Below are 115,343 nucleotides of genomic sequence, written 5' to 3' on the forward strand. Positions count from 1 at the left end.
TTTCTGCGCTCTCTGTCTGCGCCACGGTGTCGGCTGCGTCCTGTTTCTGTCCTCCGCACGCTCCGAGAAGAGCGGCAGCAAGCAGAAGCGCCGCTAAATTTAATTTCTTTTTCATATACATTATTCCGAAATAGACTCAATGGCTGTCCGTGTATGAGCAACATAGAATGATTCTACCGCTTTAATTCTGCCCAGACCGGAAATCTGAGTATCTACCTTGTCAAACGCACCTGATGCCTCAAACTGGCTCTTCCAGGAATCATCATCATCACCTGCCATATCGTTGTTTGCGTGATCACCTGCAACTACCATCAGCGGACGAAGAATGACGTTCTTATAACCAGCTGCCTTCACTGCCTCGATAACAGACTCACAGGAAGTCTCTTCCGGCTCGCCCTCTACGGTACCGATAAATACGTTGCTATATCCAAGATTCTGCATCTGGGTCTGCATCTGGCTGTAGGTTACCTTTGCAACGTGTGCGGTACCATGACCCATCAGAACGAATGCGGTTCCCTGATCGGCTGCGTCAGCTGCATCTTTAAAACCAGCTTCCGAAGCTTCTTCTGCTACAACTGCTTTTGCAACTGCCTCTTTATCTGCATTGATAACGGCTGCATCGTCGCCAACCTCACCTAACAGCGGCTCTGCGACAGCTACCTGCTCGAATTTATCCTGATACTTCTCGATCGCCTCAACCATCTCGTCGTACTCAGCACCGTGCATGAGGTGGGTCGGCTGGACAACCAGCTCTTTAACTCCGTTCTCCACGGCTCGCTCCAGTGCCTGATCCATATTGTCGATGCACTCGCCGTCACGAGCCTCAACGTGGTTGATAATGATCTGTGCGGTAAATGCACGGCGGACTGCCCAATCCGGGAATGCATCCTGGATGGAATCCTCGATACTCTTGATATCTTTCACACGGCTGTCGTTGAAGGATGTACCAAAGCTGACTACCAGGATCTCCTTGTCGCCAATCTCATCCTGATTGCGCGGATCGTCCAGGCTCGCATCGCCGGTATCACGACCAAAATAATCTGGATCTGCGTTCTCGCCTTCTACCAGCTCCTTCTGCTCGTCAGTCAGGGCATCCCATGCCTCTTTGGCTGCCTTGCACTGCTCATCCGTGTCATCGGTGCGCTCCTGTACATAGATGTCATCGATCAGCTTTGCCACCTTATCTGCTGCTTCCTGATCGGAATCGGCGCCCTCAGCTGCCTCGGTCTCTGCCTCAGAAGCCGCCTCCGTCGAGGTTGCCTGGCTGGATGTACTGCCGCCGCAGGCTCCAAGCAATACGGACATCGTAACTGCCGCTGCACTTACAACTACTTTTTTGTTTTTTCTCATGTTTTCCTCCTTGTGTGACTCGCACAAAAATAGTTTTAACCGATATGTTCACGACAGCCGGCAGGTTTCCTGGCTTTCGGGTCATCATGCACGCCGCGCCTTCTCACTTTCGCAATGGCATCTGCGGCGCCACTCTCCGGTTCACAGTGACGAGATCGCACAGGTTTTGCACCTGTTTCCCTTTTACCCCCTGTCCACGCCTGCCAATCCGAGCAATCTGACTGATCTGGCACAAACAGCGGCACCCACTGCCCATATCAGCTTGTTTCATTATAGATGGGGTATGTTTAAAAGTCAATTTATCCCGGAAATTATATTGAAAAAGAATGTGCCTTGGCACATTCTCGCGCCGAGCGCGGTCGCTTGCGACATGTTTCTGCTTCGCGCGAGTGCGCATCATTGGCACGTTAGTGCCTTTTTGTGTAACAGGGAGTTCCAAGGAATTTCCTGTTACACAAAAAAGCACCTCTCATCCGGATAAAAGGTGCTCTCCTCCTCTTAATGATTTTATATTTTTTATGGCATAAATTTCCGGTAAATCGAAATAATTTTCTCCTCCTTCACCGTCACAGCCGTGTTGTATGGCTTAAACTCCCCGATCAGCCGATCACGGATCGCGAATAATTCTTCCGCGGTATACACCTGCGGCGGTGTATCCGGGTCAGAATCATCTGTCAGGACAAAGTTCTCATCCATCTGCAGCGTAACCTCTCCCAGCTTATGGTAACTTCTCCCGACTGCCATCGCCGAGCCATAAAAGGAATCCTCCTCTACCATTCTCAGCTCTTCTCCCCCCTGTGCCGGACCGCCATTGATCTCGATCTGCCCAGACTCCTGTCGGTCAATCGAAGTAATGAGACATTCTTTCCCATCGATGCGCAGCGTATCTCCCGCCTGCAGTTCATCGATATCTGCCTTATGAAAATGCTCATAGTCATAGACCGTCAATGTGATGATAACATTGCTTTCATCCTGATGGATCTGCTGCGGTTTGAACCCAGCTGCAAAGGTACAGTTGTCAAAATGCGTCATATTGAGGGTTTCCCGGACTGGTTCAACTGTGAGCGGTTCCGTCCGCTCAGTTTCCTGCGTTTTATCCCGTTTGGGCTGCTCCTGCGCCTGATCATTTTCAGCCACAGCCTCACGGATCGCCCCCTGGCTCTCCTCATCGACAGCCCCTTCCTGTGTGGCTGTCTCCGATGCCGCGCCCGCACAGGCGGTCATCCATACACTCATCCCAAGTGCTGCGGCGATCCATGTTTGTTTCAATCGTCTCATGTTTGCTGCCGCCCCTTTTCGGCTTCTCCTTTTTCCTGGCATTTTCGTAACTGTTCAGTACCTTCACAGTCACGCGCAAAAATCCATCAAAAATTGCCTACGGCAATGGGATTTTTCTGCTTTTTCTTTGCCGCCTCAACCAGCTTCTCCATCTCCCGCATTACCTCTTCAAAATTCAACGCAGAAGTATCCAGTAAAATGGCGTCCTCCGCCTGCTTGAGAGGCGACAATTCCCGGTGCATATCGCGGTAATCGCGCTCGATGATATCCTGCTCGATCGCCTCCAGGGAACAGCTTTCCCCGCGTTCGGTCAGCTCTTTATAACGGCGTCCAGCTCTCACACGGCTGCTCGCGGTCAGATATACTTTCAGGGTCGCATCCGGCAGAACCGCCGTTCCGATATCCCGGCCATCCATCACGACATCCCGGCGTCCGGCTAATTCACGCTGCAGCTCCACCAGTTTTTTGCGAACCGGCGCATAGACAGAGGTATTCGAAGCCATATTTCCAACCGCCTCCGTCCGAAGCTCGCTGCTGACATTCTCCCCATTTAAATAAACCTGCTGGATCCCATTTTCATATTCCAGTGAAATGGAAACCGTCTCACAGGCGCGTCCGATCGCCGCCTCATCATGGCTGTCGATGCCCTGGCGCAGAAAATACAATGCCATCGCCCGGTACATCGCCCCCGTATCTACATAAATATATCCATAATCTTCCGCCAGCTTCTTTGCCACTGTGCTCTTCCCAGCCCCGGCTGGTCCATCAATCGCTATATTAATCGGCATTTCGTTTCCCCTTTTTCATATCGTTATAATTCATGATTTTCCGCTGCGCTCCGTCCTGCCAGCACACCGGTCGACCACGCAATTTGTAAGTTGTAGCCGCCCGTGACTGCATCGAGATCCAGCACTTCCCCGGCAAAATAAAGCCCTGGAAGCTTCTTCGACTCCATCGTGGATGGATTAACTTCTTTTACCGTCACACCGCCCTGGGTAATGATCGCCTCATTGAAGCCTCGCAGCCCGGTCAGCGTCAGTGTAAAATGCTTTGTCACCTCCGCCAGCCGTCTCCGCTCTTCCTTCGTCACGGCGTTGACCTGCTTGTCCGGCTCAATGCCGCTGCGGCGAATTATGACCGGTATCAGTTTTGATGGGTACAGATGGTTCAGCGCATTTTTAAACTGTTTATTCTTCTCCGCCTCAAAATCGCGCAGAATCCGCGCATCGAGCTGTTCCATGGAAAGCGCCGGTTTCAGATCGATCATCAGAGTCAACGGACCCTTTTTCAGTTTTTTCGCCGCATAACTGCTGGCACTCAAGAGTACCGGACCCGAAACGCCGTAATGGGTAAACAGCATCTCACCAAATTCACGGTAAACCTCTTTCTTTCCATTTAAAACAGCAGCTTCCACGTTCCGCAGGGAGAGTCCCTGCAGCTCCTTCACATCTTCCTTCGTCTCAAACGGAACAAGCGCCGGCGAAAGTTCCGTCACCTTGTGCCCTGCTGCCTCCGCAAACCGGTAACCATCGCCGGTTGAGCCGGTCGTCGGGTAGGACAAACCGCCCGTCGCCACGATCACTGCATCCGCAGCTATGTAGGAGTCTTTTTTCCCACGCTCATTACCGCCCTGCGCCAGAATCACACCTTTTAATACACCATTCTCCAGCCACAGTTCCCGAACTCCCTGATTCAATTCTACTTTCACGCGCAGTTCCCGCAGCCGTCTTGCAAACGCCGATGTCACATCCGATGCCCGATCAGACACCGGAAAGACACGGTTGCCGCGCTCCACCTTAACATGACAGCCGTTCGCCTCCAGAAAATCCTTCATATCCTGGTTACTAAAACCGTAAAATGCACTGTATAAAAAGCGGCTGTTTGTCACAACACTGTCAAACAGACCTTCCATATCACAGTCATTCGTCACATTGCAGCGCCCTTTTCCTGTAATATAGATCTTTTTTCCCAGTTTCTCATTCTTTTCATAGATCGTTGCCGCGCAGCCATTTTCCGCCGCCGCAATCGCAGCCGCCATGCCGGCTGCCCCGCCGCCGATCACGATTATTTTTTTCATATTGCTATCCTTTTCGTTTTTATATCGCCTGGTGCTATCAATCCTGTACCAGGTGGATCGCAAATCCGCCGACTTCCTCTTTAAAATAGGCGAAAATACAGCGACCCTGCTCATCAAAGCGCTTCGTCTCTTCCCGAAGCGTCATACCGCGGTTCACAAAGTATCGGATCGCCGCCTCGCAATCATTTACGCCAAAGCCAATATGGCCGTAGGTTCCGTGGCTCTCCACCTTCATATTTTCCGTCAGGTCACCGCTGAACACCGCTTTCTCCGTCTCGCGCGGCATCAGCCCCATCAGGCGCGCCAGTGTCTCAGCAACCTCCCAGGCCTCGTCTTCCGATTTTGTATTGATTCCCACGTGTTTTACGTGCATATGAAATAATTCCATCGGGGTTGGATCCCCCGCATGCTCTGCCATAAATGCTAGTGTGCGCTCTTTTGCTGTCTGCTCCATTTTGTCCGCTTCCTTTCTATCGCTACATTTAACGCAAAGTTTACACAAATGTTTGTGTTTTTCAAAATTGCCGTCTTTTTCTTTAAATATTGATTTTACTGTATCTTACGAAGAATTGCAACCGCGCTTCTTCATATTTCCACACATGATTACCAAATCGGCCGTCCGCTTCTTTCTATCACTTACGCAGCTTTTTTACCTCACGGATCTTCTCCTCCATCGCCTCCACAACCGTTTCCAGCACCTTGACGCGCGCGAAATATTTGGAATTTCCTTCTATGATCGTCCACGGGGCATAGGTAGTAGAGGTCCGCACCAGCATCTCATTGACTGCCTGCTCGTATGCGTCCCATTTTTCACGGTTGCGCCAGTCTTCGTCCGTGATTTTCCACTGTTTTGCCGGAGCCTCCATGCGCTCCTTAAAGCGGCGTTCCTGCTCATCTTTATCAATATGAATCCAGAATTTCACGATCACCGCGCCAAAATTCGCCATGTGCTCTTCCATCTCGTTGATTTCCTGATATGCCCGTTTCCAGTCCGCCTCACTGCAGAAGCCCTCGATCCGCTCCACCATCACGCGTCCGTACCAGGTGCGGTCGAAGATCGCAATATGCCCCGCTTTCGGCATCTCCCGCCAGAAACGCCACAGATAATGGTGTACCTTCTCCACATCATTCGGTGCCGCCGTCGGATTGACCTTGTAGCCGCGTGGATCCAGGTGGCTTGTCAGGCGCCGGATCGCACCGCCTTTTCCCGCCGCATCCCAGCCTTCAAAGCCGATCACCACCGGAATCCGCAGCCGGTACAGCTCGCCGTGCAGCACCTCCAGCTTTTTCTGCAGCTTATCCAGACGTTCCTTATATTCCTCGCGTGTCAGCGTTTTCGTCAGATCCACGCCGGAAAGCACGCCATTTTTAAACCGCTCATCTGGAAGTTTGACCGGCGGATGCACCGCCCCTTCCTCGCGTTCCATTCGGCGGCGGTTCAGCTCATACTCCAGCCGGTCTGTGACGGTGGATAAAATCTTGACTGCCGCATAATTTTTATCAGTCGCTTCCACGATCGTCCACGGCGCGTACCCGGTATCCGTCCGCTGCAGCATTTCCTCATTCATCTCCAGAAATGTATCGTAATCCTTGTTGCGCTTCCAGTCCGCCTCCGTCACACGCCACGCAGTCTCTTTGCTTTCTTCCAGCCGTTTAAAGCGCTTTTTCTGCTCGTCCCTGGAAATATACAGAAACAATTTGATCAGAATCATGCCGGAATCTGCCAGCTGCTTTTCAAATGAAAGGATATCCCTAAACGCCCCGTTTAACTCCTGCCGCTTTGTCTCTTTGTCAAACCGGTCAACGGTAACCTTATCGTACCAACTCTTGTCAAAAATCATCATTCGCCCGTCTTCCGGTGTCTTCGTCCAATACCGCCATAAAAATGGACGCATCCGTTCCTCTTCCCCCGTCTCCCGGCTCGCATAAACATCAAAGCCGCGCGGATCCAGCGGCTGGATCAGGCGGTTGATCTGCGTTCCCTTACCGCCTGCCCCGAAGCCGTCAAATACGATGACAACCGGGATCTTTTCCGCCTTACAGGCGCGCTGCAATTCTCCCAGCTTCACATCCATCTCTTCCCGAAGCTTCTTGTAATTTTCCTTATCCACTGATTTATTCAAATCCACTTTTTCCAGCATCTTTCCACCTCCACATCAAGCAGTAAAATGACCTTTCACCAATCCCATGGCATCACAATGATTCGTCTTTACCTTTCCACGTCATCATCTTATGCTCTTTTTTGATCTCTTCATATAATTGTACCGAATCCCACTTCATATTATACGGTGTCAGGACTGCTTTATAATCGATCCGTCCGACTCCCTTTTTTCGAAGTGCATAGATAAATGCATCGATCTGGGTGGAAGAAAAGCCTGCCATGATCGCCATCTCATCCGAGAAATCCATTTTCCTGGAAGAATCATTCTCCGGCACTTCTCGCTGCAGCCTCCCGTCCGCCTGTTTATGAGCGGTCCCTTCTTTTTGCGTTTCCTCCCCGGTCTCTATTGCCTGTCTGGCTTCCTTGAGGACATCCTCATCCAGTCCTTTCACGCCAGCCAGCACGCCCACCGGCAGCCCGTACTCCTCCTTTTTCACTGCCCTTAAACGGAATCCCAGTGGCATAAGCGCCTGCTGCACCTTCATTTTTCTTTTGGAATCAGTAAAATTATACAATAATACAGTTGGTTTCATCGTAATTTATCGATTCTCCTCTCTGTTTCTTATTCCCGCCTCATCAATTCTCCGGCTTCTCAATATGATTCTCTATTATATCCTTTTTCTCCCCTTCTGTGCAAGAAAAACAAAAAAACAGCGGCATCAGCCACTTGCTTTCGCTCGTCCGCTGTCTGCCGCTGTCTGATTTTTGTTTCATTTATGTATGTTTCCGCATTTCAGATCCTCTTCCGGTCTGCTGCCAGATAGCTCCTTAGTGGAGAACACCATTTGCATCCGCTACCATACCGTTCGGAGTTACCATGTTCGTCCAGAGTGCTCCGCTATTCAGGTCAAACAGATACCATGCGCCATCGATGAACTGATAGCCTGTCTTTCTTGCACCGCGAGTGCCGTCGGATACCGGATTCAGATAATACTTGTACGGTCCAATCTGCTGCCAGCCGGTCAGCATCTTGCCTCTCGTACCATCGGATACCGGGTTTAAATAGAACCAGTTATTATCAGTATAGATCCAGTCTGTATCCATGAATCCGTTTGCATTCAGATGATACCACTCATTATCAACATATACCCAGTTGTTCTTAACCGGTACACCATTGATGTAGTAAGACCAGCCGTAAATGCTGTTTACCCACTGACCATTCGCATTTGCCGGAGTGGAACCACCAGAAGAATTATCGGTCGGAGGTGTACCTGTATACACATCTGAAGAATTCATATAATATTCATCGGACTCGTCACTCCACTCACCCTTATCGCTTCCGTCAACCGCGCGCACCTTAAAGGTATAATCGCCGGATTTCGTCATGTATGGGTAGAAATTGTAGCTTGTGCCTGTAGTTGTAACAGTCGTTACGGTAGAGCTGTTGCGGTACAGCTTAACTTCATACTTGCCTGCATCCGATACACTGTCCCAGGTTGCGGTACGATTGCTCCAGCTAAGATCCTCGACCGTATCCAAATCGCCGTCAACAGCTGACATCGTAATCTTAACTTTCCACTCGCTCTTATCGCCAGATCGCTTCGTAACTTTGTAAGCCGACTTGGTTGCAGAAAGCTTTGTGCCGGATAACTGATAACCGTCCTTTGCCTCGATCGTCAGGTAGATGACCGGCTTATCACCTCTCTCCCACTCGCTGTCGTCATTGTCAAACTCCTGCTCGGTAATCTCAACATTACCCTTCGTAACTTGTACATCCGGATCCCCGATGCTGTCGCCCGCTTCCGGTTTCGCATTGACACGGAACTTAACTTCCGAGATCTTTTTGTCAGCCGCGTATGCCGGAATACTCATAGCCAGTGCCGCCATGATAGCAAGAGCGGAAACCGCCGCTGCCTTCAGATTATGTCTCATATCCCATCCTCCTTTTTTAATGTACTCTCGCGTACAAAATCTTGTTTTCATTATAACAAACATATCTGCCTGCGTCAAAATAAACTGTCGGTATTTTCAAAATTTTCCCCTTGTTTTTTTGAAGTAGATGTCTGCTTTCTGTTATTGACAGGATAGCACACTTTTATTACCTGAGAATAACTTTTTGTTTAAGGTTTTCTGACATTTTCGTCAATGGTAGAATTTATATCATAATTGATATTTCCTGTGACATAAAAAAGAATGTACCTTTTTGTGTGATGGGGAATTCCAAGGAATTTTCTATCACACAAAAAATAGACCGGGGCAGATTTCTGCGGTCCGGTCTATTTCTACCTTACTTAAAAGCAGGTGTTCATTTTATTTGAAATACTCCACACCTGAAGCAAACAGCTGCATATCCTGATTTCCATAGATATTCATGCCTGTATCGCTCCAGCAGCGCTCGTTGTGACCCATCTTACCAAGAATACGTCCATCCGGGCTTGTGATACCCTCGATGCACTGGTAGGAACCGTTCGGGTTCCACTCCTCGCTGACGGATAAGTTTCCGTTCGGATCGCTGTACTGGATCGCGATCTGACCATTTGCGCGAAGTTTTGCAAGCCACTCCTCGTTGGCTACGAAACGTCCTTCACCATGGGACATCGGGTTGCAGTATACGCCTCCCAGCTCTGCTTTTCTGAGCCACGGGGACAGGTTAGATACAACCTTTAAGTATGCCATGCGGGAAATGTGGCGTCCAATGTTGTTGGTTGTCAGAGTCGGGGAATCTGCTTTCTGAGGCTCAATCTTGCCTCCGGTTAAAAGTCCCAGTTTGATTAATGTCTGGAAGCCATTGCAGATACCCAGTACCAGGCCATCCCGGTCATGAAGCAGTTTGTCGATCTCCTCCATCATCGCCTCGTTGCGGAATACCGTAGCGAAGAATTTAGCCGAACCATCCGGCTCATCACCTGCGGAGAATCCACCCGGGAACATGATGATCTGGGATTTCTTGATATCCTCTTTGTACTGCTCGATGGAAGAACGGATATCGGATGCATTCTGGTTGCGGAATACACGCACAATCGTCTCCGCTCCGGCTGCCTCAAAGGCTTTCGCACTGTCTAACTCGCAGTTGGTACCCGGCATTGCCGGAATAAATACGGTTGGCTTTGCCACCTTATGTTTGCATACATATACCTTATCGGTATTGTAAAGTGTTTCTTCTGCTGCCTTCATCGGCGCGCCGGAAGCAGTCGGGAATACCTTCTCCAGGGTTCTGGTCCATGCTTTCAGAGCCTCTTCCATGGAGATCACGGTACTGCCATACTCGAAGGTTCCCTTGTCGGTTACCTCACCGATCACGGTGTACGGAATGGACAGCTCGCCTACCTTGCCGTCCGGAACCTCGCAGACAATATTGCCCCAGCCAGCGGCGAAGAAGTCTCTCGGATCTACATTGTGCTCAATCTTTACGCCCAGGCGGTTACCAAATGCCATCTTGCTGACAGCCTCTGCTACACCAGCACCCTCAACCGCATATGCGGAAATAATCTTTCCAGACTCCATATCGCGGTAGATTTTCTCGTAACCATCCATGATCTGGCTGTAAACCGGCAGGTCATGTGCATCTTTCTCGATGGTAAAGAGAACAATCTTGCTGCCCGCTTTCTTAAATTCCGGAGATACCACGTGTTTGGTATCGGAAATATCAACTGCAAAGGAAACCAGTGTCGGCGGTACGTCGATTTCGCCGTGCTCTTCATCATAGAAGCTGCCGGACATACTGTCCTTGCCGCCGATGGACGGAAGTCCAAATCCGAGCTGCGCACTGTAAGCACCGAGCAGAGCGGAGAACGGTGTGCCCCATCTCTTCGGATCTTCCGTCATACGTTTGAAGTACTCCTGGAAGGTAAAGCGGATCTTGTGGAAATCACCGCCGTTTGCCACGATCTTAGCAACAGAATCCAGCACTGCGTAAGTAGCGCCGTGGTACGGGCTCCAGCTGGACAGGTACGGATCATAGCCGTAGCTCATCATGGTAACGGTATCGCATTTGCCCTTGCTCATCGGCAGTTTTGCCACCATCGCCTGTGTCTCGGTCATCTGGTGGACACCGCCGTATGGCAGGAATACACTGCTTGCGCCCACGGTGCTGTCGAACATCTCAACCAGACCCTTCTGGGAGCATACATTTAAGGAAGAAAGCATGGACAGCCATTTTTCTTTGACATCCTTTACTTCCTGTTTATCAAATACATTGCCTTCCCTGGTCGGAACCTCAACGGTAACGGTTGTCTCCTGATGAGCACCGTTGGTATCCAGGAATGCACGGCTTAAATCTACGATCGTCTTGCCTCTCCAGTTCAGAACCAGGCGCGGGGACTCAGTAACAACGGCAACCGGAACTGCCTCCAGGTTCTCTTCTGCTGCATAAGCAAGCATCTTATCAACATCTTTCGGGTCTACCACCAGAGCCATACGCTCCTGTGACTCGGAAATCGCAATCTCCGTTCCGTCCAGACCTGCATATTTCTTCGGAACCTTGTCAAGGTCAATCTGAAGTCCGTCAGCTAACTCACCGATCGCTACCGACACGCCGCCGGCGCCAAAGTCGTTACACTTCTTGATCAGACGGCTGACCTCTGGGCGGCGGAACAGTCTCTGTAATTTACGTTCTGTTGGTGCATTTCCCTTCTGAACCTCTGCGCCGCAGACCTCGATGGACTCCTCGGTATGTACCTTGGAAGAACCGGTTGCGCCGCCGATACCGTCACGGCCGGTACGTCCACCCATCAGGATGATTACATCGCCCGGATCGGAAGTCTCACGGATGACATTTTTGCGCGGAGCTGCTGCCATAACAGCACCGATCTCCATACGTTTTGCTACATAATTCGGATGATAAATCTCTTTTACATAGCCAGTAGCAAGACCGATCTGGTTGCCATAGGAGCTGTAGCCATGTGCTGCATCCTTTACGATGCGCTTCTGCGGAAGTTTACCGTGCAGTGTCTCAGACATCGGACGGGTCGGATCAGCCGCACCGGTCACACGCATAGCCTGGTATACATAGGTACGTCCGGAAAGCGGGTCGCGGATAGCACCGCCCAAGCAGGTGGCAGCGCCGCCAAAAGGCTCAATCTCGGTCGGATGGTTGTGGGTTTCATTTTTAAAGTTAACCAGCCACTCTTCTTCCTTGCCGTCGATGGTAACCGGAACTACGATACTGCAGGCATTGATCTCCTCAGACTCCTCCAGATCCTCCAGCTTACCTTCACGGCGAAGCTTCTTCATAGCGAGAACAGCCAGATCCATCAGGCAGACAAACTTGTCGTCACGGTCTTTGTAAATAACCTCACGGTCTGCCAGGTACTGTTTGTAGGAAGCTTCCATCGGCTCATTGTAATCGCCCTTTGTAAAGGTAACGTCCTTTAACTCAGTCTGGAAGGTCGTATGACGGCAGTGATCGGACCAATATGTATCCAGCACGCGGATCTCGGTCACAGACGGATCTCTCTTCTCTTCGTTCTTAAAGTAGTTGTGGATATGCTCGAAATCCTTGAACGTCATCGCAAGGTTCAGGGAATCGTAGAGTTCTTTTAACTCTGCCTCGCCATAACCGCAGAAGCCATCGAAAATCTTGACATCCTCCGGCTGCTCAAATACCGTTACCAGCGTTTCCGGCTTTGCGTTGTTATTCTCACGGGAATCCACCGGGTTAATGCACAGGGACTTGATGCCCTCGATCTGCTCCGCGGTCAGTGTTCCGGAAATAACATAAGTTGTCGCGGAACGGATCACCGGATTTTCCTCTTCATTCAGAAGTTTCACACACTGTTCTGCGGAATCGGCTCTCTGATCGAACTGTCCCGGCAGGAACTCAACGGAAAAGATCGTATCGCCTTCCTTGGACGGGAATGCCTCCTCATAGACAAAATCAACCGGCGGCTCAGAGAAGATCGTAATCAGCGCTTTCTGATATGCATCCTCCGATACATCCTCAATATCATAGCGGATCAGTACGCGGACATCGGTGATCGTGTCGATCCCCAGATAGCTTGCGATCTCCTCTTTCAGATCGTGAGCCAATACGGCAAATTCCGGTTTTTTCTCAACGAAAATACGTCTTACGCTCATGTTTTCCTCCTGTTTTTTCGTATTTTAATGTTTCATGTTCTGTAAAATACATTCATTTTTTAGCATAAAAGGCAAATGCCTTCTTCCAGCATCTGCCTTTATCATACACAATTTTTATAGATTAGTAAAATTAATATATTTAATATTTTTTATTAACATATCTTATTGGTTACTGTTCACGCATACGTGCCCAGTAACGGAATTTGCCGTGGCTTCGCATTTAAATACGGCAAATTCCTGCTACCACCACGTTTTCTTACGGCACTTTCGGTTCCAAAAGTGCCTACCCGTGAACAGTAACTCTTATTGTATCTCTTGCCTTATTTCATTCCTGCTTTTTCATTTTGAAATCATTCTTTAAAACAATTTTTTCTGTTCCAACGTCCCTGTCTCATTCAGTGCAAGCAGCTTTCCCATCCCCGTCGAACGGTCATACGAAACAACCGACAGACTGGCATTCGCCACAATGATCTCCTGCGGCTCCCGATGGAAACGGAGCAGATAATTCATCAAAAAGACGAGGATCCCACCGTGCGCCACGATCACCGCATCCCCGGCTGTCTCCTCCAAAATCTGTCGGATCGCCCGTTCACTCCGCGCCTCGCAGGATTTTCTTGATTCTCCGCCGGACGGGATACCGACCATCGGCTGTTCCCTCCACAGATGAAATTCGTCCGGGTACTCTGCTTCCACCTGCTGCCAGCTTTTGCCTTCCCAGCATCCAAAATCGCGCTCCCGCAGCCCCGTCAGGCGGCGGAGCGGTAATTTTCCTTCCTTTGCCAGGATCTCCGCCGTCTGGAATGCCCGCGCAAGCGGGCTGGTATAAACCGCATCGATCCGCGTTCCCGCCGGATAGCCACTCCTCTCTTTTAGAACAGCGGCTAGCTGCTCCGCCTGCTGCCGTCCTGTCTCATTCAGCGGAATATCCGTCGTTCCCTGTATCTTTCCCGCCCGGTTCCAGTCAGTCTGACCGTGGCGCACCAAATAAAACAGCATTTTCTATTACTCCTGTTCATCTATCTCTTTCTGAGCCATCTCTGCCGCCTGACCGCTGACCTTCATCGCATCCATCGTCAGCTTCATGATGTCACGGATCTCATCCTCGCTCATCTTCATGCGCTCTGCCAATTCCGCAAGGGTCGCCTCGCGTCCCAGCTCCCGCGCCATGCTCGCAGAAATATCCTTGAGGACATTAACGCGCGCCGCCATCTCCTCCTCAATCTTCGTCTCGCGGTTCTGAATCTGCAGCGCATCCTCGATCGCCGCGCGCACCTTTTTCTCCATCTGCGCGTCGAAATCACCGTTTTCGTACTCGCTTGCGAACAGAAACAGCGCCATATTTGCCTCCTGCACCAGATCGCCCGCCGGAAGTCCCCGATCGTGGTACTCCTCCGCGATCTGAACCGCCTTCGTCAGTTTTAACTCCGTCAGACGGGAAACCGCTGTCTTGTCCCCCTCCGTCAGTTTTTTCAGAAGCGCCGTTTCCTCCTCCGGCGTGCCCTGCGGGAGATTTTTCAGTTCCTCTAAGTAAATATCATAAAATGTATTAGATTCCATGTGGTATTCCCTCCTAAAAAATACATACTTCTAAGATGATTCCGTCATTTTATCACAAACAAGACACAGATACAATCATTATTGACTCCGCCCTCCAATCATGTTACACTGAATACAGTTCTATAAGGAGGACTAATAAATGGATATCAACTATGAATTATATAAAGTATTTTACCACGTAGCCTCGACGTTAAGTTTCTCCGAGGCATCTAAGCAGCTTTTCATCTCCCAGTCGGCGGTCAGCCAGTCGATCAAGGTACTGGAGAAGAAACTGAACCAGACTCTTTTCATCCGCAGCACAAAAAAAGTACAGCTTACCCCGGAAGGAGAGATCCTACTCAAGCACGTGGAACCGGCGATGAACCTGATCCGTCAGGGCGAAAACCAGCTGCTCGACTCTAACAGCTTAAACGGCGGTCAGCTCCGCATTGGCGCAAGCGATACGATCTGCCGCTATTATCTGGTGCCATTTTTAAGCGAATTTCACAAGCGCTACCCGAATATCCACATCAAGGTTACCAACCGTACCTCCATCGAATGTGCGCGGCTTCTGGACAACGGTCAGGTCGATTTTATTCTGACGAACTATCCAAACTCCGGGCTCGGTGGAACGCAGAATATCCATGTGCTGCGCGAATTCAACGATATATTCGTCGCCAATGAGACCTATTTTCCGATGAAAGACCGCCCGGTTACACTGCGCGAGCTGCAGGCACTCCCAATCCTCATGCTGGATCGCAAGAGTACCACCAGCGAATTTCTGCACAACATGTTCCAGAAGCACCAGCTCGACCTCGTACCGGAGATTGAATTAAGCAGCAACGATCTGCTCATCGATCTGGCGCGCATCGGTCTCGGCATCGCATTTGTCCCGGATTTCTGTCTCCCGGCTGGCGAAAAAGAACTTTATGCCCTGACCCTGACTGAAGCCCTGCCGCCGCGCCAGCTCGTCGTCGTCCACAATGAGACAATGCCGATCTCACAGGCATCGCGTGAATTTATTGAACTTCTGGAAAACGGCTCCAAAATGCCTGAAGCTCCTGCTCCAGAGACGAAAGACTGACCCGTTTGACATCGCTCCATTCCCTTGGAAATAATTCCCGGTACTCCCGACGCCAGAACCGGTCATCCAGTAAAAGGATGACGCCCTGATCGGACGCGGTCCGGATGACCCGCCCTGCCGCCTGGAGTACCTTATTCATGCCCGGATACTGGTAGGCATATGCAAATCCATCTTTTCCCTCTTCTTCAAAATATCCCTGCAAAATTTTCTGCTCCGTGCATACCATCGGGAGCCCGGTTCCGACCACGATCACGCCGATCAGCCGATCGCCTGTCAAATCGATTCCCTCCGAAAACAGACCGCCCATCACGCAGAACGCCACCAGGGAGGTATCACGTTCAGCTGTTCGTTCGGGAGAAAATTTCTGTAAAAATGCTTCCCGTTCCTCCTCGGTCATGTGAGAATCCTGGACCAGGATTTCCATACTTTTTCCATTTTCCCCGGAATGATTTTTCATTTTTTCATTATCATCCAATTCAACCTTCTGATACGCATATTCTTCTTCACACACCTCACGCACCCGGTTCATATACTGATACGACGGAAAAAACACAATATAATTGCCCTTTTTCACACTTGCCATCGTCTGGATGTACCGCAGCACCCGCCGGTATTCCGTCTCATTGCGCCGCGTATACCGGCTCGTCACATCCGTCGCCGCCAGCAGAAGACGCCGCTCCTGCGGAAACGGGGACGGCACATAGACCGTATAGTCCTCCTCCTGATCCGACAGAAGCATCCGGTAATACCGGAGCGGCAGAAGCGTTGCCGAGAAAAAGACCGCCGCTTTCCCCTGCGACAGGCACTGCGCCAGATTTTCAATCGGATTGACACAATAAAGCCGGATGACAAATTCGCCGGACGGCAGAAGTTCCGTATAAATCCTGTAATGCTCATCGACCCGCTCATACATATTTAAAAAATGTCGCACCGAAAAATAAAAATCCAGAATCGTGTCCCGCCCATCTTCCCCGCCCGGCTTTTCCAGATACTTTTCCATTTCTCCAAAAACACCGTTTAACACTGAAACCAGATGTCCGGCATCCTTGAGCACCTGGTAGCCGCTGCACTCCCGCTTCATCTCCAGAAGCGCCTTATTTAACCTTGTAAGCTGCCGCCCCAGCGCCGGCGCACGATGTCCCAGTACCTTTTTTGTCAAAAGCACTTCTTCCTTTATAATAGAAGCACTATACATTTCCCGCGCGCGCGATACCAGATTGTGAGCTTCATCCATCAGGAAGAAATAGTCTCCCTCCGCCCCATCCGCAAAATAACGTTTCAAGCGCACGTCCGGGTCAAAGACATAATTATAATCGCAGATGATCCCATCCACAAACGAAGAAATATCGAGGCAGAACTCAAACGGGCAGACCTGAAATTTTTCCGCATACTCTAAAATTACCGAACGCGTGATTCCAAATTCCTGATGCAAAATTTCATACACCGCATCGTTGACACGGTCAAAATGCCCTTTCGCACGCGGGCACATTTCCGGATTACACACCGGTTTTTCCAAAATACACAACTTTTCCTTTGCCGTGATCGTGACCGAACGAAAATACAGCCCGCGTTCCCGCAAAATCGCCAGCGCCTCTTCCGCCACCGTCCGCGTGATCGTCTTCGCCGTCAGGTAAAAGAGTTTCTGCCCATGCCCTTCCCCGATCGCTTTAAGTGCCGGAAATACCGTCGAAAGAGTCTTTCCAATCCCGGTCGGGGCCTGGACAAACAGCCTGCGCCCGCGCTCCAGCGTCCGGTAAACCGCCACCGCCAGCTCCCGCTGTCCCGCCCGGTACGGATAGGGAAATTCGAGCGCTTTGATTGATTCATCACGTCGCAGCCCGTTGTGATAGAGGTAACGCGCCCATTTGACATATTCATGGATCAGACCAGCAAACCATTCGGAAAGTTCGTCCATCGTCTGGATCTCCTGAAAGCGGCGGATCTCCTCCGTCTCCAGATTACAGTAGGTGAGCTGCAGTGTCACTTCGTCCAGCGCTTCCTGTAATCCATAGATATAGCCATAACAGCGCGCCTGCGCCATATGCACGCCAACCGCTTCTTCCAGACAATTTACATCCTGGTAAACACACTTGATCTCATCGATCGTGACATCTTTTCCATCCCGGATGATTCCATCCGCACGCCCCTCGACCACAATTTGGAATCCGTCCTCCTCCACCGAATGGCGCAGCGACACCTCCGCCTGATACCCTGATCCCATCCGCCGCTGTATCTTCCGGTGCATCCGTCCCCCAGCTAACATCGCCTCTTTCTGTGCACCCGCCGTGCGACGGTTATCAATATCCCCCGAACGCAGAACGAACTCAACCAGATTGCGGACGGAGATTCGTATCTGCCTGCCGGTCAGCTCCATGTGTGGTTCCTCCCTTCCCCATACATGTACTCTCGGAATCTTTCTGTGCTTGATTTTGTGAAATGATTTTTTGTCAGTTGTGCCCAAATTTCTGAGGCGTACGCGGTGCGTACGTTGATGAAATTCGGGTGCAGCTGGCGGAAAATCAGCCACAAAAGCACGTGCAGAAAGACTCCGAGAGTACATATATATGTCTATCAAAAAGACTGCAGACACCATCTTCTCTCCGGCACCCGCAGTCTTTCTTTATTTTCGTACTATCAACTTTTCTTTCATCATACCGATTCGGGTCATACATATCCTTCCAAAATATCTATGATATCTATGTTCCGCTTGAACCAGCCTTCCAGCCCTTTTATGCCGCTGTCACATTGTTCGCTTCCATCGTGTCAAGAAACGCCTCATACTCTGCATCCTCGCCCATGTACTCAACGGTCAGAATCTGTGTCAGATCCAGGCTCATAACTCCCAGAATCGACTTGGCGTCAATGACAACACGGTTATAAAAAACATCAATATCAAAATCGCATTTCATAGAAGCATTGACAAATTTCTTTGCATCTTCTATCGTTTTCAGCATAATTTTTCTCTGTTTCATAATAAACAACTCCTTTTTCCTGAATGTACCAACAGAATTTTTTCCTCCGTTTTTTAGGCACATTTAAAACCATAAAGATTTATTCAGTGTTTATAGCATGATTTTTGTCGAATGTCAATTTGATTTCTTTTATACCGCATATTTTTAATACATGATTTTTACCAAAAAAGCAGAGTATTTCTTAGTAAAATATTCCGACGTCTAGAACTATCATCGTATTCATTTCATGATATATTGTCATTATTTATATACATCAAATGGTTTGACGGATTGGTTTTGGGCAGTTGAACTAAATATTCATTGTGATTTTCCACCCAGCATGAGCACACAAATTCTCTTTTACCAAATTATCCTGATCTCTAGTTTCCATATAAAATGATGAATGATACTTAATAAATGGAAAAAAATATATTAAATCAAAAAAAATGAAAAATTATAAAAAAATTGTTGACTTTTCGTTATGGCTATGATATCATAACTGAGTCAGCAGCGAAGGGGAATAGTTCAATGGCAGAGCAACGGTCTCCAAAACCGTTAATGGGGGTTCGAATCCCTCTTCCCCTGCTTCTAAAGGCGTCAGTGATTCAGAGATGAGTCATTGGCGTTTTTTGTTTTTTTAAACATTCAAGTCGAACGTCCGTGAGACTTGACGCGTGATTCTGGTCAGAGAAGCTGACATATTCCTATCAGAATCACTGCGCATCCTCGCGGAGCGTTTATCTCAGTCGGAGACCTAACTCCCACTGAGACAAATTTGCTGTTACTCACATTACGCTAATATTATTTTTCTTAAATTTTCCCAAAATCCAAGCAACCTACAGCAGCCCAATCGCCTCCCGCACATTTGCCACCCCTTCCAGCCGGATATCCGACCTTGGTTTCAATTTACTGACATTGACCATCGGAAGAATGCATCTTGTAAATCCCATCTTGACTGCCTCATGGACTCTCTGCTCTGCCATCGAGACGGCGCGCACCTCTCCGGAGAGTCCGACCTCGCCAAATACGATCGTTTTCTCATCCAGCGGACGGTCTTTATAGCTGGAAATCAGCGCCATCACGATCGCAAGATCAAGCGCCGGCTCGTTCATCTTCATGCCGCCTGCAATGTTGACATACGCATCGTACCCGGACAGGGCATAACGGCATCGTTTTTCCAACACTGCCATGAGCAGGTTCACACGGTTGTAATCGACGCCCGCTGCCGTCCGCCGCGGCAGTCCGAAATTCGTCTTTGACACCAGCGCCTGCACTTCCAGAAGAATCGGGCGGGTTCCCTCCATCGAGCAGGCAGTCACCGCACCGGATGCCTCCGCCGGGCGCCCTTCCAGCATAAATTCGGATGGATTCGGCACCTCCGCCAGTCCTTCCTCCCGCATCTCAAACACGCCGATCTCATTGGTCGAACCGAAACGGTTCTTCACTCCCCGCAGAATCCGGTAGGACGCATGGCGATCGCCCTCAAAATATAGCACTGTATCGACCATATGTTCCAGCATACGCGGTCCCGCCACAACGCCCTCTTTCGTCACATGACCGACGATAAAGACTGTCACACCCAGTCCTTTTGCGAGCTGCATCAGGACGCCGGTGCACTCTCTTACCTGGCTGACACTGCCCGGTGCAGAACCTGCCGCCTCGATAAACATGGTCTGGATCGAGTCGATCACGACCACATCCGGGCGTACTTCCCGGATCACCTCCGCGATCGTATCCAGGTTCGTCTCACTCAAGAACGAAAGTGGTCCGCGCACCGTCCCGATCCGGCTTGCCCGCAGTTTGATCTGTTTTAATGACTCCTCGCCGGAGACGTATAAAACCTTTTGTTCCTGTCCTGCCAGGTTCCGGCAGACCTGCAGAAGCAGGGTTGATTTTCCGATTCCCGGATCTCCGCCGACCAACACCAGGGAGCCACGCACCACGCCGCTTCCAAGCACCCGGTCAAGTTCTGCAAATCCAGTTCTCGTCCGATCCGTATCGGAAAGCTCAATTTCATCTAAGCTGACCGGCTTTGCCTGCGCGCCAGCCCGTTTCCCCGGTGCCGCCGTCAGCGAAGCCGCTGCCGCATACCGCCCTGCTGCCGTACCGGATGATGCCGGTGCGGACGGCGCTTCCACCATCGTATTCCACGCCTTACACGCCGGGCACTGCCCCATCCATTTGGAAGATTCATAACCGCATTCCCTGCAGAAAAATCCCGTTGATTTTGCCTTTGCCATGCTGATTCCTTTCCAAACACTTCTTCTCATATTTCTTATTACACAAAAAGCTGCTGCATGGCGGAAACCGGCTTCCGGCGCACACGCCCGCCATTCCTGCCATGCAGCAGCTTTCATCTCATGCATTGTAACTTGTACGTAACGTTTTGTTTTTCTTTTCCTTATCTGGCTTCAATCCGGATTGCGGTTGCCTTGCCCGGGTTCAGCTCCACGCTCAGTACCAGTTTGCCACTGACGTTGGTCTTCATGCCGCCGACCGATACGCCGTCTACATATACCTCATACTCACGCTCATCCTCTAACTGAATGGTAATCTGAGCATCCTTCTCGCCCTCAACCGAAAACTGTACGGAAGTATCTCCCGCCTGGAAATGATTGACTGCCGTGCCCGGTACCGACTCATATACGAACATTCCGTTGCGCTCCAGCTTGGTAATCTCGCCGAATGTTTTTACCTTATAAAGATCGCCCTGAAATTCAAAATCCTGCAGCTTGGACTTTGCTGCTAACATATAATTGCCAAAACTGATGGTTCCGTCATCCTCGATGCGGATTAACTCGCTAACTACTGGCATAATGCTTTATCCTCCTAGTATCCTTTTAATCAATATCGCAACTGCTCCGCACTTACACAGTTACTCAGTAGTATCATTTTAACACACTTCGACCGGGTTTACCAGTCTTTTCGCTTCCAGCCCTTTAGACCGTCTCAAATTTCAGCTGATCGCCATCTTTTTCAATCCGAACCTCTGTTTTTTTCCGGATCGTGCCTTCCAGGATCTTCTCAGAAAGCTGATCCTCGATCTGCGTCTGGATCGTCCGGCGCAACGGTCTTGCACCATATTTGGAATCATATCCCTTGTCTGCCAGGAAATCGATCGCATCATCTGTGATCGTGAGCGTCATTCCAAGCTGATCCTCCGTCCTTTTCTTGATGCCGCGCAGCAGAATGCCCGCGATCGTCTTGATATTCTCCTTCGTCAGAGGATGGAATACTAAAATCTCATCGATTCGGTTTAAAAACTCCGGTTTAAACATCCGGCGCACTTCCTCCATCACGCGCTCTTTCATAAACGCATAATCCGCTTTCTCACCGCTCTCCGACGAGAATCCAAGCCGCTTCGGGGAAATAATATTTTCAGCGCCCGCATTGGAGGTCATAATCAGAATCGTGTTCTTGAAATCCACCTTCCGTCCCTGTGCGTCCGTAATGTGTCCGTCATCGAGGATCTGCAGCAGAATGTTAAATACATCCGGATGCGCTTTTTCAATCTCATCAAAGAGAATAACCGAATATGGATTGCGACGCACCTTCTCGCTGAGCTGTCCGCCCTCCTCGTAGCCAACATATCCTGGCGGCGAACCGATCATCTTGGAAACGCTGTGTTTCTCCATGTACTCCGACATATCAACGCGGATCATCGCATTTTCCGTGCCAAACATCGCCTCCGAGAGTGCCTTGGAAAGCTCTGTTTTTCCGACACCCGTCGGCCCCAGGAACAGAAACGAACCGATCGGCCGCTTCGGATCCTTGAGTCCCACACGACCACGGCGGATCGCACGCGCCACGGCGGATACAGCTTCCTCCTGTCCGACCACGCGCTCATGCAGAATGGACTCCAGTTTCAACAGCCGCTCTGACTCTTCTTCTGCCAGCTTGCGAACCGGGATCTTCGTCCAGTCAGAAACAATGTCCGCAATCTCATTTTCACCGACCACTAACTTGCGTGAATTTTTCTCTTTTTCCCATTTTTCACGAATCTTTTCAATCTTTTCCTGCTTTTTCTGCTGCTTCTTCTTGATCTCACCGGCTTTCTCATAGGCTTCAGCCTTGATCGCCTCTTCCTTCTGACCTTCGAGTTTTTTGATCTCCGCTTCGAGCTTTTTGATCTCCTCCGGCTCCGTATATACAGTCAGACGCAGCTTCGAGGATGCTTCATCGATCAGATCGATCGCCTTGTCCGGCAGGAAACGGTCATTGATATAGCGGGCAGACAGGCGCACCGCTGCCACCAGTGCCTCATCCTGGATCGTCACCTTGTGATGTTCCTCATAGCGGCTGCGAAGCCCCTTCAAAATCTCAATGGATTCCGCCTCCGTCGGCTCATCCACCATAACCGGCTGAAACCGGCGTTCCAAGGCCGCATCTTTTTCGATGTATTTGCGGTATTCTTCCAGCGTCGTCGCACCAATGAGCTGAATCTCGCCCCTCGCCAGCGACGGTTTCAGGATATTAGAGGCATCGATCGCGCCCTCCGCGCCGCCTGCGCCGATGATCGTGTGAATCTCGTCAATAAACAAGAGCACATTTCCACTCTCCCGCACCTCGGCAAGTACCTTCTTAATCCGCTCTTCGAACTCACCGCGGTACTTGGATCCTGCGACCATGCCGGACAAATCGAGACTGACAACCCGCTTTTTCGCGATCGTCTCCGGTACATTGCCGGAAACAATGAACTGTGCCAGACCTTCCACAACCGCCGTCTTTCCGACGCCTGGTTCCCCGATCAGGCACGGATTATTCTTCGTCCGGCGGCTTAAAATCTGAATAACACGTTTCATTTCCCGTTCCCTGCCGATGACTGGATCGAGCTTTCCGTCCCGCGCCATCTGGGTCAGATCCCGGCTGAAATTGTCCAGATTCGGTGTATTGCCTTTCTCCGGGCGCACCCGTCCTGCTGCCGCATCTTCCGCTGCCTCGGACGGCGCGTCATCGCCCATAGCCCCCATCAGATCCACATATAATTTCTGAATATTAACATTCATTGTATTGAGTAAACGGCACGCAGTTGATTTTCCATCCTTGATGATAGCAATCAGGATGTGCTCCGTTCCAATCAGAGGCGCTTTGAAAAAAACCGCCTCATCATAACTCGCCTGCAGCACGGCGCGCGCCCCCGGCGTATACTCAATCTGTCCCTCTACCTGAGTCGCCACTGCCGGGCTTATCAGACGCTCCATCAGTTCCATGACACGCTCTTCTGTCACATCATGTTCTGCCAGAACCGCTGCCGCCACGCCAGTTTCCTCTTTTATCAGTCCTAAAAGCAGATGCTCCGTCCCCACATAGCCGTGTTCCAGCTCCTGCGCTGTCTCGACTGCCAGACGGATCGCTTCTCTGGCTTTCTGAGTAAAACGATCGATCATTTTACTGTTCCTCCTGTTTCTTTTTACTTTACACCAGCTTCGGCAGTTCCTCCCGCAGATACCGCGCCCGCTCTGCCTCCAATTCCTCACGTCCCAGCGGCTTGCTCGAACGTTTCTGTAAGTTTGCCGGCTGGATGCCGATCATCAGGCGGTAAATGCTCACAAATTCTGCCGGTTTTAACAGCCCGTCCGCGATGCCCGCCCAGACATGAGATAGAAATGTCATCGCTTCCTTGAGCGTCATCCGGCGCGCATATTTCAGAACGCCGTAGGACTTGTACGCCTCATCCTCCCGCTCCAGGCGGTGCCTCGACAGAGAAACCTCGCGGAACTGATTTTCCTGCGCCGAAAGCTGCCCCGCCACGTTGGCTACCAGCTCCAGAATCTCCTGCTCGGTGATGCCGAGTGTCTTCTGATTGACTACCTCGTACAGATCGCCATAGTTTTCATTGCCTCTGCCATAAACGCCGCGCACGGTCGTGCCGAAACGTCCCATATCGCCCAGAAGTTCCTGAAATTTCTTATTCATCGTCAGAGACGGCAGATGCACGACCACAGACGCCTTCATTGCTGTTCCGACATTCGTCGGATAGGACGTCAGATATCCATATTTCTCATTGAATGCATACGGAATCTTCTCGTTGATATAATCATCCAGCGCATCCGCTTTTGCATAACATTCTTGCAGATCGAGTCCCGATGCCAGCACCTGTAAACGGATATGATCGTCCGCATTTAATACCATGCTGACCCGCTCATCCTCCGAACAGAGGATCCCGCCCGGCGTCGTCTTCTCCGCCAGCGTGCGGTTTAAAAGCCGCCGTTCCCGCAATGCGGTGCGGTCAAGCTTCTCCATCAATTCTAGATCTTCATATTCATAAAACTGACCGTCCCGGTCACCCAGATCGCGGAAATTCTGTTTTAAACGGGCGATCATCGTCCGCGCCTCATCCGGCTCCAGACGGCTCGGAAATTTATATTCTTCCCAGTTCCGAGACAGACGCACCCGGCTGGAAACGATATTGGACGCATCATTCGCCACTTCCTCAAACCATTTCGTCATGTCTCATCTCTCCTTCCAGACTGTGTATCTTATCTCGGCAGGCAGCAGCCGTCTCATAGTCTTCTTCCTGCAACGCCGCTTCCAGCCTGCGTTTCAGCTGCTTAATCTGCTCTTCCGGGCTGAATTCCAGTTCTCCTTTCTTCGTCACCTCTGCAGCCGCCTGACTGCGCGGCTGGATCTTCGGATGTTTGCCGGTATGGCTCGAATTTTCCTGCAATTTCTTAATTTTCTCTCCAAGCAACGGATCAAACACATGATAACAGTCCGCGCATCCGAAACGGCTGTTCTTGATAAATTCTTCATACGTTGTGCCGCAGGTCGGGCATACCACATCCTCTTTCGGTGCCTGGCTGGCAGACGCATCCGTCAGTCCCAAAAGGCTCGAAAGCAGTTTTCCAAGCGGAAATTCTCCCTCAATCAGTGCCGAGTACGGTCCCAGATCCATCTCTTTCGCGCACTGGGCGCAGAGATTATGCTCTGTCTTGACGCCGTTAAACACTTCTGTATATTTAATATTCGCTTCGCGAATCCCACATTTCTCACACAGCATAATTTATCCTCCCAACATACACATCCCGCAACGGTTCCAATACACAAAAATCATCGCCCGCAGCCGGAACCTGCTATTCCGCTGTAAATGCGTCATAAATGGAATCCACCAGATTGTGAACCTCCTCGCGGCTCACATTTTTACAGACACCTCTTGCCAGAATTACACTGAGATCCCGGCGCATCTCCGAGATCGTCCGCATCTTATCCGTATCAAGTGCAATCACTGCCCCGCGGCGGCGGTCCACACGCAGAAAACCTTCCTGTTTCAGTACAGAATATGCCTTGTTGACCGTGTGCATGTTAATTCCGATGTTATCCGCTAACTGGCGCACGGATGGCAGCGTATCGCCCTCCCGGATCTGGTCGGTTGCAATCCCGATGATGATCTGGTTTATGAGCTGAATATAAAGCGCTTCCTCACTGTTAAAATCAATCTCTACAATCATACTCCACCATCTTTCATTCTGACGGCAGACCCCGTTTCTAAATACAGTCAGCCGCCTGTTTTATCATTTGTTATATAGATTGTATAACAAACAGATGTTTTCGTCAACTGTAAAACTGTGTTAATTGTGTGAACTTGTTACTGATCACGGATAGGCACTTTTGGAACTGAAAGTGCCGTAAGAAAACGTGGTCGCAGCAGGAATTTGCCGTATTTAAATGCGAAGCCACGGCAAATTCCGTTACTGGGCACGTATGCGTGAACAGTAACGTGAACTTGTTACAAAAAAATCGATATAAAAGAAAAGACAGATACCCGCCAGAAATCTCCTGGACAGATATCCATCTTTTCCTCTTTTATTTACTGCGGATCGTCGATATACTCAAATCCATCCTCATCACGCCGATCCCGCTCTAACCGGGCTTTTGCCTCGCGGGCGCGTCTGGATCGCTCTGATTCCGACTCATATCTCGTTGGGCGATCACCGTATTCCTCCCGTTCCAGCGTGTAGTAAAGCTCCGAGCGGGATGCCGGGCGCACATAAATCGCCGGGCGCGCATTCCGGCGTTCTCCCGATGCTGCAGACTCTTTCGCCGCACGATGCGCCGATGCAGGCGTGTAATCGCGCTGCAGGCGGCTTTCTTTTGCTGAAACGGCACGTTCCCGTTCTGTGCGTCGGCTTTCTGCCACTGCCTGGCGTTCCCGCTCTGCACGGCTTCCGTCTGCCGAAGTTCTGCGAGGACGCTCAGTACGGCTTTCCTCTGCCGCATCTCTGCGGGTGCGCTGCAGACGTTCTTCTTCTGATGCCTCTCTGCGGACACAAGCCGGACTGCTTTCTTCTGGCATTTCTCTACGGACGCGTTCGGAACGATTTTCGCTTCCTGCTTCCCGGCGGCGTCTTTCCTCCGGCATCCGTTTTGCGCGGTCTGCCGATGCTGCTGCCTCCATACTCCGCTCCCGGCGAACCGGCTGGGACGCGTGCCCCTCATCCCTTGTCCGGCGGACCGGCGGCGTCTCGCGCTCCTCTTCCCGCTCCCGGCGGACCGGTCTTGTCTCCAGCGTCTCTTGGGTTCGGCGCGCACTCCGCCGCCCTTCCTCCATCCGCTCTGCGGACGGGCGGCGTCTGTCATCCGCTGCCATGCGCTCCTTCTCACTCCGCGCTGCCGGTCTTGCCGGCATCATTTCCCCATCTTCTCTCTTGTCGCGCCCAGTGCCTCGTTTCACCCGTGCGTCTGCCGCCGGTCGTGCATTCGGCGATGACGGACGACGCTTGGACCTCTGTCTGCCTCCGGCTGCCTGCGCTTCCTCTCTCCACTCTTTCCGCTTGAGCAGAAGATTGATCACGATAAAGAACAAGATTACACACGCTACGCCCAGAACCGCAAGCATGACAAAGCGAATATTATAATCCCTGCAAAGTGCGTTGTACTTATCTACAATCTCTTCCACTTGTGCATCATCGTATTTAGTTGCCAGAGACGGGTCTTCAAAATATCGTTGGAAGGTCTTTTCTGCAATATCATACCGATACAGCGACTTCTCGCCGCTCTCATTCATACCATATACGACACAATACTTCTGCTGTTCATCGCTCTTCCACACCCAACCCTGCACTTTATACGTGCCGTTTAACTGAATGGTCGTCTCCATAAATCCATCCGGAATCTGAACCGACTCATCCGGTGGAAGCACCAGAATCGACTTTGCTGTCACATCGATCGTCACATACGGCGATAACACACCGGATTCCGGTATATAAATATAAAATGCACCATTTCCATCGGCACCCTGCAAATACAAAAGCGTCAGGTCATTGCCATTTCCACACTGGACCTCTGAACCGCCATAAGTACAGGTAGACTGCGTATATCCTTCCGGAAGCAGGGAGGCATCAAATTCCGTCGCCACCGTATAGGAAACGCCGTCTATTTCCACATCCAGCCCGTTTTTCACAACCGGCGTTGTCCCAACTGCCTCTGTTTCAGCCCCTGTCTCCGCCTCTGACGGCACATCGACCGTATCGAGCTTATTGACTGTGATCGTGTAGCTCTTAGTTGTCTGTCCATCCTCCGCCGTCACCTTGCAGACAACGGTATTAGCACCTACCTTTAAGCCGGAATCACCGCTGACAAGGACTTTCGCCTTGCTGTCCTTCGCACTCGCGCTGACCGCCAGCTTATCGACGCTGGCTCCTACCTGCGCCGTATAGGAAGTCACATTTGGCGAAAATGCAGGGGAAAGTGTTCCTGGAGAAATCTTCAAGGACGAAAGCGCCGCTTCCGCCGAGGAGGTTGCCGGTGCTTTTACTTTGACGCTCGCCGTTCCCGTTTTAGAAACTGTGACTGCCTGTGCATCTGAGTCATAGACTTCATAACTTCCCACAGAGATCGACGTATTTCCCGCCTGCACTGCCTTGAATTTCAGCGTATAGGAAAATGCCTTCGTCGAATTGGAATCCATCGTTCCAACCAGGCGGACGGAACCTGCACCGCCGCTTGCGTTATTTCCGCTCACAAACTCAATGACCGACGGATCATAGGAAAGTACCACGTCGGATGCCCCTAGATTTCCATCCTGAGAGGAGATCTTCACATTGACGCTGAACTCCTGCCCCACCGTCGCACTCGGATCGGAAAATGAAATTTTTGCGCTGGATGCATAGGCGCTGATCCCACCAACCGGCGCCGCCACCGTCAGCATACCTGCCACAAGTATACCTAATATGATATTTTTAAACCTTTTCATTCAACTGCCCTGTCCTATATTCTTTATTGGTAACGGTCCCATATCTGCACCGTTCCCTTTCTTTACAAATTTTCACGTACCCGCTGCCATCTCTCAAGACCAGCCGCAGGTACGTGAAATATCCCTACAGTCCCAGAATCTTCTTCTGCATCAGAAGAACATCCAAAATATCTACTTTTCCATTTCCATTGAGGTCGGCGCGCGCGATTTCTTCCGCTCTTAACTTTCCAAGTCCCAGTATCGACCGCTGTGCCAGCAGGATATCCATGATGTTCAGCTTACCGTCGCCGTTGACATCCCCGCGCACCAACGATGCCGCATGCGTTCCCGATGTGGACTGGGATGGTACCGCCGCGCTGGTCGGCGACTGGCTCCCCTGCGGACTGCCGGCGCTCCCGACAGACTCCCCATTTGGTGCAATCAGGGTTCCGGAACTGCCGCTCCCAAATCCATTCACATTCGATCCCGGTGCAGACTGCCCGGAAGGAGAGCTTCCTGAACTGCTTCCCGAAGAGGTCGGACCGACAATCTGCACATCCGAACCGCCGGAGGAAGAATTTCCTGAACTGCTTCCTGAAGACATGCCCGGTCCCGTCGCTGGACCGCTAGAGCTGCTTCCAGAGGAAACGCCGCTTCCAATCGAGCTTGAGTAGGTCGGACCGCCTGACTGGCGCACTACGTGAAGGACGTAATTTCGCAGATTTCCATTTGCCGCTTTGACCGTCACGGTGATCTCATTGACACCGCTCTGCAGATCGACCGTTCCCGTTCCGGCAATCGTTGCCTTGGAATCAATCGCGCTCGCTGCTACCGTCACGCTTGCCACCGACGGATCCACGATCAGATCGTAGGACTCTGTATCTCGGTTAAAGGTCGGTGTCAGTGCAAATCCATCGACACCCAGCGCCGACAGCTTGTTGTTCGGGCTGCCGTCCAGCGTCGGTTTGACGCAGGCGCCCGCCGGCATATTTTTATACACCGGAATCGAGAACTCAAGTGTTGTATTTGCCAATGCCGTGATCTTCGAAAGCGTCAGTCCTTCGGCAGCTGCCGCCTGCACGTTCGTCATGTACTGGTGTTTATAAAGGTTGCTGCCCTGCACATTAAATTTCTTTAAGTACAGCGTATCCTGCCCTTTTTTCACATAATTCTCGCCATAATAAACCGAACCGCCGCGGATCGATTTCTCGATGCTGTTCCACGGGCGCAGATAGCTTCCCGACTGGGATGCCCACCAGAGTCCGCGTTCTACCGCACTCATCGAGCCGGACTGATATGCCTCTATATTAAAGAAGTTATAATATCCCTGATAGCCGGACACCGTTCCGGAAATACTGCGTCCGGTTCCCTGGCTGCCCTGTTCCTGCAGAATCATCGACGCCAGAATATATGGATTGACTCCCGATTCGGATGCCGCATTCATGATGATATCTACATAGGAAGTACCGATTGCAGACTGCTGCGCCACTCCCGTGGAAGTTCCCGAACTGCTGGAAGTGCCACTTCCCGGTGCACTTGTTCTTCCGCTGCTGGTTGAACCAGAAGTTGTTCCAGTTGTGCTGCTTCCTGGTGCGCTTGTACTGCCACTGGTGGTTCCAGCCGTGCTGCTGGTTGTCCCCGATGACTTATTCGATGTGCCGCTGCTGACCGGCGCCGTCTCCCCGTCTGCATTGTTGGAAGAAAATCCATCTCCCGCCATGCCCGGTCCATTGGTCGCTGCCACCCGCTCCGTCTTATGATCGCTGATCGAAGCAATCGGAGACGACAGACCGGCGCTGCTTCCGCTCGAACCTGACGAACTTCCCGGTCCCGTCGCTGAACCGGAAGAAGAGCTTCCTGAACCGCTTCCCGTACCGGCCGATACCGACGATCCGCCCGACACCGTGCCGGAAAGGAATGTTCCGCTCACCATGTTCTGCAGCCCCGTCTTCGTGTGAAGCGAACTGTCAAACGACTGTTTCATGAACTGGTAAATATATTTATCATTTAAGAAATTCCGCGGATCCATATAATAGGCGATAATATCCGAAGACGCCTGTACCCAGGAGCTTCCGTCAAAGCCCGGCCAGGTTCCGGTTCCCCAGTCATACGCACCTGTCTCGGTCGATTTCCAGGACGAAATGCTGCTGCTCGCAACCAGGTTCCGCCCGATCACGCTTTCATTTTTCAACGCTGTGTTCCAATCCAGATTTGTCTGGAACGCCGTGAACGTCCAATTCGGATATTGTGCATGCAATTCCCGGAGCCCCTGTTTATAGCTCTCCGGAAATCCCTGCTTTGTCAGATAGCTTTCAAAATCCGAATCCGATTTGATCGCAGTCGGAAACTTTATGTATTTGCTCGAAACATACCCCGTCTGCTCACCGCCGCTTCCGCTATATCGTATCTGATACCATACGACGCCATCCGTTCCCGTCTGCTCACCAAGTACTGTAACTGGTGCGCCCTTGGACAGCTTCGCTAGTGCCTGATACGAAGTGCCCGGACCACTCCGGACATTCAGGTTTGTCGCATTGACCGACGCGGTTCTCTCTTCCGCATAGCTGACGATCCCCAGCAAAGACTCTGCTGCAGTACCTGCCAGCCCTGGGTTGACCGCCATCACAGCGCCCAGCAGAAACGCCGCCGCCCGTTTCCCCAATAACTTCCATTTTTTCATCCGTCTATCTCCTCATTCTGCTGCGTTTTCTGCAATTCATCCCCCGCAACGGAATTCTTATTCTGTCTGCCGCCGCATTTCCAGACAGCCGCTCGACTGTTTTCCATCTTTTTCACGTTTTTACAATCGTATCTATTATAATGAAAAAAGACCATATGTGTCAACCTTACCGAAAAAACTTCGCAAAATTTGGGGCCTTTGCGCGAAATTGTAAGATTTCCTTAATTTTTAGAAGCAGTATAGGTTGGCTTTGAAATGTTTTCCGGATATATGATTTTTGAATGCATAGTAGCATAAAAAGGAGTGCCAACCCGGTACACTCTACCGATTCTGGCACTCCTTTTGGCTCAAAATCCTTAAATTCTTTTTAGCTTAGATCTGGTAAGACTCGCTTTTTCTTCCAGCCCAGGTATTGATTCCGTTTCCATCCATCTCCTCAGTGGACACCGGTGCTTTCTTTACTTCCGGTGCAGCCGCTTTCAGGATTTCGCGTTTCTCAACCGGCGGTTTCTTTGCCGGACGGGACTCGAAGAACTCTTTTGCTACCTGTGGGAACAGTGCATAAGTCAGGACATCCTCATCCTGCTGCTTCCACTGCTTCATCTCCGCCTCAATCTTCTCAAGCTGCGGCTCGATCAGATCTGCCGGACGACAGGTGATCGGTTTTGCATCGCCGATTGCTTTCTTCTGAACTTCTTTGTCGAACGGCTTTACAGTCTGTCCGAACTCGCCCATCAGAAGTTTCTTGGATTCCTTTGTGAACATCTTGTAGCGCTCGCCCATCAGGACATTTAATACAGCCTGCGTACCAACGATCTGGGAAGACGGAGTAACTAACGGCGGCTCACCGAAGTCTTTGCGGACTCTCGGGATCTCTTTCAGAACATCGTAGTATTTATCCTCTGCGCGCGCTTCTTTCAGCTGGGAAACCAGATTGGAAAGCATACCGCCCGGAACCTGATAACGCAGGGTATTGATGTCAACGCCCAGAACCTTGGTATTCATCAGACCACTCTTTAACGCTTCCTCACGCATCGGGCGGAAGTAATCTGCGATCTCCGCCAGTTTTTCCTGATCCAGTCCGGTATCATACGGAGTACCTTTGAAGGTCTCAACCATAACCTCGGTCGCCGGCTGGCTCGTTCCCATCGAGAATGGGGACATCGCGGTATCGATCATGTCAGCGCCCGCTTCCACTGCCTTTAAGTAAGTCATGGCTGCAACGCCGGAGGTGTAATGCGTATGGATATCAATCGGAAGATCAACTGCCTCTTTCAGTGCTTTTACAAGGATCTCTGCATTATACGGAGTCAGAAGACCTGCCATATCCTTGATACACAGGGAATCAGCGCCCATATCCTCGATTCTCTTTGCAATGTCTTTCCAATAATCCAGTGTATATGCATCACCCAGTGTATAGCTCAGCGCTATCTGTGCGTGTGCTTTTTCTTTGTTGGCTGCCTTTACCGCTGTCTCCAGGTTGCGGATATCATTTAAACAATCAAAAATACGGATAATATCAATACCATTGGCAACTGATTTCTGTACGAAATATTCTACCACATCATCTGCATAGTGGTTATAACCCAGAATATTCTGTCCACGGAACAGCATCTGAAGTTTTGTCTTCTTAAAACCATCTCTCAGCTTTCTAAGGCGCTCCCACGGATCCTCCTTCAGGAAACGAAGGCTGGCATCGAATGTCGCTCCGCCCCAGCATTCTACTGCATGGTATCCAACCTCATCCATCTTTCCGATGATCGGAAGCATCTGCTCCGTTGTCATTCTGGTTGCAATCAGAGACTGGTGCGCGTCACGAAGGACAGTTTCCACGATCTTAACCGGCTTTTTCTTTTCATTTGCCATTCTAAAGATACCTCCCAATACACTTTTATTATGAGTCAACTATCTGCGACCTGGCTGATTAAATAATTCACAGCCATATTTTTATCTATTATACCACAAGTTTCCCGATTTCTGGATAGTTTTTTTAATATAATTTCATAAGTAAATTCTATATTGTGGGAAAGTGGGTTGTGATTTTTGCTGATGTCAGGGAGCTTTCCTCTGCGCCGCGTGGGGGCGGCTGGAGAAAAAAATTTCTTGGTCACGTCTTTCTAGTCCGCAGTGCAGCAGCTCGAAAAAACTTCGTTTTTCCTCGCTGTCGGGCATTCGCCCTATGAAAAAAAGAAGCCACACACAGCTGCTTTTGTGTAAACACAACGCTTCTGTGTGTGGCCTCTTTTTTTCGCACTGCTCTTTGCTTACGCAAGTTTGGACTTAGCCAGCTCTGCCAGTTTTGCGAAACCTTCTGCATCGTTGATAGCCATGTCAGAAAGGATCTTGCGGTTCATCTCAACACCAGCCTGCTTTAAGCCATACATGAACTTGCTGTAGGACAGACCATTGATACGTGCTGCTGCGTTGATACGAGCGATCCACAGCTGTCTGAACTGTCTCTTTCTCTCTTTACGACCAGCGTAGGAGCTTGTAAGAGCTCTCATTACGGACTGCTTAGCTACACGGTACTGTTTGGAACGTGCGCCTCTGTAACCCTTTGCCAGCTTTAATACTCTATTGTGTTTCTTTTTAGCGTTTAATCCGCCTTTTACTCTTGCCATCGGTTATTTCCTCCTTCTTAATCCTCGAATCTTATAAGTACGGTAAAATCTTCTTCATTACCTTGCTGTTTGTAGCATCAGTAACGATGTCTTTTCTAAGATTTCTTTTTCTCTTTGTAGATTTCTTAGTTAAGATGTGGGATTTGTAAGCTTTATTTCTTACTAACTTTCCGGTTCCGGTTGTTTTAAAACGTTTAGCAGCTGCTCTGCTTGTTTTCATTTTAGGCATGGTGTAGTCCTCCTTAATAATAGTTATGTCCTTATATCTAGCGTTTCGCAGAAAGGAACAGTACAATACTTCTTCCTTCTACTTTTGCCGGTTTATCAACGGCTGCGATATCGGCAAGCTTCTCTGCAAAATCGTCAAGGATATACTTTGTCTTTGACATATGTGCCATCTCACGACCTCTGAAACGAAGTGTAACCTTTACTTTATTGCCTTTTTCCAGGAATTTTCTCGCATTGTTCATCTTGGTATTCAGGTCATTTTCATCGATATTCGGGGAAAGACGAACTTCCTTGATCTCGATTACCTTCTGTTTCTTCTTAGCTTCTTTTTCTTTTCTTGCAAGCTCGTATCTGTATTTACCGTAATCGATAATCTTGCAGACCGGCGGCTTCGCAGTCGGAGCAATCTTTACTAAATCCAGTTCCGCTTCTTTCGCTAACTTGTAAGCATCCTTTGCGGACATGATTCCAAGCTGCTCTCCATTTTCGCCAATCAAACGAACCTCTCTGTCTCTAATCTGTTCGTTAATCATTAACTCGCTAATAGTCGTGCACCCCCATGATATGTGATGATTTTGGTTGATTCAGTGTCAAAAAAAATAAGTGAACAGTACAGACCATCCACTTACTCATAATAGGAAATCCAATATAGGAAATTTCTCAAATTTATGAACCCACAGTCACTTGCTCGTGCTGAGGTGAGGTAGATAACCTGCTTTCCTGTCTTCGTGAAGTTGTTTCCTCACAACTTTTGTTAGTATACTATGGTTTCTTTGGAATGTCAACCGGTTTTTTCGAGATTTTTGAGAAGATTTTCGAGAAGATTTACAAATGATTTTTAAATATGGTTCACGTGTTGCGCGAATGACGCCAACGTACGCAAATACATTTACGGACATACTAAAAACTACCGCCGGATATCATTACCTCTGCCCGATTTTGCTTCCTTCCTGACAGAATTTTCCATATCCGGCGGCATTTTTTATTTCGAATGCTTATGCAGGCTTTCTTCTATTTAAAAAGAAAACCGCATCCGAGTCACCGTTTCTGGAAACTCGAACATTCCGTCTGCATAGAAACCGTCGCATTGCCTCCGGTGATTCCGATGTGTTCCGCGCTGCACCGGCGGTCTGTATTATAAACACAGTTCGTTGCCTCGCACTCTACTTCGAGACGGCTCTCCGGTGTTTTAAAAAGGTTGCGGAATGTGCCGCCTTTCTTCTCGTCGAAGCTGCCGCAGCAGGTATCGCATTTATCCTGCGCTGTCTTTCCTTCTACCAGAATGGTATTTTTACAGCAGCAGTTTTCTGCATTGTGCATACATCCGGTTACACTACAATCCAGTTTTGTCATGATTTTTCCTCCTGTTTTCTGACATGCATCACCGAAAGTCTCCTCCGGCATCCAGCCGTCAAACTTTTCAGCGATACACTTTTCAATGTGTCATGGTTTTCGTTGCTGTTCACACATGTATGACCAGTAACGGGATTTTGCCGATACTTCGCATTTCAAATCGACAAAATCCGCAACCAGAACTGTATCGTACGGAATTTTCAGTTCAGAAAATTCCTGCCTGTGAACAGTTACTGGTTTTTAGATTCAGGAGTAGTATCTGCTTCTTTTTTGGATTTATTCGTGCAAACTAAAACAAACGCATCCATGATTTTATCTCACAGATGCGTCTGCCTGATTTTTTAATTTTTCAAAATCATTTAGCTTCGTCTGCTTTCACAGTCTCACGCAGGTTTTTCTCTTCGATCTCCTTCTGGATAGACTCGATGAAGCTCTCTACACTGCTTGCGCCCTCGTCACCCGCAAAACGGCTGCGGACGGAAACGGTCTTCTCTTCTTCCTCTTTCTGTCCAACAACCAGCATGTACGGGATCTTCTGGGTCTGTGCCTCGCGGATCTTGTAGCCGATCTTCTCGGAACGTGTATCCATCTCTGCACGGATGCCAGCCTCGGTCAGCTTGTCCAGAACTTCCTTGCTGTAATCTGCGTATTTGTCAGAGATCGGAAGAATCTTTACCTGTACCGGTGCCAGCCAGGTTGGGAATGCACCCGCGAAGTGCTCGATCAAGATACCGATGAAACGCTCGATGGAACCAAATACAACACGGTGAATCATGATCGGACGATGTTTCTCGCCGTCTGCTCCGGTGTACTCTAATTCAAATCGCTGTGGAAGCTGGAAGTCAAGCTGGATGGTACCACACTGCCAGGTTCTTCCGATAGAATCTTCCAGATGGAAGTCGATCTTCGGTCCATAGAATGCGCCATCGCCCTCGTTTACCACATACGGCAGTCCCAGCTCTTCCAGAGCGGAACGCAAGCCTTCGGTTGCCATCTCCCAATCTTCATCACTTCCCATGCTGTCTTCCGGTCGGGTGGACAGCTCTACGTGATATTTGAACCCAAACAGGGAATATACCTGGTTGATCAGGTGTACAACGCCCTTGATCTCGTCCTTGATCTGCTCCGGTGTCATGAAGATATGTGCATCATCCTGTGTGAAACAGCGTACACGCATCAGACCATGAAGCTGACCAGATTTCTCATGACGATGAACGATACCAAGCTCACCCATACGCAGCGGCAGATCACGGTAGGAACGTGGCTCAGAAGCGTATACCAAAACGCCGCCCGGACAGTTCATTGGTTTAATTGCGTAATCCTCTTCATCGATCACAGTTGTATACATGTTGTTTTTGTAATGATCCCAGTGTCCGGAAGTCTCCCAGAGCTTGCGATTCAGGATGATCGGAGTGGAAATCTCTACATAACCAGCTTTTTTATGGATTTCTCTCCAGTAATCAAGCAGGGTATTTTTCAGTACCATGCCCTTCGGCAGGAAGAACGGGAAGCCCGGACCTGCATCGTGCATCATGAACAGGCCAAGTTCTTTGCCCAGTTTACGATGGTCACGTTTCTTTGCCTCTTCCATCATTGTGATGTATGCTTCCATATCCTCTTTGGTTGCAAATGCGGTCGCATAGATACGGGTCAGCATTTTGTTCTTCTCGCTGCCTCTCCAGTATGCGCCTGCCAGATTCATCAGCTTAAATGCCTTACCAACACCCTTGGTGTTCATCATGTGAGGTCCTGCACATAAGTCAGTAAAATCACCCTGACGGTAGAAGCTAATCTCTGCATCCTCCGGCAGATCCTCGATTAATTCTACCTTGTACGGCTCCTCTTTCTCCTTCATGAACTCGATCGCTTCATTTCTCGGCAGAGTAAAGCGCTCCAGTGGAAGTGCTTCTTTGATGATTTTCTTCATCTCTGCCTCGATCTTCGGCAAATCCTCTGCTGTCAAAGGGGTAGCCGGATCGACATCATAGTAGAAACCGTCTGCAATGGACGGTCCAATCGCAAGTTTTGTCTCCGGGTAAAGGCGTTTTACAGCCTGTGCCATTACATGGCTGGCGGTATGGCGCAGAGCTGCCAGACCTTTCTCATCCTTTGCAGTCAGGATATTTAACTGACAGTCATGGTCGATCACGGTACGGAGATCTTCTTCCTTACCGTCAACCTCACCCAGACATGCCACTCTCGCCAGGCCTTCGCTGATGTCTTTTGCAATGTCGATGATGGACATCGGGCTCGCATATTCTTTGACAGAGCCATCTTTTAATGTGATCTTCATCTTTTTTCTCCTTTTCGTTCTGAAATAATAAAAGCTTCCTGACCAGAAGAACCACGAAAGAATGTGTCTTGGCACATTCTCGCGCCGAGCACGATCGCCTGCGACATGTTGCTTCTTCGCGCGAGTGCGCATCCCGCGGAGCGTTTTTTGTTTCATAGGACGCAATTTCCTATGAAACAAAAAGTCCCTTAGCCAGATGTTTCTGACTAAGGGACGATTAATCGCGGTTCCACCCTTATTGAATCGATCTTTCGGATCGATTCCACTTCATTCTGATGATAACGGAATCACCGTTCCCGATTAAGGGACATTCAAAGCTGGTATTCAGATTTGCTTTCCTGTCCGACGCTTCCACCCACAGCCACCTGCCTCTGTTATTTCAGGCTTTTCCTGCGACGCCGTTCTCTGTCCAGTTCCACAATCCTACTGGTCTTCTCAACACTTTCTTTCTATATAGATAAACCCGTTTCTGGTTCATCATTACAGTCTCGATTATATCAGCTGTTTCTATTTTGTCAAGATATTTTTCTCTTGAGTTTTCACTGCATTGACAGACCGCCTCTTTCATGGTATGATAATAAGGCTATAAATATAAGGGCCAGTACCGGTTTCGACAGGGATCATGAAGCTGGTGAAGCTATCCGCATGCGATGCGTTAAATGGCAAACTTAAAATTAAACGCTAACAACAAATTAGCATACGCTGCCTAATTTGGCAGTTGTCAGCCTTAGAGCACTCACACTTTAAGAATCTGGCATCGAATATGTGAGAAACGATGACAGGCGGGTTCCGGACTGTCAGGCGTATCAGGAACTACTGAAGTTCTGAGGATGTTCGTTTCCGCAGGATAGAGGGAATGTCAAAGAACGGACTATGATAGTAGAAGAACAGGGAATTGGTTTTTGGACACGGGTTCAACTCCCGTCTGGTCCACTAAAAAGAACCGCCGCCCAGCAAATCATTTGCTGATGCGGCAGTTCTTTTTCTTATCTATTTTTATTCTGCATCTTTTACCGATTCTGGAATATCTCAATAATCGCCTTCACGATCGCCACCAGCACATTCCACATCCGTTTTAACGGACCTTCTTCACTGCTGCCGTCTGCCTCCTGATCGGAGATATCGGTTGATTCATCATCATCGCTGATCTCATCGGTCCGCAGGACGATCTGCACGCTGTTCGGGGACGGATTTTTCGAGGAGGTAAAGGAAATCTTCTCCGCCTCCGGATCTATGTTCAGGAAGTTGTTCTCATCCTCAAACTTATCGATCTGCTCATCGAGCGTACTCTTCATGTCTTCCCCCGCTTCCCGAACCGCCGCAAGCTGATCGATCAGGGTCAGGTTCTTATCAAGAATCTTCTCCATGCCCTGCAGCGTTGCCTTGGTTCCGGCATCCAGCGAATCACCTGCCGAAATCAGCGTGTCATTCAAAAGACTGAGCATATCATGTGTGGTATAAAGTGCCCTGGTCAGCCGGTTCATCAGTTCTTCAGAATCAGACAGGGAATCCAGCATCGTCGGCACATATTTATCCGTTGTGTCAATCAGGACCCGCATATCATCCAGCAAATTAATCAGTTCATCGGTCGAACTTCTGAGCGCCGATAAAGTCGAACCCGTCTTGCCAGTAATATCTCCCGCCGTCTTGAACGCACCATTCACTTTATTCACAATCGTTTTCGCAGTTTTCTGCGCCTGCTCCACTTTCTGGAAAATGCCCTTCGTCTCTTCCACCAGACTTGCAGCATCCGCAGAATAAGTAGTCGCTGACAGAGACTCCAGCGCCTCCTCTACATCATCTTCTGCATTGCCAATCTCATCTTCCCAGCTCGCATCATTGACACCGCCGCTTCCCGGCTCGCCGGACGGTCCGGCTGTCAGGGCTCCCGCAGAAACCTCGGTTCCAAATGCATTCACCTCTGCATCCTGACCCGAGGAGTTGTCTTCCGAAGCGGAACCCGAATTCTTAGCAGAATCCGTCTCTGCCTTGTCTGCCGTCGAAGCAGGATTCTTCTCTTCCGTCTTTGTCGCTGATTCAGCCGCTTTTTCCGCCTGGTTACCAGCTGCACCAGACGCTATGCCTGCGCCCGCTGCTTCCTGTTCAGCCGAATCTTTACTTTCTGTTCCTGCTGAGCCAGAGGCCGAAGTGCCTGCTGCCATTTCCGCGTCATCCGTGGTATTTGCAGAACCCGTAGTTTTTGCATGATCGGCGGCACCTGCAGAATCCGTGATATCTGCGCTGCCTGCCGCCCCCGCTGTCTGACCATTTCCGTTTCCAGATGCCGCCTCCGACGATACAGATGTCTCTTCCTTCTCCGCACTCTTCATCTTGCGGATCCGTTTCAGCTTCATGCCGTCTAACGTGGCTAAACTCTGATTCAGGCTTCCAATCCCCTGTTCTGTCACCGCCAGGGAGGTATTTCCCTGTCCCAGAAGTTTATCGAGTTCTTCCAAAATTTTCTGGACTTCCGCCGTCCGCTGGACAATATCTTTCTCGATCGCATCCTGCGTCTGCTGGCTGACAAGACCCTTATTTAATTCATCCGAAGCCGACCGGAGCGATTTGCTCAGACTTCCCAGACGGTCATACAGGCGATCTAGTTCATCCTGCATATCTTCCATCGTATTGGAAAGCGCCTGTGTGTTGCTGTTAATATCCGTCACCGCATCGCGCGCCGTCTGTAAATACGGAATCATGACCGTCGTCTGATCCGTGACCGCCTGCAGATCGGCAAGCGCCTGTGTCGAGAGCGCCTCGATCTGTTTCCGGTTAGCACTGACGGTTCCACGCGCCTGATCGAGATTTGCCAGACCGCCCTTCACGCCGGAAACATCCGACTTCATGGATTCCATCGTCTTTAACAGCGCATTCATGCTGTCATACATCTTGTTTCCATCCTCGCGCCAGGTATCTTTCGCCTCTTTCAGATCCTTGATGCGGTTCAGCTCATCCAGGGTCCCCGGAACCATCATCATAATGACTCCGATATTCTCATAATTATCCGTGCCGACCCGGACTGTAAAATCGCCGTCCTCGCCCGGAAGTGCCGCAAACATTGCCGCCTGATAGCTTCCAACCGACTGCACCTGCGCACCCGGCGCATCGACACTATAGCATTTCTCCATATCCACCGGCACAAGCACGGTCAACACCATATTATTTTTATAATATGCCTTCGCCTTCTCATTCGGGGTCGCCTTTACATTGACCTCAACCAGACCAGACGCCCCCGCCAGTTTGGATGCATCCGCTTCCACTCCATTAAGTTTATAGGAAACGTCAAACGTCCACGGCAGATCGACGCTGTTTTTCGGCATCGTACACTGATAATAAAAACGCGAATTCTTCTCCGGCAGTTTCCATGTGACGGTTCCATCGCCAATTTCCGGCGCCGTGTCGTCCGTCATGTTGACCACCTTGTCATAGGTACCATAATCGGTATATTCGGTCAGTCCATTCGTGGTACAGCCTTTGACCACATTGATCTGCGTTGCCGTTCCATAATAGTCCAGATTGACATACATCGTTTCATCTACCTGAACTCTTGGTGCAGCCGCCCGGACAGGAACTGCCGCACTCGTTACCAGCGTAACCGCTGCCAGCGTCGCCGCCGCTCCTCTTCTAATGATCTTCTTCATGGCTTCCAGCCTCCCTTTTTTCTGTCATCTTCCGTTTCCGGTCTTTTCTTCGTTCTCTCACTTTTCCGAGTAGCCGGAGCTTTCTTCTGTGTTTCTCCCGCGCCTCCACATCGGAATCTGTTTTCTCTTGAGGACCGCCCGTCTCTGTCATTTCTGTATCTTTCAGCGCTTTCGTTTCAGCTTCGAATTGTTTTCTTTTCGACGTAACTGAATCCACCAGCGGCTTTTTCCCTTTCCACACGGCACCAGCCACGCGTCTTGCCGCCCGTTTCATACGGGCATGGCGGCGTTCGCGCCGTTTTTTGAAAAACAGATGAATCCTCTCAAATTCGTTCTGCATCAGGATATGATCAAACAATACCAGAAATGCCGGCATCAGGGAGCAGACAAAAAGCATACTAATCAGAGCCCCCCGTCCAATCAAATGTCCCAGATCGCCGATCGCCGCGACACTCGATACCTTGTATACAATATATCCGGCACAGGTCAGGATCGAACCGGATGTCAGAATCGCCGGAATACTAAGATTCAGCGTCCCGATCGCCGCTTCCTTCTTATCCATCGTCTTGCGGCATTCCAGATAATTGTTCGTCGTCAGAATCGCATAATCGACGGTCGCGCCCAGCTGGATACAGCTTACGATAATGTAACCAATGAAAATCATCGTGTCTCCGACGATGTACGGTACCGCCATATTGACGAAAATCGCGACCTCAATCGGAATCATGATAAGGAGCGGAATAATCAGTGATTTAAAACTCCACATGACAACCACAAATACGCCGATCAGCGACATCACATTGACACGGCTGTAATCCTTCGTGATCGTCGTCTGAATGTCCTGTGTGGACGGTGTTGTGCCGACCAGATACGAATTTTCCGGATAATATTTCTTCATGATCGCCTGGATCTCATCCGAGCACTGGTACGCCAGCTTGCTCTCGCCCTTACTCTTAACGTAAATAAGGATTCTCGCATAATCTTTTTTATGTAACTGGCTTGTGATGCTGTACGGAAGGAAATCTTCCGGTACGCCTTCCGGGAGCTGCCCGGACAAGGACGTTACACTCTTCATGTACGGCAGGTCTTCCAGCTCATCCGTGAACTGTTTTTCCTTGATAGAAGAAGTATCCGGCACGATCGCCATCATCATATTGCTTCGTCCGAATTTTGCTGTGATCAGCTCATCATCCTCATATACCGTCGTTCCCTCGCTGGCGCCGACCGCATCATTTCCGTAGAGAAAATCGTTCATGCTCTGCGCCGTGTACGCCGGGATCACCAGCACCGCAATCAGAATCAGCACGATGCGGCGGCAATTATAAATGCCGTGGCTGAGCTTATCAAACGACGGCAGGAACGAACGGTGCGAAGTTTTCTCAATCATCGGTGTCATACGCAGAATCATCGCCGGCATGAAAAACACAACTGTCAGAAGACTCAGGACAATACCTTTTGCCAGCACGAGTCCCATATCAAATCCGATATTAAACTTCATAAAACACAGAACGATAAATCCGACGATCGTCGTCAGGCTGCTGGCGAAAATGGAGTTTAATGCCTCATTGATCGCGTTGCTTAACGCGGTCATCTGATCCAGTCCCTTTGCCTTTTCCCTCGCAAACGCGTGGCTTAAGAAAATCGAATAATCCATCGAGCAGGCGAGCTGCAGGACCGCCGACACACTGTTCGTCAAAAAGGATATCCGCCCGATAAACAGGTTCGTTCCTTTGTTCAGGACGATCGCCACGCCCATGACCGTCAGATACAGCACCGGTTCAAACCAGGAGTTCGTCGTCACGGTCAGAATCAGGAAAATAACCACGACCGCCAGCGTCATAATCAGCTTCATCTCGCTCGAAACATTTTCCTGCAGCGATTTATTCTGAACCGCCATGCCGACGTAATGTCCCTTGTCTCCGAGAATGTCCTTGATCTCATCGATCGTCTGGGACGTCCTCTTATCCGTGTCGCCGTTTACAAAAACAATATCCATAACCGCCGTATTATCCTTGTAATACTCATCAACACTATTAAAGTTGATAAATGCGTCCGCCGCGTATACGCTGGTCGATGTATCGAGCCACATGACCTGATCGACTCCGTCCAACGCCTCTATTTTATCCTTGTAGGCTTTCGCCTCATAAAGCGAAACATCGTCAATCATGATACGCCCCGTGCCGGGGTAGCCGAATTTCTCTTCCATCAGGTCCAATCCCTGTTTGGACTGGACGGTCGACGGCAGGTATTCCGTCAGATCATAGTTGATCTCGACAAACGGCGCCATGAGCGCTGATATCAGCACCAGAACCAGAAAGACAATCTCGATCGCCCTGCTCCGCTCAATGATGAATTTCGGCAGGGAGAAGGCTTCTTTTTCCGTCTGTTTTTCTTCTTTGCGTTTATGTAAAAATTTCAGTTTCATGCCTGCTTGCTCCTGTCATACAATGATTGCGATCCTTACCGCATCAAAATAATCATATAATAATGCTTATCGCCGACCTGCTGATGTGCAACACCCATTTCCTTATAATAAATCACCCGGTCCACGCGCTTTTTCTCGTCGCTGTCGTGATTACGCAGAAGCTTTTCTTCTGCCTGCGTCACATCGTCACAGTTGATGAGGTAAATCTCCGTATGACGTCTCGCAGTGCTTTCCCCGATGGATTTGAGGTAATCATCAAGTGTGCCTTCATCCGGGATCCGGCTGCTTCCATAGCCCTTACTGCGTGCCATCGCCAGGCGGTGTTCGGCGATCTGCTGTAATTTTCCATTTAAAATAAAGCTGGCATCTTTATCGTAATCTTTTTTGTCATCGTCATAGTAATCTTCTTCCTCATCCCCGTCAAACGCGTCCGCCTTCAGCTCATTTAAGCTGTCCGCCATCGCCTGGGTATCTGCATCCAGAAATGCCAGCGTGTACGCGCCGCCGCCCGTGTTTTTCTTCTTTTTGGCGTTCGCCAGGCTGCCGTCCGCGTTGATCGTATACTGCGTCTCATCCTTTGTGAAGGTCGTTCCCTCCATCGCGCCGCTGTCTTTCAGGAAATAGTATTTTCCGTCGATATTCTGCCAGCCGGTCGCCATCGCGCCGTCCCCTTGCAGATAATACCAGGTTCCATTTTCCTGCTCCCAGCCCGTTTTCATCAAACCGTCTGCTCCGAGCAGGTACCATTTTCCGCCCATCTGCTGCCAGCCCGTCAGGTAAGAACCATCCATTCCCACCAGATAATAACCATTCTCCACCGGCTGCCAGACACCCGCATCATCCGCAAGCACTGTCTGGGCGGCAGACGCTGAGAAAAGGAGACTTACTCCTGCGATTCCTGCCAGCCGTACTATCTTATGTCCCAGAACCGCTTTCAGCGCCCTTTTTAACCCCGGCGCCGTCCGCTTTTCTTCCTTCTTCATCCACAAATTTCTGTCCTTCATACGCTGTCCTCACTCTTCTTTATGCTTATTGATCGGATCCATCTGTTTCCAGTTCCACCCCCCGTGCCGTTAAAAGTGCCCGAAGCATCGCCGCCAGCTCCTTTTCCGATATCCGGCTGCTGTTAATCAGCATATCATAACTTGCTTTATCCGCCCATGTCTTTTTTGCATAAAAATTATAATAATTTTTCCGTATTTTATCCGCTTGTTTGATCAGGTATTCAGCTTCTTTTTCATCTGTCTCGTAACGCCGCATAATCTCCTTCACGCGCGCCTCCATCGGGGCATATATAAATAGAGAAATAAGCCCTTCTGTCTCCTCCAGGATCTTGTCAGCGCAGCGTCCCACGATGATGCATGGACCTTTCTTCGCATACTCCCGGATCAACTGGGACTGCACGACAAACAAGGTATCATTCATCGGCTTTCCATAACCGGTAAACGGATTGCACTTGGCCGGAACCTTAAAAAGAAAACGGTTCGCCTTCATCTCGTCCGCCTCTTCCAGTTCCTCCATCTTAAATCCGCCGCACACCGCTGCTTCCTCTATCAGATGGCGGTCATAACAGGGAATTCCCAGTTCCTTTGCCAGAGACTTCCCCAGATTATGGCCGCCGCTTCCAAACTCTCTTCCGATTGTAATGACAAAATTTTTCATACCAGATTCCACCTTCGTATCTATTTCCTTTTGCTTTCGCATATGCTGCAGGTTCTCATAGCCGTTCCTTTCACGATTGTCAGCCACTCCTGCCGTCTGTGAAACGTTCCATACAAAAGACTTCTTCGCAGTGAACAGTTACATCTAAAATAGAGCATATACAACTCATGTCTGTTTAATTGACATTTGTTCATTTTTGAACTATAATGCATTATACTAAGTTGTTCGAATGAATACAATAATCATTTTTACGTCAGTTGTATTTTAATCAACATTTCATCACATTATGTTTGTTTTTTGTATCTGGTGTGCCCATTTTTACTTATTTTTAACACTCCCTTCATCCACAGCCTCCGATACACAGTCATACGGCGTTTCCCCGTCTGGAAACGTTCAGAAAGGAAGTCACTATGAAAGAAGAAATACTCGACCGGCGTGTACGAAAGACGAGACGCCAGTTAAAAGAATGCTTAACCCGCCTCCTCAAAGAAAAAAAAATTCAGGATATCACGGTGCGCGAACTCGCCGAGATGGCTGACATCAACCGCGGCACCTTTTATCTTCATTATAAAGATGTCTTTGACCTGATGGATCAGATCAAAAATGAACTGATCGAGGAGGTTGAGTCTGTCCTGACGCACCATCCCGTTCCCGAACTGGTAGCGCGCCCTTCCCTCGCACTCTCAGAACTATTTCCTCTTGTACAGGAAAATGCAGAGATTGTTTCTATCTTAATAGGAGAAAACGGTGATCTGAATTTTGTCAACCGCCTGAAACGCATTGTCAGCGATAAATGTTTAAAAGGCTGGCTGGATCTCAAATGTTCCAGCGATCCAGATACGCTCGCGGCATTTTCCGCCTTTATCGTTTCCGGCTGTGTCGGTACCGTTCAGTACTGGATCGAAAGCGGCATGAAAGAATCCACAGAACAGATGGCAATCTTGACAGAGGACTTTATCTTAAAAGGCATCCGGGTGCTGGAAAATCCGGCTTGACTTTCACGAAATTCCGTGCTTTAATAAAACTGCAATTTTTAAAAATTCAGAAAGGAGAACCACATGGACAGTTGTGACAGCAACGGGCGAAGTCGTCGCGATGGGCAAAATCAAACTATGAATTCCAACCATGCGTACCAGACTGTTGGTCTGCCGCAGGGTCTTTTTGAGTGTGAATCGGGCTGTCTGGCAGCACATTTCCGCCTGCTTTAACAGGCTGGTGATTCAGTGCTGACCGTTTCCCGGTACGATTGGTTTTCATATATATTTGTCCATCGCCCTGGCGCGGGTTTGAAACTGCCATCCGCGGCATTTCATCCTGTTCCCGACTGGCGGTGGATTTTTTTATCCCCGCACTGCTCGCCCTGTACGTCCCAAACGGCATTAAATAGAACGACAGAAAGCGAGGGAACCAAATATGAATCAGACTCCAGAAATGGACGAAAAGAAAACAAGCTCCCCGGAAACGGCTCCGATCGCCGCAACCGCAGAGCATAATGCTAATTTTGAAGAAAATATCCGCGCGATCATCCGCAGCGGAAAACCGGCAAGCGTGATCCGGGATGACCTCGACAATTACCATGCAAACGATATTGCCGAGGTTCTGGAAACACTGGACACTGCGACCCGGAAACGCCTCTACAATATTCTCTCTCTGGAAATGACGGCAGAGATTTTCACCTATCTCGATGAACCGGCGCCTTATCTGCATGAGCTGGGACTTGACCGGGCGGCAGCCGTTCTGGCAGAGATGGATGCCGATGAGGCGGTCGATATCCTCGAAAATTTAGATCCGGAGGAAAAAGAAGCCCTGATCGCGCGCATGGATCAGGAATCTAAGGATGATATCCACCTGATCTTTTCCTACGATGAGGAACAGATCGGTAGCCGGATGACGACCAACTACATCGTCATTCCCAATAACTGTACGATCAAGCAGGCAATGCGCCATCTGATCTCCCAGGCGGAGGACAACGACAACATCGACACCATCTACGTCGAAGACGAAAATGGGCGCTATTTCGGTGCGATCGAGCTGAAGGATTTAATCACTGCCCGTGAGTACATGAAGCTGGAGGACATTATCAGTACCTCCTATCCGTATGTGTACGCGGATGAAAAATCTTCGGACTGTATGGAAGAGCTGATCGATTACAGCGAGGATTCTATCCCTGTACTCGATCGGAACCATAAGATCATCGGTGCCATCACTTACGAGGACATCGCCGAGGCGATCGACGACGAGATGGGTGATGACTACGCAAAGCTGGCAGGTCTTACTTCGGAAGAGGATCTGCACGAACCACTGTTGCAGAGTTTGAAAAAACGTCTCCCGTGGCTGGTGCTGCTGCTCTTCCTCGGCATGGGGGTTTCCTCAGTAGTCGGCATTTTCGAGCCGATCGTTGACCGTATCGCACTTCTTATCTGCTTCCAGTCGATGATCCTCGACATGGCAGGCAATGTCGGCACCCAGTCGCTGGCTGTCACCATCCGTGTCCTGATGGATGAGGATATCTCCGCGATGCAGAAGCTGGGATTTGTATTCAAGGAAATGCGAATCGGATTTTTAAATGGACTGCTGCTCGGCTCGGCTTCGTTCGTCGTAATCGGCATTTTCATCCATATTATGAAGCAGAAGAGTCTTTTCTTCTCGTTTGCACTTTCCGGCTGTGTCGGCATCTCTCTTCTGACCGCAATGGTAATCTCCAGCCTGGTCGGCGTACTGGTGCCGATGCTGTTTCACAAGCTGAAGGTTGACCCGGCAGTTGCGTCTGGTCCGCTTATCACGACGGTGAATGATCTGGTAGCGGTTGTGACTTATTATGGACTGGCAGAAATTTTGCTGGTGGATGTGTTTCATTTAGTATAAAAACCGTTCAATATAGAGATTTGTCAGCGCACTTCTTTTTTAGCAATTTCTCCCTGCTTCTTATAAATGGAGTTTGCATCCACCCCGCCGCGCACGCTGGAAAGCGGATAGATATTGGTGCCGCGTCCGATGATGCTACCTGGATTTAGGATGGAGCCGCAGCCTACTTCTACGTTATCACCGAGCATGGCGCCGATTTTTTTGCGTCCGGTTTCTACCTTGCCGTCTTCGGCGTGGATTTCTACCAGAAGTTTATCGGATTTTACGTTGGAGGTGATGGAACCGGCGCCCATGTGGGATTTGTAGCCTAAGATGGAGTCTCCGACGTAGTTGTAGTGCGGTACCTGTACTTTGTCGAACAGGATGACGTTTTTAAGCTCAGTGGAGTTTCCGACTACCGCACTTTCTCCGATCAGGGCGCTGCCACGGACGAATGCACAGTGGCGCACCTCGGCGTCTTTGCCGACGATGACCGGTCCGTGCAGATAGGCGCTGTCGAATACCTTCGCTGTCTTATGAACCCAGATGTTTTCACCGCGTTTCTCATATTCTGCCGGATCCAGGCTGTTTCCCAGTTCGATGATAAAATCACTAAGACCTGCCAGTGCCTCCCACGGGTATGTAAACTGTTTCAGATAATCCGAAGCCAGCGTATGGGTTAAATCATATAATTCTGTGATTTTCATTTCTTCTTTTTTCATGATCATTGCCTTTCCTAAAATTCAATTGATTCTATTATTATAAATAAGCTATTTGGTTCCAGCTTTTGTCGCTCTTGCAGCTTTCATATTTCCCGCGCTCTTCGCACTTCTCGAACTCTTCTTCTCTTTCTCTGCATTCTGGTAGAACACAGCAACCGCATCAAACGCCGGCCGCAGCCCATACGCATTTCCCATATGAACCGCATTGTAAGTGCGTCCGATAACGAAGCGCTCTAATTTCTGCATATATTCATCCGGCGTGATGCTGCCCTCTGCCACATAGGTCAGACCTTTTTCCCAGCTTGCCGTCAATTCCGGGTTGAGAAGCTGCTTCATGGATGTGTGTACAACCTCGTAAATCAGCTCGCCCAGGTAGGTCGGCGTGATAACCTGCGTTTTTTCATTGAGCGCCATATATTTGATGTTGAACAACTTTTTCAGGATCTCCGCGCGGGTTGCACTCGTTCCGATGCCGCTGCCCTTGATCTGAGCGCGCAGCTCTTCGTCCTCGATAAGCTGACCGGCATTTTCCATCGCCAGAATCATCGAACCGGAGGAATAACGCTTCGGCGGAGACGTCTCGCCCTCTTTAATCTGCAAATCATCCAGTGACACTTTCATCCCCTTTTTGAGCTGTTCCAGCATCTGGATAAACTCTGGGTGGGACGCGTCAATTACCTTTGGCTGGCTGCTGTCCGTTCCATCTGCTTCTCCTGCCGGATTTTCCGCATCATTTCCATCTATACCTGTTTCAAGACGGTTCGTTCTGCCGACACCTTCCCCGGCAGTGTCCTTTTTCTTTTTCGGAATTTCTGCCACTTTGAGATATCCCACTTCTTTCAATACTTTGAAACCGGCAAAGAAATGTTCACCTTTTACCTCAATCTCAACCGCATATTTCTGGTAAATCGCCGCCGGATAAAAGATGCTTAAGAAACGGCGCACAATCACCTGGTAAATCTTACGGTTCAACTCTGGGAGACTTCGCAGCGCACCGAGTCCCTGTCCGGTCGGTATGATTGCGTAGTGATCGGTAATCTGCTTATCATTGACATAGCGCGTTTTTGCTATGTTTTTCCACAGCCCCGCCTGCATCGCCTCCGATGCAAATGCCGCCAGCGGCTCATAATGCGTCAGACCGCCGATATTTTTACTGATCTCCTTCGCCACCGCCGTTGAAAGCACACGCGCGTCCGTTCGCGGATAGGTAACCAGTTTTCGCTCATACAGCTCCTGCACCACTTTCAGGGTCTGATCCGGGCTGATTTTAAACATTTTAGAACAATCATTCTGGAGCTCCGCCAGGTTATAGAGAAGAGGTGGATTTTTGGTTTCCTTTTTCTTTTCCACTTTTAAAATGGTTCCCTGCGAAGTATTATATACGCTCATTAAACCCGCGTTCGCTTTTCCTGCGTCGCTGACCTCTGACTGCATGACTCCCGAATTTTCGCTTCCATTCTCGCGTTCCCACAGCCATGCAATCAGCGCCTCCGCGTCCTTTCGCTCCTTAAAACCATTTTCCTTATACAGACAAGGCGTTCCATAGTACCGGCTTCCTTCCACCGCCCGCCATTCGCCGTCAATCGAGATGCCTGCCGGTCCGAATGTACCAATCACGCGGTAAAATGGCGTTTTGACAAATTCCCGGATCTCCCTCTCCCGGCGGACTACCATACCGAGGACACAGGTCATGACGCGTCCGACTGAGATCACGGTCCGGTCAGAACTTCGCATATAGTTAGAAACAGATGGTCCATATTTCAACGTCAGTGCGCGGGAAAAGTTAATTCCCATCAGATAATCTTCTTTTGCCCGCAGATATGCCGAATCCGCCAGATGATCGTATTCGGACAGATCCTTCGCTTCGCGGATGCCGCGCAGAATCTCTTCCTCCGTCTGTGAATCGATCCAGACGCGCTTCTGTCTCTTGCCCTGCACGCCAGCCATCTGCGCGACGAGGCGGTAGATATATTCTCCCTCCCGTCCCGAGTCGGTACAGACGTAGATTGTATCTACATCCGCCCGGTTTAAGAGACCGCTCACGATTCCAAACTGTTTCTTCACGCTGTCGATAACCTGATATTTCCATTCTTTCGGGAGAAATGGAAGTGTCTCCAGACTCCAGCGCTTATATTTCATATCATATACTTCTGGATAGCTCATCGTGACCAGATGTCCAACACACCAGGTCACAACCGCATTTTCCGACTCAATATAGCCATCCACCGATCGTCCATTTACCTTGAGTGCATTTGCGAACTCACGCGCCACGCTCGGTTTCTCGGCTATAAATAACGATTTTGCCACGTTGTTCTGCTCCTATCTTACTAATTTCGTAACTGTTCAGTACCTTCACAGTCACGCGCAAAAATCCATTAAAAATTGCCTACGGCAATGGGATTTTTGCCTGCTGGCCCATGTTTTCGTACGGTCAGCGCAGTAAATGCGCAGACCTGCTGAACAGTTACCTAATTTCCTCTAATTACTTTTCCGCTTCGGCGTCCACTCCGCCAGAATCGCCGCCGCAAACATCAGCGCACAGCCAATTAGCATCCGCACCGTCAGCTTCTCATGCAGCAGCCAGACAGAGAACAGGAGTCCAAACACCGATTCAAACGACAGTAGAATCGAGGATGTGCTGGCGCTCAGATATTTCTGCCCCACTGTCTGAAGCAGAAAACAGAGCATACTGGATGCGAGTCCCAGATACAGCATCGAAACTGCTACTCCCGGCAGTGTAAATACTTCCGGATGGAACGCTCCTTCCGTGAGAAGCCCCAGCACCCACGAACACGCCGCCGCTGTTCCCATCTGCATGACCGTCAGGCGGATCGGAGTGCAGTATGCCGTGAAGCGATCCAGAAAAATCATATGAACCGCAAAGCAGATGCCGCACACCAGCGTCAGGAAATCACCAAAATTGACCGACAGATCGCCTTTCAGCGATAAAAGCGCCAATCCCACAACAGCAAATCCCGCTGCGATCAGGTTATTTGCTTTCGGGCGCACATGATTAACCGCCCATGCCAGAAATGGTACGATCACCACATACAACGTCGTAATAAACGCATTTTTACTCGCGGTCGTGTATTTCAGCCCATACGTCTGAAAATAATAACTGATAAATAGAAACAATCCCGCCAGTGCGCCGCATTTAAACTCCTGCATCGACATTCCCCGGATCTGTTTCCAGAAAAGAGCCGCCATCCCAAGCGCCGCGATCGTAAACCGGTACGCCAAAAGGTATGTAGGTGTGATCGCGTCCATCGAATTTTTCATCACAACGAACGCGCTGCCCCAGATAATTGTTACAAATAAAAGGCTGGCAGATGCCAGCACTTTTACTCCCTTGTTGTTTGTCTCACTCATGTCAATCTCTATCCTATGTCAAAATGATCACAAATCAAATACAAATTTAAACCGTCATAAATTTATAACTGGTCGTTGTATCGTATTTCTCGCCCTTTTTCACGATCGGGGATGCAAATCCCGGCATGTTGACTGCGTTCGGGTAATACTGAGTCTCAAAGCAGTATCCCTGGCGTCTCGCATACTTCACGCCGCCCTTACCCGGAACCTGTCCGTCCAGGAAATTGCCCGTGTAGAACTGAACTCCCGGCAGATCAGTGTATACCTCCATCTTGCGCCCGCTCTCCTCATCGATCGCAGCCGCCGCCAGACTGGACACACCCGCCTCATGGTTGAGAATCCAGTTATGATCGTAGCCGCCGCCCAGTTTTAACTGATCATAATCCGCTTCAATATCGCATCCGATCGGCTTGAAATCCGAGAAATCCATCGGAGTTCCCATCACCTTGCGGATCTCACCGGTCGGGATCAGCACCTTGTCTACCGCCGTGATCGCATCACTGTCAATGTAAACCATCTGTGAAAGCGCCGGACCACTCTCATGACCTGCCAGATTGAAATACGCGTGGTTTGTCATATTAAAAATAGTATCCTGATCGCAGATCCCCTCGTAATGAATCTTTACTTCATTTTCATCTGTCAGCGTGTAGGTCACACGGATCGAGGCATTTCCCGGATATCCCTGATCGCCGTCCGGGCTTTCCAGTGTAAAAGAAACCTGATTAATGCCCGTCTCATATTCCGCCGCCCAGATACGGTTCCGGTAGAAATCCATACCGCTGTGCAGGTTGTTCGGACCATCATTCGCCGTCAATTCGTATTTTTTATCATTTAACGTAAACGCCGCGCCGCCAATCCGGTTTGCATTTCGTCCAACAGCCTCGCCCAGATGTCCATCGCTTATCAGGCAGTCTGCTACTGTTTCATGTCCCAGCAGGACATCCGCCATCTCTCCATTCCGATCCGGCACCAGCATCGTGGACCAGATTGCACCCAGATCTAAAAAGGATGCAGAAACGCCATTCTGATTCGTCAATGTATAACGACTGACCTCTCTGCCATCTTCCATTGTTCCAAAGATTGTCTTCTCAACCATGCCAAATCCCCCTTAATTTTTAGAATCCGAAAAATATTTCTCGCATTTTTTATGCTTACTTTTGTCAGAATAAATCTGTCTAACTTATAAATAGCTGATTTATAATGCGCAGACCTACTGGACAGTTACAAGTATACAATACTTTTCCCCTCATGCACACCCATTTTTCCAAATCTAATTATAAAAATTTCAAGGTTCGTCACTGTTCACACATGTTTCCTATGACACAAATAAAAACTGCCTTCCAGAGCAGAGTCAGCCATCGTTTTTCAAACAGCTTCTCCTCCACTGGGCGGCAGTTCTTACTTTTATCAGTTTTAATTTTCTATTTCACGGATTCTCTGAACAGATTTCTTTATTTCGCCTGGATATATCCCTGTGCGGTCAGAAGCTCTGCACACAGTACCGCACCGCCGGCTGCGCCGCGCAGTGTGTTGTGGGAGAGACCTACAAACTTCCAATCGTAAACTTTGTCTTCTCTCAGACGGCCAACAGATACGCCCATGCCCTTCTCATAGTTGACATCCAGCTGTACCTGCGGACGATTATCCTCTTCCAGATACTGAATGAACTGCTTCGGTGCGCTCGGAAGCTCCAGTTCCTGCGGAAGTCCTTTGAAATTAACCAGCTTCTCGATCAGCTGCTCTTTGGTTGGTTTCTTTCTGAACTTTACAAATACGGCTGCTGTATGTCCGTCCAGAACCGGTACACGGATGCACTGGCAGGTAATCACTGGCTCGGATGCCTTCACGATCTCGCCGTCCTTGATCTCTCCCCAGAGACGAAGCGGCTCCTGCTCACTCTTCTCCTCCTCACCGCCGATGTACGGGATGATGTTGCCTTCCATCTCCGGCCAGTCTTTGAACGTCTTGCCAGCTCCGGAGATTGCCTGATACGTCGTAGCTACTACCTCATATGGCTCAAATTCCTTCCATGCAGTCAGAACCGGTGCATAGCTCTGGATGGAGCAGTTCGGTTTTACCGCTACGAAGCCTCTCTTGGTTCCCAGACGTTTTTTCTGGAACTCAATCACCTTAAAGTGCTCCGGATTGATCTCCGGCACTACCATCGGAACATCCGGTGTCCAGCGGTGTGCGCTGTTGTTGGAAACAACCGGTGTTTCTGTCTTTGCATACGCATCTTCAATCGCACGGATCTCTTCTTTTGTCATATCTACGGCGCTGAACACAAAATCAACTTCGGATGCTACCTTCTCGATCTCGTTTACGTTCATAACGGCCATCTTCTTCACACACTCCGGCATCGGGGTCTGCATTTTCCAGCGTCCGCCGACTGCCTCCTCATATGTTTTTCCTGCAGAACGCGGGCTTGCTGCCAGCGCAGTAATCTCATACCACGGATGATTTGCCAGAAGCGTGATGAAACGCTGACCTACCATACCAGTTGCTCCCAGAATGCCTACACGTAATTTCTTTTCCATGTTCATCGTTTTTCTCCTCTTCTGACAGCGGCTTTTTCAGCTTCTCATGGCAGGATGGAGTTTGGATAGGAAGCTCCTGCTCTGCAACACGTTTTCACTCTGCCGCTGTAATTCTTGTCTATCCTATAACAAAACAAACAAAAAATCAACATTTTTCCGCAAGAAAAATACATTTGTACGTCACTCGCGGACATTTGATAAATTTATAACGTCTGTCACGGATTTAACGATGTTTTAACTCAAAATAGGTTCTTCTAAGCTAAGTATTCCGCTGCAGCCTTCTCAATCCCATCCGGGTACTGCGTCCGGTAGCTCTCAAAATCAAGCCCCCTTGCCGCAATCTCTTTTCCAAGTTTGACTAAGAACGACGGAATCTCGCTCTCAAACATCGTGCCAAACTCACGTCCCATCGTCTCTTTTCCCTGTACCTCATTTCCGCCCAGATAAAATACAAATGCCGGCTGTGCCTTGCCATCTGCCATCCGCACGCCTCCGCGGAATCCCATCGGTCCAGTCTGGTGGGTACCGCAGGAAGACGGACATCCGGAAATATGAATCTGCGGAAGTGCGCCGTCCGGGATCTGTGCCTCCCCGACCGCCTTTACACACGCCTGTAACAGAGCCTGCGAATCGCGTGCACCAACCTGACAGATCGACGCACCGATACAGCTTACCGATGTCTCAAACTTTGTCTGAGCCGTCTCCTTCGTCGCCTCCAGAATCTTCTCTGCTTCTGCTCCGGTCAAATTGATGATATAAGCAGTTTCATCCGGTGCCAAGCGAAGCTCTGTGCCGTCAATCGACTGCATCAGTTCTCCCAGGGATGCCAGCGTCTCCGGGCGCGGCTGTCCGCCAATCGGATGCCAGATAACCGTATAAAGTCCCGGCTGTTTCTGCTCCAGCACACGTTCTCCCGACGCGCTGCTTCCATCGCCTGTTTTGCCCTGCTTTTCTTTCATTCCTGCCGCTGCCATCACTTCCTCACGTGAAAGATCCAGCTGTTCCCCGGATGCCAGTACCTCCTGAAGCTTTTCCTGATACGCCTTCCGGTAATTTTCCGCTCCGCCGAGTGCTTCCTGCATATACCGGGTACGCGCTTTTCCGCGGTTTTCGTAATTGCCATATGCCCGGAATGTCAGCCACATCGCCTTAATGTAATAAAGAATCTTCTCCGGCGCAACGCCCTCGGCAACTTTAACGCCAAACTGCGGATTATTTCCCAGACCGCCTGCACTGTATACCTCAAACGTTCCGTCCGGGCAAGCCACAAATCCCAGATCTCGGTAGGTCGCGTGCGTCACATTCGCCGGTGAATTAGAGAAACAAACCTTGAGCTTGCGCGGCATCTTTTCCGCATTGATGAAGGTCATCAGGTATTCGCCCGCCGCCTTCGCCCACGGCATAACGTCGAAATATTCGCCCTCTTCCACACCGGAAAGCGGAGAACACATCACATTTCGCGGGAAATCTCCGCCGCCGCCCATCGTCACTATCCCGGCATCGAGTGCCTGCTCCATCAATTCACAGACTGATTTCTCATCCAGATTGTGAAACTGCACGCTCTCACAAGTCGTAAAATGTACCATATTTACCTGATATGCGCGGATTGCCTTTGCGATAAATGCAAGCTTCTCCTTCGACACACATCCTGCCGTCATACGCAGACGCAGCATGCTCGCCGCGCCGCCTTTCTGTGCATAACTGCCGTAACGTCCTGAAAAGCCCTTATATGAGCCCTTATCCATCTTTCCTGCATAAAAATCCCTCGTTTTTTCACAAAACTCCGGAAGATCTGTTTTCCACTCCTTTGGAGCAATTCCTATCATTTTTCTCTCCTGTTTTCTCTTCAAATTGTAACTGTTCAGCACCTTCACAGTCACGCGCAAAAATCCATTAAAAATTGCCTACGGCAATGGGATTTTTGCCTGCTGGTCCTTGTTTTCGTACGGTCAGCGCAGTAAATGCGCAGACCTACTGAACAGTTACTTCAAATTCTACTTTTACCAGCTTATCTTACACCAGATCCAGCGCCACTTCCATCATATTGGTAAACGTCTTCTCCCGTTCTTCTGCCGTCGTCGCCTCTCCGGTCACTGCCGAATCCGATACGGTCAGGATACAGATCGCATTTGCGCCCGCATAGGCAGCGTTGCTGTAAAGTGCCGCCGACTCCATCTCCACCGCCAGCACGCCCATCTGCGCCCAGCTAGTTCCGTCCGGCTCAAGCGGCGGGTTGTAGAACATATCGGAACACAAAATATTACCGACATGATATTTTAAATTTCTCTTTTTCGCGGACTCAACTGCCTTTTCCAGCAGCTCATAGCTGCACACGCAGGAATAATCCCCCGGCAGGCGGAACTGTTTTACATAGTTGGATGTCGTACAGGAGCCCATCGCGAAAATAAGCTCGCGCACCTTTACCTCCGGACGCAGCGCACCGGCAGTTCCGATCCGGATCAGATTCCTGCATCCATAAAAATGAATCAGCTCATAGGAATAAATTCCCATCGACGGACAGCCCATGCCGGTTCCCATGACAGACACGCGTTTGCCCTGATAATAGCCGGTATAACCGTACATATTTCTCGTTGTATTGAACTGTTTTGCATCCGTCAGAAAATGTTCTGCGATATACTTTGCCCGCAGCGGATCGCCCGGAAGCAAAATCGTCTCCGCAATCTCGCCCTGCTTTGCCCCGATATGAGGGGTCGGTGTGTTCTGAAGTTCAGCCATATGAAATACCTCCTTTTTTCGTAAATGTACTCTCGGAATCTTTCTGTTTGATTCTAGCTTCTCGCCCGGCTTCCCTTGCCATCGCGGTGCCCTATTTTCAAACGGCTCAAATGAACCGTTTTTTCTTTATACATAACGATCGGATCATCCTCAGTGCCGTCCAGCAGATGGATTGTCTCCAGCGACTCGGTACGCCCCAGCTTGATGCCGCGCACACCTTTCGCATTCTTCTTCATCTCCGATATCTCCTCGATCGGGAATCGCAGGAAGATACCGCTGGTCGTCTGGATGACCGCCTCTTTCATGCCGTCCGCCGGCTGTACCGAGAGAAGCATATCATTCTCCTGCAGCTTGGTCGCCGCCACTGTTCGGTTATTTGTCTCAAATTCCCCGCCGGGCACGATCTTAATCATCGCATCCTTCGTTGCAAATAATAGCTTCTGTCCCTTTAACTGCGCCGCATTCACCACACAGACCGGACGTTCTTTGGTGGCATCAAATTTACTCAGGTTATCGATCGGCACCCCCTTATCGCGCAGCTTTCCAAAGGGAATCTCAGTCACCTTCACCTGATGGAATGCACCCAGATCTGTAAACAATCCTATCTTATCCGTCGTATGGCACGGCAGTACATACACATTCTCCGTGTCCACTGTCTCCCGGTTCCGCTCGTAGATCGACGGTTCCAGAATCTTGCAATAACCAAACTTGTCCAGCACGAACACGCCCGGTCTGGCGCTCTCCGCCGCCTCGTCATACACTGCCTCGCGTCCATCCTCGATTTTCGTCCGGCGTTCCACTGCAAACTCTTCCTTGATTGACTGCAGATCTTCTTTAATCACCTCGTCCATCGCCTCACGGCTGCCGAGAATCTTCTGGTATTCTTTGATCTTGCGAAGTGTCTCTTTGTACTCCTTCTGCAATGCCAAGATCTCCAGGCCGATCAGTTTATAGAGACGCATTTCCAGAATCGCAGATGCCTGTTTCTCCGTAAAATGAAGCTTCTTGGCATCTTCCTCAAATCCCGGTGTGCGGAACTGGATTTTGGAAATATCGCCCTCCATCAGGCAGGCTTTCGCATCTTTCAGATTCTTCGAACCACGCAGGATCGCGATAATCAGATCGATGCAGTCGCAGGCTGTGATCAGACCTTCCTTGATCTCCTTCTTCTCCTGCTCCTTTTCCAGAAGCACCTGATACTTGCGGGTATTATTTTCATACTGGAAATCCAGATAATTCTTTAAGATTCCCTTTAAATTCAGCGTCTCCGGACGTCCATTCGCGATCGCCAGCATATTGACACCGAACGTATCCTCCAGTTTTGTCTTTTTATACAAAATATTCTGGATTTTCTCAATATCCGCGTCTTTCTTGAGTTCCAGAACAATCCGGATTCCTTCTTTATTCGATTGGTTGGAAATATCCACCACATCGGCAAGTTTCTTGGACTCAACCAGATCTGCGATATCCGACAGACATTTATTGATGCCAGCGCCGATCATCGTGTACGGAATCTCCGTGATCACCAGCTTGTCCCGGTCAGAACGGCGTTTTCCAAGCTCCACCTCCATCCGGGCACGCAGTTTGATGCGCCCCGTTCCTGTCTCATAGATCGCCGGAAGTTCACTCTTATTCGCAATGATGCCGCCGGTCGGGAAATCCGGTCCCTTTAAGACGCTCAGAAGCGCTTCCGTCTCCATCTCCGGCTGATCGATATACGCCATCACCGTATCGATGACCTCGCCCAGATTGTGCGGCGGAATGCTGGTGCTCATGCCGACCGCAATTCCTTCGGCACCGTTGATCAGCAGATTCGGCACGCGGACCGGCAGAACCTCCGGCTCTTTCTCCGTCTCATCGTAGTTCGGCACAAACCGGACGGTCTTGTCCAGATCCTTTAAATACACTTCCTCCGCAAACTTCTGGAGACGCGCCTCCGTGTAACGCATCGCCGCCGCCCCGTCGCCCTCGATGGAACCAAAGTTTCCATGTCCGTCTACCAGCGGCATTCCCTTCTTAAAGCTCTGGGAAAGCACGACCAGCGTCTCATAGATCGAACTGTCGCCGTGCGGGTGGTATTTACCCATCGTATCACCGACGATACGCGCCGATTTCCGGTGCGGCTTGTCGTGCCCCAGATGCAGCTCCCCCATATCGTAAAGGACGCGGCGCTGTACCGGTTTCAAACCATCCCTCGCATCCGGGATGGCGCGGGCCGTGATGACACTCATCGAGTAGTTCATATAGCTGCGCTGCATTTCCTCTGAATATTCTGTCGTAATGATCGTTTCAGCCATTCTATTTTCTATCTCCTAAATTCCTGTCATATACTTTCATAATCGTAACTGTTCAGTGCCTTCACAGTTACTCATAATCTTTCTATTAAGCATCTATCTCCGCCTCATCCGCGTGATCGTAGATAAACTGCCGTCTCGGCGGCACGTCGCTTCCCATCAGCATCTCCGTGATCTCCGACGCCATCCGGGCATCCTCGATCTCCACACGCTTGAGCACACGGTTCTCCGGGTTTAACGTCGTCTCCCAGAGCTGTTCCGCATCCATCTCGCCCAGACCTTTGTAGCGCTGCAGGGTAAATTCCCCTGTGTGGGTTCTGCGGTAGCGCTCCAATGCTTTCTCATCGTATAGATACTCTTCTTTTCCCTTTTTCGGAATCACCTTAAATAACGGCGGCATCGCAATATATACGTGCCCGTTCTGAATCAATTCCGGCATAAAACGGTATAAGAAAGTCAGAAGCAGCGTATCAATATGGCTTCCGTCCACATCGGCATCCGTCATCAGGACGATCTTGTGGTAACGCAGCTTCGCAATATCGAAATCATTGCCATATCCTTCCGAAAAGCCGCAGCCGAACGCATTGATCATCGTCTTGATCTCGGCATTCGCCAACACCTTGTCCATCGAAGCTTTCTCCACATTTAAAATCTTGCCCCGGATCGGCAGGATCGCCTGATAGCGGCGGTTTCGTCCCATCTTGGCTGAACCGCCCGCGGAATCTCCCTCGACAATGAAAATCTCACACTTCTCCGCCTCGCGGCTCTCACAGTTTGCCAGCTTTCCGTTGCTGTCAAAGGAAAAACGGGATTTCGTCAGCATATTGGTCTTGGCGCGTTCCTCTGCCTTCCGGATCTTTGCAGATTTCTCCGCACAGGCGATGATCGCCTTCAACACCTCTAAATTCCGATCAAAATAAAGCTGCAGCTCGTCCCCTGTCACGCTGAACACCGCTTTTGTCGCATCGGCACTCGCCAGCTTTGTCTTAGTCTGCCCCTCAAAGATCGGATCCGGATGCTTGACCGCCACAACCGCTGTCATGCCGTTTCTCGTATCCGGTCCTGTAAATTTTGTATCTTTTTCCTTCAGGATTCCCAGCTCTTTCGCATAGCTGTTGATCATCTGGGTAAAACGCGTCTTAAAGCCCGCCAGATGCGTGCCGCCCTCCTGTGTGAAAATATTGTTGCAGAAGCCGAGTACATTTTCCTCAAATGCATCGACAAACTGGAACGCCACTTCAACCTCGATCTGGTCGCTGACGCCCTTAAAATAAATCGGATCATGAATCGGCGTCTTCGTGCTGTTCAGCTCGCGCACATACGCCACGATGCCGTCCGGCTCCGAATAAGTCACCTTTTCAGCCTCGCCTGCCCGCTTATTCTCATAAAGAATCGTCAGCTTCGGGTTCAGATATGCCGTCTCATGCAGGCGGCTCTTGAGCCAGTCCGCCTTGAACCGCGTTTTCTCAAAAATCTCCGGATCCGGCAGGAAATTGATCTCCGTTCCGGTCTCTCTTGTCTTTCCAACCACCGGCAGAAGACCATCGATCAGTTCAACCGTCGGGATGCCGCGCTCATACGCATCGTGATGGATCTGTCCATTTTTATATACATTGACCTCCAGATGCGCTGAGAGGGCATTGACAACCGATGAACCGACACCGTGCAGACCGCCGCTCGTCTTGTACGCATTGTTGTCAAACTTGCCGCCCGCGTGCAAGGTCGAGAGCACAATCCGCTCCGCTGCCATACCCTTTTTATGCATCTCCACCGGAATACCGCGTCCATTGTCCCGGACGGTGCAGGAGCCGTCCGCCTCCAGTGTCACGCGGATCTGGGAACAGGCACCCGCCAGGTGCTCATCGACCGAGTTGTCCACGATCTCATAGATCAGGTGATTCAGTCCCTTCGTTCCCACACTTCCTATATACATACCAGGACGCTTACGGACAGCCTCCAGCCCCTCCAGGACCGTTATGCTGTCCGCATCATACTGTGTTTTACCCATAGATTCATTCCTCCTGTGCCCGACCTGGGAATAATATTGGCTGCCATTTACACGTGTGATGCAAACGGCAGCTTTTATTTCACAGGTCAAGCTGATTTCTTCCACTTATAATACGTATTTATTTTATGACTTTGAAATCATGCAAATAGAACATTCTAACTCTCTGGCATCACACCCGCCAGCCATTGTTTTATAGACTTTTCATTAGCGAAAAAGTAGTAAACCGTTCTCATTTACTATAAAATATTAGTAACTGTTCAGTACCTTCACAGTCACGCGCAAAAATCCATTAAAAATTGCCTGCGGCAATGGGATTTTTGCCTGCTAGCCCATGTTTTCGTACGGTCAGCGCAGTAAATGCGCGGACCTACTGAACAGCTACAAATATTATTACATAAATTCAAAAATTTTGCAACGCATTTTTCAGAACAAATGTTCGCTTTTCAAGCAGCCAGATTCCATGCCAGCACTGCCAGCTTTCTTTTATCCCAGCGCCACATCCAGAATCATCATCAGCACAAATCCAACCGCAAATCCGATCGTTCCCATATCGGAATGACTGCCCTGCGCCGACTCTGGAATCAGTTCCTCCACAACCACGTAAATCATCGCCCCTGCTGCAAGCGCCAGGAGAACCGGCAGAACCGGTTCCAGATAGCGGTACGCGGCGATCGTCGCAAGCGCCCCGATCGGCTCGACGATACCGGAGAGTGTTCCCATCGCAAATGCCTTTTTCCGGCTCATCCCTGACTCACTCCGAAGTGGCAGGGAAATGATCGCTCCCTCCGGGAAGTTCTGAATCGCGATTCCAAGCGAAAGCGCCAGCGCCGCTGCAAGCGTGATACCGCTCTTTTCTGCTAAGAATCCGGCAAATACCACTCCGACTGCCATGCCCTCCGGGATATTGTGAAGTGTGACCGCCAGAACCAGCATCGTCGTCTTCTTGAGCCCGCACACATGCCCCTCCGGCTCATCACTTCCCAGATGCAGATGCGGGATCACACGATCCAGCAAAAGCAGCATCAGAATACCCACCATAAAACCAATGGATGCCGGCAGAAATGCCAGATGCCCCATCGCTTCGCACATATTCATCGACGGAATTAAAAGTGACCAGACCGACGCCGCCACCATCACCCCCGATGCGAATCCCAGAAGCGTTTTCTGGATGATCGGCTTTAACTCATTTTTCAAAAAAAAGACGCAGGCTGCTCCCGCCGTCGTACCGACAAACGGAATCAAAACCCCAAGAAGCGTATTTTGATCCATATTCATTCCTTTCTTTTTCTTTTTAAATATCTGAACGGTTCTTTTCCCGGAACCTCGTTTTTTTTCTTCTATTTCTCTTTGATGTACCGGGTCGTTCAAAGAAGTCATCTCAAGTTCCTCTGATTGAATATTCCTATTGTAGCATATGCGCCTTTCTTTTGCACGGTTCCTTTTTATCATTAAGCCAGTTTCATCCACCAATCCCGGCTCAAATCCGATTCAAACAACCCTCTGTTTATACATCGGCATTCTTTCATATGTTTCTCGTTTGCAAACGTCTTTCCGCAAACAAAAAAAGAGAACCAAAAATCAGGATGTCCCTAATTTCCAGTTCTCTTTTCATTCTTTGAATACAATGATTTATCACTCTTTAATTTATTTCTGCTCAGAATTCTGTTTAATAAACTCATGAACATCGTTTACGCTTAAATTGCTCTCTTCGATCGCATCCAGTAATTCGCTTAATTCAGCTTTACGAATCTCAGCCGCTAATTCCTTTTTCTCTGCTTTCAGAGCTTTAACGGTTTCTTCTAATTTAGCCAGCTTCTCTTCTACCGCTGCCAGCTTCTCTTTGTTTACTTCTAATGCAGAACGTTTCGGTCCTCTCGGCATAATACATACCCCTTTCGTTTTCTTTGAGAATAGCACAAATCTCTTATTTGTGCAATATCGATTCGTTTAAAAACCAAGTTTTTCATCAATCAGAGTAATCTCCATTTCAATAAAACGCATTTTTTGATAATATACTTCCTTTTTGAATCTCTTTTGAATGACTTTCTCTCTGGACAAATTTCTTTTTCCTTATTATAATATCAGATTGTATCCAAACGCAAGAAAAAAGGAGTTTGTATGAGTGCTTCCAATACACAGAACGATTTTTCCAAAGGAAGTATCGTTAAAAATATCATGAATCTCGCGATCCCGATGACGTTGGCGCAGCTTATCAATGTCCTGTACAACATCGTTGACCGCATCTACATCGGACGCATACCCGATCATGCCACCCTATCTTTGACCGGCATCGGGCTTTCGCTGCCGATCATCACGCTCGTCATCGCATTTGCCAACCTGTTTGGCATGGGCGGCGCGCCGCTCTGCTCAATTGAGCGCGGACGCGGGGATATCAAAGAAGCCGAGGCGATCATGGGAAATTCCTTCTCCATGATGGTTATTTCCGGTATGCTTCTGACCGTACTCTGCCTGATATTCCGCAAACCAATGCTGTATCTGTTCGGAGCCAGCGACGCTACTTATCCATATGCGGACGCCTACATTACAATCTATCTGCTCGGCAGCCTGTTCGTGATGGTCGGACTCGGCATGAACTCGTTCATCAATTCACAGGGATTCGGGCGCATCGGCATGATGACCGTCCTTTTGGGCGCTGCCGCCAATATCCTGCTCGACCCGATTTTTATCTTTATGCTTCACATGGGAATCCGCGGCGCGGCGCTCGCCACCATCCTGTCGCAGCTTCTCTCTGCCATCTGGATTCTGCGGTTTTTAACCAGTGACAAAACAATTCTGAAACTGAGACGTTCTTCGATGCGCCTTTCCGCACGGAGGGTCCGGAAAATCGTCGGACTCGGTCTGTCCGGTTTCACGATGGCGATCACCAACTGCACCGTCCAGATCATGTGCAACGCAACCTTACAGGTATACGGCGGCGATCTCTACGTCGGTGTTATGACCGTTATCAACTCCATCCGTGAAATTGCAACTCTTCCGGTAACCGGCGTTACCCACAGCGCTCAGCCGGTGCTCGGTTTCAATTATGGGGCAAAAGAATACGGCCGCGTTAAAAAGGCAATCGTCTTTACCTCTTTTATTGCAATTTTATATACGACCGGTATCTGGCTGATCGTCGATGGTTTCCCAGCATTCTTTATCCGCATTTTTAATCAGGATGCAGAACTCATTGCGGCAGGTATTCCGGCGATCCGCTTATACTTTTTCGGATTCTTTATGATGTCGCTCCAATTCTCCGGACAGTCGATTTTCGTCGGTCTGGGCGAATCCAAAAAAGCGATCTTTTTCTCTATTTTCCGAAAAGTAATTATCGTTGTTCCGCTGACTCTCCTGCTGCCAGGTATGTTTGGAATGGGAACCAACGGCGTATTCGCCGCCGAACCAATTTCCAACTTTATCGGCGGAATTGCCTGCTTTGGAACGATGCTTTTGACGATTTGGAGAGAATTGACGAGATTGCAGAAAGGGAAGAATTCTTAAAAATAGAGAGGTTATTTATTTAAATGAAAGTGGCTAAAAGTTTGTGGGACGGACTTTTAGCCATTGCTGTATATAACGATAGTTTTTACTATGTCAAAAATATACATTAATTTTTTCCATATGCTTCAATTCGACACGTATGTTCCTTACTTACCTTATCGTAATTAATTCCAACCAATAAAATATTTCCCATATAATTTAAAATCGATTCTGGATAGTTCTTTTCTTTAATTTGCTGCAGCGCAGTCTGTGCATTCTGATTCCATTTAAGTTCAATTACCAGCGCCGGATAATCATTCTTGTACTCTGGTTTTGGTATAAATACAAAATCCGCAAATCCACGTCCTGTCGGTAGTTCCCGAACTGGTTTAAAATAATATTGCATCGAACTCAGATAAGCAATCGCGAGAACACTGCTCAAAGAATTTTCATTATGATATTGAATAACAGATACATATTCATCATGAATCTTCCCGATCTGTGATGCTACTACTTTCTCATCCAAATCCAGTGTTGCATCCAACAACCTCTCCGACTCTTGCTGAAACAGAAGCATCTCATTCCAGCGTTTGCTTTCTACCGCCCTGGTCAACTCCTGCCGAATTTCTTCATTCGGAACAAACGCCATCTTTTTCGTCTGATCATAGCCTAAATACCCCAAATGAATCATATATGTCAGCACATCGTCTTTACTCTGAATATTCGAAATATCATTTCCAAATGTTGACGTATCTACCTTCACTTCAACTCCAGACAGCATTTCGATAATTGCCGTTTTCAGTCCGTCATAATCCATATTAATGAGCGGCACAATCGCCTCATAAGACGCGGTTTCCGACCAATAGCTCTTAAATTCACCATCCAGCATGACACTCACAACTGCTTTGGGATTATAAACCTGACAATTTCTTAGAACATATCCATCATACCACGCCTTTACCTTATCAAATTCCACTTGATAGCGTTCTGAAAGTTCTTTCACCTCCGCCTCCGTAAATCCAATATACGGAGACAAGCGACCCGCGCTCAACATCGTAAATTCATCAAAATTGTTCAGTGCCGACTGGGTTTTCTCTTTTTTAATAGGAAGAATGCCCGTCAAATAAGCAAGCTGAATATACTTGGTCGGTTCCGTTCCCTTAAACAATCCCCTCAGGAAACTTATATATTCATCCTGAATTTTCGAATTCGCCGCCATATCACGAATCAGAACATCCCACTCATCAATAATTACAACAAACTTATTCTTCGTTGCATTACAAATAAACGACAGTGCTTCTGGAAGCGAACACGGGTCACTCGGTATTACTTCTGAATAGTATTTTCTTAATTCCTCAATCGTTTTCTCTGTAATATACGATACAACCCTGTCGGCGCCCCCAGCAGCTCCTATACACCACTGGATATCCCAGTGAATCACATCATATCGGTTTAGATGTTCCTTGAAATCCGGGCTCTGACTAATTTCAAGTCCAGAAAACATATTCCCTGAATCGCAGCCCTTACTGTAATACGCTGTCAGCATATCCGCCGTAATCGACTTTCCGAACCTTCTGGGACGGCTATTGCAAATATATCCCTGCAATGTATTCATCACCTTATTGGTATACGTCAACAAACCTGTTTTATCAATATAGATTTCCGAATTCAACGCAACTTGAAACGCTGAATTATCCGAATTCACAAAAATCCCCATATTGACACACTCCTTTCGAAGCTGTTGCTTTGCCTGTTCATAATATTAATCATATTTATATGATTAATATTAACATTTGATAGTTTGAATGGCAAGATCATCATTCAAAACGTTCCTCTACTTCTCAGCCATCCGAATCAGCAACTCCAATATTTTAATTGCCATCTCTTCTTCCCGCATCCAGCCATTATAAACATCCTTCATGTCCTTCAAAATTATGCTTTCATCCGCCATCTCATAAAAGCGTGTATTTACTTTTTCTATGACAGCCTCATCCGTCACATCCTCTTCCATAAAATACATACTCTCTCCATAAATTCCCTTCCTTTTACCACTCACAACATCCCCTAATACCACACTTCCAAAATTTTCCATTCTGCAAGGCGGCAGTTTGAATTCCTCTAAAACAGAATCAAGAATTCTCTTCACTTCATCCGATGCCCCTTTTCGTTTCGTCAAATAACCATCCAGCGCCCCAAACAGGCAATCCATTTGTCTCTTTAACTCCGCCGGGATCTGAAGATAACGGCTGTCCAATTCTATCTTCCGCCATTCAGCATACTGTGGATGCGGTTTCATCGTCTGATGCCCCGTCCTGAATTCAATAAGAGAAGGATATGGATTTTCTTTCAATATGTTTTTATGGATATTTACAAGTTCATCATAAAGCGGTCGATAAATTTCCTGCGCTCTTTTCCTATTCAATTCTTCTTTTCGCTGCTGTGCGTTGACCCATATAGACCCAAGCAATGAAAAAACAGCACCGATAACTGCTCCAAGCAATGTTCCGAGTATACCTAATAGGGTTTGAGAATCTGCCCGCGTGAAAAGATTCACTTGTCCTAACAATGTCACAAACGTAAACAGGACAAGAATGACTCCACATATATAGATGCAGATTTTGAATTTACTGAAATAATATTTTAGTTTTAAAAATATCATAAATTCTCACTTCTTTTTGCAAAGATTTTTCTTGTATTGTATCATTTCAAAATGGAATTTGCAAAGATTTACCCAATCTATTTTTCAACTTCTTTTCTTCTTGCATCCTCCCCTTACATATACTATTCTATGAAAATAGCAATTCCAGCAAAGCGGCCACTACCGCTGTAAATGAATGTATAGAAGAAAATATCCTAGCCGATTTTCTTCGTAAAAATAAAGCGGAGGCGATTGAAATGTGTCTATTTGAATACGATGAAAAACGTGAAAAAGAATTAATTCGGAAAGCCGAATTTCAAGAAACCACAAAGCGAATGCTACAAGCACTTCAATTACTTCAACAAAAGCACAGTCCCGAAGAAGTCGCACACGAAACCGGATTACCTTCTGAAACAGTGCTTGAAATATTGAAAACCCTACATTCAGATTCGTAACTTTTCTGTTGCTCAATTTTTATAAAAAAGGGGCTGTCGGTAAATAACGTTTTTTAGAGCTGACAGCACTAAACAAAAATATCCTAACAGTTACAAGGCTTTCTGGCTCTGCAACTTGTTCAGGATATTTTTATTTTGGTAAATACTTTCTATTTTTGGCCGCAAAAAATCCTTGATTGGATTTTTACGACCACATTTTTTTCTAGGCAGTTTTTCCCTCAAATTTTTTCAGCTTTTCGTATAAAAAACGATGGTATTTATTTATATTTCTGCCAATGGCATACAGCATGAATTCCTTATATATCTTATCTGACGAGCGGTAATTAAAACGCCGGAAGTTCTCATTTTCCTTGATATCTCCAAAATGTCCTTCCGTCTGAATGGAACGTGTCTGGCGTTTCAGGATTCCCCGTTCGCTCTGGATATTGGCATGGGATCTTTCTTTCAGTTCCTCCCATTGTTCATTGATCTTCATGACTTTGTTCTTTTCGGCATCTTTCTCCGCATCATACTTATACAGACAGCGGGCTTTGTGTTCGCATCTGCTGCAGTCTGCGCAGCCATATACCTCAAAGGTCTGTGTATATCCATCCTGATCTTTGGTCTCTGTCCTGAGATGCCGCAGTTCACGTCCGTCATGGCAGATATAGAACTGTTCATCTTCAAAGATCCCCGTCCTCATGTTGTAATATTTACTGATATCTTCTGAATAAGCGTGTGTTTTTCGCTTCTCATGATCCTGCAGCTTTATATAACTGGATATTTCATTCTGTTTTAAATAAAGCAGATTTTTTTCACTGCAGTACCCGCTGTCTGCAGTTACTTCTTCCAGAATACTCCCGAAAGCTTTCTTATGTTTTTCAGGGACCGGGATCAGGGTATTATAATTGGTGCGGTCACTGCTTACATATCCATGTACGATAAAATAATTCTCTACCGCAATCTGAACATTATATGCTGGTTTTAACTGTCCGTTCAGCATGTGGTCCTCTTTCATGCGCATAAAAGTCGCTTCCAGATCTGTTTTGGAATAACTGTTTCTGTCTTTTCCCATGATCTCAAAGCATTCTTTATATTCCATCAGTCGTTTTCCACATTGTTCCAGTTCCTCGTACAGCTGTTGAAGTGCAGGTTTTCTTTTTCCTTTTCCGTAAACAAATCCGATCCCTTCGCCATCTGCGATCATCATGAGATTGTTCTGGAGTTTCCGTATTTCAAGTGGCGAACAGTTATCAATTTCTATAATACGGTTATTGGAGAGTTTTTTATGTTTTACAAGCTTTCGTTTTCTGTTCTTTTCGATCACTTCCCGGACTTTATCCATTCCTTCGATCACAAACATCTGTGCATTTCCCAGCTCATACTTTGTCCCATAATCATTCTTCTGCAAAAAAGCGTTATATTTTTTTAAAAGCTGGTCGATAGAATCCAGAAGGTTTGCAAGATGGTAATTGATGCTTCCGCGCCATACAAAAGTATAACGGTTGGCATTTGCCTCTATCTTTGTACCACCAATAAAAAGTTCTTTTAATGTGACCAGCCCTTCTTTCTGCAGCCGTCGCATAAACTGGTAATTCAGGTCATCCAGGACATCTGATGTCAGCTTTCTGCTCTTAAAGTCATAAAAAGCATCACGTCTCGGTTTTTGTCCGCGCGTCAGCCAGATAAAAGCAAGGTCTCTTTCACACAGATCAACAATACGGTCAACAGAACGTATTCCCCGCATATTTGCATAGGTAACTACAGCATACATCATGATTGGGTTGTACCCGGTTCTTCCCTTATCTGAACAATTGGCTAACAAGCCAGAAAAATCTAATTCCTCCATCACTTTTTTCAGGGTATAGACTGGATCGTCGTCAGGTAAACTCAATTCGAAGAAACTAAAGTTAATTTTCTGTTGCCCTAATTCAAAAAATCGTTATAATAATTTTTGGTTAGCATAGTTACATTATAACATGTAACGGAGAGAAAGATGGTTGTCATTAGCCATCTTTTTTCTTTTTTCTGATAAATTTCAGGGAGGGTATGACTCGTTGTGAGTCATACCCTCCCTGCTTTGGAACTATCTATTTCCCGACAGCCCCAATTTTATTGTTTCTCTCAAATCAAAACAGAACACAAGTACGCGCATTTCAGTGTGATACGAATGTTCACTTTATATATTTATTTATATCCTTAAAGACTCTTGCATCTGCGCAGATCCTCCTCCGGTGTGCTGATCGGTGCAATGTTATAATTTTCCACCAGATACTGCAGTACATTCGGAGAGATAAATGCCGGAAGGGACGGTCCGAGGAGAATATTTTTGATCCCCAGATGAAGCAGTGTCAGCAGGATACACACTGCTTTCTGCTCATACCAGGAGAGCACCATGGAAAGCGGCAGATCGTTGACACCGCAGTCAAATGCTTCTGCCAGTGCCACCGCAACCTTGATGGCGCTGTAAGCGTCGTTGCACTGTCCCATATCCATTATTCTCGGAAGACCGCCAATCGTACCCAGATCCAGATCATTGAACCGGTATTTGCCGCAGGCAAGGGTCAGAACAATGCTGTCTGCCGGTGTCTGCTTTACAAATTCGGTATAATAATTGCGTCCCGGCTTGGCACCGTCACATCCGCCGACCAGGAAGAAATGTTTGATGGCTCCCGATTTAACGGCATCGATGACCGTATCCGCCACTGAAAGAACCGCATGGTGGGAAAATCCAGTCATGACTGTTTTGCCGCCGTTTATGCCTGTAAAATGCATATCCTCAGGATAACCACCCAATGAAAGTGCCTTTTCAATAACCGGCGTAAAATCTCTCTCTTTGCCGATGTGTACCATTTCCGGATAGGACACGACTTCCGTCGTAAACACCCGGTCGGCATAGCTCTTTTTCGGAGGCATCAGGCAGTTCGTCGTAAAGAGAACCGGAGCCGGAATATCTGCAAATTCCTTCTGCTGGTTCTGCCATGCCGTGCCGAAATTGCCCTTCAGGTGAAGATACTTTTTCAGTTCCGGATAAGCGTGCGCCGGAAGCATTTCACCGTGAGTGTAGATGTTGATGCCCTTATCTTTCGTCTGCTCAAGGAGCTGTTTTAAATCGTATAAATCATGGCCGCTGATAACGATAAACGGACCTTTCTCCACGGTCAGAGGCACCTGCGTCGGAACAGGATTTCCATAAGTCTCGGTGTTGGCTCGATCCAGAAGCGCCATGCACTTGAGGTTGATTTCACCCACTTCCAGGACAATCGGAAGCAGCTCGTCCATGCCCCAGTCATCCATGCCGATCGCAAAGAGCGCCTTAAAAAAGAAGCGATTGATCGTGTCATCGGTATATCCCAGAACGGCCGCGTGGTAAGCATACGCCGCAACGCCGCGGATTCCGAACAAAATCAGCGATTTCAGAGAACGGACATCCTCGTCTGCCTCCCAGAGATTATTCATATCATAATTGTTATTTTTGCCGCAGGAGACCGTGCACACGAAACAATCAGGCACCAGGCGTTCTCTCTCTTTTTCAACCCGCCGGATCAATTCAGTGATGGTGTCATTGTTAAAATTCACATTTGTTACCGTGGTAAACAATCCTTCCAATACAAGTCTGCTGGTATCCCCGGTAATCAGGTATTCATTGCCTTCCGTCGCTCTTGCAAGGCCAATCAGCGCACCCGTCAGCTTATCCTGCAGCCTGGCGGTGTCCGCTCTCTTGCCGCACACACCGGCACTGCCGGTACAGGCCGTACAGCCTGCCGTCTGCTCACACTGGTAACAAAACATTTTCCGCTCCATACTTTATAACTCCTTTTCGTTGTTCTGCAATCAACTGCCATTATTTCTAACCTGCGGCACCCTCACGTTCAAGAACACATTCGCGCACTTCCAGGCTGCCGGCTTTTTGTCTTTCTTAGCTTTACAAGCGTATTATAAAAAAACACCGGCAGAAATTCAGTTGTTTTTACAACGAAACAGAAATTTAAGTTCAAAAGAATATTTAGCCGTAAAAATACCGACCTCCAATCGTTAGATTTTTGGGTCTAACATTTGGAAGTCGGTACATAGATGGAATCTTTTCTTTTATTTTTGTCTCGCCTTAAACGCCCGGTCAATCTCCCGCTTCGCATCCTTTTTCGCCAGATCGTCTCTCTTATCATACAACTTCTTACCACGTGCCAGTCCAATCTCCACTTTTACGAGACTTCCTTTAAAATACACCTGCAGCGGTACCAGCGTGTATCCTTTTTCTTTGATCTTCGACATCAGGCGGCGGATCTCCAGTTTGTGAAGAAGGAGTTTCCGCACACGCAGCGGATCTTTATTAAAGATATTTCCCTTCTCATATGGACTGATATGCATGCCGAATACATACACCTGACCGTCGCTCTCGATCTTGATAAATGCTTCCTTGATGCTGCATTTACCCATGCGGATCGATTTAACCTCGGTACCGAATAACTCGATCCCGGCTTCGAATTTATCATCGATAAAATAATCATGGTAGGCTTTCTTATTGTTCGCCACCATCTTGATTCCAGCTCCCATTTTAATTCCTCTTTCCCTCTCTACTTTTTACATCTTATTTTACAATCTTCTACTTCCAGTACACCGCCGGCATAAAATCAATCGTCCTCGCATACCGGTCGCACGCAGCCACGCGAACGCGGATAGTCTGACCGAGCTTGTACGTCTTTCTCGTCATCTCTCCGACCAACTCATAGTGTGCTTCGTCAAATACGAAATAGTCGCCGCGCAGTTCATTGACATGAACTAATCCTTCAACCGTGTTCGGCAGCTCGACATAGAAGCCCCAGTTGGTGACACCGGAAATGACTCCCTCGAATTCTTCTCCGATGTAATGTTCCATGTACTGGACTTTCTTCATCTTATCGGTTTCGCGCTCGGCTTCGTCAGCGCGGCGCTCCAGTGCCGAGGTCTGGACTGCCACTTCCGGCAGGATTTTTTCAAAATGGGCGGTTTTTCGCGCATCCATATTGCCGTGCAGGCACTCTTTGATGATCCGGTGGATCTGCAGATCCGGGTAACGGCGGATCGGGGAGGTGAAATGGGTATAATATTTCGCCGCCAATCCGAAATGACCGGAGTTCAAGGTCGAATATTTCGCCTGTTTCATGGAGCGCAGCGTCAAACGGCTGAGCAATGCCTCCTCCGGCGTGCCCTCGATCTTTTCAAGCAGCTTTTGCAGCTCTTTCGGGTGGACTTCGCCGCCTGGCATCCGCAATGTATATCCAAAGTTGTTGATGAACGTTCCGAGTTTCGCCATCTTCTCCTCATCCGGTTTCTCATGGATTCGGTAGAGGAACGGCATTTCCTGCCAATAATAGTCCTCAGCTACCGTCTCATTTGCCATCAGCATGAAATCCTCGATAAGCTTCGTCGCCGCGTTGCGCTCATACGGCTTGATCTCGATCGGGCGTCCTTTGGCGTCGAGTAAAATCTTGCTCTCTGGAAAGTCGAAGTCAATCGCACCGCGCTCCTGGCGCCTCTTGCGGAGAAGCTGCGAAAGTTCTTTCATTTGCAGGAATAAATCCACAAATTCCTTATATTTCTCCTTCGTCTCTGCATCATCATCCGTGATGATCGCATTGACCGCCGTATACGTCATCCGGCGATCGACGCGGATCAATGTCTCTGCTATCTCATGTCCGATCACGACGCCTTTGTCATTGATCTCCATGATACAGCTCAGCGCCAGACGATCCTCTCCCTGATTCAGGGAACAGATACCGTTTGAGAGTTTATGCGGCAGCATCGGAATGACGCGGTCTGTCAGATACACGCTCGTTCCGCGCTTTAATGCCTCGCGGTCAAGCGGGCTGCCCTCGCGGACATAATGGGTCACATCCGCGATGTGTACACCGAGCCGGTAACCCTGCTCCGTCTTCTCCAGCGTGATCGCATCGTCGAGATCCTTCGCTTCCTCACCATCAATCGTGACTGTCGGCAGATCGCGCAAATCCTTGCGTCCCGCCTTGTCCTCCTCGCGGACGGCATCCGGGATCTCTTCAAGCTGCGCCATGACCTCCGGCGGAAATTCTTCCGGCAGACCGTATGCTTTCACGATCGATAAAATATCGACTCCCGGATCGTTCATATGTCCGAGAATGCTGGTGATCACGCCCTCCGGCTTCTTATCCGGGCTGTTTCCGTAATCCTTGATCTTCACGATGACCTTATGACCGGTCACTGCGCCCGCGTCACACCCCTGCGGGATGAAAATGTCGCGTGAAATCCGTGGATTGTCCGGGATCACAAAGCCGAAACCGCCGTTTTTCTCATACAGACCAACCAGCTCCTGATTGGCGTGCTCCAGGATCCGCACGATACTTCCCTCGGCTCTGCGTCCGCCGTCGCTCTCCTGCTCAATCACAACCAGCACCTTATCGCCGTGCATCGCGCCCTTTGTTTTTTCACGCGGAACGAACACATCCTGCTCACGTCCCTCGATTGTCACAAAACCGAAGCCCTTCGGGTGTCCCGAATAAATACCTGCCTCTGAAAATGTCTCCGGACGTCCCAGCTTGCCCTTGCGGGACATGCTGATTTTTCCCTCCTCCAGCAGATGATCGATAACCCGCTGCAGCTCCCGGCGCTGTTCCTTCGGAATATTTAAAAGAAGTGCCAGCTCCTTCAGCTTCATCGGCACGTATGCCGGTTCATTCATGACATCCTGAATCATCTTGCAGCGGCGGGTAAACTCCTCCTCGGAAGCGCCAATATCCTCACACTTCTTCTCGCCGCGCTTTTCGCGCTTCTTATCCATCTCACGCTCAAACTTCCGATCACGGTCTTTCTTTCCCGCTTTATCCTTTTTCCGGCGCACCGATTCCTCTTTCGGACCTTTCGCACGCTCCGGCTTTTTCTTCTTTTTTCCGTACCTCTCTTCCCACTCGCCGATCAACCCATCCCCGTCAATCTGGCGCTGTACGCTGCTCTCCCGGCTTTCTCCGGACATTTTCTCTTCCCGCGCTTCTTCTTTCCGCATCGCAAACCGCTGTTCTGCATTCTTCCGGATCCTCTCCAGCATCTCGTCCGAGAGCTTCATCTCCGTCTGCTGACGTTTTTCAAACGCCTCTCTTTCTCTCCTGCGATTTTCCGGCATTTTCTGTCCTTCCTCTTTCTGTGAAGCTGCCGCACTCTGCATCTGCGCCTGGCGCTTCTGCTGTTTTGCGTATTTCTGAGCCTCGCTTCTCTTTATTTTTCCCATGATTTTATCAAATATGTTCAAATCTATCTCACTTCTCTTTCTTAATTCACATTCTCGCGCCATTTCCTATGAAAAAAAGCTGCCACGTCCAGCGCTCTCTGCCTCTCACCCCTGCATCTGCTCGGAAACCACCGGCAAATATCAGATTCAGGAAACAGATCCCGCTGCCACGCGACAGCCTCTTAAAGGTTCCTTACAGGAATTTCAAATTCAAAACTAATGCAAGGATCAGCCACAGAATTGCAGCATATTTGGTCAGCTTCTCCAGCTTTCCTTCCATAGAACGGCTTTTATTTCTGCCCCAGTAGCTGTCAGCCATACCGCCGATGGAACCGGACAGACCTGCCGATTTGCCCTCCTGCAGTAGGATTACCGCCGACAGGAATACACAGATAATAATAAATATGATCGTAAGGATCGTCTTGATCATCTTCGCACCTCCTGAATAAACATAGTAATCATAGCATATTTTCGGCGGAAGGACAACTGTTTTTTTCCCGACTTCAACCCGGGAATTTGCCGTATTTAAATGCGAAGCCACGGCAAATTCCGTTACCGGGCTTGATTTTATCTCCCGTCGTGCGATACAATAGAGTTCTATCACATTTACAATCAGCGAAATCCTTTTTTTCATGGGAACAGCTATTTTTTATCATAAAACGAGTCAGGAGGGTTCTATTTTGAAAAAATTCACTTCGGCGTTTGGGCGTCTGTTTCTCTCTGCCGTCCTTATTTTTCTGGTGTTCTACACCATGATGCCCGCCATCAATCTGCACGATCAGGATTTCATCGTATTCCTGATTATCTGCATTCTGATTGTACTGGCAGTCAACTTTATGGAAAGCATTCTCATATTCCTGAAAACAGTGCAGCAAAACCGCGGCGTCGAGGTCGTGCGCGATCCTGTGACCGGACGGATGGTTCTGCGGCGCAAGTACTCCAACGTCTCCGGCAGTCCGTTTGCCGGTTTTAAGGCGATGGGACGCCCGTGCAAATATGGCATGATCGCGATCGCTGTCCTGATCTTCTTTTCCCTGATCGCCTCGGCGGCGGGCATCCAGCTTTTTAATGCGTCCCGCTACCGCGATCTGATCACCGTTACCGAGGGCGATTTTGCCTCAGATGTCGCAGAGCTTGGCATGTCGCAGATCCCGGTCGTTGATAAGGATACCGCCTCCCGGCTCGGAAGCAAAAAGCTCGGTGAGATGACCGACCTGGTCTCCCAGTTTGAGATTCAGGAAAATTACACACAGATCAACTACAAGGGGACACCGTACCGCGTGACGCCTTTGCGCTATGCCGACCCGATCAAATGGCTTTACAACCAGAAGAAGGGACTTCCGGCATACATTGCTGTCAATATGGTCGATCAGAATACCGATCTCGTCTGGCTGTCCTCCGGCATGAAGTATTCCACCAGTGAATATTTCTTCCGCAATATCAACCGCTACATCCGTTTCTGCTACCCGACACGGATGTTTGAGACGGTCTCCTTCGAGATCGACGACGATGGAAACCCATACTGGGTGGCGCCGACCATCGCCTACCGGATCGGCTGGTGGAACGGCAAGGACATCGACGGCGCGATCCTCGTCAATGCTGAGACCGGCGAATCTAAGTGGTACGCCAAGGCGAATGTCCCGCAGTGGATCGACCAGCTCTATGATTCGAACCTCATCATGGAACAGCTCGACGACAACGGCAGATTCCAGAATGGTTATTTAAACTCTATCTTCGGTCAGCGCGGCGTGCGTCGGACGACCTACGGCTACAACTATCTCGCCATCGACGACGATGTGTGGCTGTACACCGGCATGAGCTCTGTAACCTCAGATGAGTCGAACATTGGCTTCGTCCTCGTCAACCTGCGGACGAAAGAAACGAAATTTTACACCGTTCCGGGCGCCACCGAGCTCGCCGCAATGGATTCCGCGCGCGGACAGGTGCAGCACTTAAATTACAGTGCGACCTTCCCGCTTCTCTTAAATATTTCCGGACGACCGGCATATTTCATTTCCCTGAAAGATGCTGCAGGGCTTGTGAAAATGTATGCGTTCGTCGATGTCGCGCAGTACCAGATCGTCGGCACCGGACAGACGATCGATGAGGCGAAGCGCAATTACCGTGAGACGCTGGGACAGGAGGAAATTGAAGATCCGACTGCCAAGGAACCGGCGGCAAGCGAAACTGTCTCCGGCACGGTCGAGGCGATCGAGAATGTCGTCGTTTCCGGTAACACCTACTACTATTTCACGCTGACCGATGACCGCACCGACAGCGTCTACACCGCTGCGATCACCGTTTCCGAGCGGCTTCCGTTCGTGCAGGCGGGCGACTCCGTTTCCTTTGAGTGCGTCGAGAATGGTTCTACAAAAGAAGTTATAACCTGGAGGTAAGATAACATTGAAAAGTGAAGATATGATTTTAAAGGCAGCCATCGTACACATCCTCGATTCTTCGGTGGGAATCCCGGTTCTCTCCGACCAGAGCATGGAGGTCGGACCCGATTTTTCCGACTTCCTGAAAGCGCATATCGAGAAAATAACGGAAAGTGACGATGTCAAGCACTGTACATTTGCAGAAGGATCCGAGGTCAAAGAGCTGCTGCAAAACTGCACCCCGGACAATTTCGTCGAGACGAGCAAACAGCTCGCCGAGCGCCTCTACGACATCATGAATGCGAATATTGACATTCCAGCCGCCGATGTGGCGATGACCGTGTTCGGCTGCAAGGGCAAGGATTATCTGGCATTCTTAAAGATGAACTACAAGACCTCCTACACGCATCAGACCAGGGAAACGGACGGCGGCAACAGCAACGAGATCATTTTACAGCGCGCACTGCTTCCGGGACAGGGACAGCGCCTCTCCGAGGCATTTGTCCTCGATCTCTCCGACGGCTCCCTGATTCTGGCTGAGAAAAAATATGAGGTCAACGGCGAAAAATGCTTCTATTTCTCCGAGCTCTTCCTCGAATGCCGCGCTCCGCTCTCCCAGAAATCCAAGCTCGACATCGTCACCCGCGCCGTCGATCAGGTTGCCAAAAAATATTACGGCGACGAGGATGCACAGAAAAAGATGGAAATCAAAGACATTATCTGTAATGAATTAGAGGAACAGGGCGAAATCAAGGTGTCCGAACTGCGCGAAAAAGTATTTCCCGGCAGCCCGGAGATGCTCGAGGAGCTGGATGAAAAACTCGACCGCTACAACCTCTCCTACGAGACGGTCGCGCCGAAAAATGAACAGACGATCAAGAAATTCCAGAAACAGAAGCTGTACACTGACACCGGCATCGAGATCACGATCCCGATGGAAGAATACAGAAATCCCGACCATGTGGAGTTTATCACCAACATGGACGGGACAATCTCGGTGTTGATTAAAAATATTGGGATGCTGAGCAGTAAATAGCCTCTCACACAAAATTTATTTATCGGCTGATTCAAACGATTGCGATACATAATAACAGAAACATCCATCAGTCATGCCGTTGATCAAACCGTGTATACACCTCACAGAACCGCGCCGCAAACGACGGCTCGCGTCCACCCGCATACAGATGAGAAACATCCCCAAAACGGCTCATGCGGAAGGATGCAACGCCGGAGCGGCGCTCTTCTGTATAGAGCACCGTCACCGACGACGGTGCCGCACAGGTTCCGTGCCAGAGCTGCATCGGAGAGATATTTAAAAGATGGGAAAGCAGGACGCACTCGACGCCAAAATGACAGAATAAAACAATCGTGTCCTCATTCGGTGCCACGGCCCGGTAAAACAATCCATTTCTCACATATCCGTGCCGTCTGAGCAGCCGGTCAAGCTCTCCAGTCACCCAGTCGTACTCTTCTTTTACATGGGCGTTCTGAAAGACTTCTGTTTCATGCCAGTGATCCTTATCAAAATACTTCGGCTCCGCCATCCACGCATCCGGCAGCCAGTCCCAGACACAGTGCCCGGAATCCTTTCCCGGATGTACCGCCTGCGGGGCAAATTCACGCAGCCAGCTGCAGATTTCTGCCGTGCGGCAGGCTTTTTTTAAGGTCAGGGACGCCGTGTCCTTCGCACGCCCCAGCGGCGATACATAATAAGCCGCCACCGGAATCGGCGCCAGACGGTCTGCCAGAAGCTTTGCTTCCTCCCAGCCAGCCGGGGTCAGGGAATCAATTGAGTAATCAGGATCCGCATGGCGGACAATCAGAAGGCGCATAGGAAAACTCCTTTCGTAAAGAAATGGTAACTAGGAATGATCTTGATGACCGGGTATACCTGGAAAGGACACTGGCGCGAGCAAAATTAGAGCATCTTCCGATACTCCTGCTTCCACCCATTTAAAAGTTCTCCCGCACTCTCCATCCGCCGGACCGGATTGCGGTCAAACATCGTCTCGACCATGCGGACATTCCCGCACTTCTCCGCGGTCTGGTTCGCCTCGTCGAGTTCCCGTTTCCAGATCTCCTTCTGTTCCGGCGTCATCGCAGCCGCATGCCGCTCCTTAAGCTCCAGCTTCGGGTTAATCAAGGCAAGCTGATACAGGTGCTTCAGCATCTCCGGGCTCTTGTCGAAATTGTAGGCCATTTCATAAGCGGTAAACGCTTTCTCAAACCAGAAAATCCCGGCATACGCCGCCCCGATATTGTTCCAGATCTTCGCGGTAAATTCGTCCGTCAGCGATTTGACCCGCCAGTCCTCCAGAATCCGGTTGTAGTAATAGATCGCCGTCCCAAACTGCCGCAGGCGGAAATAGTAATCCGCCGTCTCCTTCTGGAACTCCGCCGCATTCATTTTGCGAAATGCCGCCAATTTCTGGCGGTATGCCGCAATCTCCTTTGCCGTATAATAACAGCACTCCTGCAGAATCACGATCGGCAGCTCGTCCTGGCTCTCGCCGCTCCGCTGCCATGCCTCCAGTTTGCCGGCCAGAAACGAAAGTCCCAGCTCCGAACGGATAAACTCAATCAGGCGGTCATCCACAAATCCATCCAGCGCCAGAAGCGGATTCTGATAAATGACATAACACAGCTCCTGCGACGATGCGATATGGACGCCCAGCCGTTCTATGTAAAAAGGATGTCGAACCGGCTCCTGCCGGCAAAGTATCAGACTCATAATGAAACCTCTTGTTTAATCATCCGGTTTGTCGCCGGAAACAATTCTCCAAATCCCAAATCACGTATCATGACGATCATCGTGTCTTCCCCGGTAAATCCAAATGCCATCTCGATCCGGGTCGTCCGGTCCGGGCGTTTCGGGAATCCCTCGAGCGGAATCTTCACCGTCTTCTTTTTGCGCGGTTCCAGCGGCTGGAGTGAAAATTCTACCTCCGGCGTGCCCGACACGATAAATTCCGCCGTCATTTTCGTCTCATACCAGCTGTCCCCGGCGGATGCCAGCACCAGCTGTCCCTCTTTTTCACGCTCCTGAATCTTTAAGGAAACCGTTGTTTTCAGACGCCCCTCACAGATACAGGTAAAATGGTACGCACTCTGCGCTTCACAGAGATCTTCCGAGCGGATCAGCGCCCCTCGGGTAAATACATCCATCTCCGCAAACACCCGGCGCCGTTTGCAGATCTGCTGCATAAAATCTGCCGCCCAGTCCGTCTGTGCAAATCCCCTGCCGGTCAGGATGATCGCTGAAAACAGGCGCTTCTGCAGCAGCCGTTCCGCACAGGAGGAAAGAATCCGGTCTGCCATCTGGATGCCCGCGTCGCTGTCCAGCACATTTAAGTGGAATGACTCCTCCAGTTCCTCCTGATCCGCGACCACCTGCATCTGGCGCAGCCCGCGCTGCACTCTCAATTCATAATAATGAAGACCATTCTCCGAAAGCTCAAACATTCCCACCTGGTTGCTCCAGACTTCCCGTTTCTGGCTCATCACGTAATATACAAAGCTCTCCGCGTGACTGATCACATGAACCCGGCTCCGGTCGATTTCCAGAAAATCGGCACAGTACATCAGGCAGTCCACCAGCTTTACCTCAAGCTTTGGCACCGTGATCACCAGGTTTTCTATCTCTTCTTTTCCGGACGCCTGTCTGGGAATCGCAAGCACCTGCTTCAGGAACATTTTCAGCAGATATAAGCCCTCGTAGCGAACACCATCGATCGTGGCGGTGCCGTCCTTCATCGCCAGGGAAAGCAGCTTATCTTCCACTACCATGCCCTCTAACGCGCCCCCGGCACTCTCCTCTGCCACCCGCCAGACGTCCGAATCCGGTTCTTTTCCGATCCGGGTCGGAACCGACCAGATCGTCTCCTGACCCTGACAGGATATATGTGTGCATGAATCACACAGATCCATGCCAATTATAAGTCCATTCATCTATCGTTTGTCCGTCTATCCCTTTCCTCAGGCGATCGGGAAAAGTGCGCTTACCGCCGCATCTCTCTTCTGGTACTCCCGCATCTTTTCCCGAAGCGCCGTCTCGTTATTTACCTTTAAAGAAAGACTCATCTCATTGAGCGCCGCAAACCGGCTTTCCCGGCTGCGTCCCGGAATCTCCCGGCAGGAAATCTCTCCCTTTTCTTTCGTCTTCCGGACGCCGTCCTCTTCCTCTTCGATCTGATATTCCAGCGTCTCGCCCTCAAAAATCACCTTTTCACGGATGTAAATATCCCGGTAAACGAGACGCATTTCCTCATAGTGGAACTCTTCCTCCTGCGGCAGAATCCGCAGCCGCAGATACGGGCGCACCGCCCGGTTTCCGTGATACTCGATGATTTCTTTATCTAAAATATTGCCCGGGATATGGATAAACCGCGCCAGATCCTTAAAATAGGCAAAAATCATACCCGCATCTAAAAGCACATCCACCACCGACTGGCATAGGCGCCGCTGTTCCTCCGAAAGCTCCGGCAGCGTCGCATAATACTTTGTCAGCGCCAGCAGATAAATATCCGGGATCCGCTCCCGATCAGAGCTTCCCTGCACAGCACCCTCCAAAAATGCGAACACCTTGTCGTCCGTCGGACGGTTTTCCAGAAAATATTCCACGCTCTTGACCGTGAAATACGCGCGCACGATATTTTCCCCTGTTTTCTTGCGTGACGCATAAAGCTCGAACACCCGGTCTAACTTTGCTGTATTGCCGGTAAAGAGCATCTGCGCCACCAGCCGTTCCTCCAGATCGTACGTCTCCACCCGGAGCCGCAGCCCCTGCATCAGGACGCGGTACATCTGATCCACCGTACCGTTGAAATGTTCGCAGAGATAATCGAGAATCACACTGTCCGGCTTCTCGTGTTCAAAGACATACCAGGTCAGATAAAGCAGGTGGTCATCCCGGTCAAAGAGATTTTGAAGCAGCATTCTCCCGCAAAGCCGCAGCAGCAGATTGACCGGCAGACCTTCCAGACCATACCGGCACACCATCTCATACGCCTCGCTGAAATGCCCGCACCGGATCAGCGTCCCGCAGACGCCGTTTCTCTCATCCCGCGTCAGCTGGTCCTTGTCAAGACTCAGAAGGTATGAAACACTTCCATCCTTTTTCGCATCCTCAATCCCATCCGCCATCCTCTTATAATACCGCACGATCGCTGACAGCACCTTTGCCCTAAACAGCGGGTGCAGCTCCATCTTCTGATCCGCGTGCTCCAAAAGGATCGCATCGTCCCCGGTCAGCACCTCCTTGCGGCAGGCTTTTGCACACGCATTCATAAAGAGGAACGGATGCATCGGATTCATTTCAAAACAGGTCTGTAAAAGTTCCTCCATATCCGTAAATACCGGCTGGATGGCGCAATTTACCCGCGCATACCGCGTCTCATTTTCATCCTGGAATAGAACCAGATCGCGCTCCGAAAACAGCGGCACATACGCCGTGCCCTCGTTCAGCACATACGCGTCCTCCGTCATCTGCTCCTCATGGCGCACCACCACGTATTTCATCGCCGGTTCCCGGCATTCTACCCGGCAGGATTTCAAAATCCCCGGCAGGACACGCGCCATCTGCGTATCGATCAGTTCCGGATAGATCAATTTCCGGTACAGGACCGCCAGGGCACCGTCTATCCGTTCCTTGAAAAGCTGATCCACCGCAAACTCTTCCATCGCCCGCTCGTACATCCGGTAAATATCCGAATCCGGCGTTCCATATGTAAGAAGGTTCGCATAAAGCTTCGCCAGTGACCCCGCATCCAAATTTGCCGAATACGAAAAGTATAAAAATACCTCACGCGACATCAGGCGGTCATAATTCTCCGGCATCGCATATAAATAATATTCATACAGGCGCGTCAGACTCAAATCTGCCTCCAGCGCCCGGCTATACCATTCAAAACAGGCTGTCTCCCGGCAGTCTCCCCGGATCAGCATTGCACAGAGTGCCTCCAGAATCTCCGTCTCCGGATACAGCCCGTAAAGTTCCGTCAAAAGGCGTCTGTAAAACTCCCGGTACGAACGGGACGCACGCATCACCCGGACCGCCGCCAGTGCCAGCTCGCGGCTGATAATTTTCCGGCGTGCCCCATAGTACAGGGCATGAAGCTCAAAATTGCCCGCATTGTCTAAAAGGAGCGGATCACTCTCCAGAAGTTTCAGTCCCGCCGCATAGAGGAATGGGCTGTGACAGCCATCCTTAAACTCCTGCTCCATGCTGATCAGCACCGTAACCGGATTTTTCTGCAGTTCCTCATCCAGACGCAGAAGCATCAGATAATAAAACAGGCTGCTGCCCGTCTCCTCCGACGCATACTGCTGCAGCAGGCGGATCAAAGTGTCCTTCTGCTCGGCATTGCCGGTCAGCGTCACGTACAGATAGCGGTACAGGCAGTTAAGCTTCCGGTCGCCCGATATTTTAAGCGCCGCTGAATCCTGCAGCTCCTTTAAAATCGTCTGCGCTTTCTCACGCCGATCAGTCAAAAGGTATAATTCCGCCTGCAAAAGCCGCAGTCCCGCGTCATAGTGCGTCATTTTCATCAGATCCAGCTCCCGCTGCATCTGGTGAACCGCCTCCGGGCCGCCGATCCCATTTTCATACGCCAGACGGGCAGTCAGATAATTTCCAAGCTCTTTCTGGAATGACATATGTGCCCGGTCGCATCCGCCCGCATCGGCAGCCGATGCCTCGATCGGGATCCGCACGGTTTCTCTGGCAGTGTGAATCAGGACGGCACCGAAATTCTTTCCGGCATGCAGCCGTTCCGCCAGAATCCGTACCGGAAGACGGAGCAGACCATCTTCAAAATCCGCCTGCGTCGCACTCTTCTTCGGCAGATGGAGGAACTCGCCGTCTGCCGTCACCTCCAGGTACACACTGCCCCAGTTATCCATCCGGATCTCGATCGTGTCCTCGGCATTCTCAGCCAGCTCGGCATATACGCGCGCCCTGCCCGGAATCGTCAGACCGACCGGCTTTTTCACGCCCAGTCCAACCAGAAATTCTTCCATAAAATTTGCCCGGCTGCCGTGCCCCTTCAGGCCGTCATAGAGTGCGCGCACATGCAGATCCTGCATAAACGGCACTTCCACAAAATCCGGGTACTCCAAAAGCCGGAGCGCCGTCTCCATATCATTTTCCGCGATGTGCAGAAAATCTTCCGCCGTTTTCAGATCACCTAAAGTCTTCCCGGCGTCTGCCACCTCGACGTGAAACTCATACGGAATCTCCTCTTCCCCGCAGTTTGTCACCAGATAAAAAGAACCTGTGATCGTGTCGCCTGCCGTCAGGAACGAAGTGTCCACTTCATATACGATCCGGCACCGGAGTCCGCCAAACGAATTGTTATCCCCCGGAATCCGCACCCGCAGGTTTGAGGAATACACAAATCCCTTCACACTTAATCCATTTTCGCTCCCGATCCATAAATTTCTCTGCATCAGGGTATTCATCCGCAGCGTCTCGTCTATCTTTTCAGGCGACCAGGTCATCTTCGGCTGTTCCGAATCGATGATTCCCTTCGCCAGCCGGTTAATTCTCTCTTTCATTCCTATCACCTGCCGTTTCATTATCCTGTCCCGGTAACTGCTTTGTCTTCCCACAGTTCCGTCGGTTCGAAATCTCGTACCTTATATCATACCATATTTTGTCTGCATTTACATCAGGGAATTGGAGAATTTCGCTGATTGCCCATCCGGCATTTTTTTCAAGTCGAACGTCCGTGAGACTTGGCGCGTGATTCTGGTCAGCGAAGCTGACATATTCGTTGCTGTTCACTTATACTGTTCTCAGCAACGGGATTTTGCCGATGCTTCGCATTCCAAATCGGCAAAATCTGCTGCCAGAGCTGTATCGTACGGAATTTTCAGTTCAGAAAATTCCTATATGCAAGTAAAACACTTATTCTGTGCAGAATCGCTGCGCATCCTCGCGGAGCGTTTATCTCAGTCGGAGACCCAACTCCCACTGAGACAAATTTGCTATTACTCACCACCTGAAGAGGTGGGAGTCTTCTCGACTGAGATAAAAACAAGCGCTATCCTGCCTGCCGGGCAAAAATTTGATGGTTCCGCCCGGTATGTAAAATAGCGCCTGTTTCCAGTTTTCAATCGTTTTCTAATTTTTCTTAATTTCCTAATCCCAGTCGCCCACATACAGGCGTGTGCCAGTCTGCCAAACTGTTGGTTCATAGATCGTCCAAATTGGATATGGATATGCTTTTCCTTGCAGAGAATCATCTATTGCGATCGTCTGATCAACGCCATTGGTGCCTGTTTTGGACGACAGGTCAGCGGCACCTGTCCTGGTAATACTGGAATAGCTGTCCTTTACAGAGCTGCTGTCCACATAAGGTGCGCCAATGATTGCGTCGCTTAGCTTTGGCAGATACCAGCATTCTTCCGGGACCGAAAGAATGCCAGCTTCCAGCTGGGCTCCTGGCCCCCACCACCAGGTATTGTTCAACTGACCAATATAGTGTCCAAGGAACATTGAGGTTCCAGCCGCTTTCACACTTCCTGTTGTGTAGCAGTTCGAAAGAACCAGTTTTGCAGAATCATATTTTCCAAATAAACCGCCTGCGATGGCATTATATGTATTCGTTCCACACGCATCCGCTGCACTGAAACTCTGTATTACCGAAATCGGACCATCCATCCACCCCACGAGGCCTCCGGCACACCTGCCGCCTGACACATTCTTTCTATCTGACAGCACTTCCGCACCACTTTCCGTATAACCGTAAGAGCGGTTCCGTCCGCCGACATAACTGTTTTCAATGCTGAATTCTTTCCCGGCAGTTCCGCCATTCTGGTTGTTTTTCAGGTATCCATACAAACCTCCGGCGGTTCCAGTTGTATCCACATACCCAGAGAAGAAGCTGTTTTCCAACTTCATCTGACCAGAGCTCTCGGCAAAGCCGACCAGACCTCCGCTAGCATCGGTTCCCTGTATCCGTGCATTTTTTCCTGAAACATATACGTGATTCATCACTAAATCACTTACTTTTGCTTCCCCGATCAAGCCTCCGGTTTTTCCTCCACTTATTTGCAGCGTCGGTGCATCTACAACTACATGGTCGAGTGTCAGACTGCCACTATTCGTGCTTCCAACCACCGCGCCTGTTGCCAGCGTTCCAGAAATCCGGGATTCTTCTCCATATATATGGATATTTTTAATCGTTAGATAGCTGTCCGCCGAAGTGCCTGCCTGCGCCACCAGCCCTGCTGTATTCTGCCCCTGACAGGAAATGTCCGGATCCTTCAGATTCAAGTTTGATATCGTCAGATGATCCGTCTTCTGAAATAAAGCCGCACCATTCCAGGCAACAGGAGTTATCTTTAAGCCTGCAATCGTATAACATTCACCCAGTTTTGCTTTTTCTTTCTCATCCACCTCCGCATCATAAGAGATAATATCCGGGTTGTTAATCGGCCAGAAACTTCCACCTTCATACTTGGAATTTCCCGGACTGTAGATCGTCATCTTTCCGTATGCATCTTTCACCTCTTTACAATACGCTTCCGTCTGTGAGGTAATCGAATCATCCTCCTGCCAGAGAATATTATCGGTCTGAATGACCCGTGTGATCTTTAAACCACCATAGCCTTCTCCGCAGAAATTCAGATTCTGCAGATGACGCCCATTGGCGACCTTAACCGTATAGGTATCCGTTCCATCACCATTTCGTTCAATTACATCGGCAAAGCAGCTGTTGAACTTGTATGAGAGCTTTGTATTTTCTGTCGGCGGATAGCCATCCTCGCTCAATTTTACGATAACATTTTCTCCATTTATGTAACCGCCCGGCTGATAACCTCCCCAGGTACCCAGACTACAGAAATTTCCACCCTCACGTGATAAATCATCCAGATAGAAACGCAATTTCAACTTTTTCTCTTCCGTTATGCCTATTTCAAAACGATTTACCCTGTTTTCTGCAGCAAAGCTCGTCCAACTGCCATTTGCCTCATTTTCTGCACAGCTGGCAGCTTTCTCTTTCGTATCTACAAAGCAAAATTTCGATCCCGTTCTCAGAGTATTTTCCTGCAAATCACCAGTATTGACTTGGAGAACATACCACATCGTTTTACCGCTCAATTCGCCGGTAATCGAAAATATCAGATGTATTCTCTGATTTTCTTCAAGCGGAGACGGAGAGACATAATCGATATACAGCCTGTTTCCAGTATGCAGCGCCTCTTCGTTCTCTTCCTTGTCCCAGTCCCCGACATGGTTATTCAGAAACCAGGAAAATCCCTTTGAAGCGTTCTGCGCAGCAAATTTTTCCGCTACTTTCTGGATCGTCGGCATGGGATAAATCGGTATTTCTGCTTTCTTTAATTCCGGATCATAGGGATATGTATTCTCGCTGTCTGCACCCGTTCCCTCAGCACCAAACAGTTCTGAAAGTTCTTCTGCGTATGCAAGCACATACTTCTCATTCACCTTACTGCACACATAGCACCCCGGATAAACTGATTTTTTGTTCGTCCCCGTACCACTCGTCTCCGATGGAAGTATTCCATTCGTTCTACTTGCATAATCATAGAACGCAACAAACGCAGGTGCTTTCATCGCCAGATCCTCTGTTTCATCCGCCGCCGTACCGCTTCCACCTTCCGTTTCATCCGATTTTTCCTCAGCCGTCGGCGAATACACCGACGCCGACACATATGTATTCGCTATCTGACTGTCTGCCGGAAGCTGTGCGGCGAGACCCCCTGCGAATCCGCCGGTATATGCCGCTACGTTATAACGTCCGGTAAGATTCTCAAAGGCTGTATTGGCGTTTGCCCCATTCCCTGGTTTTTGGGAGGTATCAAACTTCTTGTTTGCTGTATGACCGCCGACATAACAGCTCTGAATCTGCACCGTGGAACCGCTTGCGGCGGCTGCAGCTGCTGCTTTCTCAGCAGTTCCGACCAAACCGCCGGCGTACATGCCTTCCACATAGAGTGCCGCTGCGCTGTCGGTCAGGGAAATTTTCCCCTTTGCCGTGCCGATCAGGCCGCCCGCCGTTCCCTTTAAAGCGCGGATCCGGTATTTGCTTTCTTCCTCCAGCTTCAGATCGGCTGCTTTTTCTGTGCTGCTTCCCAGCTTATCACGGAAATGATTCTCCGCCAGCGCATCCTGGACGGTCAGAGTGACGCCCTCAAATGTGCCCACCAACGCACCGGCAGAAGCGCCGGTCTGCTCTGCCTGTACCTGCGGATATTCAATCTGCACATTTTTAATTTTTACCGTTGCCAGATTCGTAGCTCCCCGGGAATCCGTTCCCGGCGTCACCGCACCAATCAAAGCGCCTGCACTCGCCTTCGTCCGGACCACCGGCTGGCAGATCAGCAGGTTTTTAACACTCATATCCTGTGTTACCGTTCCAAACAGTCCACCCGTCCCATCTACTGCTGTGATTGAACTTCCCGCCGTTTTTCCTACCTGCAGACCATCGATCCGGTATGTATTTCCCTGATAGTCCAGTGGGTACGGCAGACTAAGCGGAAGATAGCTTCCCGCCTCCGTGGTATATGCCTGTGCCGTCGGGTTCGTCCGATCTGCATTCGTTTGATCCGTCACCCGGTAGGCAATCGAGATGGTTTCCGCATTCTGATTCAAAAAATTCGAGCCAAATGCCGTATGCAGCTTCGCCACATGTCCGCAGTAACCGCTCTCGTCCGCAATGTTTTCTCCCGCTTTCCAGGTCAGATCACTATTCTGCATCGCCGTAACCGTTTTGGATGTAGTCACCGCCCCAGTGTACAGCTGATCCGGATCCCAGCCTGAAACCCGCTCATCCAGATTTTCCAGATGGCGGAAGCTGCCAATCTCCGCGCTTCGGTCCGTACTGATCGATGCAAAGAGGCTGCTGCCGGATTCTATATTGCTCGTCTTAACCTGCGAAAGCGCTTCATTGTTGAAAACCTGCGCGTACACAAAGATATTTTCGCCCGGAATAAAGGAGGCAAAACCTCTTTCATCCTGCTGAAATATCATATCCGTCTGTGCCGGCTGGTTGAAATCCATAAATTTGAATCCTGTACTTGTGCCCGTGCCGGCTGGCGCCGCTATGTCATCCAGAATGACCTGATACGTTCCATCCGAATTGCCCGAAGCTCCGGACACCTTCGCCACACGCGCCGAGCGGCTGGTTTCCGGGGGATTGATCTCGATGTATCCGGTTGTACCGCTCTTTTCTCCCTTTACAAACAGACTCAGTGAATGTTCATTTTTATTCGGATCCTCGATTTTTGCATATAAAATATCATCATTCACCAGTTTCACTGTCGGCGCCTCGAATTCCTCCACCGGCAGTTCCGGGACTTCCAGATTTCCTGATGCGTAATATCCGATCGGCAGTTTCTGATCCTTATAATTGGAGTTAGCTCCCGTAAACCGCTCCCGTTTTCCGGCATCAGACGCCGCCGCCAGAAGTGCCTCGCTTCCGATATCCGTCTGCACAAACTGATAACGATCCGAATACCACACCTCGCGGACCAGTCCTGCCTCCGGATCATAGAAAATAAGATAGCTCCCGTCTCCACGGACGGTCTCATCAATCGATCCAAACGGAAGAAGGCGCTGCCGGATCTCCTCGGTCACATTCGCAGATGCCAGCGCCATCTCACCGCCAGACTCTTCTTGTTCCGATTCAGGCTGCCCTGCCTGTTTTTCCGGCACATAGAGAACCCCGTAGATATTTCCCTCTTTCTCCTCCGCCAGCACTGTATTATCTACCGAAATTCCCAGCTTTGCCTGCTTTTGATCGTCTGAAAATTCCCCCTGTGCCTCCATATGGAGCAGACGCGGAATCGTCCCACTGGAGACCTCCAGTGTCAGATGATTCTGCGCCGCCAGAAAGATCTCCTTCGCCGTCTGATCCATCTCCAGACGGCGGAGCTTTCTTTGGTAATGAATCACCGCAACAAAAGAAAGACTGGCAAGAATACCGACAATCGCAATCACCGTCAAAAATTCCGCCAGTGTAAACGCCGCCCTTCTCTTCTGTTTGTTCTGTCTCTTCTGCTCCATCTGTCCTCGTTCCTCTTTTTATTGTAACTGTTCAGTACCTTCACAGTCACGCGCAGACCTGCTGAACAGTTAGTTTTTATTTTATTTCTGATCCAGATTGACTGCACGCACGGTCAGGTTAATCGGCTTTACCACCGCTTTCCGGGAAGTTCCCATCGTATCTTTTTTCCGGTAGATCGCCAAATTTTGAACCGTAAAGCATGCTGTCTCCTCCGAATAGGTATAGCCGTCAAATGCCGTATAGTATTCATCCGAAATCGCCGCCTGCGTCAGCAAGGATATCTTATTATACGCATCATCGTAAGTATAATCCCCATACCATTTTTCAATGCCCGTGCCAGACCAGTCTGTCGCACTGAAGTGCAGCCACAGGTGGCTGTTTCCACTCCGCAAAAGAGGTGTTACCAATTCTCCTGTTGCGGAAGTCCCGGCAGAATTTTTCACTTCCAGCGCATTCGCAAATTCATCGGTCATCAGCTGCGCCGTGAGCGACAGCGCCTGCTCTGCATCTGCCTGTTCCTGCGTCCTCTGGTAAACATTTTTTACCATCATCACGCCGCCTCCAAGCACCGTGCCGATCATACCGAGAATCACAATCGCCGCCAGAAGCTCCGTCAGCGTCATACCGTTCTGTGACCGGAGTTTTTTCTGACATACTGAAAAGAGCTTCCGGTGACCCTTGGATGCCGTCTGTTTCTGCTGCCTGCAATGCCTATTTCTGCATCTGCGGCATTCACATCTCTCCTGTCCCATCTCTGTCTCCTCTATCGGTATCTGTAAAGCAGCTCTTGTAAGTTTACCTCTTCCTCTTCTGCATCCGAATCAGCCTGGCTCACATACAGCACGATGGGATACTGTCCCGTCCGGTAATTCGTCTGTGTGCCTGTCTGGTAGGCATTTGACGCCAGGCTTTTCTTCATGCCGCCGGTTCCAGATGCCTCCAGCTCCAGAACATATCTGCCCGACGCCTGTTTCGCTGTCCGGTTGTTCTCCAGCTGATTGCGGCTGTCATAATAGCTCGCCATCTGCTCTTCGCCCTGCCGCAGCATCCTGCCGGACGCCAGAAATGCACTCAGAAACATCGTCATTCCCAGTGCAATCACAAGAACCGATATCAGTACCTCTGTCAGTGTCTCGCCCGTATTGGCACGCAGCTTTCTTCCAGCTGCCCATTTCATTCTACTTATCATTCTGCAGCAGCTCCTTCTCTATTGTTCCGTTCTGCCAGCGGATCGTCGTAATGATGGTCGTCGTCGTGATCGTGTAGGAATCGTCGTCGTCCGATTCGTCGTCATCGCCCCGTACTGTGACCGTCTTATGCTCGGAGCTATGTGCTGCTTCCAGCTCCAGCCGTTTCTCGCACCGCTCTTCCTTCCTGTCATCCGCCGTTACTGTATCTGAGATAACCGCCTTGATTTTATAATCATCCGCCATCCACAGACGTACACTGGTCTTTAACGGGTCAATCGTGTCCCCGGTCGTTCCGTCTTTCTTCACTGACAGGGTAAAATCTTTGTACGCCATTTCTTCCTCCGACGCATCGTCCCCGTCTGCCAGCTTCCGATACTCATTATTTCTATAAATATCCACGATCAGTGAATCGAGAATCGCGCTATTCCCACTCTCTGGGCTTGACAAACCCGAATCCGTTCCATAGAACTTCTGCCACGACGCCTCATTATCCGTGTTTTTCCAGCTGCCGACGTAGTAGCAGTAAAAATCATCCTTATCGTTTTCCTCGTCTTCCCGGCTGTCATGCACGATCACTTCCTTGATCTTGACTATATTTTCCGTCTTCTGCAGTTCATCCCGCAGAAATACCGCCGCCGAGTCCACCGCATACCGCTTCTGATCTTCTCCCGGAAGATTCCGGATCTTACCAGCCGATGCAGAGGCGGACGCCAGAATGATCGACGCGCCCACCCCGCAAAACACAAAAAACAGGAGCGCCGCCATCAAGCTGGCGCCATCCTGATTTTTCATACAGCTGAAAACCCGCTTCCAGATTTCCGGGTGTTTTTCACTGTTCTCTGCTTTTTTCATGCTTTATTCTCCCAGCGCCGCCTCTGCCGCTGTCTCAAGGTCCGAACGCTGCAGGTTCGACACATCCGCATTCGCCAGTCCCGACGGTGCCTGCGTTTCCTCCGGTTCCAGATCCAGACCTTCTTCTGATTCCGCATCGTATCGGGTCTCAAAATAAGTCAGCTGGAACGTCACTGCTACCGGGTGGATGCGGATATCCTTTAACTCTTCATCTTCCAGATCTTCATCATCTTGAATGCTCAGATCCTCGATCAGGCAGCGGTATGATCCTTCCACTACCTCATGAAGCATCGAAACAGCGTGATCAAACGAATCTGCCGTAAAAGAAATATTCATCGCACGCCGGATCTGCATCCCATCCACCTTCGGTTCCGAATACTGGAAGCTGAAATTATACGCATCTGCAAAAATGCGGTTCAGCTCTTCCGTCTCTTCCTTAAAATGATTGTAAGCCGGAACCATCGGCGCATTGGATGCCTTATTTTCCTCTATCTCCTTCTTCATCTGCTGGATCTGCTTCGACTTTACCTGCTCCATCTGGATCTGTGCCTCCAGATCCGTCGTATCCGCCGCCTGGATCCGCCTCTGCACCGGAAGATAGAATCCGGCATAGTAGCCCGCCGCGATCAATATGATTACAAACAGAAGCAGTACAATCTTCTGCGTTCTTGATAAGATATATTTCTTTAACGAATTCATTGTTTTTCTCCGTCCTCTTCTGGTACGTTAAAAAATACAGTCATCGACACGCCCACCGGTTTGGAAGCCGCAAGAACCCGCTCCTCCCCCTCTTTCTGAACCGTCTCTTCCAGAGACGCCGTCACATAGCGTGCATCCGGATCCGCCTCCGCATCGCGAACCAGCTCCGGAAAGGAGGAACCATTGGGAATTCTTCCCTCTAATGCCATCTGATCGGAGGTGATCGAAACCGTCGAAACGGCCGTCAGCGGGAAAATCTGTGATTTCAGCGAATCCAACATCTTTCTCCGGTCTGGAAGCTGTCTCTCTTCCTCATTCAGGTACCCATTTCCATAATGTGCGTATTCCGCCTGAACCTCACTGTACACCTCGTTGGACTTCTGAAGCGCCGAAAGCTGCTGCTCAGTCGCCGCATAGACTGCCTCCGCCTGGTCTGCCTTTCTCAGAAGACGCACCACGCCAAACTGCGAAAACCCATAAACTAGTCCCATAAATACGACAAACACACCCAATTCTGCCGCTATCTTTCCTTTTTTAACCTGCTTCTGATACAGATTGATGCGCCGTTTTTTCGGATACTTCGGACCGCCAATCTGCATATTCGCGATTGATTTTAAATCAGCCACCGCTCTTCCTCCTTATGCAAGTAATACACCGTATGCCTGTGGGCTGTCGATCCACTCGTCTTCCTCATCCAAAGAGACCTCCGGCAGAAGCTCCGCCACACTCCGCACCGGCAGATCCAGCGTTTCTTTCAGCGCATCAATCAATTCCCCGTATCGTGCGCCTCCGCCGCAATAATAGAGGCTGTCGATCGTATTATTCACATTGTTGAAGCTATAAAAGTTCAAAACTCGCATGACCTGGACGGCGCGGGTCCGGTACTGCTCCTCCAGCACAGCCGCCATCTTTTCTTTGTCGGTCTCCTCGCGGTTTTCTTCCTCCACCTCAATTCCCAGTTCCTGCATCTTGTTCTTATCTCCCAAACGGATCTGCTCGATCTCCTCACAGCCCGGCTCCATGGTACGGGTAATATCATAGATCCCCTGGCGAAAGAAATGGATCCGCAATGCTTGGGTTCCCAGATCGAGAATCGCATAGTCTTTCACAGTTTCCGATTTTTCTGCCCCCTTTGCGTTCTCTTTTTCTTCCTTTTTATGAGGTTCTGCATTCAGCTTTGTCTCCAAAGCCTTCTTCTCATCCGCCATTCTCTCTTCTGCATATTCCAGAATCCATTCCAGTCCCAGCACGGCCGGAACCAGACCGACCAATTTCAAGTGTGCCATCTTGGCCAGTTTTTCAAATTGCTGCGACAGCTCTTTCGTACACGCCGCACCAATCAAATCCATTTTTTCCTGATCCGCATAGATCATCGCATAATCAAAGACGTACTTATCCATCTCGTTTCCGATATAATCATGGAACTCATATGGAAGATTCAGCCGGAGCTGTTCCTCCGTCATCAGCGGCAGCTCAAAGCGCCGCACATACGCATCCTCCTGCCGGATGACAAACACGACGTTCCGGCAGCGGATCGCATACTCCTTCAACAAATCCTTTATTAAATCCGCATATTGACGCATATCGTTCCGGTCGATCCCCTCGACCCGCTCGCTGATAAATTCGCGAAGCTCGCCATTTTCCGCATATGCAATCTTGATACGGTAATGTCCAATCTCAATTCCTAAACAATTCTTCATCTCTGCACTCCCTTTAAAAGAGCCCTGTATACCATTGTGTCCATATATCTCCATACAGCAGCATACAAAAACATGCCGCCGCAATCGCCGGTCCAAACGGAATTTTCTCCCTCCGACCGATGACAGAACCTGCAATTCCCAGCACACAGCTGAGAATCAGGAAAAATAATACCTCCCAGGCGGAACGCATATACAGTCCCGTCACAAAAAAAAGTTTTACATCGCCGCCCCCAAGCTTTCTTTTCCGGTCAGGCGGTCAAACAGCAGGGAAAGTGCCAGCATACTGACAGCCAGTCCGGCACCGGTCAGAACTCCCCGCAGCATCTGTCTTCCCGGTTCCGGTAAGCCCAGCGCCGTGCCGAAAAAGATCAGGATTCCGGCTATCTGAAGCCGGTCCGGTATGATCCACGCATGCAGATCTGTGAGTGTCAGACATAAAAGCACCATCCAGAGCAGAATTCCCCGCAGTGCCAGCACCGAGACATCGTACCGGTACATAATCAGGCAGCATGCAATTCCTGAAACAAGTTCCGTCCAGAATGCCTCCGCCGGGATCTTCGCTCCGCAATAACGGCACCTGCCCCGCAGGCACAGCCGTGAAAAAAGCGGTACCAAATCCAGTACTCCCAGCACATGACCGCAGGCATCACAGTGGGATCTCCCTTTCAAAACGGACGTTCCGTTTAACATCCGCCCTGCCAGACAGTCTGTAAAACTTCCGAGCGCACAGCCCAGAATAAAAGTAATCATCAAAATGTAAATTGTTAAAAATGTGGTTTGATGCAGCATCAATGGAATATCTCCTGTCCGTACCCATGTTCTGTCTGTTTGTAAATCCCCAATATTTTATATCTTCCAAGATATGTAAAACGCTATCTTTATCTTAAAACGCCCAATTTCATTTCTTTTATTTGGCGCCAAATCCCGGCTTTGGACCAAATGGATTCTGGCTGGTTCCCCCAACTTCATTTCCCTCATAGAAAGGAGCGGTCTGAAGCGGAGACGTATTCGCATATGGATTAGCCGCCGGATTTCCGATGTAAACCAGAATATCTGTACACGGTGTCTTGGCTTCCATCGCCGTCTTCCGGTATTCCTGCCCCAGGTCATTTACCTTCTTTGTTCCACTTCCCTGTGCGTACTCAATGTGCGCGTTCTCTCCCTCTGCCTGACAGACAATCTTTCCCTCTTTTACATTGTATCGGTAATAGCGGTATTGCTTCTGCGGCTGGTTCTCGTAGCGTTCCAGGCTTTCCTTGCTTCCATACAGCATTGCCACGGCCGCCGCCTTCGCCGCACGGACATTCGCCTGATTGGCTGCGATGACCGCTTTTTTCCGCTGTGCCGTAAAAATCGGAATACTGATCGCCGCCAGGATCCCTACGATCGCTATCACCACCAGCAGCTCTGCCAGTGTAAAACCGTGTTGGTTCTTTTTCATTTGCTCACCCACTTTTTATCAAAATGACCTGCTGACTTTGTTTTGATTCGTGCGTTGCAGGTCACGCTTATGTATCTGACAATGAATGGATTTTTAAATCCTGAAAAATTTCTGATGTGAACATCACTTCCATTCTAAACGTTACTGTTCACACACGTGTGCCCAGCAACGGGATTTTGCCGATGCTGCGCATTCCAAATCGGCAAAATCTGCTGCCAGAACTGTATCGTACGGAATTTTCAGTTCAGAAAATTCCTACCTGTGAACAGTTACTTCTAAACCTTCATGCGCCTGGCAGTCAGGTGTACCACCACAAATGAAAGCTCTGGCAGGCGCATTTAGCAAAAATGGATGGGAAAAACCCCATCCATTTTCTCCACGTATGTGGTTATTTATGAACACTAATTTTATTGTTTTCCAACATACAGTTTAATAATCGCACCATTGATTGCATCTTTATCAGTAGATGCTGTTCCATTTTTACTCGGCTCAATTGATACACTAAACAAATCGTACTTTTCTTTTCCATCAACATCATCAAGAGTTTTTTCTGTAGTAGCTTTTTTGTTTCCCGTTACTACAGTAGCCTGTCCTGTACTAATGTCATAATCATATTCAATTTTTGAAGCTGAATCTGCACTGTCTGTCAGATACTGAGCAACCGCTGCCGCCTTTGCTGCTCTCATATTCGCCTGATTCGTAGCCTTTCTAGCCTTGCTCAGCTGTGCCGTAAATACCGGAATCGAGATTGCAACCAGGATGCCCACAATTGCAACAACCACCAACAGCTCAGCCAGTGTGAAACCTTTTTTGTTCCCACGAACTTTCTTGATTAAACCTTTCATAAAATCAATCTCCTTGTATAGTATTATATTAATGAACAGAGAATTATCTCTGCGCCATCCAGCCTATGCTGTATCACATTTCACATGTGTGCAGTCAATTACGCTTACATCAGATCGTACATCGTAAAGATAGGCAGATAAATCGACACTACAATGATACCCGCAAAAATCGCAAGCACCACCAGCATCGTCGGTTCCAGCAGTGCCAGAAGCCGCTGAATTCGATAATCCGCCTCGTTGGCGTAATAATCGGCAACATTGTCCAGTGTCTCCTCGAGCTCACCGGTTTCTTCTCCGACGGAACACATATCGACCATCGTCGGCGGGAAATATTTCTTTCCCTGCAGACATTCCACCAGACTGCGTCCCCGCTCGATTCCTTCGCGCATGGAGCGAACATCCTCGCTCAGAAGTGCATTGTCCATGACCTTCGCCGTCGTGTCAACCGCCTGATTGATCGTGATACCCGCTGCCAGAAGCACCGACATTGTATTGGCAAACTGCGCTGCGCCGTTCATCTGGTTGATCGCGCCCACAAGTGGAAGGGATAACATGATCTTTTCTTTCTCAATCCGTCCCTGCGGCGTATTGCCGTAGACCTGCGAACCAATCTTCAAAAACGCCAGCACCGCCAGCATCAGCAGCCACCACTTCGCGAAGAAATGAGAAGTCGCGATCAGCATCCGCGTCATCAGCGGCAGCGTACCGCCCAGATCGGCAAATACATCTGCCAGTGTCGGGATAACCTTCGCCATGACGATAATCAGGACAACCACCGCAACCGCAACGACAAACAAAGGATAGGTCATCGCTCCCTTGATCTTCTCCGTCGTCTTGTAGGACTTTTCGTAAAACTTCTGAAGCCTGTCAAAGGATCGTTCCAGCGTACCAGACTGCTCGCCTGCCCGGATCGTCTCGATAAATGTGAGCGGAAAACGGTCGCTATACTTTTCCAGCGCCGACGCAACGGTACTTCCTGCAGCTACTTCCTCTGCCGCAGCCCCCAGGATCTTCCGGATCCGCTTGTCCTCATTCTGATCTGCCAGCATACGCATCGCGTGTGCCACTGTCATGCCCGAATGAAGGGTGAGCGCAAACTGTGAACACAGGATCGCCAGCTTCTTCGTCTTGATCCGCCTGCTTCCGATCTCCATTTCCAGGAGACTGCCCTCATCAGGTCTTTTCTTCTCTTTCTTTTGGCTGATGCTCAAAAGAATCGGATAGTTTTCCCGGATTCTGGAAGCGGCTGCCGCTTCACTCTCAGCCTGGAGCACTCCCCGGACTTCTTTTCCATCCCGTCCCAGCGCTTTATATGAAAAATTTGGCATCTCTCATACCTCCAGCCACAGGATTCAGCTGTACGCCATCCGTATGTACATCGCCATCTGCATCCTTTTTATCATTATTTTAACATCTTTGTTTGTTTTTGTAAATATGCCGTCAATCTTTTGGATATTTTATACGAAACACGCATCTAGATCGGCTTTTTTTTGCTATTTTCTCTATACGTGTTTTGTTTTTGCCAATCTATTTTTGTATATATTTTCACCAACACATCTGACTTTTCTTTCTTTTCCAGACTATTTCAGGTATATAGATCATCAGAGCGGAAATGGTACGTCCCGCCCTGACACTCCCAAAAGAATAGCTCCCGTTTCTTTTTATCTTCTCTCTTATTTCTCGTTTTCCTTATCCAGCATCTCTTCCATCGTATGCCATCCCAGCACCGCGCATTTGACACGCGCCGGCATATGGGAAACATCGACCAGGGCACCGGCTTCCTCGAGTTCTTCGATCTCGTTCTCGCCTGCCTCGCCCTTGATCATCCGCAGGAACAGATCCGCCAGATGGCGTGCTTCCTCTTCGGATTTTCCGATGATCAGATCCAGCATGATATCAGCGGATGCCTGGGAGATTGCGCAGCCGCTTCCCTCAAAAGCACCGTCTACCACCTGTCCATCTTCGACCTTCAGCTGAAGAATGATGTCATCTCCACAGCTCGGATTGACGCCCTCTAATACCAGATTGGCATCCGGCAGCTTTTCTTTATGTAACGGATGCAGATTGTGATCCGTCAGTATTTCATTGTAAAAGGTTCTATTCTCCATATCCCATTTTCCTCCGGATTTCTTTCAGGTTCTGGACAAAACGGTCGATGTCCTCCTCCGTATTGTAGAACGCAAAGCTGGCACGCGCTGTTGCAAATACACCCAGATGTTTTAAAAGCGGCTGGGCGCAATGGTGGCCTGCGCGCACATTGACATTTGCGGCATCCAGAATCGACGCGATATCGTGCGGATGTACGCCGTCCACGGTAAAGCTGATAATTCCGTTGTGCTCTTCCGGCTTATCACTTCCCTGGATATGAACGCCCGGAATCTGCTGCATCGCCGTCATTGCCCGTGTTGTCAGCAGCTCCTCACGCTTCCGCACCTCGTCAAATCCGACGTTCATCAGATAATCGATCGCCGCCTGTAAGCCGACCGCACCGCCGCCATTGACGGTACCGGCTTCGAATTTGTGCGGCAGTTCGGCAAAGACTGCGGATTCCCGGCTGACCGAATCGATCATCTCGCCGCCCGTCAGGAACGGCGACATCGCATCCAGAAGGGTCTCTTTTCCGTACAGGACGCCGATTCCCATCGGTGCCATCAGCTTGTGACCGGAAAATACAAGGAAATCTGCATCCAGTGCCTGCACATCCACCGGAATATGCGGGGCGCTCTGTGCCGCATCGATGACGATGACACCGCCTTTTTCATGCACCAGTTTCGTCAGCTTCTCTACCGGATTTCTGCGGCCAAGGACATTGGAAATCTGCGGCATGGCTGCGATCTTTGTCTTTTCTGTCACCAGGGCTTCCATATCCTCATCCCGGTAGGAACCATCCGGCTGACATTCCAGATAAACGAGCTTCGCGCCTGTCTGTCTGGATACCATCTGCCACGGCAGGATATTGCTGTGGTGGTTATCAATGCTGATTAAGATCTCATCGCCTGCTTTCAGACTGGTTAAACCATAGCTGTACGCGATCAAATTCAGGCTCTCGGTGCTGTTGCGTGTAAACACGACCTCGCTCGTCTTTCCAGCATTGATAAATTCCCGCACGCGCTCTCTTGCCGCTTCATATGCCTCCGTCGCCTCGATTCCCAGCTCATAGAGCCCGCGGAGCGGATTGGCATTTTTCTTTGTATAGAAATCTTCCACTGCCTTTAATACCGCCTCCGGGCGCTGTGCCGTTGCCGCATTGTCCAGATATGCGATATCCGAACCCGCAAGCAGGGGAAAATCTTTCTTGTAATCTGTCATGTTCTGTTCCTTCTTATATATTTGTTTGTATACTTGCTGCAAAAACAAACCGCAGCCAACTTACAGTTTTTTCATTTTATTATCGCTTCTGGTTCATGAACTCCTGAACCTGCTTCTGTACTGCCTCGTCAGCTACCAGCTCATTCAGCGCGTCGATTCTCGCCCGCGCTACCATGCGCTCAGCTTCCTCTCTCGACAGTCCGCGGGAGCACAGATAAAACAGCGTTGCATCGTCCAGATCGCCCATCGAAGCGCCGTGATTTCCTTCGACATCTTCTTCCGCACACAGAATCAGCGGAATCGTCTGGTTTACGATGTCATCGCCGAGCAGCAGCACATCCTCGCGCTCAGTTCCCTTTGCCCCGGCGCATCCCGGCACGAAATCGATGGTTCCGCGGAACAGCTTGGAGGAACCGTCCTGCAAAACGCCAGAGACTTCCATCATACTCTCTGTCTTTTTGCCGCGATGGCGTACTGTATAGTTCATATCCAGCTTCTGGTTTACACTGGTGTAATAGCCGATCTTCGCGTCAAATGCGCTCTTTTTTCCTTCCAGCTCGGTCAGGCAGCCCGCGTAGACCTTGCCTGCGCCCAGCTCCAGTTTCAAAAGCTCAAATGTGGCATTTTCCCCGCAGGACGCACCGATATCACTCAGGCAGGTATATCCTGCGCCGAGAAGCTGCACTTCCTGAAGCTGTACCTTTGCATTCTTTTCCGCATGAACCTTTACCTGGAACGAGGATGTTCCCTGTGCGTCCTCCCCGGAGCGGAATACGATCAGCACGTTTAAGCGGCTGTTTTCCTTTGCATCCAGGCAGAGGCGGTTCTGGTAACTGCCGTTTTTGTAATCGACGCAGAGAACCGTCCATTCTGTATTTTCATTCTGAAGCACAGCTGCCGCTTCCGCTGTCAGCCGGTAGATACTTCCCGCACCGGCATTTTCTTCTGCAACAGCCGTTCCATTTACAGTGTCCGTTTTATTTGCGCCAGCCGTTCCGCATTCCGCCGCCATCGCATCGTACTCGCGTCCCATGCCGGTCTGGATCTCGTCCCACTCTTTTCCGGAAATTTCTTTTTCCCAGGTCACACCTGCTGCCAGGCGCTCCGGTTTTATCAAAACACTTTCCTCCGGCCACTCAATCTGTATCTGGCTTTCGTTCATTCCCAGCCGGTTCCAGGTTCGGGTCGGAAGAATGTTTACTATCATTTCTTTCTGTCCCATTGTTTCCTCCTGTCGTTACCATTCATGCACTTGCATGCCCCGCAGCAGAATCTGTTATTTCAAAATCCCCGCTGCAAACAGTAACCATCTATTATCCGATACTGCCTTTCATCTCAAGCTGAATCAGGTTATTCATCTCAACCGCGTACTCAAGCGGCAGCTCCTTCGATACATCATCCGCAAATCCGCTGACGATCATTGCGCGCGCGTCCTCCTCGCTGATGCCGCGTGACATCAGATAGAAAACAGCCTCGTCGCTGATCCGTCCAATCTTTGCCTCATGGCCGACGTTCGCGTCGCGGGTTCGGATATCCATCGCCGGAACCGTATCGGAACGTGAAATATCATCCAGCATCAGGGACTGGCAGGAAACCGATGCCTTAGAACCGGATGCCTGTTTTCCAATCTGTACGCTGCTTCGGAACGTGCTGACACCGCCGTCCTTGGAAATAGATTTCGTATTAATATAGGAAGAAGTCCGTTTGCCCGTGTGGACTACCTTCGCACCGGTATCGAGGTTCTGACCTTCTCCGGCAAAAGTAATGCCGGTAAATTCCATTCTTGAATCGTCGCCCTTTAAGATACTCATCGGGTACAGATACGATACGTGGGAACCAAAGGAACCCGATACCCACTCGATCGTGCCGCCCTCTTCCACAATCGCGCGCTTGGTGTTCAAATTGTACATATTTTTCGACCAGTTCTCGATCGTCGAATAGCGGAGTTTCGCATTTTTGCCGACATACAGCTCGACACAGCCCGCATGCAGGTTTGCCACGTTATATTTCGGCGCAGAACAGCCCTCTATGAAGTGCAGATATGCACCCTCATCAACGATGATCAGCGTATGTTCAAACTGTCCGGCTCCCGGTGCATTGAGACGAAAATATGACTGAAGCGGGATCGTAACCGACACGCCCTTTGGCACGTACACAAAAGAGCCACCGGACCAGACTGCCCCGTGCAGTGCTGCAAATTTATGTTCCTGCGGTTTGACCAGATGCATAAAATGCGTTCGGATCATGTCCGCATATTCGCCGTGCATCGCACTCTCCAGATCGGTGTAGACAACGCCCTGCGCCGCTACCTCCGCGCGCACGTTATGATATACTAACTCCGAGTCATACTGGGCGCCCACGCCTGCCAGCGATTTCTGCTCCGCCTGCGGGATTCCCAGACGTTCAAAGGTATCTTTGATGTCCTTCGGAACCTCGGACCATTTGGCGCTCATCTTGGATTTCGGACGGACATAGGTTACGATGTTGTCCATGTCCAGATCCTCGATATCCGGTCCCCAATTCGGAACCCGCAGGGAATTGTAAATCTGTAAGGACTGCAGACGGAACTGCTGCATCCACGCCGGGTCATTTTTCTCCTTAGAAATCTTCTCAACGATCTCCGGAGTCAGACCTGCTTTTACTTTATATGCGTCATTTTCTTTGTCTTTTATATCGTAGATGCTGCGATCAATATCATCTACATACGTTTTTTCTTTCATGTTTGATGCCTCCATATTACCCGTGCTGATTCGTTATTACTGTCGCATTATCCTGCGGCACTCTCGATTCCCAAAACGCCTGCCTGCGAACAGTAACGATTAGTTTTGGGCGTCTGCCACACCCGCCTCACGGATAAAGGATTCGTAGCCTTCCCGGTTGATCTTATCAACCAGAGAGCCGTCACCGGTTGCCACGATCTTTCCATCTACCATGATGTGTGTATAGTCAACATGCAGCGCATCGAGAATCCGGGTGCTGTGCGTAATGATGAGAAGCGCGCCGTTCTGGTTCTTCTGATACTCTTCCACTCCCTTAGAAACCAGACGGACTGCATCAACATCCAGACCGGAGTCTGTCTCATCAAGGATTGCCAGGCTCGGATTTAAGAGCATCAGCTGTAAAATCTCAGATTTTTTCTTCTCACCGCCGGAAAAGCCCACGTTTAAGCTTCTCTGTGCATACGATTCATCCATCTGGAGAATGTCCATCGCTTTTTTAAGCTGTTTATGAAATTCCCAGATCTTTAAGTTCTTGCCGGTCTGCTGGCGCATCGCGCTCCGCAGGAAGCTTTCCAGCGAAAGTCCCGGCACCTCCAGCGGCTCCTGGAAGGACAGGAACATACCGGCTTTGGAACGCTTGTCCGTGGACTCATGTGTGATGTCCTCGCCCTTAAATAAGATCTGACCGCCCGTGATCTGGTATCTCGGGTTTCCCATCAGGACGTTGCCGAGCGTCGATTTTCCAGCGCCGTTCGGTCCCATCAGGACATGTACCTCCCCTGCACCGACGCTTAAATCAACGCCGTGCAGAATCTCTTTTTCTTCTATATTTGCCTTTATCTGATTTACTTCTAACACTTTTTCTGCCATAAAGCACTCCATTTCCGGGACCGGCTGAGACATTCATGCTCGGTCTGTCTGATCTGTGACAGCCGCCTCGTCACGAAAGCGGTTATCCTTCTTAGCAAACGTCCATCTCTCTGGTTCCTTTTTTCTATAATGAATCTGGCTGTTCAGACGGTCAGATTACCCTATGGCTATTATAGGTATTTATTTCCGGATTGTAAACCCTCATTTTTCATAAAACAAGAAAGATTCTTATTATATTATTGAGACTTTTTCTCGTTTATTATTGAGTCAGCATCATCCACCCCCAATACACAACCCCTAATCCCCACGAACTCAGAATCCCATACAGGATCACCGGACCCGCGATTGTAAATATTTTGCATCCGACACCAAACACCTGTCCTTCCGCCTTGTATTCCAGCGCCGGGGATGCAACTGAATTGGCGAATCCGGTGATCGGAACCAGCACACCAGCTCCAAAAACACGAGCCAGCCTCTGGAATACATTTGCCCCTGTCAGGATAACGCTGAGCAGAATCAGTCCCAGCATCGTCCAGAGCGCCGCCGTTTTCTCCTCCATGCCTGTCTGAACCAGACAATTTGTGCTGATCTGCGCCGCCAGGCAGATCAGCCCGCCGGAAATACCCGCCATCAACACATTTTTCCATGTACTGTGGACGGGCGTAACCGATTTGACATATGCTTCATATTGATCTTTTCTGGCTTCCATGGTTTCTCCTCTCTTCTACTGTCTTCCAATTCCATGTAAGAAATAATACAGCGAACCCGCACATTTCCCCGCTGCAATCGCGAGAATCAGATATGGCAGCCCCACTGCCAGACGCAGGCGGCGGCTCAGCACCGGCAGGGCTTTCAATGTCTCTGCCAGCGACATGACGAGGCAGCCCACAAAAATACCACAGGAAAGTCCCGCAGCCGCTAGAAGCAGCTGTCCGGAGACATTTCCAAGCATCACCAGAAATCCAGCACCAGCTCCCGTTCTGCCACCGCCTTCTGCTGCCTTCTGCCACAACTCTGCCTCCGGCATTGCCGCTGACCACGCTATTCTCAGGAAACTCGCGGTCAGCTGTTTCACCTTCTCTGTAAATAAATCCACCACATTTCCAAACAATCCTCCCAGCGCGATAATCGTCTCATACAAGAAGATTTTCCCCTTCGACGCCGTCGCCGTCTTTCCAATCAGGCGCGGATAAACGCCGATGACCACCAGAAAGGCGTAGACTCCCGCTGCCACCGTGCTTCCCGCCGCCAGCCCCGCCAGCAAAAGCAGCGCTTCTTTAAGAAACATCGATGTCATCCTCCTTCCGCTCCTCGTTCTGAATCAGCGTTTTATTGACATTTTCCTCATACAGGCGCATTTCTACCTCCAGCGGCGTCGGATCGAGACTGAATTTCCACGAAGTAAAATGATTAAAAAACAGCAAAATCCCCACCGGAAGCCCGATCGAATAACCGATCTCCAGCGCCGTTGTTCCGTCCGACGCCTGCCCCGTCGTGATCTCATATATTTTCTTGAATACATCCAGCACGTTTGCATCGTTGTTGAATGTCATGATCGCAAATGCCGCCCCGAAAAAGCAAATCAGGCAGACGAACAGCGTCTTGCACCACTGCCAGACAAGCGCCTGACGGTGCGGCGGCTGATAATGAATGACATAATCCGTCTCCCCCAGATTCTGCACCGATGTCCCCGGAATTTCCCGTTCAATCTGCTGGATAATCTCCATGACGTTTCCAACCAGACGGCTTTCGCGCTGTTTCCCGCCGCCGCGGATCCTCTTCACGATCATCGCACGGCAGCGGCTTTCCACGCTTTTTTCACTGCAATAAACTTCTCCCAGGCTTGCAAGCGGTACATTTTTCTCATGTACCTGCGTGATCTGGCTGAGTTTCAGATAGACCGTCTGTGTCATAATGCTGCCTTCTCCGTCTGTGCCTCCGGTCTCAAAAATGCCTCCGCGCTGTCCCCGGAATGCTGTACGAAGGTTCCGTCAATGTAGACGCTGTCCCGCCCCACTGCCATCAGACAGAGACAGAGCGCTGCCACAATCAGAATCATGCATCCGACCCAGATACAGATTCCCATCTTTTTTTTCATTGTCACTTTCACATTTCCCGTCATTTTTTTCCATCCTTCCTGTGTATTCTGGAAACTCCAAAAGTTCCTGTATCCAGTAGTATGGCTGTCTTTCAATGGAGTATGCACATTCATATATTCTGAATTATGAGCCTGTCTTTTTTCTCATGTTTCTTCCAGCTTTGCGCGCATCTGCCCTAATATTTTCCGCTCGATCCGCGACACCTGTACTTGTGAAATGCCGAGCTGCGCCGCGATCTGAGTCTGTGTCTGATCATAAAAATAGTGCCGCACAATGATCTCCCGCTGCCGTCCATTGAGCATTTTCAGTAAATCTCCCAAAAGCATCCGGTCAAGCAGAACCTCATTTTCCGCTGTCTCCCCAGCAATCCGGTCCTGAAGCAGAAGGCCAGTTTCTTCCCCGGCGCTGGCTGGTGCAGAGAGCGATTCAACCGGACTGTCCGCCGCCATCGATGCGGCAGCTTCCTCACAGCTCACTCCAATCTGCGCCGCCAGCTCTTCCAGCGTCGGCTCCCGCCCAAGCGCCGTGCAGAGCGCTTCCCGCGCTGCCCGGAGCCGCTGGTTTTGCTCTTTGATGGAACGGCTGACCTTGATGATCCCGTCATCCCGGAGAAAACGTTTGATCTCCCCCGCAATCATCGGCACCGCATACGTCGAAAAACGCACCTCATATGATAGGTCAAACTTATCAATCGCCTTCAACAGCCCGATACTTCCGATCTGAAATAAGTCCTCCGTCTCACACCCCCGCCCCGCAAAGCGGCGGACGATGCTCCATACAAGCCCCAGATTGTCTTTTACCAGCGCCTCCCGCGCCGTCTTATCGCCCTGGTGTGCCCGTTTGATCTGCTCGATGGTTTTATCCATAGAACTCCGCCGTTTCTTTTTCTTCCTGTTCTTTATTCATATATCCCCTTCCAATTCGCTTTTTCATCGTCACACACGTTCCGCAGCCCACCTTGGACTCCACCTCGACCTTATCCATAAACGCTTCCATAAACGAAAAGCCCATCCCCGAGCGCTCGCCGGTCGTGTCTGTCGTATACATCGGCTCCATCGCCTTTTCCACATCCAGGATTCCTTTTCCCTCATCCCGGACCGAAATTATCAGTTCTTCTCCCTCAATCCGCGCTTCTATGTAAATAATTCCGATTTCATCGCTATACCCATGAATCACCGCATTTGTCACCGCCTCCGAGACCGCCGTTTTCACATCCTCCAGCTCCTCCATCGTCGGATTCATCCGGCTCATAAAGACTGCCGCTGTGACACGGGCAAACTCCTCGTTCGATGAATGGCTGTCTATCTCCAGGTGCATCCACGTGCCATTCTTCTCTGCTTGTCTCTGTTCATTCTGTTTAAATTTTCTGTATTCTTCTGAATCTTTTATTTTTTTAAGTTTTCCTTTCACTTCCGTTTCTGATACAGATATATCATCCGCATACATATTCATCTCTCCTTTAATGTCTCCCATCCAGTGCCTCCTCTCTCGTCCGGTACGACTGCACCAAACGATACACGCCGCCGATCCGCAAAATCCGGCGCATCCGCTCGCCTGCCCCGTACACCGCCACCGTGCCGCTGCTGCCCTCCATCTGCTTATACCGGTTGAGAATTACACCGATCCCGGAACTATCCATAAATTCCGTCCCTGAAAAATCAAAAATAATCCGGTTAATATAATTTTCCGCCAGAAGCAGGTCTGTTTCATATTTGAGTGTCAGGCAGTTATGATGATCTACCTCCTTCGGCAGATGAATCACCAGCGCCGAATCGATCGCTTCGTATGTAAACATATTTCGTTCCATATCAGGATTCCCCCTTTTTCGATTTTTTATGCGGCCTTTTCCTATAGGCCTAAAAGAATGTGCCTTGGCACATTCGGGCGTCTCGCGCGGTCGCTTGCAGCATGTTTCTGCTTCGCGCGAGTGCGCATCCTCACGGAGCGTTTTTTGTTTCATAGGACATGATTTCCTAGGAAAGCAAAAAGCACCGTAAAGTTTTTATCTTTACAGTGCTTTTCTTCTTAATTATCTGTCGTATTATATTTGTACTTACTGCGCCGCTTGCGTCTCCGCTCCGCTGCCTGCTGCCGTTTCATCCGCCGCAGTCTCTCCCTGACTGATGATGGACTGACCTGGAACTGCAGCCTGCTGGTTATCCGGCGCAAGCTCGGCGAGCTGCTGTCTTGCCTTGTCCGCCTGCTCGGAATCCGCATACTGGGTCACAATCTGCGTAAACATTTCGACCGCCTTGTCTGTCTCGCCCTGTGCCCGGTAAATCATACCCATGCTGAAGATAACCTTCGGGTTTGCCGGACGGATCGCCAGACAGGTCTGGTAATCTGCCAGCGCTTCCTCCATACGGCCTGCCGACCACATCGTGTATGCCAGATCCTCCAGCGTCTGGTAGCCGTTTGTCTCGATGTCCTGCTTTACCCCGTTGGCAATGGAAACGACCGTCTCGTCCGTAAATAATGACGGATCAAAGCCCTCATAATAGGTAACCGCCTCTGCCAGGTTATTGTTGCGGTATGCCTGCAGCATTTTGACGAGCTTCGCATACTGGTTCAGAACGCTGTCATTGCTGTTGAGCATCGTATCCAGCTTGTTCTCCGCCTCTTCTTTGTCCTTTTTCGAGGTCTCAATGCTCTCATTTAAACTGTCAATCTCTTCATTTTTCTGATTGAGCTGCTCATTGTACTGGAGCATTTCCTGCGTATGTGCATTATTTGCCTGCTTAATCTTGGCTGGCATCACCAGGAAAAAGATAACTGCCGCGCCCAAAAGCAGTCCCGCGCCGATATTGAGCACCGACTGCAGTCCCGTATTCTCCTTGTACGTCGGCGGCATAATGACATCATCATCCCGCATCTGGCGGTGGGAAAATGCATTTTTCAGCTTTCTCCGCTCGATATCCGCCTTGCCGGTATGTTCCTTAACAATCTCCATATACCAGTTCGCCTTGGGATTGTTTTTATCAATCTTGAGTACCTTATACAGGGATTTGCCCGCTTTCGTATAATCCTCATGACTAATATGCAAAAGAGCCAACAGAAGATGTGCTTTTACAAATCTCGGATTAGCTTCTACAACTCTTGTAAGCTGTAAGGTCGCCAGATCGTCGCTTCCGGTCTGCGCCTGCAGAAGCGCCTGATTATATTTCTGAATCGTCGCGCTCGCCTGATCCAGACGATCCTGCTTGCGCTGAATCTGGTCTAAATAATAATCAGCCCGGTTATCCTGCTCCCTAAAGTTCATGCTGATAACCCACTGCACCAGCGCCTCCGACACCTCACCCATCTCATAATAGATAAGTCCGAGAAGATTTCTGGCATCAATATGATACTTGTTCAGGTTCAGGCATTTTTTCAGATACTCGACCGCCCCTGTTAAATCCCGTCTCTTTGCCCGTTCCAGCCCGGCATTGTAAAAGCTGTTGGAAATCAGGCGAATTTTTCTTGTTCGATCCATCATGTCCGCCTATTCCTTCATATGTTTTAAAAGTTCCATCATAATATCCGACATATCTGTCAGGTCACTCTTCACGATCGCCTCGCCGACCTCCTCGACCTCCAGACTCGGTTTAAAATGTTCGATTTCTTCCTCGAAATTGATTGTCATTCCTTCGCCACTCATGTTTTTCCTCCAGAGTTTCTTCCTTTTATTACATGGATATACATTCCCGCTAATCTTACACCATTCTGGCGGTGCTGTCAAATCCAGTTCGGGAAATCTTTTTCTCCAGCTCTCCGATTAAATACAAAGAACCCACACAGAAGCAGGTATCCTCCGGACGTTTTTCCTGAACCAGTGTCTGATAAGCTGTTTTTACATCTGGTATACTTTGAACCTCACAGCCATCTGCCACCCGGTGTGCTGCTTTTTCCATCGCCTCCATCGAAAGTGCCCGCGATGTATATAAATGAGTCAGCACCAATCGATCCGGCTTCAGTTTCCGCATCAGTGTTTCCAGCATCGATTCATAATTTTTATCTGAAACGGCTGCAAACAGCAGAAAAATCCGACCATCTTTCCCGGACTCTTCTCTTCTGCGCGCTGCCACCTCTGCCGCCGCGCCCACAAACGCACGGATTCCGCCCTCATTGTGAGCGCCATCCAGATAAACTCCGTCCTGGATCTCCTCCATGCGTCCGTGCCATACCGCATTCCGGATGCCCGCTGCCGCTGTCTCCCCGTCCACTGCAAGAAGCCGTGCCGCCTGGTAAGCGATGCAGGCGTTGACCGCCTGATATTCCGCTTCGAAGGGAATAAACAGACGCTGGCTTTTCTCTTTTATCATCAGGCTCATCCCGCCATGTCCCCGCCGAAGATCCGTATACACTTCCGGGCTGATCGGATATGCCGGACAGGAAAGTTGCGACGCCCGATTTCTGATAACTGCTGAAGCCTCCGCATCCGTATCATCGTACACCACCGGCACATTTTTTTTCAAGATTCCCGCCTTTTCGCCCGCGATCTGTGTCACCGTGTCGCCCAGGTATTCCATATGGTCAAGGCTGATCGAAGTGATAACCGTAAGCGCTGGATGCTCGATGCAGTTCGTTGCATCCAGCCGTCCGCCAAGCCCCGTTTCCAGAATGACATACTCCGGCTTTTTCCGGCGCACCATCCACATGAACATCAAAAACAGATATTCAAAATACGTCGGACGCCCCAGTCCTTCCTGCTCAAAATGAACATATGATGCCTTAACCGCCTCAAATGCTTCCAGGAACAGTGCATCGTCTGCTTCCTGTCCATCAAAGGAAAAACGCTCCGTCACGCGTACCAGATGAGGAGACGTAAACCGCGCCGTCTGCTTCCCGGCTTTCTGCAAAATCGCATCGAGAAACGAGCAGACCGACCCTTTTCCATTCGTTCCGGCCACATGTACGATTCTTTCCTCCTGCGGCAATGCATTCAGATATGAAAGCATCCTGCGAAGTCCCTCCGCTGTATGTTTTTCACTGGTAAATTTCGGTATCTCATTCAGATATGCATCTGCCGCTTCTACCGTCCATTCTTCTTGTCTCATGGCGTGAAATATCCTTTCCTGGCAAACGGAAGCGGCAGTACGAACTCTGCCGTCTGCCGCCTTATCTTTTGTATGTTATTATTTTATATCATTTGCGGAGATCATGCAAGTGGTTATATGGAATCAAGAAACCCCTCTTGATAATCAAGAGGGGTTCCACTCATCAGCTCCCTGCCGGACTTGAACCGGCGACCTACGCATTACGAATGCGTCGCTCTACCAACTGAGCCAAGGAAGCATTTTAATTTGAAAAATGCTCTGGAAAACCCAAAGCAACTTTCGATGACCTGTCCGGGAATCGAACCCGGGTTTACGCCGTGAGAGGGCGTCGTCTTGACCGCTTGACCAACAGGCCGTATGTTTTATAATAGAATCGAGGCGACGTGATTCGAACACGCGACCTCTGCGTCCCGAACGCAGCGCTCTACCAAACTGAGCCACGCCTCGATTACATGACGTAGTATAATATAAATCCAGGAGAATGTCAACACTTTTTTTGAAGAATTTTTAAAAATATTTATTATGTTTAATATTTCGCTATAGTTGCTTGTGTTTGCTCAATTCAATAAATTTATATTTACTTCATCAGCTTCTGAATCGTCTTGCACAGCTCCTCAACCGCTTCTTCCCCATTTCCCGCCTCTATATCATCGACCACACAGGTTTTGATATGGTTGGACAGCAGGACTTTGGAAAAACTGTTCAGCGCCGCCTGAACCGCTGATACCTGGTTTAATATATCGACGCAGTATCGCTCGTCTTCCACCATCGCCTTCACACCGCGCACCTGTCCCTCGATCCGGTTTAAACGTTTCAGCAGATCTTTTTCTTCGGTCAGATTTCTGTGTTTGTGGCGTTCCGTCTCTCCTCCCTGACAGACCTGCGCTTGTGATTCACATTTACAACAGCCCATGCTTTTCTCCTATCTTTTATCAAAATGCTGCGAAATGGCATATTAATTCCACCATTTCGCAGCTTTTTTCATCCTACTGAATCGAGTTCACCTTATAATCCTGTGCCTCAACCGCCTCTTTCAACGTATCGTCCGCCACATCCGCACTCATGCTTACGACCGCGGTTCCTTTCTCATGGCTGACCTCTGCGCTCTCCACGCCTGCCAGTGCCTCCAACGCCTTCTTTACGCGTGCCTCACAGTGTCCACACATCATTCCTTCGATATTCATTGTCTTTGTCATCGTTATTCCCTCCATATTTATATTATTTTTTTGATTCTCACTTTTTTGCATTTCTTTTGAAACAGTTTCATTTCCATTTGCTGTTTGCCCAATTGACCGGGTGTCTTCTGCCCCCATCCTAACTGCACCTGCATTTTCTGCCTTTTCTCCACCTTTATTAGCAGCCTTCTCAGCCCTCTTCCGCATCGGATGATCCTTCGATGCATCGTGCATCTTAAACAGATTCAGCCGCAGCGCGTTCGTCACTACGCAGAAGCTGGATAAGCTCATCGCTGCAGCGCCGAACATCGGATTTAATTTCCATCCAAAGATAGGATACCACAAACCGGCTGCAAGTGGAATACCCACAACATTGTAAAAGAATGCCCAGAACAGGTTTTCGTGAATATTTCGAAGCGTCGCACGGCTTAGACGGATTGACGCCGGAACATCACTCAAACGGCTCTTCATCAGCACCACATCCGCGGCATCAATCGCGATATCTGTACCGGCTCCGATCGCGATACCTATATCGGCACGCGTGAGCGCCGGGGCATCATTGATACCATCACCGACCATTGCCACCTTGCCCTGTTCTTTCAGGCTGCGGATGACACTCTCTTTCCCATCCGGAAGTACTCCGGCAATGACTTCATCCACACCAGCCTGTGCCCCAATCGCACGGGCGGTCCGCTCATTATCTCCGGTCAGCATGACCACACGGATTCCCATGTTCTGCAGTTCCTTGACCGCCTGCGGGCTGTCTTCCTTGATGACATCTGCCACGGCAATCATACCAGCCAGACGACCATTTTTCATAAAGCACAGCGGTGTCTTGCCTTCCGATGCCAGGCGCTCAAAGGATGCCTGTTCCTGTGCGGACACCGTCGTATGTCCGCTGATATAGGAAAAGCTTCCGCCTGCCAGTGAAGCGCCCTCTAACGTACCGGAAAGTCCATTACCCGGCAGCGCCTGGAAATCAGCCGCCTCCGGCGCGTCAATCTGCTGTTCTTTTGCATAGAGAAGAACAGCTTTCGCCAATGGGTGCTCACTCTTCTTTTCCAGGGAAAGCGCCAGGCTTACCAGCTCCTTCTCAGTCACACCTCCGGACGGGATGACGTCGGTCACACGCGGCTCGCCGCTGGTGATCGTACCCGTCTTATCAAGCGCTACAATGTCCATTTTTCCGGTTTCTTCCAGCGAAACAGCTGTCTTGAACAAGATTCCGTTTTTCGCGCCCATGCCGTTGCCGACCATAATCGCAACCGGCGTAGCCAGTCCCAGTGCACACGGGCAGCTGATAACCAGTACGGAAATACCTCGCGCCAGTGCGAATCCAAACGTCTGTCCTGCCAGCAGCCAGATAATCGTTGTCACCACTGCGATCGTGATAACCGCCGGGACAAACACGCCGGAAACCCGATCTGCAATCTTGGCGATCGGCGCTTTCGTCGCCGCCGCGTCGCTAACCATGCGGATGATCTGCGACAGGGAGGTATCTTCACCGACTCTGGTCGCCTCACAGCGCAGATAACCAGACTGGTTGACCGTTGCCGCCGAAACCGGGTCACCCTGTGCCTTATCCACCGGAATACTCTCGCCGGTCAGTGCTGCCTCGTTGACCGCACTTGTTCCTTCCAGGACCACACCGTCCACCGGGATATTTTCACCTGGGCGTACAACAAATACATCACCCTTCTTTACCTCTTCAATCGGAACCTTTGTTTCCACTCCATCCCGGATGATAACAGCTGTCTTTGGTGCCAGTTTCATCAGTCCCTTTAAGGCATCCGTCGTTTTTCCCTTGGAACGCGCCTCCAGCATTTTTCCGACTGTGATCAGCGCCAGAATCATTGCCGCCGACTCAAAGTAAAATTCATGCATGTAGGACATAACTGCCGTGTCGTTGCCCTTTAACTGTGCGTCCGTCATCGCAAACAACGCATATGTGCTGTAAATAAACGACGCGCCGGAACCAAGTGCTACCAGCGTGTCCATGTTCGGGGCGCGGTGTAAAAGTCCCTTGAAACCGCTGATAAAAAATTTCTGGTTAATCACCATGATAATTCCGGCCAAAAGGAGCTGCAAAAGTCCCATCGCCACATGGTTGCCATCCATAAAGTGCGGCAGCGACCAGCCCCACATCATATGTCCCATCGACATATACATAAGG

90 protein-coding genes, 4 tRNA genes, 1 other RNA gene and 1 riboswitch (2 of these 96 only partly in view) are annotated in these 115,343 nt (G+C 49.6%); of the genes, 10 read left to right on the plus strand and 85 right to left on the minus strand.

The window, feature by feature from the left end; genetic code table 11:
- From DW739_RS02850 to DW739_RS02905, 12 genes are all read right to left on the minus strand, one after another.
- Positions 1-115: the beginning of a hypothetical protein gene (locus tag DW739_RS02850; protein WP_118742584.1), read on the minus strand. 809 nt of this gene lie to the left of the window's left edge; only the first 115 of its 924 coding nucleotides appear in the window; the start codon lies at positions 113-115; its stop codon lies off the left edge, out of view.
- A 5-nt stretch (positions 116-120) separates the two neighbouring features.
- Entirely contained in the window at positions 121-1,350 is a 1,230-nt protein-coding gene (locus tag DW739_RS02855; RefSeq protein WP_118742585.1) for a sirohydrochlorin cobaltochelatase, read from the minus strand.
- A gap of 41 nt (positions 1,351-1,391) precedes the next feature.
- A riboswitch (cobalamin riboswitch) is annotated at positions 1,392-1,569 on the minus strand.
- Between the two features lie 297 nt (positions 1,570-1,866).
- Positions 1,867-2,628, minus strand: coding sequence for a hypothetical protein (locus DW739_RS02860; protein ID WP_147355503.1), 762 nt, complete (start codon positions 2,626-2,628; stop codon positions 1,867-1,869).
- 86 nt (positions 2,629-2,714) lie between these two features.
- On the minus strand, positions 2,715-3,416 hold the full coding sequence (gene cmk, locus DW739_RS02865; RefSeq protein ID WP_117795616.1) for a (d)CMP kinase: 702 nt from the start codon (positions 3,414-3,416) through the stop codon (positions 2,715-2,717).
- Between the two features lie 23 nt (positions 3,417-3,439).
- Positions 3,440-4,705 (minus strand): NAD(P)/FAD-dependent oxidoreductase, encoded by a 1,266-nt coding sequence (locus DW739_RS02870; protein WP_118490744.1) that lies wholly within the window; start codon positions 4,703-4,705, stop codon positions 3,440-3,442.
- 37 nt (positions 4,706-4,742) lie between these two features.
- Positions 4,743-5,159 carry a VOC family protein gene (locus tag DW739_RS02875; protein WP_227589675.1) on the minus strand — a complete coding sequence of 139 codons (417 nt, stop codon included), beginning with the start codon at positions 5,157-5,159 and terminating at the stop codon, positions 4,743-4,745.
- A 178-nt stretch (positions 5,160-5,337) separates the two neighbouring features.
- Positions 5,338-6,846, minus strand: coding sequence for a polyphosphate:AMP phosphotransferase (pap, locus tag DW739_RS02880; RefSeq protein WP_117795621.1), 1,509 nt, complete (start codon positions 6,844-6,846; stop codon positions 5,338-5,340).
- A gap of 52 nt (positions 6,847-6,898) precedes the next feature.
- The gene (locus tag DW739_RS02885) at positions 6,899-7,330 is read right to left on the minus strand and encodes a DUF3783 domain-containing protein (RefSeq protein WP_243023719.1); all 432 of its coding nucleotides are present in this window, start codon (positions 7,328-7,330) and stop codon (positions 6,899-6,901) included.
- Between the two features lie 304 nt (positions 7,331-7,634).
- Positions 7,635-8,738, minus strand: coding sequence for a hypothetical protein (locus DW739_RS02890; protein WP_118468715.1), 1,104 nt, complete (start codon positions 8,736-8,738; stop codon positions 7,635-7,637).
- A 378-nt stretch (positions 8,739-9,116) separates the two neighbouring features.
- On the minus strand, positions 9,117-12,881 hold the full coding sequence (locus DW739_RS02895; RefSeq protein ID WP_107000004.1) for a phosphoribosylformylglycinamidine synthase: 3,765 nt from the start codon (positions 12,879-12,881) through the stop codon (positions 9,117-9,119).
- Between the two features lie 357 nt (positions 12,882-13,238).
- Complete coding sequence (locus DW739_RS02900) at positions 13,239-13,877, minus strand: histidine phosphatase family protein (RefSeq protein ID WP_107000005.1); 639 nt, start codon at positions 13,875-13,877, stop codon at positions 13,239-13,241.
- 6 nt (positions 13,878-13,883) lie between these two features.
- On the minus strand, positions 13,884-14,438 hold the full coding sequence (locus DW739_RS02905; RefSeq protein ID WP_107000006.1) for a sigma-70 domain-containing protein: 555 nt from the start codon (positions 14,436-14,438) through the stop codon (positions 13,884-13,886).
- A 139-nt stretch (positions 14,439-14,577) separates the two neighbouring features.
- On the opposite strand from DW739_RS02905, the gene DW739_RS02910 reads away from it, so the two are divergent.
- Positions 14,578-15,501, plus strand: coding sequence for a LysR family transcriptional regulator (locus DW739_RS02910; protein ID WP_022359290.1), 924 nt, complete (start codon positions 14,578-14,580; stop codon positions 15,499-15,501).
- On the opposite strand, the gene DW739_RS02915 is transcribed toward DW739_RS02910, so the two are convergent.
- Positions 15,437-17,875 (minus strand): ATP-dependent DNA helicase, encoded by a 2,439-nt coding sequence (locus DW739_RS02915; protein WP_118742588.1) that lies wholly within the window; start codon positions 17,873-17,875, stop codon positions 15,437-15,439. The genes DW739_RS02910 and DW739_RS02915 overlap by 65 nt on opposite strands.
- A 355-nt stretch (positions 17,876-18,230) precedes the next feature.
- Positions 18,231-18,473, minus strand: coding sequence for an HPr family phosphocarrier protein (locus DW739_RS02920; protein WP_118472750.1), 243 nt, complete (start codon positions 18,471-18,473; stop codon positions 18,231-18,233).
- Between the two features lie 493 nt (positions 18,474-18,966).
- Here DW739_RS02920 and DW739_RS02925 point away from each other — a divergent pair.
- Positions 18,967-19,037 (plus strand) — tRNA-Trp (locus tag DW739_RS02925).
- Positions 19,038-19,288: 251 nt separating this feature from the next.
- Here DW739_RS02925 and radA read toward each other — a convergent pair.
- The 14 genes from radA to thrS all read right to left on the minus strand — a co-directional run bounded on the left by radA (position 19,289) and on the right by thrS (position 37,798).
- Entirely contained in the window at positions 19,289-20,692 is a 1,404-nt protein-coding gene (gene radA / locus DW739_RS02930; RefSeq protein ID WP_118491158.1) for a DNA repair protein RadA, read from the minus strand.
- 161 nt (positions 20,693-20,853) lie between these two features.
- Positions 20,854-21,267 carry a hypothetical protein gene (locus DW739_RS02935; protein WP_022359635.1) on the minus strand — a complete coding sequence of 138 codons (414 nt, stop codon included), beginning with the start codon at positions 21,265-21,267 and terminating at the stop codon, positions 20,854-20,856.
- Between the two features lie 124 nt (positions 21,268-21,391).
- A complete protein-coding gene (locus tag DW739_RS02940; RefSeq protein WP_118472749.1) occupies positions 21,392-23,839 on the minus strand; it encodes an ATP-dependent Clp protease ATP-binding subunit in 2,448 nt (815 codons plus the stop codon).
- Between the two features lie 28 nt (positions 23,840-23,867).
- Complete coding sequence (locus DW739_RS02945; protein ID WP_107000011.1) at positions 23,868-24,902, minus strand: ATP--guanido phosphotransferase; 1,035 nt, start codon at positions 24,900-24,902, stop codon at positions 23,868-23,870.
- Positions 24,886-25,452 (minus strand): UvrB/UvrC motif-containing protein, encoded by a 567-nt coding sequence (locus tag DW739_RS02950; RefSeq protein ID WP_107000012.1) that lies wholly within the window; start codon positions 25,450-25,452, stop codon positions 24,886-24,888. The genes DW739_RS02945 and DW739_RS02950 overlap by 17 nt, the downstream gene beginning before the upstream one ends.
- Positions 25,453-25,525: 73 nt before the next feature.
- Positions 25,526-25,900, minus strand: coding sequence for a GntR family transcriptional regulator (locus DW739_RS02955; protein ID WP_022359631.1), 375 nt, complete (start codon positions 25,898-25,900; stop codon positions 25,526-25,528).
- A 359-nt stretch (positions 25,901-26,259) separates the two neighbouring features.
- Positions 26,260-28,644: a cadherin-like beta sandwich domain-containing protein gene (locus DW739_RS02960; RefSeq protein WP_118742589.1), complete on the minus strand. Its 2,385-nt coding sequence runs from the start codon at positions 28,642-28,644 to the stop codon at positions 26,260-26,262.
- A 124-nt stretch (positions 28,645-28,768) separates the two neighbouring features.
- The gene (locus tag DW739_RS02965; RefSeq protein ID WP_118742590.1) at positions 28,769-31,303 is read right to left on the minus strand and encodes an SH3 domain-containing protein; all 2,535 of its coding nucleotides are present in this window, start codon (positions 31,301-31,303) and stop codon (positions 28,769-28,771) included.
- A 372-nt stretch (positions 31,304-31,675) separates the two neighbouring features.
- The gene (locus DW739_RS02970) at positions 31,676-33,169 is read right to left on the minus strand and encodes an oxaloacetate decarboxylase subunit alpha (protein WP_118468732.1); all 1,494 of its coding nucleotides are present in this window, start codon (positions 33,167-33,169) and stop codon (positions 31,676-31,678) included.
- Between the two features lie 398 nt (positions 33,170-33,567).
- Positions 33,568-33,924, minus strand: coding sequence for a 50S ribosomal protein L20 (gene rplT / locus DW739_RS02975; protein ID WP_022358436.1), 357 nt, complete (start codon positions 33,922-33,924; stop codon positions 33,568-33,570).
- A gap of 31 nt (positions 33,925-33,955) precedes the next feature.
- Positions 33,956-34,153 (minus strand): 50S ribosomal protein L35, encoded by a 198-nt coding sequence (gene rpmI, locus DW739_RS02980; RefSeq protein WP_022358435.1) that lies wholly within the window; start codon positions 34,151-34,153, stop codon positions 33,956-33,958.
- A gap of 37 nt (positions 34,154-34,190) precedes the next feature.
- Positions 34,191-34,685, minus strand: coding sequence for a translation initiation factor IF-3 (gene infC / locus DW739_RS02985; protein ID WP_107000016.1), 495 nt, complete (start codon positions 34,683-34,685; stop codon positions 34,191-34,193).
- Between the two features lie 505 nt (positions 34,686-35,190).
- Entirely contained in the window at positions 35,191-35,505 is a 315-nt protein-coding gene (locus tag DW739_RS02990; RefSeq protein ID WP_107000017.1) for a DUF1540 domain-containing protein, read from the minus strand.
- A gap of 355 nt (positions 35,506-35,860) precedes the next feature.
- The gene (gene thrS / locus DW739_RS02995) at positions 35,861-37,798 is read right to left on the minus strand and encodes a threonine--tRNA ligase (protein WP_118742591.1); all 1,938 of its coding nucleotides are present in this window, start codon (positions 37,796-37,798) and stop codon (positions 35,861-35,863) included.
- A 595-nt stretch (positions 37,799-38,393) separates the two neighbouring features.
- Here thrS and ssrA point away from each other — a divergent pair.
- Positions 38,394-38,734: a transfer-messenger RNA gene (gene ssrA, locus DW739_RS03000) on the plus strand.
- 74 nt (positions 38,735-38,808) lie between these two features.
- Here the strand turns inward: ssrA and DW739_RS03005 are convergent.
- Genes DW739_RS03005 through DW739_RS03020 form a run of 4 tightly spaced genes read right to left on the minus strand, consistent with a single transcriptional unit; the run spans position 38,809 to position 45,526 of the window.
- Entirely contained in the window at positions 38,809-41,439 is a 2,631-nt protein-coding gene (locus tag DW739_RS03005) for a hypothetical protein (RefSeq protein WP_118742592.1), read from the minus strand.
- Entirely contained in the window at positions 41,423-43,864 is a 2,442-nt protein-coding gene (locus DW739_RS03010) for an MMPL family transporter (protein WP_118742593.1), read from the minus strand. Before DW739_RS03010 ends, DW739_RS03005 begins: the two co-directional genes overlap by 17 nt.
- 35 nt (positions 43,865-43,899) lie before the next feature.
- Positions 43,900-44,868 carry a surface protein PspA gene (locus tag DW739_RS03015; protein WP_022358429.1) on the minus strand — a complete coding sequence of 323 codons (969 nt, stop codon included), beginning with the start codon at positions 44,866-44,868 and terminating at the stop codon, positions 43,900-43,902.
- 25 nt (positions 44,869-44,893) lie between these two features.
- Complete coding sequence (locus DW739_RS03020) at positions 44,894-45,526, minus strand: cytidylate kinase-like family protein (protein ID WP_118742594.1); 633 nt, start codon at positions 45,524-45,526, stop codon at positions 44,894-44,896.
- A gap of 410 nt (positions 45,527-45,936) precedes the next feature.
- On the opposite strand from DW739_RS03020, the gene DW739_RS03025 reads away from it, so the two are divergent.
- The 3 genes from DW739_RS03025 to mgtE all read left to right on the plus strand — a co-directional run bounded on the left by DW739_RS03025 (position 45,937) and on the right by mgtE (position 48,391).
- A complete protein-coding gene (locus tag DW739_RS03025) occupies positions 45,937-46,521 on the plus strand; it encodes a TetR/AcrR family transcriptional regulator (RefSeq protein WP_107000022.1) in 585 nt (194 codons plus the stop codon).
- Positions 46,522-46,584: 63 nt separating this feature from the next.
- On the plus strand, positions 46,585-46,734 hold the full coding sequence (locus DW739_RS14835; RefSeq protein WP_022358426.1) for a hypothetical protein: 150 nt from the start codon (positions 46,585-46,587) through the stop codon (positions 46,732-46,734).
- Between the two features lie 205 nt (positions 46,735-46,939).
- Positions 46,940-48,391, plus strand: coding sequence for a magnesium transporter (gene mgtE, locus DW739_RS03030; RefSeq protein WP_242995717.1), 1,452 nt, complete (start codon positions 46,940-46,942; stop codon positions 48,389-48,391).
- Positions 48,392-48,414: 23 nt separating this feature from the next.
- Here the strand turns inward: mgtE and DW739_RS03035 are convergent, their stop codons facing one another.
- From DW739_RS03035 to DW739_RS03085, 11 genes are all read right to left on the minus strand, one after another.
- Positions 48,415-49,092, minus strand: coding sequence for a UDP-N-acetylglucosamine pyrophosphorylase (locus DW739_RS03035; protein ID WP_118523012.1), 678 nt, complete (start codon positions 49,090-49,092; stop codon positions 48,415-48,417).
- 48 nt (positions 49,093-49,140) lie between these two features.
- Positions 49,141-51,399 (minus strand): DNA topoisomerase, encoded by a 2,259-nt coding sequence (locus DW739_RS03040; protein ID WP_118522999.1) that lies wholly within the window; start codon positions 51,397-51,399, stop codon positions 49,141-49,143.
- Positions 51,400-51,570: 171 nt separating this feature from the next.
- A complete protein-coding gene (locus DW739_RS03045; RefSeq protein ID WP_118628555.1) occupies positions 51,571-52,461 on the minus strand; it encodes a DMT family transporter in 891 nt (296 codons plus the stop codon).
- A gap of 46 nt (positions 52,462-52,507) precedes the next feature.
- The gene (locus DW739_RS03050; protein ID WP_118742595.1) at positions 52,508-53,557 is read right to left on the minus strand and encodes an aldose epimerase family protein; all 1,050 of its coding nucleotides are present in this window, start codon (positions 53,555-53,557) and stop codon (positions 52,508-52,510) included.
- A 355-nt stretch (positions 53,558-53,912) separates the two neighbouring features.
- Positions 53,913-54,998, minus strand: a complete 1,086-nt coding sequence (gene asd, locus DW739_RS03055) for an aspartate-semialdehyde dehydrogenase (protein ID WP_118468829.1) — start codon at positions 54,996-54,998, stop codon at positions 53,913-53,915.
- Between the two features lie 254 nt (positions 54,999-55,252).
- On the minus strand, positions 55,253-56,824 hold the full coding sequence (locus tag DW739_RS03060) for a nitrite/sulfite reductase (protein WP_118628557.1): 1,572 nt from the start codon (positions 56,822-56,824) through the stop codon (positions 55,253-55,255).
- Between the two features lie 187 nt (positions 56,825-57,011).
- The gene (gene deoD, locus DW739_RS03065; protein ID WP_107000027.1) at positions 57,012-57,734 is read right to left on the minus strand and encodes a purine-nucleoside phosphorylase; all 723 of its coding nucleotides are present in this window, start codon (positions 57,732-57,734) and stop codon (positions 57,012-57,014) included.
- A 53-nt stretch (positions 57,735-57,787) separates the two neighbouring features.
- Positions 57,788-60,031 carry a DNA topoisomerase (ATP-hydrolyzing) gene (locus DW739_RS03070; protein WP_118628559.1) on the minus strand — a complete coding sequence of 748 codons (2,244 nt, stop codon included), beginning with the start codon at positions 60,029-60,031 and terminating at the stop codon, positions 57,788-57,790.
- Positions 60,032-60,116: 85 nt separating this feature from the next.
- Entirely contained in the window at positions 60,117-62,036 is a 1,920-nt protein-coding gene (locus tag DW739_RS03075) for a DNA gyrase subunit B (protein ID WP_118468750.1), read from the minus strand.
- A 483-nt stretch (positions 62,037-62,519) separates the two neighbouring features.
- Complete coding sequence (locus tag DW739_RS03080; RefSeq protein WP_117795818.1) at positions 62,520-63,305, minus strand: ZIP family metal transporter; 786 nt, start codon at positions 63,303-63,305, stop codon at positions 62,520-62,522.
- Between the two features lie 375 nt (positions 63,306-63,680).
- Positions 63,681-63,917 carry a hypothetical protein gene (locus tag DW739_RS03085; RefSeq protein ID WP_022360338.1) on the minus strand — a complete coding sequence of 79 codons (237 nt, stop codon included), beginning with the start codon at positions 63,915-63,917 and terminating at the stop codon, positions 63,681-63,683.
- A gap of 237 nt (positions 63,918-64,154) precedes the next feature.
- On the opposite strand from DW739_RS03085, the gene DW739_RS03090 reads away from it, so the two are divergent.
- Positions 64,155-65,534, plus strand: coding sequence for an MATE family efflux transporter (locus tag DW739_RS03090; protein ID WP_118570416.1), 1,380 nt, complete (start codon positions 64,155-64,157; stop codon positions 65,532-65,534).
- Positions 65,535-65,640: 106 nt separating this feature from the next.
- On the opposite strand, the gene DW739_RS03095 is transcribed toward DW739_RS03090, so the two are convergent.
- Together DW739_RS03095 and DW739_RS03100 are read right to left on the minus strand one after the other, a co-directional pair.
- Positions 65,641-67,230 carry an AAA family ATPase gene (locus DW739_RS03095; protein WP_118570417.1) on the minus strand — a complete coding sequence of 530 codons (1,590 nt, stop codon included), beginning with the start codon at positions 67,228-67,230 and terminating at the stop codon, positions 65,641-65,643.
- A 117-nt stretch (positions 67,231-67,347) separates the two neighbouring features.
- Positions 67,348-68,172 (minus strand): hypothetical protein, encoded by an 825-nt coding sequence (locus tag DW739_RS03100; protein WP_118742596.1) that lies wholly within the window; start codon positions 68,170-68,172, stop codon positions 67,348-67,350.
- Positions 68,173-68,408: 236 nt separating this feature from the next.
- On the opposite strand from DW739_RS03100, the gene DW739_RS03105 reads away from it, so the two are divergent.
- On the plus strand, positions 68,409-68,606 hold the full coding sequence (locus tag DW739_RS03105; RefSeq protein WP_118742597.1) for a hypothetical protein: 198 nt from the start codon (positions 68,409-68,411) through the stop codon (positions 68,604-68,606).
- A 202-nt stretch (positions 68,607-68,808) separates the two neighbouring features.
- Here DW739_RS03105 and DW739_RS03110 read toward each other — a convergent pair whose 3' ends face one another.
- From DW739_RS03110 to secG, 5 genes are all read right to left on the minus strand, one after another.
- Positions 68,809-70,479 carry an IS1182 family transposase gene (locus DW739_RS03110; RefSeq protein ID WP_347560978.1) on the minus strand — a complete coding sequence of 557 codons (1,671 nt, stop codon included), beginning with the start codon at positions 70,477-70,479 and terminating at the stop codon, positions 68,809-68,811.
- A 305-nt stretch (positions 70,480-70,784) separates the two neighbouring features.
- A complete protein-coding gene (hcp, locus tag DW739_RS03115) occupies positions 70,785-72,389 on the minus strand; it encodes a hydroxylamine reductase (RefSeq protein ID WP_182427924.1) in 1,605 nt (534 codons plus the stop codon).
- Positions 72,390-72,674: 285 nt separating this feature from the next.
- On the minus strand, positions 72,675-73,139 hold the full coding sequence (gene smpB / locus DW739_RS03120) for an SsrA-binding protein SmpB (protein WP_022358767.1): 465 nt from the start codon (positions 73,137-73,139) through the stop codon (positions 72,675-72,677).
- Positions 73,140-73,188: 49 nt separating this feature from the next.
- Positions 73,189-75,294, minus strand: a complete 2,106-nt coding sequence (rnr, locus tag DW739_RS03125; RefSeq protein ID WP_118742713.1) for a ribonuclease R — start codon at positions 75,292-75,294, stop codon at positions 73,189-73,191.
- 721 nt (positions 75,295-76,015) lie between these two features.
- The gene (gene secG / locus DW739_RS03130) at positions 76,016-76,252 is read right to left on the minus strand and encodes a preprotein translocase subunit SecG (protein WP_107000428.1); all 237 of its coding nucleotides are present in this window, start codon (positions 76,250-76,252) and stop codon (positions 76,016-76,018) included.
- Positions 76,253-76,502: 250 nt separating this feature from the next.
- Between secG and DW739_RS03135 the strand changes: the two genes are divergently transcribed.
- Complete coding sequence (locus tag DW739_RS03135; protein WP_243023720.1) at positions 76,503-78,218, plus strand: CvpA family protein; 1,716 nt, start codon at positions 76,503-76,505, stop codon at positions 78,216-78,218.
- A 7-nt stretch (positions 78,219-78,225) separates the two neighbouring features.
- Positions 78,226-79,236 (plus strand): nucleoid-associated protein, encoded by a 1,011-nt coding sequence (locus tag DW739_RS03140; protein WP_117795671.1) that lies wholly within the window; start codon positions 78,226-78,228, stop codon positions 79,234-79,236.
- A gap of 67 nt (positions 79,237-79,303) precedes the next feature.
- Here DW739_RS03140 and DW739_RS03145 read toward each other — a convergent pair whose 3' ends face one another.
- The 35 genes from DW739_RS03145 to DW739_RS03320 form a co-directional block, all read right to left on the minus strand.
- Positions 79,304-80,032 (minus strand): histidine phosphatase family protein, encoded by a 729-nt coding sequence (locus tag DW739_RS03145; protein WP_118570419.1) that lies wholly within the window; start codon positions 80,030-80,032, stop codon positions 79,304-79,306.
- A gap of 86 nt (positions 80,033-80,118) precedes the next feature.
- On the minus strand, positions 80,119-80,931 hold the full coding sequence (locus tag DW739_RS03150) for a hypothetical protein (protein WP_118742600.1): 813 nt from the start codon (positions 80,929-80,931) through the stop codon (positions 80,119-80,121).
- Positions 80,928-82,148, minus strand: coding sequence for a DUF5716 family protein (locus DW739_RS03155; RefSeq protein WP_118522717.1), 1,221 nt, complete (start codon positions 82,146-82,148; stop codon positions 80,928-80,930). Before DW739_RS03155 ends, DW739_RS03150 begins: the two co-directional genes overlap by 4 nt.
- A 27-nt stretch (positions 82,149-82,175) precedes the next feature.
- Entirely contained in the window at positions 82,176-85,754 is a 3,579-nt protein-coding gene (locus DW739_RS03160; RefSeq protein WP_118742601.1) for a DUF5717 family protein, read from the minus strand.
- 586 nt (positions 85,755-86,340) lie between these two features.
- Positions 86,341-91,233: a prepilin-type N-terminal cleavage/methylation domain-containing protein gene (locus DW739_RS03170; protein WP_118742602.1), complete on the minus strand. Its 4,893-nt coding sequence runs from the start codon at positions 91,231-91,233 to the stop codon at positions 86,341-86,343.
- Between the two features lie 81 nt (positions 91,234-91,314).
- The gene (locus DW739_RS03175; protein ID WP_117795685.1) at positions 91,315-91,986 is read right to left on the minus strand and encodes a type II secretion system protein; all 672 of its coding nucleotides are present in this window, start codon (positions 91,984-91,986) and stop codon (positions 91,315-91,317) included.
- Positions 91,987-91,997: 11 nt separating this feature from the next.
- Positions 91,998-92,423 carry a hypothetical protein gene (locus DW739_RS03180; protein WP_147341923.1) on the minus strand — a complete coding sequence of 142 codons (426 nt, stop codon included), beginning with the start codon at positions 92,421-92,423 and terminating at the stop codon, positions 91,998-92,000.
- Positions 92,413-93,276, minus strand: a complete 864-nt coding sequence (locus DW739_RS03185) for a hypothetical protein (protein ID WP_117795689.1) — start codon at positions 93,274-93,276, stop codon at positions 92,413-92,415. The genes DW739_RS03180 and DW739_RS03185 overlap by 11 nt, the downstream gene beginning before the upstream one ends.
- Before the next feature lie 3 nt (positions 93,277-93,279).
- On the minus strand, positions 93,280-93,975 hold the full coding sequence (locus tag DW739_RS03190; protein ID WP_118472854.1) for a hypothetical protein: 696 nt from the start codon (positions 93,973-93,975) through the stop codon (positions 93,280-93,282).
- Entirely contained in the window at positions 93,972-94,601 is a 630-nt protein-coding gene (locus DW739_RS03195; RefSeq protein ID WP_118490628.1) for a hypothetical protein, read from the minus strand. The genes DW739_RS03190 and DW739_RS03195 overlap by 4 nt, the downstream gene beginning before the upstream one ends.
- 12 nt (positions 94,602-94,613) lie before the next feature.
- A complete protein-coding gene (locus DW739_RS03200; protein ID WP_181357149.1) occupies positions 94,614-95,675 on the minus strand; it encodes a pilus assembly protein PilM in 1,062 nt (353 codons plus the stop codon).
- A 216-nt stretch (positions 95,676-95,891) separates the two neighbouring features.
- Positions 95,892-96,464, minus strand: coding sequence for a prepilin peptidase (locus tag DW739_RS03205; RefSeq protein ID WP_118742604.1), 573 nt, complete (start codon positions 96,462-96,464; stop codon positions 95,892-95,894).
- Between the two features lie 118 nt (positions 96,465-96,582).
- Positions 96,583-97,116: a type II secretion system protein gene (locus DW739_RS03210; protein WP_107000048.1), complete on the minus strand. Its 534-nt coding sequence runs from the start codon at positions 97,114-97,116 to the stop codon at positions 96,583-96,585.
- Positions 97,117-97,523: 407 nt separating this feature from the next.
- Complete coding sequence (locus DW739_RS03215) at positions 97,524-97,961, minus strand: prepilin-type N-terminal cleavage/methylation domain-containing protein (RefSeq protein WP_107000049.1); 438 nt, start codon at positions 97,959-97,961, stop codon at positions 97,524-97,526.
- Positions 97,962-98,065: 104 nt separating this feature from the next.
- Positions 98,066-99,289, minus strand: a complete 1,224-nt coding sequence (locus tag DW739_RS03220; RefSeq protein ID WP_118683668.1) for a type II secretion system F family protein — start codon at positions 99,287-99,289, stop codon at positions 98,066-98,068.
- A gap of 345 nt (positions 99,290-99,634) precedes the next feature.
- Positions 99,635-100,069 (minus strand): Fe-S cluster assembly sulfur transfer protein SufU, encoded by a 435-nt coding sequence (sufU, locus tag DW739_RS03225; protein ID WP_107000051.1) that lies wholly within the window; start codon positions 100,067-100,069, stop codon positions 99,635-99,637.
- On the minus strand, positions 100,059-101,270 hold the full coding sequence (locus tag DW739_RS03230; RefSeq protein WP_118524114.1) for a SufS family cysteine desulfurase: 1,212 nt from the start codon (positions 101,268-101,270) through the stop codon (positions 100,059-100,061). Before DW739_RS03230 ends, sufU begins: the two co-directional genes overlap by 11 nt.
- 79 nt (positions 101,271-101,349) lie before the next feature.
- Positions 101,350-102,492, minus strand: coding sequence for a SufD family Fe-S cluster assembly protein (locus tag DW739_RS03235; protein ID WP_118524113.1), 1,143 nt, complete (start codon positions 102,490-102,492; stop codon positions 101,350-101,352).
- Between the two features lie 91 nt (positions 102,493-102,583).
- Complete coding sequence (gene sufB, locus DW739_RS03240; protein ID WP_118524112.1) at positions 102,584-103,990, minus strand: Fe-S cluster assembly protein SufB; 1,407 nt, start codon at positions 103,988-103,990, stop codon at positions 102,584-102,586.
- Positions 103,991-104,089: 99 nt separating this feature from the next.
- Positions 104,090-104,860, minus strand: a complete 771-nt coding sequence (gene sufC, locus DW739_RS03245) for a Fe-S cluster assembly ATPase SufC (RefSeq protein ID WP_118683665.1) — start codon at positions 104,858-104,860, stop codon at positions 104,090-104,092.
- Between the two features lie 259 nt (positions 104,861-105,119).
- Positions 105,120-105,569: a SpoVA/SpoVAEb family sporulation membrane protein gene (locus tag DW739_RS03250; RefSeq protein WP_107000055.1), complete on the minus strand. Its 450-nt coding sequence runs from the start codon at positions 105,567-105,569 to the stop codon at positions 105,120-105,122.
- Between the two features lie 15 nt (positions 105,570-105,584).
- On the minus strand, positions 105,585-106,148 hold the full coding sequence (locus DW739_RS15035; RefSeq protein WP_243023721.1) for a stage V sporulation protein AB: 564 nt from the start codon (positions 106,146-106,148) through the stop codon (positions 105,585-105,587).
- A complete protein-coding gene (locus tag DW739_RS03265) occupies positions 106,138-106,773 on the minus strand; it encodes a stage V sporulation protein AA (protein WP_118468785.1) in 636 nt (211 codons plus the stop codon). The genes DW739_RS15035 and DW739_RS03265 overlap by 11 nt, the downstream gene beginning before the upstream one ends.
- On the minus strand, positions 106,770-106,982 hold the full coding sequence (locus tag DW739_RS03270) for a hypothetical protein (protein ID WP_022358678.1): 213 nt from the start codon (positions 106,980-106,982) through the stop codon (positions 106,770-106,772). Before DW739_RS03270 ends, DW739_RS03265 begins: the two co-directional genes overlap by 4 nt.
- 120 nt (positions 106,983-107,102) lie before the next feature.
- Positions 107,103-107,825 (minus strand): SigB/SigF/SigG family RNA polymerase sigma factor, encoded by a 723-nt coding sequence (locus tag DW739_RS03275; RefSeq protein ID WP_118468787.1) that lies wholly within the window; start codon positions 107,823-107,825, stop codon positions 107,103-107,105.
- Complete coding sequence (gene spoIIAB, locus DW739_RS03280) at positions 107,818-108,276, minus strand: anti-sigma F factor (protein ID WP_118742714.1); 459 nt, start codon at positions 108,274-108,276, stop codon at positions 107,818-107,820. The genes DW739_RS03275 and spoIIAB overlap by 8 nt, the downstream gene beginning before the upstream one ends.
- Positions 108,277-108,418: 142 nt before the next feature.
- Positions 108,419-108,766, minus strand: a complete 348-nt coding sequence (locus tag DW739_RS03285; RefSeq protein ID WP_022358681.1) for an anti-sigma factor antagonist — start codon at positions 108,764-108,766, stop codon at positions 108,419-108,421.
- Positions 108,767-109,012: 246 nt separating this feature from the next.
- Positions 109,013-110,434 (minus strand): tetratricopeptide repeat protein, encoded by a 1,422-nt coding sequence (locus DW739_RS03290; protein ID WP_243023722.1) that lies wholly within the window; start codon positions 110,432-110,434, stop codon positions 109,013-109,015.
- 6 nt (positions 110,435-110,440) lie between these two features.
- Positions 110,441-110,596 carry a hypothetical protein gene (locus tag DW739_RS14840; protein WP_022358683.1) on the minus strand — a complete coding sequence of 52 codons (156 nt, stop codon included), beginning with the start codon at positions 110,594-110,596 and terminating at the stop codon, positions 110,441-110,443.
- A 55-nt stretch (positions 110,597-110,651) separates the two neighbouring features.
- Positions 110,652-111,995 carry a Mur ligase family protein gene (locus tag DW739_RS03295; RefSeq protein WP_118742605.1) on the minus strand — a complete coding sequence of 448 codons (1,344 nt, stop codon included), beginning with the start codon at positions 111,993-111,995 and terminating at the stop codon, positions 110,652-110,654.
- 165 nt (positions 111,996-112,160) lie between these two features.
- Positions 112,161-112,233 (minus strand) — tRNA-Thr (locus DW739_RS03300).
- Positions 112,234-112,278: 45 nt separating this feature from the next.
- Positions 112,279-112,350: transfer RNA gene (locus DW739_RS03305), tRNA-Glu, on the minus strand.
- A gap of 18 nt (positions 112,351-112,368) precedes the next feature.
- Positions 112,369-112,442, minus strand: a tRNA-Pro gene (locus DW739_RS03310).
- A gap of 130 nt (positions 112,443-112,572) precedes the next feature.
- Positions 112,573-112,908, minus strand: coding sequence for a metal-sensing transcriptional repressor (locus DW739_RS03315; protein ID WP_022358560.1), 336 nt, complete (start codon positions 112,906-112,908; stop codon positions 112,573-112,575).
- Positions 112,909-112,981: 73 nt separating this feature from the next.
- Positions 112,982-115,343 carry the 3' portion of a heavy metal translocating P-type ATPase gene (locus DW739_RS03320; protein ID WP_118742606.1) on the minus strand. 311 nt of this gene lie beyond the right edge of the window, so only the last 2,362 of its 2,673 coding nucleotides appear in the window; its start codon lies beyond the right edge, outside the window — the gene reads right to left on this strand; it ends in the stop codon at positions 112,982-112,984.

It is taken from the genome of Clostridium sp. AM28-20LB (assembly GCF_003480665.1).
GTDB lineage: Bacteria > Bacillota > Clostridia > Lachnospirales > Lachnospiraceae > Otoolea > Otoolea fessa.

Bases quoted from the DNA above. Each gene is read 5' to 3' on its own strand.
- DW739_RS03155 (WP_118522717.1), bottom strand. From the start codon at position 82,148: ATGAATGGACTTATAATTGGCATGGATCTGTGTGATTCATGCACACAT.
- DW739_RS02970 (WP_118468732.1), bottom strand. From the start codon at position 33,169: ATGGCAAATGAAAAGAAAAAGCCGGTTAAGATCGTGGAAACTGTCCTT.
- DW739_RS03020 (WP_118742594.1), bottom strand. From the start codon at position 45,526: ATGAAAAATTTTGTCATTACAATCGGAAGAGAGTTTGGAAGCGGCGGC.
- sufB (WP_118524112.1), bottom strand. From the start codon at position 103,990: ATGAAAGAAAAAACGTATGTAGATGATATTGATCGCAGCATCTACGAT.
- DW739_RS02950 (WP_107000012.1), bottom strand. From the start codon at position 25,452: ATGCTGTGTGAGAAATGTGGGATTCGCGAAGCGAATATTAAATATACA.
- DW739_RS03295 (WP_118742605.1), bottom strand. From the start codon at position 111,995: ATGAGACAAGAAGAATGGACGGTAGAAGCGGCAGATGCATATCTGAAT.
- DW739_RS03105 (WP_118742597.1), top strand. From the start codon at position 68,409: ATGTGTCTATTTGAATACGATGAAAAACGTGAAAAAGAATTAATTCGG.
- DW739_RS03085 (WP_022360338.1), bottom strand. From the start codon at position 63,917: ATGCCGAGAGGACCGAAACGTTCTGCATTAGAAGTAAACAAAGAGAAG.
- infC (WP_107000016.1), bottom strand. From the start codon at position 34,685: ATGATTAACGAACAGATTAGAGACAGAGAGGTTCGTTTGATTGGCGAA.
- rplT (WP_022358436.1), bottom strand. From the start codon at position 33,924: ATGGCAAGAGTAAAAGGCGGATTAAACGCTAAAAAGAAACACAATAGA.
- mgtE (WP_242995717.1), top strand. From the start codon at position 46,940: ATGAATCAGACTCCAGAAATGGACGAAAAGAAAACAAGCTCCCCGGAA.
- smpB (WP_022358767.1), bottom strand. From the start codon at position 73,139: ATGGGAGCTGGAATCAAGATGGTGGCGAACAATAAGAAAGCCTACCAT.
- DW739_RS03015 (WP_022358429.1), bottom strand. From the start codon at position 44,868: ATGAAGGACAGAAATTTGTGGATGAAGAAGGAAGAAAAGCGGACGGCG.
- thrS (WP_118742591.1), bottom strand. From the start codon at position 37,798: ATGAAGATCACATTAAAAGATGGCTCTGTCAAAGAATATGCGAGCCCG.
- DW739_RS02910 (WP_022359290.1), top strand. From the start codon at position 14,578: ATGGATATCAACTATGAATTATATAAAGTATTTTACCACGTAGCCTCG.
- DW739_RS03025 (WP_107000022.1), top strand. From the start codon at position 45,937: ATGAAAGAAGAAATACTCGACCGGCGTGTACGAAAGACGAGACGCCAG.
- DW739_RS02885 (WP_243023719.1), bottom strand. From the start codon at position 7,330: ATGCCACTGGGATTCCGTTTAAGGGCAGTGAAAAAGGAGGAGTACGGG.
- DW739_RS02900 (WP_107000005.1), bottom strand. From the start codon at position 13,877: ATGCTGTTTTATTTGGTGCGCCACGGTCAGACTGACTGGAACCGGGCG.
- sufU (WP_107000051.1), bottom strand. From the start codon at position 100,069: ATGGAGAATAGAACCTTTTACAATGAAATACTGACGGATCACAATCTG.
- DW739_RS03275 (WP_118468787.1), bottom strand. From the start codon at position 107,825: ATGGATAAAACCATCGAGCAGATCAAACGGGCACACCAGGGCGATAAG.
- DW739_RS14840 (WP_022358683.1), bottom strand. From the start codon at position 110,596: ATGAGTGGCGAAGGAATGACAATCAATTTCGAGGAAGAAATCGAACAT.
- DW739_RS03075 (WP_118468750.1), bottom strand. From the start codon at position 62,036: ATGGGTAAAACACAGTATGATGCGGACAGCATAACGGTCCTGGAGGGG.
- rnr (WP_118742713.1), bottom strand. From the start codon at position 75,294: ATGATTCAGGATGTCATGAATGAACCGGCATACGTGCCGATGAAGCTG.
- DW739_RS03090 (WP_118570416.1), top strand. From the start codon at position 64,155: ATGAGTGCTTCCAATACACAGAACGATTTTTCCAAAGGAAGTATCGTT.
- rpmI (WP_022358435.1), bottom strand. From the start codon at position 34,153: ATGCCTAAAATGAAAACAAGCAGAGCAGCTGCTAAACGTTTTAAAACA.
- DW739_RS03070 (WP_118628559.1), bottom strand. From the start codon at position 60,031: ATGGCTGAAACGATCATTACGACAGAATATTCAGAGGAAATGCAGCGC.
- DW739_RS02990 (WP_107000017.1), bottom strand. From the start codon at position 35,505: ATGACAAAACTGGATTGTAGTGTAACCGGATGTATGCACAATGCAGAA.
- DW739_RS03185 (WP_117795689.1), bottom strand. From the start codon at position 93,276: ATGAAAAAAGCAGAGAACAGTGAAAAACACCCGGAAATCTGGAAGCGG.
- asd (WP_118468829.1), bottom strand. From the start codon at position 54,998: ATGGAAAAGAAATTACGTGTAGGCATTCTGGGAGCAACTGGTATGGTA.
- DW739_RS03230 (WP_118524114.1), bottom strand. From the start codon at position 101,270: ATGACAGATTACAAGAAAGATTTTCCCCTGCTTGCGGGTTCGGATATC.
- DW739_RS03235 (WP_118524113.1), bottom strand. From the start codon at position 102,492: ATGGGACAGAAAGAAATGATAGTAAACATTCTTCCGACCCGAACCTGG.
- radA (WP_118491158.1), bottom strand. From the start codon at position 20,692: ATGGCAAAGGCAAAATCAACGGGATTTTTCTGCAGGGAATGCGGTTAT.
- DW739_RS03005 (WP_118742592.1), bottom strand. From the start codon at position 41,439: ATGAAGAAGATCATTAGAAGAGGAGCGGCGGCGACGCTGGCAGCGGTT.
- DW739_RS02940 (WP_118472749.1), bottom strand. From the start codon at position 23,839: ATGATCGATCGTTTTACTCAGAAAGCCAGAGAAGCGATCCGTCTGGCA.
- DW739_RS03265 (WP_118468785.1), bottom strand. From the start codon at position 106,773: ATGACACAGACGGTCTATCTGAAACTCAGCCAGATCACGCAGGTACAT.
- sufC (WP_118683665.1), bottom strand. From the start codon at position 104,860: ATGGCAGAAAAAGTGTTAGAAGTAAATCAGATAAAGGCAAATATAGAA.
- DW739_RS03190 (WP_118472854.1), bottom strand. From the start codon at position 93,975: ATGAATTCGTTAAAGAAATATATCTTATCAAGAACGCAGAAGATTGTA.
- cmk (WP_117795616.1), bottom strand. From the start codon at position 3,416: ATGCCGATTAATATAGCGATTGATGGACCAGCCGGGGCTGGGAAGAGC.
- DW739_RS03175 (WP_117795685.1), bottom strand. From the start codon at position 91,986: ATGGGACAGGAGAGATGTGAATGCCGCAGATGCAGAAATAGGCATTGC.
- DW739_RS03010 (WP_118742593.1), bottom strand. From the start codon at position 43,864: ATGAAACTGAAATTTTTACATAAACGCAAAGAAGAAAAACAGACGGAA.
- DW739_RS03045 (WP_118628555.1), bottom strand. From the start codon at position 52,461: ATGAGTGAGACAAACAACAAGGGAGTAAAAGTGCTGGCATCTGCCAGC.
- hcp (WP_182427924.1), bottom strand. From the start codon at position 72,389: ATGGAGCGGAAAATGTTTTGTTACCAGTGTGAGCAGACGGCAGGCTGT.
- DW739_RS03160 (WP_118742601.1), bottom strand. From the start codon at position 85,754: ATGAAAGAGAGAATTAACCGGCTGGCGAAGGGAATCATCGATTCGGAA.
- DW739_RS03285 (WP_022358681.1), bottom strand. From the start codon at position 108,766: ATGGAACGAAATATGTTTACATACGAAGCGATCGATTCGGCGCTGGTG.
- DW739_RS03050 (WP_118742595.1), bottom strand. From the start codon at position 53,557: ATGGTTGAGAAGACAATCTTTGGAACAATGGAAGATGGCAGAGAGGTC.
- DW739_RS03180 (WP_147341923.1), bottom strand. From the start codon at position 92,423: ATGATAAGTAGAATGAAATGGGCAGCTGGAAGAAAGCTGCGTGCCAAT.
- DW739_RS02905 (WP_107000006.1), bottom strand. From the start codon at position 14,438: ATGGAATCTAATACATTTTATGATATTTACTTAGAGGAACTGAAAAAT.
- DW739_RS14835 (WP_022358426.1), top strand. From the start codon at position 46,585: ATGGACAGTTGTGACAGCAACGGGCGAAGTCGTCGCGATGGGCAAAAT.
- DW739_RS03060 (WP_118628557.1), bottom strand. From the start codon at position 56,824: ATGATAGGAATTGCTCCAAAGGAGTGGAAAACAGATCTTCCGGAGTTT.
- DW739_RS03095 (WP_118570417.1), bottom strand. From the start codon at position 67,230: ATGGGGATTTTTGTGAATTCGGATAATTCAGCGTTTCAAGTTGCGTTG.
- DW739_RS03315 (WP_022358560.1), bottom strand. From the start codon at position 112,908: ATGGGCTGTTGTAAATGTGAATCACAAGCGCAGGTCTGTCAGGGAGGA.
- DW739_RS03080 (WP_117795818.1), bottom strand. From the start codon at position 63,305: ATGGATCAAAATACGCTTCTTGGGGTTTTGATTCCGTTTGTCGGTACG.
- DW739_RS03100 (WP_118742596.1), bottom strand. From the start codon at position 68,172: ATGATATTTTTAAAACTAAAATATTATTTCAGTAAATTCAAAATCTGC.
- DW739_RS03250 (WP_107000055.1), bottom strand. From the start codon at position 105,569: ATGGAAGCCAGAAAAGATCAATATGAAGCATATGTCAAATCGGTTACG.
- DW739_RS02945 (WP_107000011.1), bottom strand. From the start codon at position 24,902: ATGACGAAATGGTTTGAGGAAGTGGCGAATGATGCGTCCAATATCGTT.
- DW739_RS02870 (WP_118490744.1), bottom strand. From the start codon at position 4,705: ATGAAAAAAATAATCGTGATCGGCGGCGGGGCAGCCGGCATGGCGGCT.
- DW739_RS03290 (WP_243023722.1), bottom strand. From the start codon at position 110,434: ATGATGGATCGAACAAGAAAAATTCGCCTGATTTCCAACAGCTTTTAC.
- DW739_RS03035 (WP_118523012.1), bottom strand. From the start codon at position 49,092: ATGAAAAAAGAAGAAATGAAAATCACAGAATTATATGATTTAACCCAT.
- DW739_RS02890 (WP_118468715.1), bottom strand. From the start codon at position 8,738: ATGAGACATAATCTGAAGGCAGCGGCGGTTTCCGCTCTTGCTATCATG.
- DW739_RS02965 (WP_118742590.1), bottom strand. From the start codon at position 31,303: ATGAAAAAATGGAAGTTATTGGGGAAACGGGCGGCGGCGTTTCTGCTG.
- DW739_RS03150 (WP_118742600.1), bottom strand. From the start codon at position 80,931: ATGAGTCTGATACTTTGCCGGCAGGAGCCGGTTCGACATCCTTTTTAC.
- DW739_RS02955 (WP_022359631.1), bottom strand. From the start codon at position 25,900: ATGATTGTAGAGATTGATTTTAACAGTGAGGAAGCGCTTTATATTCAG.
- DW739_RS02860 (WP_147355503.1), bottom strand. From the start codon at position 2,628: ATGAGACGATTGAAACAAACATGGATCGCCGCAGCACTTGGGATGAGT.
- DW739_RS03270 (WP_022358678.1), bottom strand. From the start codon at position 106,982: ATGACGGGAAATGTGAAAGTGACAATGAAAAAAAAGATGGGAATCTGT.
- DW739_RS15035 (WP_243023721.1), bottom strand. From the start codon at position 106,148: ATGTTTCTTAAAGAAGCGCTGCTTTTGCTGGCGGGGCTGGCGGCGGGA.
- DW739_RS03145 (WP_118570419.1), bottom strand. From the start codon at position 80,032: ATGCGCCTTCTGATTGTCCGCCATGCGGATCCTGATTACTCAATTGAT.
- DW739_RS02935 (WP_022359635.1), bottom strand. From the start codon at position 21,267: ATGCCAGTAGTTAGCGAGTTAATCCGCATCGAGGATGACGGAACCATC.
- DW739_RS02875 (WP_227589675.1), bottom strand. From the start codon at position 5,159: ATGGAGCAGACAGCAAAAGAGCGCACACTAGCATTTATGGCAGAGCAT.
- DW739_RS02895 (WP_107000004.1), bottom strand. From the start codon at position 12,881: ATGAGCGTAAGACGTATTTTCGTTGAGAAAAAACCGGAATTTGCCGTA.
- DW739_RS03200 (WP_181357149.1), bottom strand. From the start codon at position 95,675: ATGAAGAATTGTTTAGGAATTGAGATTGGACATTACCGTATCAAGATT.
- secG (WP_107000428.1), bottom strand. From the start codon at position 76,252: ATGATCAAGACGATCCTTACGATCATATTTATTATTATCTGTGTATTC.
- DW739_RS03215 (WP_107000049.1), bottom strand. From the start codon at position 97,961: ATGAAAGGTTTAATCAAGAAAGTTCGTGGGAACAAAAAAGGTTTCACA.
- DW739_RS02960 (WP_118742589.1), bottom strand. From the start codon at position 28,644: ATGAAAAGGTTTAAAAATATCATATTAGGTATACTTGTGGCAGGTATG.
- DW739_RS03210 (WP_107000048.1), bottom strand. From the start codon at position 97,116: ATGAAAAAGAACCAACACGGTTTTACACTGGCAGAGCTGCTGGTGGTG.
- deoD (WP_107000027.1), bottom strand. From the start codon at position 57,734: ATGGCTGAACTTCAGAACACACCGACCCCTCATATCGGGGCAAAGCAG.
- DW739_RS03220 (WP_118683668.1), bottom strand. From the start codon at position 99,289: ATGCCAAATTTTTCATATAAAGCGCTGGGACGGGATGGAAAAGAAGTC.
- pap (WP_117795621.1), bottom strand. From the start codon at position 6,846: ATGCTGGAAAAAGTGGATTTGAATAAATCAGTGGATAAGGAAAATTAC.
- DW739_RS03170 (WP_118742602.1), bottom strand. From the start codon at position 91,233: ATGGAGCAGAAGAGACAGAACAAACAGAAGAGAAGGGCGGCGTTTACA.
- DW739_RS03205 (WP_118742604.1), bottom strand. From the start codon at position 96,464: ATGCTGCATCAAACCACATTTTTAACAATTTACATTTTGATGATTACT.
- spoIIAB (WP_118742714.1), bottom strand. From the start codon at position 108,276: ATGCACCTGGAGATAGACAGCCATTCATCGAACGAGGAGTTTGCCCGT.
- DW739_RS02920 (WP_118472750.1), bottom strand. From the start codon at position 18,473: ATGAAACAGAGAAAAATTATGCTGAAAACGATAGAAGATGCAAAGAAA.
- DW739_RS02915 (WP_118742588.1), bottom strand. From the start codon at position 17,875: ATGGAGCTGACCGGCAGGCAGATACGAATCTCCGTCCGCAATCTGGTT.
- DW739_RS02855 (WP_118742585.1), bottom strand. From the start codon at position 1,350: ATGAGAAAAAACAAAAAAGTAGTTGTAAGTGCAGCGGCAGTTACGATG.